We start from the raw sequence: 111710 nt of genomic DNA, 5'->3' as shown, positions 1-111710 counted from the left end.
GTTGATGGAATCCAGGGTCATCTTCGCGAACGGCGCCGCCTTCTGGTATTCCGGATTGGCGTAGAGCGAGGAGCGTGTTCCAGGCGGAACGTTGGCCCAGCCTTCCTTGGAAGCGACCAGCTCGGCATAATGCTTGCTGGTTGCCCAGGAGACGAACTTCTCGGCGGCATCGGCCTTCTGGGTGCCGGCGGGGATCGCCAGCGACCATGCCCACAGCCAGTTGCCGCGCTTGCCGAGGCCATTGTCGGGCGCCAGCGCGTAGCCGACCTTGTCGGCGACCTGCGAGGCCTTCGGATCGGAGACGAAGGACGCCGCGACGGTGGCGTCGATCCACATGCCGCACTTGCCCTGCTGGAACAGTGCCAGGTTCTCGTTGAAGCCGTTGGACGAAGCGCCTTCCGGACCGTCGGCCTTCATCAGGTCGACATAGAACTGCAGCGTGTTCTTCCATTCCGGCTGATCGAACTGCGGCTTCCAGTTCTCATCGAACCAGCGGGCGCCGAAGGAGTTCGACATGGCGGTGAGGAAGGCCATATTCTCGCCCCAGCCGGCCTTGCCGCGCAGGCACACGCCGTTCACGCCGTTGGCGCGGTCGGTCATCTTGTCGGCGGCCTGCTTGATGAAGTCCCAGGTCGGCGCGTCGGGCATCTTCAAGCCCGCTTTCTCCATCAGGTCCTTGCGGTACATGACGAAGGAGCTCTCGCCGTAGAAGGGCGCGGCATAGAGCTTGCCGTCGACCGAAAGGCCGCCGGCGATGGCCGGGATGATGTCCTTGACGTCATAGTCGTCGCCGAGCTTGTCGAGCGGCAGGAGCCAGCTCTGCTTCGCCCAGATCGGAACCTCGTAGGTGCCGATGGTCATGACGTCGTACTGGCCGCCCTTGGTGGCGATATCGGTCGTGACGCGCTCGCGCAGCACGTTCTCTTCAAGCGTAACCCAGTTGAGCTGGATGTCGGGGTTGGCCTTGGTGAAGTCGTCCGTCAGCTTCTGCATGCGGACCATGTCGCCATTGTTGACGGTGGCGATGGTGATGGATTCGGCATGCGCGGCGAAAGCGAGGGCGCTGGCCGACAACAGGCCCAGGGTGAGCGTGCGAAGTTTCATCAAATTCCTCCCATAAACCAAGATGAGCATTTGCCTTGGCTATGGGCAATTACTCACTTGGCTTGAATTATGTCAACCCTGAACCTGTGCTGCAGCGCAGCAGAAATGACGCCGCGCGCCCCGGTCGGGTGACGCGCCGGTACCCTTGGCAGGAGGACGGTGAGGGCGATTGGCTTACGGGCAGGCGATCTCGGCCAGGAGCCAGTCGCGGAAGGCGCGGATCTTCGGAACGTTGCGGCGCGCCGTCGGATAGACCAGCCAATAGGCATGGCCATCGTCGCCGACGAGGTCGAAGGGCTGGACCAGGCGACCGTCTGCGATCTCGTTCTTGAACAACGCCCTGGTCAGGATCGCAACACCATGGCCGGCCATGGCCGCGTTCGCTTCATAGGCCTGCGCGCCCATGCTGGAGCCCGGCCGTTTGGCGAGGTCGTGCCCGGTCACGCCGGCGGCCTCGAACCATTGCGTCCACCAGATGTCGCCCGGGTCGAGGATCGGCAGGCGCAACAGGTCCGCCGGCTCCTTGACGCCGCCGATGCTCGCCGCGAGCTTCGGGCTCAGCATCGGCGTGAAATCGGCGTCGAGCAGCTTATGCGCCTCCAGGCCCGGCCATTTGCCGGCGCCGGAGCGGATGGCGAGATCGACATCCTCGCGCGCGAAATCGGTCAGGCGGCTCGACGTGTCGAGCCGCACGGCAAGTGCCGGATGCGCGAGCTGGAACGCGCCCAGATGCTGCGCCAGCCAGTTCGAGGCAAAGGTCAGCACGGTGGTGATGCAGAGCAGGCCGTCGGCGCCGCCGCGCGCCGCGGCATAGGCCTGGCCCAGGATGGCGAAGGCTTCGCTGACGGCGGGCGCCAGGCGCTGGCCAGGCTCGGTCAACTCGATCTGCCGCGGCCGGCGCAGGAACAGCGGCGCGCCGATGCGCTCCTCGAGCAGCTTGATCTGGTAGCTCGCAGCCGCCTGGGTCATGCCCAGCTCCTGCGCGGCCTTGGTGAAGGACAGGTGCCTGGCCACCGCCTCGAACACCCGGATCGCCTGCAGCGGCGGCAGGGGCGCAAGCTGCGGAGAGCTGAGATCGGGCATAAGGCCTCCTTATGGGTCATGATCGAGGTTTGATTGGAAGCACGAACCGGCCAGACCGATATTTGGGGTCGACGGTCAATCCAGTTCAAGCGCCAGAGCGCTTCGCCGTTTCACGGAAACGGCAAATCGCTCTAACTCTCTGATTTTACGCAATTCCGGACGGAAAACCGCTCACACTTTTCCTGGAATTGCTCAAGCGAAGGCTGACGATCATGGTCACGGTTCAGGAAAAGCTCGTTTCCACCCCGGCACAGGGCTGGTTTTTCACGCTCGTGCGGGAATTTGCAAGGTTTTCGGGCCGCAGGCGCGGCTATCTCGATGTCCGGGAATTTTCCGAGCATCTGCAGCGCGACATGGGTTTTCTCGACGGCAACGATCCGCGCGGCCGCTCGCAATAGCCGGCACTTTTTATTGGCAATCAGCCGGCAAGCAGTGCTTCGGCCGTGCGTTCGTCGGTGATGAGACCGTTGACCAGCCGGCGATTGACGGCGGCCAGGATGCCCGCCAGCTTGCGTTCGCCCATGGCCAGAGCGATGACCAACGATCTTTCCCGCGACGGCAGCGCGGCGGAAGACACGCGGTCGTTGGTGATGCCTTCGATCATGCGGCCTTCGCGGTCGTACACCCAGCCGACGATCTCGGCGATGCCGCCTGCCTTCTGCAGCGCCTTCAACTCGTTTTCGGAAATGAAGCCGTCCTCGTAGAGCGGGGCCTTGGGCCCGAGATCTCCGATGCCGACGAAGGTGACATCGGCCTCGGCCGCCAGCGCCAATGTAGGCTGGATCATCGGCTGGTTGAGCAGCATCTCGCGCTCTTCCGGCGAGGATGCAATGACCGGCAGCGGCATCGGGAAGGACCGCGCCTTGACGCGGTCGGCCATGGTGAAGATGACGTTGTAAAAGGCTGCCGAGCCGTCGGGCGAGATATTGCCGGTCAAGGACACGACCTTGTGCTGCGGGCAGTCCATCGGCGGCAGTTGCTCGATCGCCGCCTTCAGCGTGCGCCCGGTGCCGATCGCCATGACGATGGGAGCCTCGGAGCGCAGCCGGCGTTCGATCTCGGCCGCGGCCGCCTCGGCGATGCCGATCGTCGTCGAACTCGAGGTCGGATCGCTCGGCACCACTTCGACAAGGTCGAGCGCGAAGCGCGACTTCAGCCGCGCGGCGAGGTCCAGACAGTTGGCGATCGGATGATCGACCCGCACCTTGATCAGGCCCTCCGACATGGCGAGCGATACCAACCGCTGCGCCGTCTGCCTGGAGATGCCCAGTTTGGCGGCGATCTGGTCCTGCGTGTTGCCGGCAACATAATAGAGCCAGCCGGCGCGCGCGGCGTCGTCCAACCTGGTGCTGCCGATTTCCTGTCGCGAATTCACGTCCTGCCTCCCAGCCCGCAAGAATGTTGAAACGGGCGCCATAGCTTACAGCGATTGCGCCGACGCGCAATTGTCTATCGAAAGAGCAATTGCTTGGAAGCTTTCCTGATCCCCGAAGGATCAATCCGCCGCTTGCCCAACCATTTGCCGGCGGGACGGTTTATCTCCACAGGGAAACCGATTAAGGGGATCGGCGAAGGGAGTCGCGCATGGTGCCGAAAGCCGTTTTCTGGGATATGGACGGGACGCTGGTCGACAGCGAGCCGCTGCACGAGGCGGCACTTGTGGCGGCGCTGCGCAGCGTCGGCATCGCCCCGCCGCCCGACCTGCATCAGCGCGTGCTGGGCATCGCGGCATGGCCGGTCTACGAAATGTTGCGCGACGAGTTCGGCCTCGCCCTGCCCTTCGACGACTGGATCGTGCGCAAATACGATCACTATCTGCCGCTGGCCGAAACGCTGAAGCCACGCCCCGGCGCAATCGAAGTGTTCAACGAATTGCGCGCGCTCGACGTCGAGCAGGCGGTGGTGTCCAACTCCGACCGGCTGATCGTCGACGCCAATCTGCGCGCCGTCGGCCTCACCTATCCGGGCATGATGACGGTCAGCCGCAACGACGTGATCGACGGCAAGCCGCTTCCCGAACCATTCCTGCGCGCCGCCTATCTCGCCGGCGTCGATCCGGCGGATGCCTTTGCCGTCGACGACAGCCTGACAGGCGCCATGGCCGGACTGGCGGCGGGCATGAAGACGATCTTCTGGCCGGAGGCGCCGATGGAAGGCCCGGCCGGCGCGATCGTCATCAACAGCGCCGGAGAGCTGCGGGCGCAACTGGGGCTCTGAGCAGCTTCAGACGTCGGCGCCGCCCCTCATCCGCCTGCCGGCACCTTCTCCCCGTGAAACGGGCTACGACATGCACATATTTCCAAGCGGCTGGCCTTTGGCGATAACGTGCATGGCAGCTTGGCGCATGCATTGTCTTATGTAGCGCCGGTCGACCCCCACTCCGTCTCTGCTTCGCCGAGCCACCTCTCCCCCGATCGACGGGGTAGAGGAAGAGCGCCAAGCTTTTTGCCGTCAATGCTCGTCCAGCGACGCTCCGTTCCTTTCCCTCCGGAGGGGGGAAAGGTGGCGCTGCGAAGCAGCGACGGATTGGGGGAACCACGTGGCAATCAAGCCTCGGCCTGATCAGTCACGCCAGGCACAGAAGGTGTGTGCATGGCGTAGCCGGGGGAGCATCAATTCCGGTAGACCGGCTCTTCCTCGTCGAGGATCGCCTTCAGCTCGGCAAGGTGACGCTCTGCCTGGCCTGGATAATCGTCCATCTCGCGCGCGGTCTTCTCGGCGATTTCGTCGGAAAGCGTGCGCAGCGGGCGGCCGGTCCACAGCGCCTTGATGTAGGTCTCGGCGGCGCGTTCGAAATAGAACATGCGGTTGAAGGTGTCGGCGACGGTGTCGCCGATGACCATGACGCCGTGATTGCCCATGACCATCACCTTGACCTTGGGGTCGGTGAGAAGCTGCGAGCAGCGCTCGCCCTCCTCCTCGAAGGCCAGACCGCCATAATTGGCGTCGACAACATGGCGGTTGAAGAACATGGCCGAGTTCTGGTCGACCGGCGGCAGCGTCGAATCGGCGAGCGAAGCAAGCACGGTGGCGTGGATTGAATGGACATGCATGGCGCAGCGCGCATGCGGGACGTTGCGGTGGATGGCGCCGTGCAAGCCCCAGGCGGTCGGGTCGGGCGCGTTGGGGCCGGACAGCGTGTCCGGATCGTTGGCGTCGATCAGCAGCAGGTCGCTCGCCTTGATGCGCGAGAAATGCACCTGGTTGGGATTCATCAGGAACTTCGTGCCTTCGTCGTTGACGGACAACGAGAAGTGGTTGGCCACCGCCTCATGCATGTTGAGCCGCGCCGTCCAGCGGAAGGCGGCGGCGAGATCGACCCGCTCCTCATAATAGGGCAGGTTGCTCAGCGGTTCCTTGTGCAGGCGGGCAAGGCTCATCGAATATCCTCCGCTTTGGTTTGTTTTCCGAGAATGCCGCGCATGGCGGCTGCCAGCAACCGATAAACGCTGGTTCAGCGGATCAAGCCGCCGGGCGCGCCGACTGCAGCCCGCCCTGCTCGACGATGAAGTCGATCACTTCCTGCAAACCCTTGCCGCGCGAAAGGTCGGTGAAGCCGAACGGCCTTTTGCCGCGCATGCGGCCGGCGTCGCTCTCCATGACATCGAGGTTGACGTTCACATAGGGCGCCAGATCGCTCTTGTTGATGATCAGGAAATCCGAGCGGGTGATGGCCGGGCCGCCCTTGCGCGGGATCTCCTCGCCCTGGCAGACCGAGATGACATAGAGGGTCAAGTCGGCAAGGTCGGGCGAGAAGGTGGCTGCGAGATTGTCGCCGCCGGATTCGATGAAGATGATGTCGAGATCGGGGAATTTCTTGTTCAGCTCGGCGATGGCGCGCAAATTGATCGAGGCGTCCTCGCGGATGGCGGTGTGCGGACAGCCGCCGGTCTCGACGCCGACGATGCGCTCTTCGGGTAATGCTTGTAGCCGCGCGAGCATCATAGCGTCTTCCTTGGTGTAGATGTCGTTGGTGACGACGGCGATCGAAAAATCGTCGCGCAACGCCTTGCAGAGCTTTTCCGTGAGCGTCGTTTTGCCGGAGCCGACCGGCCCGCCGATGCCGATGCGAAGAGGACCGTTTTTCGACGTCATGCCGGAAACTCCGTGATGGCAAGAATTGCGAAGCCTGCCCCGATCAAGAGGCAAAGCGGCGAATAAAGGCTTTGGTCAAGCCGCGCGAAAGGCTGTTCAGGCGCAAGCCGGCGCCACCAGGGCGTGAAGCCGGCGATACCGCGACCGAGGAAGACGAGGCCGATCATCAATGCCGAGGCCGCCAGGCCCTCTCTTGGAAAGGGCGTTGCAAAGACGCCCGCGAGCGCCAGCGGCCAGAGCGTCGCGAGCACGAGGCAAGCGGCGACGGCAAAACTCGCGAAGGACGACGGCATCGCGTCGACGCCGCGGAAACCGACGACGGCGCGGGCGCAGGATGCCTGGTCCGTGCCCGGCCAGATGCCACCTATGCCCCAATAGACATGCAGCGCTGTGATCAGGAGCAGGACGAAGGAGAGGATGACGGCAAGGATGGTCATGAGCGGAACAGCCTGGAGTACTGCGTCTCATGCTGCATCGCCATGATGTCGGACATGAAGGCCGCGCCGCCCAGATCGTCCAGGCTGGAAGCGGCGGCGCGCGATGCGGTCGCCAGCGCCAGAGGTTCGAAGCCGGCTAACAATGTGACGACGTCGACCTGGCCGACGATACCCAACCTGATTGCCGCCTGCAGGAGGTTGGAGAAGAAAGCCTGCACGAAGGCGGAGAGCGCCTCCGAAAGGCCGATGCCGCTGCCGCCCGCAACGGCGCCGACTGCTACGCAATAGGGGCAATCGGCCGGCAGGCGCTCCAGCGCTCCAGACGACCAGGCCGACGCCGCCTGGAGAAAGGCCGTGCCCTGCAGCATGGTTTCCATGTGCCGCTCCTGCGACCCGGCAAGCGCTTCGGCCAGCGCTGCTGTCTCCTGGAGATCGCCGCCGTCACGTCCGCGCCGCCAGCTTTCGGCGAAGAGCACGGCGTCGTTCCAGCCCGAGCCGATCTCGACCAGCGTCTCCAGCCAGCCGGAGAGATCGTCGCGATCCGCGATCAGCCCATCCTGCACGGCGCTCTCGATCCCGTGGCTGTAAGAGAAGCCACCGACCGGAAAGGAAGGCGACAGCCAAGCCATTAGCCGCAGCAGTGCGATGCTGGAAAGCTCCTCAGTCATGATGATGGTGATTGTCGTGGTCGTGGTCATGGTGATCGTGATCGTCTTGATCATGATCGTGATGATCATGCGAATGGCCGTGGTCATGTCCGGAATAGGCGCCGCGCACCGGGCTGAACGGCTGCGAAACCTCGTTTACAGTGGCGCCGAGGCCTTCGAGCATCGCTTTGATGACGTGGTCGCGCAGGATGAGGATGCGGTCCGCCTCGATCGCCGCGGCGAGGTGACGGTTGCCGATGTGCCAGGCGAGCTCGGCGAGATGAACCGCGTCGCGGGCGCGGATGTCGTAGACCTCCTCCGGTGCCGCGACGATCTCGAGCTGGCGGCCATCCTCCAGCACCAGCCGGTCGCCATTGCCGAGCGCCACCGGCTCGGGCAGGTCGACCAGCACCTTTTCGCCACCCGCCGTCTCGATGGCGCGGCGACGCAGATGCCGCTCGTCATGCGGCAGCACGGCCTTGTCATAGGTTGACGTCGAACCGGCCTCGCCGGCTGGCAGCACCGAGACGGCGCGCGGGAATTTGGTGAAATCGGTGGTGATGTTGAGTTTCATTTCATGGCTCCGCCATTGGCTTGCGCCCTTGCACGGGCGGGGCGCTGAACGACACGGTCGAAATAGGCGTTGACGCGCTCGGAATCGATCGGGAAACGGCCGGCACGCGCCCAGCCGCCAATATCGCCGAGCAACACGTCGACCGCCGAGAAGCGGTCGCCCAGCGCAAAGGCCCTGTCGCCAAGCCGGCGATCCAGCGCCTTTATTTCGGATGCGAAATCATAGGCCGCGGCCGGGCCGACATCGACCCGCACATCCCTGGGCAGCAGGAAGCGGTGGCGCAGCTTGTTCCAAAGCGGCGCTTCCAATTCGCTCTGGGCGAAATGCATCCAGGAATCCATCTCGGCGCGGCCGGCGAGACCCGGATTGGCGCCCATGCCTTTATCGGCGTGCTTATCCGCCAGATAGACGCAGATCGCCGCCGAGTCGGTCACCTTGAGGTCGCCGTCGATCAGGATCGGCACCTTGCCAGAGGGGTTGAGCGCATAGGCCTCCGGCGAGCGCAGTCTCACCTCGACGAACTCGTAGGGCTGCCCGAGCTCCTCCAGCATCCAGAGCACCCGGCTGACCCGGGAGCCGCGCGATCCGACGGCCTTGTACATGGTTGAGTCCTGCATTTCCCCAAATCCTAGATCAATGCAAGGATCAACCCAATGGCGGTTAAACGATGGTGTCGAAGAGCCGCAGGATGAACGATATCTGATAGATCAGCGCGGCCGCGACGAAGGCGATGTGGAAGCGGCGGTCGCGCACCAGGATCGCGACGACACAGAGCGCGACGAAGACCGGCGTTCGGAACAGATACTCATTGCCGAAGCGGGCAAAGTGCTCGGCGCCTTTGAGCAGCGTGTCGACCACGTCGAGCAGATACGTCGCCGCCAGCAGCCCAAAGAACCAGCCGCGGCGCGAGTAAAAATAGTCCTCGTAGCTGGTGTAATCGAGCATCGAATCCGGAAACAGCAGCGCGCAGAGCAGGAACAGCGTGATGGCGTAGAAGATGATGAAAAGATATTTGCCGAAGGTCCAGTTCTCGATGGCGTAGAGCCCGAACTCCCACCACCAGAAATGCACCAGCATCAGCAGCACCGAGGCGACCCAGGCGAGGTGCACCGCATAGAGCCGGTACTGACCGGGGTGCTGGACGATGCGGGCCGTTCCCGAAAGCAGGCGGGTGACGCCTAGGCCGATCACCATGCCCATGACGATGCGGATATGCGGGAAGATGTCGTGGGGAGAGGCGATTTCGGTGGGCATGCGTAATCACAATGCGGGCTTATAGTGGGCCGCTTATCGGCATCTGGATCATCGGGGAACCCGCGTCCCTATCCGCGAGTGAGTTGATCCGGCGACCACGGAGCGCCGGGGAGGAAATCCTGATCGAGAACGTCGGCGATTCGATAAGGACAATCGAGCGGGAAATGCTTTCCAGGCAGGCCCGTTTCGTCAATTGCATTCAGCCGCGCAAACTCAAATTCGCTAGCAAGTTGAGTTTGCGGATAGGCTTTCAAGCTCGGACTCTCGTCGATCAGTTTTTTGATGTGATGCCGTTGTTCGCGGATGGTGAGTAACCAGCCAGTCTTGCGCATTTCCTGCTGGAATTCCCATTTGAGCAAATGCAAGAGCAAGGTGCCAAGTCTGTTCGCAATTTGCCTCTTGTCACTCCGCCCCAAGCTCTCGATCTCCTCCGCTAAATTCTCGCGATCGAGGTCGGAGAGACGACCTTCGCGCAACAGCGCGCCTTGCTCGGCGCACCACTGAGCGTAGTCCGTCTCAATGGGTGTAGACTTATGCCGACGTTGTATCTGAATTTTATTCATACTCGCATAATGCGCCGTTTTCGATCTTAAGCCAATGGCAGGTGACTTTGCGGCCTAAAGGTCAAAACAGAAAATACCGCTGCGCCATCGGCAGCACGGTCGCCGGTTCGCAGGTCAGCAACTCGCCGTCGGCGCGCACTTCGTAGGTCTCGGGATCGACCTCGACATGCGGTGTGGCGTCGTTGAGCACCATGGAATGCTTGCCGATGCCGCCGCGCGTGTTCTCGACCGCGATCATCGCCTTGTCGACGCCTAGCCTGCCTTGCAGGCCGGCGTCGAAGGCGGCCTTGGAGACAAAGGTCACCGACGAATTGGTCAGCGCCTTGCCATAGGCGCCGAACATCGGCCGGTAATGCATCGGCTGCGGCGTCGGGATCGAGGCGTTCGGGTCGCCCATTGGGGCAGCGGCGATCGAGCCGCCGACCAGCACCATCTCCGGCTTGACGCCGAAGAAGGCAGGGTTCCACAGCACCAGATCGGCGCGCTTGCCGACCGTGATCGAGCCGATCTCCTTCGACAGGCCGTGCGCGATGGCCGGATTGATGGTGTATTTGGCGATGTAGCGGCGGACGCGGAAATTATCGTTGTCGCCGGTCTCGTCAGGCAGCGCACCGCGCTGGCGCTTCATCTTGTCGGCGGTCTGCCAGCAGCGGATCGCCACCTCGCCGACGCGGCCCATGGCCTGGCTGTCGGAGGAGATGATCGAGAAGGCGCCGATGTCGTGCAGTATGTCCTCGGCGGCGATCGTCTCCTTGCGGATGCGGCTTTCGGCAAAGGCGATGTCCTCCGGGATCGACGGCGACAAATGGTGGCACACCATCAGCATGTCGAGATGCTCGGCCAGCGTGTTGACCGTGTATGGCCGGGTCGGGTTCGTCGAGGACGGGATGACGTTGGGCAGGCCGCAGACCTTGATGACGTCGGGCGCGTGGCCGCCGCCGGCGCCCTCGGTGTGGAAGGCGTGGATGGTGCGGCCCTTGATGGCCGCCACCGTGTTCTCGACGAAGCCCGATTCATTCAGCGTGTCGGTGTGGATCATCACCTGGACGTCGTAATCGTCGGCGACCGACAGGCAGCAGTCGATGGCGGCCGGGGTCGTGCCCCAGTCCTCGTGCAGCTTCAGCGAGCAGGCGCCGGCCAGCACCATCTCTTCAAGCGCCGCCGGCTTTGACGCATTGCCCTTGCCCGACAGGCCGATATTCATCGGAAAGGCATCGAAGGACTGGATCATGCGCGCCATGTGCCAGGGTCCCGGCGTGCAGGTGGTGGCCAAAGTGCCATGCGCCGGGCCGGTACCGCCGCCAAGCATGGTGGTGACGCCGCTCATCAGCGCTTCCTCGATCTGCTGCGGGCAGATGAAGTGGATATGCGCGTCGAATCCGCCGGCCGTCAGGATCCTGCCCTCGCCGGCGATGATCTCGGTGCCGGGGCCGATGATGATGGTGACGCCGGCCTGCGTGTCCGGATTGCCGGCCTTGCCGATGGCGGCGATGCGGCCATCCTTCAGGCCGATATCGGCCTTGACGATGCCGGTGAGCGCATCGACGACCAGCGCATTGGTGATGACGGTATCGACCGCGCCGCCGGCCCGCGTCACCTGGCTTTGGCCCATGCCGTCGCGGATGACCTTGCCGCCGCCGAATTTCACTTCCTCGCCGTAAACGGTGAGGTCCTTTTCCACCTCGATGAAGAGCTCGGTGTCGGCAAGCCGCACCTTGTCGCCGACCGTCGGTCCATACATCTGCGCATAGGCGGCGCGGCTTATCATGGCCATCAGCGATTGCTCCCGAAATTCAGGTTGAATGAACGCGAGGTGCACATTGTCGCCACCCAATGGTCACGCAATGACCCGCTTAGGAACACCTTGCGCTCCCATTTGGCGGTTGAGGTGCCCCGGTCAGCCCAAAAGGACCGTTTGCCAAACCGATGGAAGGAATATCCATGCTCAAAGCGATTCTTCTCGCCGCAACCGCCACCACCTTGATGGCGGGCACTGCCAATGCCCAGCAGCAGCCGACGCCGCAGCCCAGTCCCGCGCCGACCGCGCCCGCCGCGCCGAAGGCCCAGTCCGCGGCGCCGGCGATCCAGAGCGTCAATGTCGTCGACATTACCGAACTGCCCAAGGACACGCAGACGCAGGTCAACCAGATCGTAGCGCAGCGCGGCGATGCCGGCCTGCAGACATTGCGCAAGTCGATCGACGCCACGCCCAAGGTCAAATCCGCGCTCGAAGCCAAGGGCATGAGCTCCGCGCAGGTGATCGCCGCAAGCATGCAGCCCAATGGCGCGCTGACGCTGATTACCAAGAAGGCGAGCTGACTGCACGCCCAGGCGGGCCGCCTTGCGGTCCGCCAACCATATTTTGAAGGAAAAGCGGGCCGCGTCACGGTCCGCCTGCCGGCTTTTGAAGGGAACCTCCGGCCAAGCAGGACCGTTTCGCTGTTTTCGCCCCGCCACGGGTTCAGTCAGGAGCGAGCGATGGCGAAAGCCCCGCGTTTTAAAAGATGGAGTTCCGCGGTTGCCGCCACGCTTTTCATGGCCGCGCCCCATGCGGCGCTCGCGGCGCAGCCGCTGGACAACGACAGGCCTGCCGCGGCAATCGTCGATTCCGATGTCCGGCAGGAAGAGGCCCTTTCCTCGACGGAGGCCGGAAAGGTCATCACGGCCATCGACCGCACCCGCGACAACATCGGCACGGTGCGCAAGACCACCAAGCTCGATACGGTCGACATCGTGTTCCTGACCGACGCGGCGCGCAGCGAGGGCGGGCCGCCGCCGGCGATAGAGAACAAGGTGAAGCAGCATCAGGAGGATGTCGCCGAACTGCGCCAGGAGATCGAGGCGAACGCCTTGCTCTTCAACGCGATCGATTCGCGGCGCGTGCAGGCCGAGGACGTGCTCGCCGTAGAGTTCGACAATCCGGGGAAGGTCGTCATCTATGCCGCCGCCAAGCCCCCGAAGTGATGTGAGCGCGCCGGCGGACCTCACAGCTTGCCCATCACCTTTTGCTGGAAGCCATAGACCTCGCGTTTGCCGCCCAGCGGCACCAGCGTGACGTCGCGCTCCTGCCCGGGCTCGAAGCGCATGGCCGTGCCGGCGGCGATGTCGAGCCGCATGCCGCGCGCGCGCTCGCGGTCGAATTTCAGGCCCTCATTGGTCTCGTAGAAATGATAGTGGCTGCCGACCTGGATCGGCCGGTCGCCGCTGTTGGCGACCTTGAGCGTGACCGTCGGCAGCCCCTTGTTGAGCTCGATCTCGCCCTTGGCCGCGATGATTTCGCCGGGGATCATCGCGCCCTCACAACACGCCGAAGGCGAGGCCGACGCCGGCCGCCGCGCAAGCCGCACCTGCAGCGCGCGCCAGGCTGCGGAAGCGCATGCCGAGGCTGAGGGCCGCCGCGATGCCCACGGCATGGAGAAGGGCCGTCGCGGCGGCGAAGCCCGCAATGTATTCCAGCCCGCCGGCATTTTCGGGCACTTCGGTGCCATGGGCATGGCCATGGAACAGCGCGAACAGACCGATGACCGCGATCCCGGTCGAGACCGGCAGGTCGATCGCCAGCGCCACCAGCAGGCCGAGCGTCACCATGGAAGCGAGGATGCCCGGCTCGACGAAAGGCATCGGCACATGCAGCATGCCGAGCACGCCGCCGGCCAGCATCACGCCGACAAAGGCCAGCGGCCAGGCCCAGAGCGCCTTGCCGCCCTTCAGCGCCGCCCACACGCCGACGGCGATCATGACTGTCATGTGGTCGAGACCGGACAGCGGATGCGCGAAGCCGTCGGCGAAGGACGAGGTCGTGGCGATGCCGACATGGGCATAGGCCGGCATGGCGGCTGCCAGGAAAAGGATCGCGGCAAGCGTGGTACGTTTCGCCGAAGCGGGGATCATCTTTCTGCCCTTTCCAGTGCCCGTTAAGCGGCCTTGCGCGGGCCGCAGCCTTCGGCCTTGAGCACGCGTTTGGTCGACGGCGGATATTTCGTCAGCTTGGCCGCCGGCCGGATCGGCCGCGGCGCAAAATTGCCGCCGCAATTGGGGCAGACGCCGCCCAGCACATTGTCCACGCAGTCGGCGCAGAAGGTGCACTCGAAGGTACAGATCAGCGCATCGGCCGCTTCCGGCGGCAGATCCTTGTCGCAGCATTCGCAATTCGGCCTGAGCTCCAGCATCTGTATTCCTCCTCACCGGATCGGTTCATGCACGGTCACCAGCTTGGTGCCGTCGGGAAATGTCGCCTCGACCTGGACGTCATGGATCATCTCGGCGATACCGTCCATGACCTGGGCGCGGGTGACGACATGCGCACCCGCCTCCATCAGTTCCGCGACCGGGCGGCCGTCGCGCGCGCCTTCGACGACGAAGTCGGTGATCAGGGCGATGGCTTCGGGATGGTTGAGCTTGACGCCGCGCTCCAGCCGCTTGCGCGCCACCATCGCCGCCATGGCGATCAGCAGCTTGTCTTTTTCACGCGGTGTCAGGTTCATGCAACTTCCCGGCAATCGAAATCAGAGTGACCACAATTTAGGCAGGCCCGCCCGCCCATTGAGCAGTTCGACGAGCGGAACCAGCCGCTTGCGGAGCTGGTAGCCGTCGCCGGCACAAAGCCTCGCAAGAAGCTTGCCAGATCGGCCGACGCGCCAGAAACTGGCGCCGCCCCAACCACCGATGGCAGGGTCGCCGATGATGGCGCGGGCCGGCTCCAGCAGACTTTCCGCCTGCGGCGACACCAGCAGCAATGTGGCGACGGCAAGCGCGCCGCCGGTCGCCGCCGGCCGCTGGAGCGTTGCAGTGATATCCGGCCCGACGCGGAAATCCTCCGCATGGATCAGCGCGCCGCCCTGGCGGACCCGCCAGCGGTCATGGAAACTGCCATTGGTCGTCCGCTCACCCATCGCCAGCCGGCCGAACAGCGTGGCTTCCAGCACCAATGCCTCGGCATCGTCGCCAAGCTCGACGTCCAGCGTGCGGGCGAAGGCGGCGCGGTCGAAAACGATGGTTTCCTGCGGCAGCCAGGCGACGCGGCCGCCCGGACCGACCCGCAGACTGACGCTTGTCTCGGCCCTGTCGGCGGCGGCGCGATAGATCTTCTCGCAGGCCTGGGTGGTGATGGCGGCGGAGGCGTCTGCGCCGACCTCGACCGTCCAGCCGAGGCGATCGCCGCCGGTCAGCCCGCCGGCGGTGTTGATCAGCACCGCCTCGAGCGGATCGCCTTGCACCGCAGGCAGGCGGATCTTGGCCGATCCGTCCTGGTAGAGCCGCCGCAGGCGCGTCCGGCCGCCGCTCTTGCCGCAGAAAAGCCTGCCCAGGCCGGCAACACGTTGCGCGGCAGGCAAGGAAGGGGCGGCCAAAGGCGAGGCAGGCTGGGATGTCAAAGTGTTGCCGATCATGTCCACGATCCCAGGTTAAGCACTCCGGCGGCTTTGTCGATATCGCTTGTTGCTTGACATCGTTTCGGTTTCTATAGAGGGAAGCCACCTTGGAGCGGTCGCGCGGTGCCTGGCGAGGCAAGGGCAACGGCGTTTGTTGGGTCCGGGGATCAAAAAAAGAGGCGCTGATCAGTTGGCGTCGGGCAACGACAGGGAAGGAACCGAATGGCTGACCAGCTGACGACCGAGATCATCGAAAAGATCAAGGCGCATGCCGATACCGGCGGCGAGGAAATCACCGCCAGCACCGATCTCGGCACGCTCGGCATCCATTCGCTGGAGCTGACCGAGATCATCTTCGATCTCGAGGAAAAGTACGGCATCGAGATCGAGATGAACACGGTCGATGCCTGGAGCAATCTTAAGAACGTCGGCGACATGGTCGAGGCGGTTCGCGAACTGATCGCGAAAAAAGCCTGACTGCATGCAAAAACGCGTCGTCATCACCGGTATTGGCGGGATTTGCGGGCTCGGCAACAATGCGGCGGCGATATGGGACGCCATGCGCGCCGGCCGCTCGGCCATCGGCCCTATCGACAATCCGTCGCTGCATGACCTCAAGGTCAAGACCGGCTGCGAAATCAAGCAATTGCCGGACCACGGCATCGACCGCAAGCAGGTCGTGTCGATGGACCGCTTCAGCCTGCTGGCGGTGATCGCGGCGCGGGAGGCCATGCGACAATCGGGCCTGACCGCGCATGCCGACAACACCTACCGGATGGGCGCAATTGTCGGCATCGGCGTCGCGGGCTTCGAGACGATCGAGGAGAATTACCGCGCCATCCTGCTCGAAGGGCGCAACCGCGCCGCCATCTTCACCGTGCCGAAAGTGATGCCGGGCGCGGCCGCCGGCCAGGTCAGTATGAATCTCGGGTTGCGCGGCCCTGTTTTCGGCGCCACCTCGGCCTGCTCGTCGGCCAACCATGCGATCTCCTCGGCGGTCGACCAGATCAGGCTCGGCCGCGCCGACGTGATGGTCGCCGGCGGCACCGAAGCGCCGCTGGTGTGGGGCGTGCTGAAGGGCTGGGAGGCGCTCAGGGTGCTTTCGCCCGACACCTGCCGGCCGTTCTCGGCCGATCGCGCCGGCCTGGTGCTCGGCGAAGGCGCCGGCATGGCGGTGCTCGAAAGCTACGATCACGCGATGGCGCGCGGCGCCACCGTTTTGGCCGAGATCGCCGGCGTCGGGCTTTCGGCCGATGCCTCCGACATCGTCGCGCCGACCATCGAGGGACCGGAAGCGGCGATGCGTTTTTGCCTGGCGGATGCCGGACTCGGTCCGGAAGATGTCGACTACCTCAACGCGCACGGCACCGGCACCAAGGCCAACGACCAGATCGAGACCGCGGCGATCAAGCGCGTCTTCGGCGAGCATGCCCGTTCGCTTTCGGTGTCCTCGACCAAGTCGATGCATGCGCATTGCCTCGGCGCTTCCGGCGGGCTGGAGATGATCGCCTGCGTGATGGCGATCCGCGACGGCATCGTGCCGCCGACCGCCAATTACCGCGAGCCGGACCCGGATTGCGACCTCGACGTGACGCCGAACACGGCGCGCGAGCGCAAGGTGCGCGCGGCGCTCAGCAACAGTTTCGCCTTCGGCGGAACCAATGCAGTGCTGGCCTTCAAGGCGGTCTGACCGCGGCCGACCGGTTGACTGTGTGTCCATGCCCAAGCCGCTTGCCGGTGTATTGATCCCGACCGGCCGGGGTCCTAATTCTCCCTGACCCGCCGTGAGCGCCGCCCGCCGCCGATCCGCATCCGGAGTTTCCGATGACCGACCTGTCCGCCTTTCCGATCGCCAAGCGCTGGCCGGCCAAGCACCCCGAGCGCCTGCAGCTCTATTCCGCCACGACGCCCAACGGCGTGAAGGCGTCGATCGCGCTGGAGGAGATCGGCCTGCCCTATGAGCCGCATTATGTCGATATCGGCAAGAATGAGAGCTGGACGCCGGAATTCCTGTCGCTCAATCCGAACGGCAAGATACCGGCGATCATCGATCCGGACGGTCCGGGCGGCAAGCCGATCGGCTTGTTCGAATCCGGCGCCATCCTGCTCTATCTGGCCGACAAGACCGGCAAGCTCATTCCCGCCGATCCGGCGCGGCGCTACGAGACGATCCAATGGGTGTTCTTCCAGATGGCGGCGATCGGCCCGATCTTCGGGCAGGTCGGCTTCTTCCACAAATTCGCCGGGCGCGAGATTGCCGACAAGCGGCCGCTGGAGCGTTATCGCGACGAGTCGCGGCGGCTGATCGGCGTTATGGAAACGCGCCTGAAGGGCCGCAAGTGGATCATGGACGACGACTACACCATCGCCGATGTGTCGATGCTGGGCTGGGTGCGCAACCTGATCGGCTTCTACGAGGCGCGCGACCTGGTCGGTTTCGACGATTTCCCGGCCGTTGCCGAGTGGCTGGAGCGTGGCCTGGCACGGCCGGCGGTGAAGAGGGGCCTGGCCATCCCGACGAAGGGCTGAGGCAGCTTCGGGAAACGTGCAGCGGTGGGCGCAACAAAAAAAGCCCTGCGGGCGCGCTTGACTGAGGTCGATCGCGGCCCATGCCGGGCTGGTTTCGACGCTCGGCGAAAAGGCGCTTTGGCTGAAGGTGGCGGTGGGCTAAGCGGGCGGCTAGCGCCCACGTTGGAGATTAGCCGAAACCCCCGTGACGTCGTCATACTCGGGCTTGACCCGAGTAGCCATCCCGTGGCTCTTGCCGTAAGGTGCAACGGTGCAGAATTCTGTAACCGCAGCAACGCTCTAGCGTCACGGCATGGATTCTAGGGTCTGCGCGCGTCGCTTCGCTCCTTGCTCCGCCCTAGAATGACGACCGAGCTGTCGTGGTGGCCAATCGCGAAGGTCCGGCTCGGCGACTTCGCCGTCCGGAATCGCGTAAACGGCCTACTTCGCCTTGGCCTTGGCGCCGCCGCGGCCGAACACGGAAGCCGCGAGCCGCGCGGTGGCGACGACCGCTCCTGTGGCGACGCTGGCCACGGTGCGAATCGGCCCCGATTTTTTTGCCGGCGACTTGGCGTGTTTCGCGCTCTTGGCCGCGGCCTTGTGAGCCGCGCCAGGCGTCACTTTCTTTGGCGCCGCTTTGCCGAAAGCCGGCTTGGCATCGTTCGACCGCTCCGCGATCGCGGGGCCGGCGCCGGCCTTGGCCTGCGTTGCCCTGGATTGGTTGGCCCTGCTTTTCTTGGCCACGGGTTTTCTGCTGTTCGTTGCCATCTGACGGCTCCTGCATTCTCGGTTCGCAGTTTCGGAGGGAAAGCGTTCGCCCGCCTTCCTGGAATTGCTCCGGCGCCGGACAATTCGGGATAGCGTCATAACGGCCTGAAAACCTTAAAGTTCCCGCCGGAAAATATTGAAAATTGAGCAGGTTAACCAATAACCAAGGAACCAACGACCATATCGGCCGGCCGGCGCCGCGCCAGCACCCGCTCGATGTTGGGCATGTCGTTGGAGGCAATCCAGGCGCGGGCGTCCTCGTCGGACTTGCCGTGCTCGCGCCAGCGCTCCATCAGGCGGCTTTCGAGCTCAGCCCTCGGCACGTCGACGAAGATGGTGAAATCGAACAAAGGCGCCAGCCGCGACCACGGCTCCTCGTCGAGCAGCAGATAGTTGCCCTCGACCAGGATAAACTTGGTGTCGGTGCCGACGATTTCGGCCGCCGCGCGCGACAGTTCCATGCTGCGGTCGAACACGGGAATCGCGATATCGGGCTCGCCCGAGCGGATGCGCTTCAAGAGCGTCTCGAAACCGGCGAAATCGAACGTTTCCGGCGCGCCCTTGCGGGGTCGCAGGCCGCGGCGGTTGAGAATGATATTGTCATAATGAAAGCCGTCCATCGGTACGACCTCGGATGTGCCTTCCGGCAGCAGCTCATGCAATGCAGCGGACAGTGTCGACTTGCCGGAGCCGGGCGGACCGGCAATGGCGACGACGAAGCGCCTGGCTCCGCCGGCGCGCTTGAAGATGGCGGCTGTGATATGGGCGATCTCGGACATCGGCGGCTTTCCGGCTGCGGTTCAGCCGACATCTTGGCGGGTGTCGGCGGAAAATTCAAACCTCGTTCCGAAGTTTAGGCGGCCTGCGCACCTTCGAGGTTAGCCGAGGTGTCCATCCTCGTCGCCCTGGAATGACGAACTCTCAGGCGCTGGCCGAGGTCTCAATCAGGAACCGAGCGGCCGATGCGCAGGAACCCGCCGTCGAACGGCACCTCCCGCGCTGCCCCGCCGGCAGCGAGGACACGCAGGCGGTCGGGCGCCGATTCCAAGCCGCTCGGCGGCTCCACGTCCGCGAACGGAACCGCGCCGATGATATGGCGGAACGACACCGACCGTCCTCCGGCGAGCGCAAAGGCTGTGGCCACGCCTTCATGCTTCAACCAGTTGTCGCCGAGCGAAGCGGCGTGGCCGACGGCCGCGCGGCCATCCTCGACGCCGAGCACGCCGACGTGACGGCCGCTCCAGGGCGCGTAGTCGCGGCCGCCATTCGAGAACCACAACATGGTGACCGGCAGCTCGGCCGGGTTCTTCAGCACCAGAACCAGATCCTGCTCGGCGCGGCGGGCAATCGCCGTCCAGCCCGGGCCGCTGTGATCCGCCTCGACCAGGGTGATGAAATCCTCGCGCCTGTCCTCCATGCGGTAGTCGGTGAGGTCGGTTGTGCCGCCGGCGGCGAGCGGGACCTTTGTGAGGTCGGTGGCGCGAGCCGGATAGGCCAGCATGAAGCGGCCGCGCGCCGGATCGGGCTCCGGCGGCATCGGCGGCGTGACGGCCATGCGCTTCGGCGAGAAGGCGAGCCGGCCGCCGCCCGCCATCGCAGTCATCGGATGATGGGCGACGGAAATCGCGCCGGCGCCGCCGGAAAAGATGTGCTCCTGGTAGAGGAAAGGATGGCTGTCGCGCAGCGTGAAGACCTTGTCGACAGTGGCACCCATGACCTTGCGGCGCAGCCGGAAGACGGCGCGCCAGCCTCCGGGAACCGCGCCGTTGTCGACGACGTCCCACTCGCTGTTGGCCGGCCAGCCATGCAGGGGCGCGGTCTCGACGTCGCTGGTGGAGAAAGGTGCGCAGAGAAAGTCGCCTGAGAGCCGCACCGTGCCTTCGGGGAGGTTCGCGGGCAATGTCTCGCGCGGCGAGCCGACCCAAGGCGCGCGGTGCAGGGGCTTCAGGAGGCGGCCTTCGGCCTCGACCTCCATGGCACTAATGTGACCGACTGCGAGATCGAGCGAAACCGAGATGCCCTTTGCGCCGATGGTGAGCGTGTCCATGAATACCTCTCCCCGAATCTTTCGGGCGCAAGAAAAGCCTGCGCGATGGCGGATGCGCAAGCGGGGCGATTGGCAATTTGCATCAGTTCCTCACCCTCCCCGTTGTGGCGAGGGTCGGCGAGCGGTCGGAGCAAAGCGGAGACCGGTCGACGGGGTGGGGCTCAAAGAAAGAATTCTTTCGACCCCCAGCCCGATCCGCTACGCGGATCGATCCTCCCCACAAGGGGTCCCGCAAGGGGGAAACTGGCAGCTTCGGCGACAGCTCGAACCTCCAAAACCTGGGCAAATGCCTTATTGCCGCCGTTAACCCATTGGACGCGGCATATGCGGTACGTTAGCTTCGCCGCATCTCAGCAACAGCTTTAGAACCGTCTTGCCCCGTCCCTTCCCTTTCCTTCAGAAACTCATCGCCGCGATGACCCTGCTCCTGCTCGTCGCCGGCTGCACCACGGCCGCGCCGCCGGAAAGCGTGCTCGCTGTCCCGGCGCAGCCGCAGAAATATGCGGCGATCGTGGTCGATGCCTCGACCGGCAAGACCTTGTTCGAGGTCAATTCGAGGTCGCAGCGCTATCCCGCGTCGCTGACCAAGATGATGACGCTCTACATGCTGTTCGAGGCGCTGGAGTCCGGCCGCGTCACCAAGCAGACGCAGATTCCGGTTTCCGACCACGCCGCCTCGCAACCGCCGACGAAGCTGCGCTTCCGGCGCGGCGAGACGATCGACGTCGATTCCGCCATCCGCGCCATGGTGGTGAAGTCGGCGAACGATGTGGCGGTGGCGGTGGGCGAGTATCTGGGCGGCGGCTCAGAGGACCAGTTCGCCGCCATGATGACCGCGAAGGCGCGCCAGCTCGGCATGACCGCCACCAATTTCCGCAATGCCTGCGGCCTGCCCGACGATGGCCAGGTGACCACGGCGCGCGACATGGCGGTGCTGGGCATGGCGCTGGAGCACCGTTTCCCGCAGCACTTCCACTATTTTTCGGAAAGCGACTTCATGTTCCGCGGCCGGCTGGTGCGCGGCCACAACGACATGCTGGGCCGCGTGCGTGGCGTCGACGGCATCAAGACCGGATACATTCGTGCCTCCGGCTACAACATCGTCACCTCCTACAATGCCGATGGGCGGCACCTGATCGTGGTGGTGATGGGCGCCGACAGCGCACGCCAGCGCAACGACCATGTCGAGGCGCTGATCCAGCGCAGCATGGGGCCGGCGATCGCCGATGCCGGCCAGCCCAGGCTGATGTATTCCGGGCAGCAGCCGAGCTCGCCGTTGCCCGGCATGGCGCCGCCGGACTCGGCTTTGCCAGGGCTGCTGGCACCGGGCTCCGCGACCCCTGCGTCGATGCAGGCTGGCCAGCCGGCGTCCGATCTGCCGTCGCCGGATTTGGCGTCGCCCACTTCGCCGCTGCTGCTGCCGGCGCAGTAGAGCGGGCTAAGAGGAGCGGCGCTGCCGCACTCTTTTCAGAATGGCGCGTGAAGGAGGGCGAAGCCGTTCTACCGTCATTCTAGGGCGGAGCAAGGAGCGAAGCGACGCGCGCAGACCCTGGAATCCATGCCGTGACCTGTGAACGTTGCGGCGGTGCAGACAATGGTGCCGGAACACCAGCGTAGACAGGCTTTTTCTGCACCGCTGCATTCGTCGGCGGGCGCAATGGCATGGATTCCAGGGTCTGCGCGACGCTTCGCGTCGCTCCGCCCTGGAATGACGACCTCATTGGCAGGCGTCGCCCCACCAACCGTTTATCTAACCACCAGCACCGGGATCTGCGTCAGCGACACCACCTCCGCCGTCTGGCTGCCAAGCACCAGGCGGCCGAGGCCGCGACGGCCGTGAGAGGCCATGACGATGAGGTCGCTGTCCTCGGCGCCCGCAACCTCGAGGATCGCCTCGGCCGGCGCCTTGTTCTCGACGTGGATGCCCTTGGAGGCCACGCCCTTGGCATCGGCTTCGGCCTTGCATTTGTCGAGCACCTCGCTTGCATATTTGCGCGCGCTTTCCTCGTAATTGGTGAGCTCCTCGGCGGCGACATAGCCGGCCATGGCGCCGCCCCAGGCCAGCGTCGGGAACGGCTCGGAGACGGTGACGAAAGCCACGGCGGCGCCGAGCCCCTTGGCCAGCTCAAGCCCGTGGCCGACGCCCTTCTGGGCGAGCTCCGAGCCGTCAGTGGCGATCAGGATTTTCTTGTACATGGTGGCGGTCCCTCATTTGCGGGGCGCTGCGCGCGGCCCAGGTGGCGGGAGCCTGAACGGTCAGGCCTGATCTCGATATAGTCAGCCTATCAGGCCCGCCACAGGGGCCAGCTTGATCTGGATCAAGGCCAGGCGGCGGAGACGATTGCGCCAGGGGTGACTTGTCCAGGCAGCTTGCGCGGATTGGGGCCTTTTTTCGCTCTGGATTACCATCGAGGCAGCGGATAATCGCTGACGGCGTCGCTGCGCTATGCAATTGCGCGCGTCGCCGTGCGCTCCTTACCCTGCCCGCCCAATCACAAGAACTTGTTCTGTCACACGAGATTCATACTGGCCATGGATATGCCGCGCCGGCTTGGCGTATCGTATCGCAAAGCCTCGAACAGGAGCACCGACCATGGCCAGCGACCCGAAGGCAGCCGCGCAGAAGCAGGCGGACAACGAGAACGATGTCGCCGGCGAATATCTCGAGGCGGAAACCGTGTTGGAGGATGCCCAGCACGGAGCCGACGAGATCCTCGAAGCGCCGGAAGTGCCGGATTCCGAGCCGCATGTGCCCGGCCGGATCAAGCCGAAGAAAAAACCCTCAGCGATATCGGGGCGGAAGTTCCGCAAGCGCGACCTGGTGCGCATCGACGACCTGCGGCCCAGCCTTGCCGACCGCATCCGCTCCGACCATCCCGACCTGCCGCGCGGCGCCCGCATCAGCCGCGAGGAGCTCGGCCGCTACCGCATGCGCTACATGGAGGAGTTGCTGCAGCAGGAGCACGGCGAGTTCTCCGAGCTCGACCGCCAGGTGGTGGAATCGATCGCGAGACAGGACACGATCTCGGAAAACTCGGAAGAGGAGTTCGAGGAGCACCGCTCCTTCGCCGACCGCGTCTCCGACACGATGGCCGAGTTCGGCGGCAGTTGGTGGTTCCTGATCTCGTTCGGCACCGTGCTTCTGGTCTGGATCGGCATCAACCTGATCGCCGGCCTGGCGCACGCCTTCGACCCGTACCCGTTCATCCTGCTCAACCTTCTGCTCTCCTGCATAGCCGCCATCCAGGCGCCGGTGATCATGATGAGCCAGAAGCGGCAGGAAGCCAAAGACCGGCTGCGCTCCTTCAACGACTACCGGGTGAACCTGAAAGCCGAGCTTGAAGTGCGCCACCTGCACGAAAAGCTCGACTATTTGATCTCGCGCCAATGGCAGCGGCTGGCCGAAATGCAGCAGATGCAGCTGGACGCCATGCACGAGCTGGCGGGTGCAAAGAAGCAGAAGCGGGCGACAAGGGCGGTGAGAAGGAGGGTGGCGAAGGTGGAGGCGGAGGGGTGAAGCCGCAGAGCTTGGGTTCCTCGACAAAATGGGACGTCCGAACGGCGGCGGGGCCCGCGGCTCGCCCGGCTTGCCGGCTCGGCGAAGCCGAGGCGTCGAGGGGAGCCCGTCTCAGGCCGCCGCACAATCGCCAATTGGCCGTTGAAGCCACGGCCGGCTTCCGCTATGAAGCCGTGGCTGGCCGGCCCACCGGCCGGTTCGTTTTCCCGGGAAGCACCCGTAGCTCAGCTGGATAGAGCGCTGCCCTCCGAAGGCAGAGGTCACAGGTTCGAATCCTGTCGGGTGCGCCACTTCAGTACAGAACTGCGAACTCCCGCCACCGCCGTTTCTTCGCCTGATGCCGCGACCAGGGTTTGGAGCAATTCGGACTTTGATCCGATGATTCTGACTTCCTTCTCGGCCACTTCGATCCGCTGCGCCAACGCTCGCAGGTGATCGCGGCGGTAGCCGCCACGCGGATCGTGCATGCGCTCGCGAGCGGCGCGGGCGAATGTGGTGACCATTTCGGAAGTAATGGGCTGGTCGCCGGTGCTGTCGAGCGAAGCCTCGATGCGCTCGGCATCTGTCGTGGCTTGTTCCTTGATGGCTTTGAGACCCGCCATGCGATCCTTGAGAGCAGGATCGTTGATGTCTATGACGCCAGCCTCAATGGCGTCATAGAGCCGATTGAGGCGCTGGTCGGTCTCGGTGATCTTCCGCTTCAGTTCGCCCAGGTGCTCGCGGCGGCGCTCAGTGCGTTCCTGCCTCCGGCCCAGGACAGCCTCAAGAATGGTGGTGAGCCGTTCTGGCTTGAGAAGCCGCTTCTCCAGATGATTGGCAACCAGGTCGTCCAGAAAGGCCATGGGGATCGATTTGCCCTGGCAACCGGCCTTGCCCTGGCGGGCGCGTGTCGAGCAGGTGTAGTAACGATACATAGTGCCAGTGCAGCCTTTGCCGGTCCTGAGCGTCATGGCTCCTCCGCACTTTGCGCAAAAGCAGATACCGGTAAGGAGAACGGGACTGGTGGTGACCCTGGGTGGCGTCACCATTGGATGGCGAGATTTGAGACGCGCCTGCACCGCATCGAAGGTCTTGCGCTCGATGATTGCCGGCACCGCCATGACGACAACCTCGTCGTCCGGCTTCTTTGCCCTGCCCTTGAAGCTGCGCGTATTGAAGCGGTGTTCGCCGATATAGGTGGTTCGGGTTAGGACGGCGTGGATTTGCGCCAGTCCCCAGAGACCGCCGTCTCGTGTGAACAACCGGGTCTCATTCAGATGGCAGGCGATCGATTTGACGCCCATTGGTCCTGAGATTCCATTGCCCTGAAGAAAGAGGCGGTAGATCAATCGGACGGTGTCGGCGTGCAGCGGATCGACCTCCAGCTTCTTCTTGGTCTTCGATCCGCGCTGCTCTGCCGCAACGATCCGGTAGCCGATCGGAGGCAACGCCCCATTCCAGAAGCCCTGCCTGGCATTCTCGTTCATGGCGCGGAGCACATGCTTGGCGTTCTCTTTCGACTGGTACTCATCGAAGAGAGCCATGATCTGGCGCATCATGACATGCATTGGATCGTCACCCATCTCCTGGGTAATCGACACAAGTCTTACGCCGTTCTTGGCGAGCCGCCTGACATGGAACTCAAGCTCGAAGTGATCGCGGAAGAATCGGCTGAAGGAATGAACGACCACGACATCGAAGGGGGAAGGCTTTGATGTGCCTTCCTCGATCATGCGCTGGAACTCTGGACGCTTGTCATTGGTGGCCGATGCGCCTGCCTCGACAAAGGTATTGACCAGCTCATAGCCACGAGAGACGCAGTAAGCCTCACCTTGGCGCCTCTGGTCGGGAATGGAGACATCGTGCTCGGCCTGGCGGGCCGTGGATACGCGAAGGTAGAGGACTGCCCGCGATCCCTTTGTAGACTGCTGCTGTTGTGAAGCCGTCTTCATAAGCACTGTCTCCCTGTCATTTCATGGGCGATCTCCGAAAAGCTGATCGAAGATGTCGCCAAACCACGCCTCGAACGCGTCGATTTCCGGGGAAGTGACAGGGACGGGCTTTGGCAGATTGTCGGTAACGCGCCACTCGCGTGGATCGTGTTGAACCGGTCGGCCAACGCGTGGACGCGGCTCAACGTGTAGGTAGTCATACAGGTCGATCGGCAATGTACCGAGGCGGACCCGTGACAGTTCCGCAGAGGTCGCTTTGCGAGCCGGGTGGGACATGGCCCAAATATGCCCCAGCAACCCGTCAAAGCGGAACGACCTATGTATTCGCCAGAACCATCATTCGCACGATGACGGATCAGCTTTCGTTCAACCGGTTTGGCCTCATCGCTCCAAGGCATCTTCCTCCTCCAGGGCTGCGACCAGCTTGGCTGCCGCCTCCCAATGTCTGGCGATGTCGGCGCGGACCGTCGCCCTCTCCGGCCGATCCATACCTATGTCTCCAACGATCGCCTTCATGTCCCGAAGCACCGACGCGATGTGCGGCCAGGGGAAGTCAGACGGATCGTCGATCTCCCTGTCTGCTCCAACGATCATCTCCAGCTTGGCGACCACTCCAGCAAGCGAGGTCGCCGTGACATCGGGGATTGCGTCCAGATGCTTCAACTCCTCCGTCACGCCGAGCACTTCCGCTTCACGTGCAACCGCAAACTCTTGTCTCCCATCGACTGTCTGCCAGGCCGCGATCTGCGTCGCTCGGAGGCTATTTCCGGAGCCCGATGCTGCCAGATCCGTCAATACCGGAATTCCGGTATTGACCAACATTCGGCTCTCCAGCCGTTGCTGTATTCGGCACAGTAGGAGCGCGACGTGATGGGCTCGCTGCTGGTGGGACCAAAGGTGCAGTGCTCGGTCATCGAACCGACTTTCCAATGCGGGTTGTCTATCGAATCTGTCCATGCGGGTGAGCCTTTTCGTTTGCTGGAAGGCATCTCCTCCATATCATATTGAATGCCGAATAGGAACTATCGTTCCTGGAATGATCGTTCCATTCCTGAGCTATCTCTGGGAATGGACCTCAAGGAAGTTTTTGCAAGCAACTTGCGTCAAATCAGAAGCAGCAAAGGGCTGACGCAGGAAGAGCTGGCAGAGCGCGCAGGGCTTAGCGCTAGATACATCGGCTCAATCGAGCGGGCACACGTTTCGGCAAGTGTCACCGTGCTCGGGCGCATCGCAGACGCGCTGGGTGTCGAGCCGCACACGCTGGTGCGGCTGAACAGATAGCCACACGCGACCGTTGAGCCGCCCGCGAGAGCGCCCTCAACAGCGCTGTAGCGAGCGGGCGGCGGCTTTGCGCCCAATCCACGACATTCAAGGCCCCGGATGACGATCCCGTAAGCTGCCGTTCGCTCGCATGCCTTCCATATCGGTGGAGATACCGCGGATCCATTTGCTTGTGGAGCGTCCGCCGATCCGACAGGTAGAGGAGGGAAAAATAGCTCGTGGTCAAGATTCAGGCCGACTTTTGGAGCGCTGCGAGATGATCGGCCGGCCACAACGGCCTCCGCCAGCTCATCTCGAAAATCCGGGCGGCACGTTTTTCCATGGCACGCCGCCGCGGCCCATTTCATAGCCTTCTTTGAACAGCGCCCGCATGAACTTATTCTCGAACGGGGTTTTTGGCTCGTCGGTGAAGTCTGCCGGAACATCTATGAAGTTGTAGGCGATGCCGTCGCGCCTGGATATAGCGTAAAGCCTGTAGAGATCGCCGATCCCTTGCGTCTTGATCAGGGAAGAGACCGCCTTTTCCGCGATGTCGGGCAGCGTAGCCTTGACGACCCCTGGCGCCGGCGTCGTCCGGCCATTGCGGATGATATAGAGGCGTGCTTTGACCCGACCGTGGAACGTCCGATCAAGCTCGCGCAAGCTCAAGCCTGCGGGCATTAAGAAGACCTGGTTGCTGGTGCCACCGTCGACGTGCATTTCGTGGTAGGTTTTTCCGGCGGCGGTCACTTTCAGTTCGACGGGCGGGAAAATTCCGGGGATGGCGGTGGAGGCCAGGATAACTTGCTTGAAGAGCTGCAGCCGGTCCGGCCGATGGCTCGCCGCGATGGCGCCCATGTCCCAGATGACAGGCCGATCCGCATCAAGGTTGGTCGTTCCGATGAAGAGCCTCCGTCCCTTGCCGGACTCTGCGGCGATCTGATCCAGCATGTCTTCGGTGACTTCTTCGTCCAGCATTTTGGCAAGGGGAGCGTTGCTGGTGAACGATGCGCTCGACAGAACGCCGAGGAAGCTGTGCTCCGTATAGATGTTGGCGTCCTTTATTGTGGTGAAGGCATGCTTCAAGCGATCGTCATAAGCTGGGCCAAGGAACGCGAAGGGCGCAATCAACGATCCGGTGCTGATGCCGGTGACAATATCGAACCTGGGCCTCGTGCCGGCCTTTGTCCAGCCTGCGAGGATCCCGGCGCCGAAGGCGCCGCTGCTGCCGCCGCCCGAAATCGTAAGGGCGGCGAGCTCCCGCGGCTTCATCGACGGATCCGCCTTTGCCGCCTGAATTCTCTCGTCGCGGAATGCGATGAGACGATCTGGCGGAAAACTTTCGTCTGAATCGCCCCAGACTCGTATGTCGCTGGGATAGCCACTCACTTCGGCCGCAGCCATGCGTTCCGTCGGCACGCCATCGCGTGAATAGGCGGCGATGCAGCCCGTAAGCTCAATTGCGCACAGGCCAAGCAGGATGATCCTCAGCATAGCTCTCAAGCTCCTGACTCGGTTTCTATTCAAGCCAAGGCGAAGCTGCGGAAAAGCTGTTCGCCTCCAAGGACGGCGAAGGAGACGACGGTCATCAGCAGGGCACGATGGAAGCGCGCCTGTTTGATCTCTCTCACGCGTGAGGTTTTCAGCAGTTCAGCGGATACCACCGAGGTCCAATCGGATTGCAGCGCCAGGTGAACCAATTCGCGCACATCGGCGAAATATCCAGGGTCCACATGGTAGACGGGCGGGATAGCGCAGGCGCCAGCTATTTTGCGGTTGAGTTCCTTGTCCGCTCGCTTTCGGCTCGGATAGAGCACTTGTCCGAACTGCATGATCGGCATGATGACGATCCCCCAGACCGCCACGTAGAACAGCGGTCCGAGTGGAGCGTGCGACGGCAGCAGATCACCAAATCGCAGGATCAGGTTGAGGGCGAGGATGTAGCCCACGCCCACGATCTGAGCCTTGGTATCGTAGGAACGCGCGACCGATTGTGCCTCCTGCAGCGCCGCGGACAGCATCTTGTCGACATATTGTCGCGTGGTCCCGTCGGGTTCTGCGCACATGGTGGCGTCGGTCGCAAGAAAGCGGTCAAGGAGAGTGGGGCGTGTTTCCAGCATGGCCGTTCTCCTTTCTCAGTCCGACAAGGCCAGGATCGGGATTGCACCGATGCTTGGCTCTGGCGCCACCGATGGCTCGTCGCTTTCCCGGATCCGGTTCACCGTCACATAAAGGGACGGCAGGAAAACCAGCGTCAGCATGGTGGCGACGGCAAGTCCGCCGACGATGGCGTAAGCCATCGGCCCCCAGAAAACGTCGTGCATGATCGGAATCATGCCCAGGATCGCCGCGGCCGCGGTGAGCATGATCGGCCGGAACCGGTGGACGGTCGCGTCGATCACCGCCTTCCATGGCTCGATCCCCTGGGCCCGCTCATGCTCGATCTGGTGCACCAGGATAACCGAGTTGCGGATGATCATGCCGGCGAGCGCAATGATCCCGAGCGTCGCGATGAAGCCCATCGGCGTACTGGTTGTCAGCAGCGCGATCGCGACTCCGATGAGCCCGAGAGGCGCTACGCTGATGACCATGGCCACTTGTCTGAAGCTCCCGAGCTGGACCATCAAAACCGTAAGCATCAAGGTGATCATCAGCGGGAACTGGGCCAACAGGGCGGCGTTGCTGAGCGCGGTCTTTTCCACCGTGCCGCCGGTCTCGATCGATGTTTCCGCCGGCATCGACTTGGAAAGCGTGGCCAGCGCAGCGGCAACGTGCTGGTGAACGAAGGCCGGCTGCAGCCCCGGCAGTGGCTGTGCCTGGACTGTGATGGTGGGCAGGCGTTGGCGTCTCCAAACATACCCGTCATCGAGTTCGTATTTGAAATCGGCGAGCTCGCGCAACGGAACGGATGCACCCGTGGGCGTGGTGATCTGAAGGTGACGCAGGGCTTCGATTGTGGAACGCTCGTCGGTCTGAGCGCGTGCGACCACGTCGACCAGGTAGATGGAATCGCGCAGTTGCGTGACCGTCGAGCCGTTGAGCACGCGGCTGAGCGCCTGGGAGAGCTGTTCGGAGCTTAGCCCCGCCTGCCGGACACGGTCCTGGTCGACGACGATGCGCAGCGCCTTGTTCTTCTCGCCCCAGTCGAAGTTGACGGTCTCCACAAGGCCGGAAGCCCGCAGGACTTCGGCTACCTGCTCGCCATACTTCCGGGCATCCTCGGGAGTAGGCGCGCTCACCCGGTACTGCACCGGCCAGCCGACCGGCGGCCCCAATTCCAGGCGTGAAATGCGCACAGTTAGGTCCGGAAAATTGTCGGCGAACAGCGTCTGCAGTTTGGCCTGCACGCGATCGCGCGCCTGAAGGTCCTTGGCCACGACGACGGTCTCGGCCATGAAGTCGTTGTCGAGCTGCACATCCAGGGGCAGGTAGAAGCGGATGGCGCCGCCGCCGACATAGGAGGAGAAGCGCTCGATATCGGCGTCACCCGCAAGGACCTTCTCCAGCCGTTCCGTTTGTGCCTCGGTAGCGGTGATCGAGGCATTCTTGGGCAGCGTCATCGTCACCAGGAGTTCAGGCCGGTTGGAGGCCGGGAAGAACTGCTGCTGGACGAAGCCCATGCCGTAAAGTGAAGCGCCAAAGGCAATGAGGGATGCGGCGATGGTGAGAAAACGGTGCCGCATGGTGAACGCCAGCAGGCGCCGGAACAGCCGCATGAACGGTCCTGGTTCGGCCTCCCCATGCGCTTTCATGTGCGCGGGCAAGAGGGTCAGCCCGAGTACCGGAGCGAAGATCACGGCCACGAACCATGAGGCGATGAGCGCCACCCCTATGACGGCAAACAGTGAGAAGGTGTATTGCCCGGTGTTGTTGTCCGCGAACCCGATCGGCAGGAAGCCGAGCAGCGTAATCAGCGTTCCCGTCAGCATTGGAAAGGCGGTGGACGTGTAGGCAAAGGTTGCTGCCTTGATCTTCGGCATGCCTTCTTCGATCTTGGAGATCATCATCTCGATCGTGATCATGGCGTCATCGACGAGAAGGCCGAGCGCGATGATGAGCGCACCAAGCGAAATGCGCTGCAGGCTGATACCCGCGAACTCCATGAATGCGAAGACGATGGCAAGGACGAGCGGGATGGACAGGGCGACCACCAGGCCGGCGCGCAGGCCGAGGCTGAGGAAGCTCACGACGAGCACGATTGCGACGGCTTCGAGGAGCGCCTTGGTGAATTCGCCGATCGCCTCACGCACGACCTCGGGCTGGTCCGATACCAGATTGAGCTCGATGCCGACCGGGAAACGCTGCTTGAGCCGCTCGGCCGCTGCGTGGAGACCCTTGCCGAAATCGAGATTGTTGCCGCCATCGCGCATGTTGATGCCGATACCGATGGCCGGCTTGCCGTTGACGCGAAACATCTTGCCGGGCGGATCGCTATAGCCGCGCTGCACCTCGGCGATGTCCGAGAGCTTGTAGAACCGCCCTCCCACCGACAGATTGAGCTTGGCTATGTCATCAGGTGCCAACAGGGAACCAGTCATGTCGACCAGCACGTTCTCGCTGGGCGTGTTGATGATTCCGGCAGGCACAACGGCATTCTGGCGGGCGATTGCCGACAGCACGTCGTCGAGGCTGAGCTTAAGATTGGCGAGCTTCTGCGGTGAGAAATTCAGATAGACCTTCTCGTCCTGGTCACCGTAGATGTCGACCTTGCCTACATCGGGAGCACGCAGGAATTCGGCCCGCGCGGTCTCGGCGAAGTCGCGTGCCTGACGCGGGCTGAAACCGTCATAGGTTATCCCGTAGATGGTGCCGAAGACGTCGCCAAACTCGTCATTGAAGAAGGGGCCGACCACGCCTTGCGGCAGCGTCTGCCTTATGTCGCTCACCTTCTTGCGGACCTGATACCAGATGCCGTCGAGGTCGCGCTTCTTGGTGGACTCCTTAAGGTAGACGAAAATCGTCGCCTGGCCTGGCTTGGTGTAGCTCTTGAGGTAATCGAGGTTCGGGGTTTCCTCGAGCTTCTTTTCGATCCGGTCCGTCACCTGCTGCTGCGTGTCTGCAGCGGTTGCTCCCGGCCAGTTTGCCTGGACCACCATGGTCTGCACCGTGAAATCCGGGTCTTCCTGACGACCGAGACGCTCGTAAGAAGTGATACCGGCCGCAACGCAGACGAGCATTAGAAAGACGACAATCGAGCGGTTGTGCACGGCCCATTCGGAAAGGTTGAAGCTGGCCATCACTCGACCTCCGCATTGGGCTTGACCACTTCGCCGTCGGCAAGGGAATTCACCCCGGCGACCACTACTTTGTCGCCCGCGGCCAGCCCCTGGCTCACGGTGACGGAACTTGCATCGAACTCGAGCAGTTGGACCTTGCGCCGCTCTACCTTGTCGTCTTTGCCAACCACCCAAACCTGGGGCTGGTCTCCGGACTGCAGCAGTGCGCTCGGGGGAAGTGTCGCGACTAAATGACCTTCGTCGCTTTCGACACGACCAACAACGATTGCTCCGAGCCGCATTTGCGGGGGCGGAGCAGGTACCGCAACTTTCACCTGATAGGTGCCGGTGGCGCTGTCGGCCTCGGGCGAAATCTCGCGGATCGTGCCTGTCACCGCGATTTCAGGGTGGGCCTGGAGCGCAACATTCACCGGCATGCCAAGGCTTGCCCTGACTATGTCCTCGCTCGCGACCGCAAAGACGGCTTCGCGCTCGTCATTGCGCGAAATCTCGATCACCATCTGTCCGGCGACCACCACCTGACCGGGGTCTGCCCCGGTCGCGGTCACGATGCCGTCGTCGGGCGCCTTGAGTTCGGTATAGGCAAGCTGGTTCTGTGCGATGCGCAGATTGGCGTCGGTCGCCTGAACTTGCGCTTGCGCGCTCCGCAGCGACTTCAGCGCGTCATCGTATTGCGAATGGGTGGCGAAGCCTTTGCCGAGGAGAAGCCGAAACCTTTCTTCCTGGGCGGCAGCCTGAGCAAGTGCGGCCTTGGCCGCGTCGAGGTCCGCCGCCGTGGCGGTGACCTTGTTCTGGTAATCGACGGCGCTGAGTTCCGCGAGCTTCTGGCCCTTTTTGACCATTGCGCCAGCATCGACATCGCGCGTGACGAGCCGGCCGCCGACCTCGAAGCCAACCTGGCTGACATAGCGCGATTGGATGCGGCCGGCGCCTTGCGTTACCAGCTTGAACGTGTGGGGCGTTACCACCACCACGCGGGCCGTTCGTGGCGCTGCCGGCGCCTCGGCCTCCTTTTGTGAACAACCGGCAAGACAAAGGCCGGCGATACCGGCCAACAGGAAATGACGCGACGACAGGCGCATGGAAGCCTCCGCTCGAAAGGTCGAGGTTGCAGGGAACTGTGAAAGGGCGAGCCGAGCTGAGTGGCTCGATTTCGATTTAGGCTATTAAGTCAAATCGACTATATAGTCAATATGAGTTGCGCGCAATCGTGCCATGCAAAAAGGCATGGCGAGTGAGAGGAGAGCTCAAAGGAGACGGAGTGGAGAGGCCCGACAACAGGCCGGTTCTGCGGCGCTTCACGGGGTGCTTGCTAGGCATGGAAGCCGTGTGACTTTGAAACGCCTGATCAGCATTCGCGGCCATGGGGTGCTTCCACCTGGTCGCATGTCTGGGCTGGTCGGGTCAGGATGGCCGAGGATAGCGGGTGGGAGTGGTAAGCTTGACAGGCGTGAACAGGCCGAAGTCTTGCTCCGACAGGATCTTCCAAGCAGTGTTTTTCATCGCTGCATCCCAACACACCCTGGAGCAGAAGTAATAGCGGACAGGGCGCGCCAGGAAGTTTTGTTCGCATACTATACAAGTCATAGTGATAGTGCCTGTGGTGCCGATCTGAAAAGGATTGAAATAATCAACTTCTAATGTCCAGCGCGAGCGATGCGTCCATGTCTTCGACCAGTGCCCGGACTACCCGGACCTCTTTGCCCATCGACATGCTCTGCAAAGGGCTACTGCATCGACCATCCATGGCTGACCACAAGCGACTGGCCGGTCAGAGCGTTAGAGGGGAAGGCCGCGAGAAACAACGCCGTCTCCGCCACATCCTGCACAGTCGTAAACTCGCCGTCGACGGTTTCCTTCAGCATGATGTTTTTGACGACCTCCGCTTCAGATATCCCGAACTCGCGGGCCTGTTCCGGTATCTGCTTTTCCACCAGCGGGGTGCGGACGAAACCGGGGCAAATCACATTGGCACGAACGCCGCGGTCGGCACCCTCCTTCGCTACGACCTTAGCCAGGCCGATCAAGCCGTGCTTGGCTGTCACATAAGGCGCTTTGAGCGGCGATGCTTCCTTGGAATGTACCGATCCCATGTAGATGATGCTGCCGCTGTTCTGCTTGTACATCTGCCGCAAGGCGGCGCGGGTGGTCAGGAAGGCGCCATCGAGGTGGATGGAAAGGAGTTTCTTCCATTTTGCGAATTCGAATTCGACGAGAGGGCCGACAATCTGGACACCGGCATTGCTGACTAGGACGTCCAATCGGCCGAAGGCCTGGATCGCTTGGCCCATGCCAATTTCGACCTGCTCCTCATTGCCGACGTCCATCGCGACTCCGAGGGCACGTTTGCCCGTCGGATCGATCTCGGCCGCGGTTCTTTGAGCCGCCTGCTGATCAAGATCCGCGATGACCACCTTTGCCCCCTCACTGGCAAAGGTGAGTGCAATTTCCCTGCCGATGCCGCTCGCGGCTCCAGTGATCATGGCGACCTTGTCCATAAGCCGGCCGTCGGGATTTGCAGCCTGCTTGACCGACGATGTTTCACTCAGCGAACGCATGGGTTTTTCCTTTGTTATAGGTGGGCTTCGTCTCGGCCAGATAGTCATGGACGACCGTCCCGAGCGGCAGGGTCAAATCGGCAATGATGTGCATCGCCGATACCACCTCCAGGACCGGTAATTCTGCCACGGGGGCCAGCGCGTGCGACCAAAGATCGAGCGATGCCGGGCCGTGCCAGGCTTCCTTGAGATCGATATCTTCCAAGCGGTATTCGACCAGTTCACAGATACGTGGCCTGCCGTCGACATGGGGGATGATCTTCAGCAGGAAATTGGGGCCGCTGAGTGAGGCCCTTACGGATGCGAGTTCGGCAGCCCGGTGCTTGTAGCCCATCGTTGCGGTGGCGACCCGGACCGGGCCGTAGTCGAGTGTGCCCACAAGAGTGTCGGTCTCCACGCGCAGCGTGGGACTGGCTAGCTTCTTTGGGAAACCCCACAGTTCGCGGCCACCTGCGATCGGCGGGTGATCGTCGAGGAACATGCAATGGGTGTAGCTGCCATGGCGGCCGCGAAAGGAAACAGGAATGACCTGTCCACTTTCCGTGTAGTCGCCGAAACCCGACGAGTCGGGCATGCGTATGAACTCGAACTTCACCAACGGGTCGGGCACCTCGAGCGGTTCCGGCACAAGCTCGCGCAGCTTTCTCGGATCCGTCCGATAGGTGATGATCAGATACTCGCGATTTCGGAAACGATATGGACCGACTGGATAGGCGGGGTTGGTCAGAGGCATGGCAAAGGCCGTTTCCCTGATAGTGTCTTGGTTCATGGCTGGTCTTCCTTGGGTGGAGCAGTCTGCTGGGTTTCAGGAGAAGCCCGTTTGAGTTTGGAGGATTGGAGCACGAGCTCGATCGCGCAGCCGCGTCGCGGCCGCTACCCCTGCCCGTTCTGGGCGAGATCGTAAGTGCTAACTCCCTCCAGATTGTTCGGTCTGCTCAGTGCCTCTGGCTGACGCAGCGTGCGCACCGCGTCGAAGTAACCCGCTTGCCAATGGTCCTCCATCGACAGCCGCGAAAATTCGTAATCCTTTGAGTGCGTCTCGTACTGTCTAGACCGATAGATCAGGTGAACCAATTTATAGACCTTGTGGTCGGCAAGAGAGCTCAGCATGGTCGCTTCATCGCTGCCGAGCAGGTCGGTGGGAAGCTTTGCGAGTAAGCCTGCAAGCGCGTGCCGGGACCGCTGGTGCTGCTTGAACTGCTCGGTGTTGGCGCGGGTGCGGCTGGAATACTGGATTTCCTTCTGCCTGGTCGCCACGTCGGCAAGATTACGAGGAAAATCACCCTGGGCGCTCCAGAGGTCCACCTGGAAGGCGAGCGTGTCCTGCCGAGGCCCGTTCTCGGCCACCCATTGCAACGGGGTGTTCGAGATGAGGCCGCCGTCCCAGTAGAATTCCCCCTCGATCTCAATGGCCGGGAAGCCTGGCGGAAGCGAGCCGCTGGCCATCACGTGCTCTGGACGGATCGTATGGGTTTGATTGTCGAAGTAGACGAAATTACCCGTGCACACGTTTACGGCGCCTGCGCTGAAACGCATGCCGCCTGCGTTGATCCGGTCGAAGTCGACAAGTCGTTCAAGCGTGCTCTTCAGGTGAGTGGTTTCGTAAAAACTTGTGCCCTCGATTGCTCCACCTGGGCGGAGCCAGGGAGCAGGTTGCCGGAGACTGAAAAAGCCCGGCGCGCCAGCTATGGCAGCGCAGGCTGCGCTGAACTGATTGAAGATCGCGCGGGGCAGGTCGCCTTTGGGAGCCAGCGCGCCTGCGGCGGCAGCCCAGTCGAGCAGGGGGTTCGCCGTAATCTCGCGCCAGAACGCACGCAGCTTTGAGACCCGTTCGGAAGGCTCGTTGCCGGCAATGATTGCCGCGTTGATGGAACCGATGGACACGCCGGCGACCCAGTCCGGATGAATGTCGGCTTCCGCAAGAGCTTCATAGACTCCCGCCTGGTAGGCCCCGAGCGCGCCTCCACCTTGCAGCACCAGGGCAATGCATTCGAACGGCAGCGGCCGGCTCTCTGATTTGAAGTGCTGGGACTGAACATTCATTGATGCCATTCCTTATTGTTCGGATACGCTTGTGTTGGGAAAACGAGAAATCGAGCTGCTGCCGGTTGGCTCAGCAACTTTCATATTGCACAATTAGGTCAAATCGACTATTTAGTCAATATGACATTTGCGTAATGATGCAATGCAGAAAAGGCAGGACGGATGGCAAAGGTTGATTTGGCGCGTAGGGCGGAGATCGGACGGGAGAAGCGAGAAAAAACGCGTGCCCTGATCCTGGATGCCGGGACGATGCTGATGGCAGAACGGCCTCGCGAGGCGGTTACGATCGATGCGGTAGTCGAGGCAGCCGGCGTCGCGAAGGGTACCTTCTACTACCACTTCCAGAGCATCGACGAACTGGCTGCAGCTGTGGGGGAAAAACTCGGGGAGAGCTTTGACGCAGTGTTGGGGGACGCGCGCCGCGCACTGGAGGATCCACTCAAACGCCTATCCTTTGCTTTCACGAAGTTCTTGGAAAAGGCGATCTCGGACGCGAACTGGGCACGTCTGGTCGTTCAAAGTTCTCAATCGCGCGGCGAGTATGCGCGAGGTGTCCGGACGAACCTCAAGGCCGATATCGCGCAGGCGATAGTTCAAGAGCGTGTGAGCATACGGGACGCGGAGCTGGCAGTGGACATCGTGATGGGCATATGGCTGCAGGTGACGCGCGGTATTCTTGATCGTGGCACCAGGCCCGAAGTGACACAACAGACCGTCGAGTCGGTGCTTCGGGCCTTGGGTGCGTCGCGATCGGACCAAGAGAATGCCTGGAAGAAATGGTCATAATGGCTAAGTGAGGCCGGAAGCTGTGGTGCCGTGCGCGTCGCAACTAACGGCAGCTATCCCACGGTCGGTGCCTCGTAACGGCCTGTCTGGAATCGGCCCCAGTGCAGACGTTTGAAGGATAAGGGCAAACCCGGTATGGGCCAGCGGATGTGCTCCGCACCTTGGAGATTCTCACACTAGATCAACAATTTATTATAAAATCGTACATTGCAGCGAAGGCGAGCAATGTGTGAGAAATGACGAAAACGCCAGCAAAAACAGCCAACCGATCGCCGCACAATGTGCGCCCTTTTATCTTGCCATCTTATTCGTCGCACTTTACGAGACCCCATTTCCATCGTCCTCCCTCCTATAATATACGATAGTACACTATTCTATTCTATATACCACGATTCCATACTCTTTCGTTGAGTTTCGATGCGCCGTGCAGTCTTGCGCGCTCTGCGACGGCGTAGCAGCGCTGCTTATTTGCAGCACGGGAACCGTTGTGGCGCACGTTTCCATCGGGGCTGACAGAGCCATGATCACAGGCAATCCGGCGCGGTCCGGCCGCCTCGCGATCAGCGCGGCCGCAGGCAAGATAACGTGCGTTCCGTCGTTCCTGGTCTGCATCGGTCCTCATCCGCCGGAGCGGATTCATTGTGTCAGATGGCGTCCGTCAACGTGCCGGCGCCATGAGTTTTAACCTGTCGGTCTTCTGTTCATCGATGCGCTTGCCGGCCTTGTCATGGGCACGCCGGCCGGCATCCGCCTGGCTTGCCGCTGGATCACAGACATAGAACGTTCTGCCGGTCCAGATCGCATGAATGATCACCGCCAGCTTGCGCGCCACGGCGACACAGGCCTTGCGGTGGCAGGAGCGTTTGGCGATCGCCTGGCCACAGCTCTTGACCTTGTCCCTGCCCTTGAAGCGCGTCATCAGCCCCGACGCCGCCTCGTATAGCGAGCGTCGCACGTCCGCGTCTCCGGCTTTCGATATGCGCCCCTGCACGTCGATCGAGGCGCCCGACTGCGAGCGCCGCGAGGTGAGTCCGAAGGCCGCCACGTCGCGCGAGCGGCGGAAGCGCGACGGGTCATCGATCGCCGTCATGAACGAAAGTGCCGTCACCGGGCCGGGGATCGCCATAGTACGCCGGCACAGCTCGCTGCGGGCCACCATTCTGACGCCGAGATCGTGCAGCCGGCAGTACTGCCTCCACAGCGCTGCGCGCGCCGACAGCATGGCGTCCATCACCTCGGACGACAGCGGATCCTCCGCCACCGCGGTGCGCACCGATTTCTCGAAAGCCCCTCGCCCGACCTTTCCCAGTCGGACGCTAAATGCCTTCAGCGATGGCAGATGGCGTTCTCCAGGTCGAGGAACATGGCCTTCGGGTTGCGCCGGTGCCTCAGCAAAAGCTTCGTCCGGTAGCAGCTTTGCGACTTGGTATGGGCCTGTCGGAATCCAGCCGGTGCGCATGATGTGGGCGATGCCCAGCGCATCGGCCTTGCCGGTCTTGTCGCGGTGGGCCGCCATCGCGGCGCGCGCAACGCCAACTCTAGGCCGATCGCCGGCAGACTCAGTTTCTTGAGCTCTGAACGCAACAATGACGACAACGATGTCGCCTCGTGGCCGATCGGACGAAGCGGTCCCAGGAACAGGCTGAGCGTCTTGAGGCTCGTGGCCAAGCGGTCAACAGCATCACAAACGTTGTGCACGAGCCATATCAAAAGTCAAAATAGGCCCTATTTGAACCCGCAACCAATCTGCTTGGGCGGTCCGATAGGGCAAGGTCTAAATGGACTATCGTTTCCCTCTGGTGCGGACGATAAATCCAACAGCTATCGCGCAAAGCCAAACGGCAGCGCCGAACAGCAAGGGGCCGACGACCTCGCGGACTTGCCCCGGCTTGAAGCCAGAGGCTCCACCTTTGAAAGCATAAGCGAGTAGGTTTGATGCCAACCAGAACCCCATTGGGATAGCGAACGCGAACGCCGCGAGGATCGACCCAGCGAAGCCAGCGTTCTTGCTGTCGCCGCCGAGGCCGACGTTGTAGCCACCGAAGGCCGCTGCTGCCGCGATGATCAGGGCGTATGCCTCCATCGGACTCTCCTACCGTTCCGCCACCCACCGGGAGGTAGCGCAGTTCCGCACTTGTCGAGCTCGAGGTCTCAGATTTTTTGGTGATTTCTAAACGTTGGGCTTCTGTACGGATGCCATCTGTGGAAGCGAACAGAATAGGCTCGTTACGACCGACGCCAACATAACGTATTTCTCTCTGTTGCTGCTTTCTCCAAACTCTTTATTGAACAATTTGCGTCCACTAATTTCTAGACGAAACTTATCGCTAAATTTGGGGTATATACGGCGAACTTGATGGTACAGGTCCAAAATCTGCTGATCTTCGATCAACAATTGGCCTTTGTGAGCAAAATCATTGCGCTGGTTGTTTATCGTCTGAATTGGTGCGGTCCACATGTCCCGGACGCCGAACATCCGGCACACTTCCAGCCGATTGGCGAAGGTCCACCCTTTCGTGCGCTTTGAACGCCCATCAGTTAGCTTTTCTAAAACGAAGTCGAGCGCTCGTTCCGCTTCGTAGTGGCACCGTACGATGGCCCCTACATCGTCTGCTTCGAACAACGCGCCGATGAGCCGGGAAGTGTCAACCTCGTGTTCCATGATGATCGTACCGACATCAGCCATAGTGCTTGTTTCCCCATTGCAGGATATCGCGACTATTCAATGGGATATCCAGCCGAGGTCCTCGCGGCAATCACGTTCTCGGCGGGCGGCAGCTTCACAGCTTCAACAATGGGAACGCGCCTGATTGCCGCCCGACCTTGGCGTGGCCACATCGGGTCTCTCCCCCTTGGCCCGCGAGTCCCGCCCCTTAAGAGGTCAGGCTTCTCGGATTTTTGTGCACAATTGAAGCATCCTCTGCGGAGAACGACTGCGTTATTACTGCTCGGAACGCGGAATATACCGCCCATTGCATTTAAAGGTGTAAGTGAACTATCTTCAACGGGGACTTTCGAACAGCTTGGGGGCAGTCGCTTCAATGTCAAATCCTATCGATGAAGCCCATGCCCGGCTTGTCTCGCTGTTGCCCGATTTTCGCGCCGCAATAGAGGCGGGTCAAAATGAAAGTGACACGCGGCTTAAAATCCTCGACCGGTTTCTTTTTGAGGTGTTGAACTGGAAACACGAAGCGGTTTTCACAGAGCCCCTAAGCGGCACCGGGTACATCGACTACCTTCTGACAATCGGGGGTCGGAACGAAACGATTTTGGAGGCTAAACGCGTCGGCCTGCTATCGCCCACGACTAAGGGGCGTGAGGTCATCAATGTCGCTCTAAGCGGCGCGGTAGTGAAGCCCCTTCTGCCCGGCATCCGACAAGCAATGGGTTACGCCATGGAGAAGGGCGTTGCAGTCGCGGCAGTCACTGATGGAAACACGTGGCTCTTTTTCAGAGGCTCTCGGACCGATGGAAAGCCCCCGATGGAAGGAAAAGGAATTTTGTTCCCGGACATCGATGCTGTTGCTAATAACTTCGCGAAGTTTGCCGATCTTCTCAGTCCCGCCTCAATCACCAATAGACACCATCTCGCGCACCTCAACGAGGCCGAAGGGATCACCATTCCAGAGGCAGAGCAGCAATTTTTCGTCCTCGATCCTAACTCGGCCAGAATGCGTCGTCGGGACCCCTTGGCCACGGACGCCGCGCTCCTGTTTGCTCAATTCTTCTCTCGCATGTCGAACGAGAAAGACCGCGAAATGTTGCGTGACTGCTTTGTGGAAACGGGGGAAAGCCGCAAAGCAGACGTGGAACTTGAGAAAATCATACAGCGTGTTCTAAACACGATAACGCCTCTTGAGACCGGCAAGGGCGGCGCATTGGTTGACGAGCTATCCCGCGCGATGGAGACGCGAGTGTCGGAAACGGTCCTGATAGTGGGCAACAAAGGCGCGGGGAAATCCACGTTCATTGATCGCTTCTTTGAACAAGTTCTGCCTTCGGGACTGCGCAAGAAATGTGTTGTTTGCCGGATCGATCTTGAAGATTTCCACGGCGACCGAGACGCGGTGGCCCGATGGGCGATGCAGCAACTGCTCCAAAGCTTGGAAGCAGCCGTTTGCTCAACCAATCCGCCCACGTATGACGAGCTACAGGGCATCTTTTTCTCGGAGTACCAGCGCTGGTCGCAAGGCACGAGAAAGAACCTATACGAGACCAACAAGAAGCAGTTTAAGGACGAGTTTGGCAAACACATTGAGGCTCGCCGGGAGGCATATCCAGATGAATACGTTAGGCTCCTTTTGGCTTGGTCGGCCAAGTCTCATCAGCAATTGCCATGTCTTGTCTTCGACAACACCGATCAGTTCTCGCCCGAAATTCAAGATGCGGTGTACCAATTAGCTCATTCGCTTGAGAGCGCGGCGTCGGTGTTCAACGTTGTGCCGATAACAGACAGGACTGTGTGGAGACTCTCCAAAGCGGGTGCGTTGCAGAGCTACTCGGCCCACAGTTTCTATCTACCTGTTCCCGATGCGAAGGAGATCATTTCGCGGCGCGTGAACTTCCTCCAAGCAAAGGTCGAAGCAGAGCCGGGCGCTGCAAAGTCTTATTTTTCACGCCTCGGCTTCCGCGTCGAAATCAACGACCTAGCCATTTTGGCGGATGCCGTGCGCCGAATCTTCGTGGACAACGACTACGTGTCCGGTTTCATAGGCCGGCTAGGGAATTTTGATATTCGCAGGATGCTGCGGATTGCAGAGCGCATATTCTTGTCGCCCGAGCTCGCAATCGATGAGATTATAAAGTCGAGATTTGGCGGAGAGGACGTCACTACCGATAAAAACAAAACCCATAGAGCGCTGATACGAGGAGAGTACGATAGGTTTAACGAGATAGAGAACGAGTTTATTTCCAACATATTCTCCACCAATCCCCTAAGACCTGCTCCGCCTCTCCTTGCCTACTATATCTTGTGGTTGCTTCGGCAGAAGATGAACAGTGTCAGGCCCGACGACGACAATGTTGAGGATTGGCATTGGCGGGTCGGCGACCTATGCCGTTTGTTCGAAGGCTGCGGGGTACAAGAGGAACTCGTGCTGGCAGTGATCAACAGGCTGTACGAACGCAGGCTAGTGGAGGCCCTTGATCCGAACACTGGTCGCGTAGGGGTCGGGGATCAGGTGGCCATCAAGGAAAGCGGCATCGCTCATCTTGAACTCACGCTCAATTCAAGCGTCTATCTGGAGCAAATGGCGCTTGCGACCGGTGTCGCAGAAGTCTCGACCCGAGACGAGATGCAGACTGCGTTCAAGGCAGGCAAATTCCGCGACCTACAGGACGCATTCCTTCGATACATTCTAAAGGTTGATCGAGGCCGGCTAGGTATCCCGCCTAACCGACTGTACGAACACATCGAGATGGCTCGTAAGCAGATACAAGGGCTCGCTGACAGCCCGCACAAACGCCCTCCGCCCGCCCGCAAACCGCGCCCTCAACCCATGAGTACATAGCCGCTGTCGAATAATCCCCGTGAGACCGCTTCATAGAGGAAGTTCCACATGGCAAGATGCACAGCACCATCACAGGGCCATCGCACAGCGAGCGGTAGAGCGGCCTGCCCTGCATGCGGTGGTCGGTACGGCGGCTACAGCTATAGTAGCTATAGGTCGAACCCTTACCCGACCTACTCCTCCCCGTCCTACTCATCGCCAGGAAGCAGCGGGGGCGGTCGAAGCAGCAGCGGTGGTTCCAGCCGCAGCGTAAAGCCGAGATGGTCGCGGGCTAGTTCGTCCGTCCTGTACACACCTGCCGAGGTGCTCGCACTCACGCCGATCCGTGAAAGCGTCGAGAAGCAAGCATCGCTGGACCTGCGGGACGCCTTTCTTTGCCACGCGTGGGACGACCGGCTAGGTCCCGCCAAGGAGTTGCACGATTTGCTTGAGGCAAGCGGTGTCAAGGTCTGGTTCAGTGAGAAGGACGTTGGCCTCGGTGTGCCGTTGATGCGCGCTATCGACAAGGGCTTGGCGAAATCGCGGATTGGGATTGTACTGGTGACACCCGCGCTGCTTCGCCGCCTCCCAACAGAAAGTATCGCCGACAAAGAACTTTCGGCACTCCTTGCAGGCGAGCGTATCGTCCCTATAGTGCACAACACGACGTATGAAGCCCTCCGTGAAGTTAGCCCCCTGCTAGCCTCCCGGAGCGGCCTGAGCACAGCAGAAAATTCCATGGCAGAAGTGGCGGCCAAACTTGCCGATCTGGTCGCTATTTAAGTTTGATCTCCCGGTGCTGGCCCTAGCGCCGGGCTCAATTCTGGGCACCCTCTTGGCAATCCAAGAACTTCCCGTTAGCGTCCCGTCGCGGTACACAAATGTGCCGCATGAGGTACACAACCAAGAAATGCGGTAGGTGGACGGTAGTTTCCCAAGTTACTGAAATTATGCACTTAATTCGACTTTTTGCCGGTTCGATTTCGTTCGGTTTGTCCGGCCCGGGGAGCCATTTTTCCGCCTATCTGCCAACATCCTAGCCCAGCCTGATGCATCCCAACGTCGGGCTCGCAAGAGCGCACGACTGGGCTGCAGGTTCGGTGTGCCGACCTCCGAACGTCGTCAGTGGCAGATAGCCAATCGAGCCGTAGGCCAAGCCATCCTAATTCCGAGCGATTTCGACGTTTACGCTCTATGCTGAGCGTTGCCGATAGCAAAAGAATGCCCCTTCAATAGTGGGTCTCACTATGTAGCGGTCTCCCGCTACCACCTCAAACCACTTTCCAACCTAGTGGGTTCCGCGATGTGTCTCCTGGGCGCCTACGACGTTCCCGACATAGTGCAGGCCTATTGTGATTTCGGCTCTCAGGTTCTGACTGTGTCCGATACCATAGCGAGGGCAGACTTTCGAACAGCTTTCTCAAGCTGACTTGAGGCGGAGCTGCCGCACAAGAGATTCATCCGACCTCCCCCTTCCTCCGCTTCCTCAAGAGCCTCACCGCCATGAATAGGAGCATAACGAAGGCGATGGACCTCGGCTATGGGTCGCCGTTCGAATCCGGGCAGAACTGTGGCAAAAATGCGACTGCACGTATCGGCGAGCTCTGCTACACAACGGTAGGTTACGAGGAGATCACCTATGAAGAAGCTGCTTCTTGCTTTGTCGTTGTCTCTGCTGGCGTCGTCGGCCTTTGCTGCCGATGCCATCGTTGCAGAACCTGCGCCGGTCTTTAGCTGGACAGGCGGGTATATCGGCCTACAGGCAGGCTATGCTTGGGGTAAAGGCAATATAGACCAGATCGGCGGACCGGGCTTTGTCGACACAGACCCTGACGGATTCCTTGGAGGCGTTTACGGCGGTTACAACTATCAGATGTCCAACAACATCGTGATTGGTGCGGAACTGGACGTCGTATATGCAAATGTTGATGGCAGCGGCGAAATATTCACCTCTCCTGGTGTCCCAACGGGCTTCGACGCAACCGAAGAACTCAAATGGAGCGGGGCGGCAAGACTTCGTCTAGGATATGCCGTTGATCGTTTTCTTCCTTACATTGCGGGCGGTGTTGCGTTTGGTGATGTCGACATTAGTGCTAATGTCCCCGGCGGAACTTCGTCCGATAAAACATTCACAGGATGGACGATAGGCGTCGGCTTGGATTATGCCATGACCGACAATCTGCTGCTGCGAGGCGAATATCGCTATACTGACTTCGGCTCAGAGTCCTTTGGAAATGCCAATGCCGATGTTGATCTGAAGACCAACGAGGTTCGCCTCGGCATCGCCTACAAATTCTAGTTCTCTGAAGTTCCAAATAGAGAGCCTGTCGCTTACCGCGACAGGCTTTTTTTCTGCAGGAAAAACCTCCGTCGTTGCGGCGGTAACTTCCGTGAGATAATCCCATAGCCGCGTAGAGGGGCGACGGACATGTCGTTGTCGCGTTGCAGTGGCGTTTATTGGCCCGCCGATTTAGACAAGCTCCAGCGGGTATTTAACCGGTTGTGTGCTGAGCGCCGCCTAGCCAAGAAGGACCGGGAGCAGCGGGAATAGCTGGCTGTGGAAATCTTCCAAATTTTCGACGACGGCACTAATGAAGAAGAGGCCCTGTGGCGCGCAATCTCCAAGCGCAGCAGAGCGTAACTATCTGGTTTCCTAATCAGTGAGGAATACGGGTAGGGTTGCAACATTTGCACCTGGCAGGGCGACATGATCGGGATGGCGGCGAGTTTGGTCACAGCTGGCCGGAAGACATACGTGCTTTGCGCCAATAGAGACCTTGACCGTCAGTTTAAATGTATATGCAAGTTGTAAGGCGACGTGGGGATACACAAGTGAGAATCGGCACCACTACCATAAAAGTTATAGCGGCAGTAGCACTCGGTATTAGTTTACATGTGTCAGCAAACGCTGACGCCAAATCGACCGCGTATGAAGGCGGATACATAATGGCGGCTTTTGGTTCGTGCCCTGTTGTGGCCATATTTGGCTCTATGAGCAGATTTATCAAATACCAGGGCTCAAAAGATTATAATCGCGGCTTTGCCGCTTTCGAGGCCGCGTTTAAAAAAGGCCCTCGGCCAAGCAAGTTATGCTTCGATGCAGCGCGTGAAAGCGGTTTTTTCAGCGTACGGTAGGCACAACGGCATCTGTCCCATGCGCAATGATGACGTTCGGGCGGCAAGCGCCGAAGACGAAGTCAAACTGCTCGGTCACAGGTTTTGGATAGGTACTTTTCCGCTTGGACGGGCGAGCGTCGATGTTAGCTTCCAGCACGCCGACGCCAGGCAAGCCGCGTACGATGTCTGTGATTTTGCCGCGGGGTCTTACTCTCACTCCCGCGCTGAGCAAGGTATTCGTCGTACCAAGCGTCCTTCTGATAGCTGTAGCCGCATTTCCAAAATCGCCAGCGGTCGCCTTCCACAGCGGTCGCTGGTTGTAGCCGACGATGAACACGTCGCAGCCAACCGGTGACCCCTCACAGACGAACGGGCGTAGGTCAGTCGGGCGTTCGATGACCTTTTAGCGAGGCCGATCGCAAACTCATCCACATTCATCAAAGCGCGCCCACTTCGCGCATGGCGGCTTCCAGCGCCACTCGCTTGTCGGGCGGACACGAATGCATGCGCGAGCCTGGGTCGGCGCGATTAGCTGCCCTTCGCGTAGTCAGGCCGTGTGCAGCCTTAATGTCGGCTATCCAACAAGTCTTCGGCACGAACGACGGGACATAGTCCTGGATTTCGTTATACGTCGGCATTGGTTATCTCCGATTCACGACACGGTGGTAATAGGCGCGTAGGCATCGAAAGGCTCCTGAAAAAGATCAATAATCATTAGTTGTGCCGCTCCTCCAGACCGATCACTCTGCCGCGTCCTCATTTATCGAGCGGAACTCGAGCCCTATCGGCAAAAACAGCACCCCTGCATTCGGCACGTGAAGGCGGCACACCAGGATCGAGGCTTTCGGTGAGAACTGGCTGCCGTCAAAGCGCGGCGGGTAAGCCTGAGTCGGAGGCTGGTCCTGTCACCGCTAACACCTCCAGGCTTTCAATCTCCTGCATCACGTTCCCGGCTATGCCTTGCAAATCACCATACATGCCGACTGTCGATTCAATGACACCTTGAATCTGCGCTTCTCGCTTGGCCCATAGTCGGATGGTGGCTTTGCGCTCACGTGCGAGATCATCCTGCATGTCGGAGAACTTTTCGACGATGGCCTCGATGCGCTGTCGAAAACGCGGTCCGGTCAAATAACCATACACCAGCTCCATTTTTGAGGCTTGACCGACCTGGACTAAACGGGTGTTCGACAATTCGATAAGCGACTGCCGCAATATGACTGCGATTGGGATGGCGCACTTGGGGTGGGCGACATATACCCCGTCGACTAGGTCGAATGTCTCAACGCCCGCAGGCAGGGCTTCAGAAATTAGCAAGGCGATGTCTGCCTTCGCAGCTCGCTGATCAGTCCTCAGCTTGCCGAGCCAGCCCTGACTCCAATTTTTGGTGCGCTTGGATTCCCAAAGTATCGCCCCGCATAGCTGACCAGCCGGGCCGATGACCCGCTGGAGGACATCGCCCCCAAACTCGCCCTTCGCGACCGGCTCGATCTCATCGACCGGGAAGCGACTGCTGATCAGCCCTTCCAGTTCCAACTCCAGAGCTTCACCTTGCAGCTGCTGGGAGCCCTGTTCAGCGCGGCGCTTCAGATCCTCGATCTGACGCTGCATGCCGGCGATTTGTTCCTCCTTCTCGACGATCTTCATTTTGAGACCGTCTTCGGCATCGGACTTGGCTTTTGCCCGAACCGCGTCGAGACTTTCCTGTACTTTTCGCTCGATGGTGAGGGTCATCTCCCGCCGCTCATCTTCGAGCGCGCGCTGCTTCGCGAGGAACTCTGCTTGCTGCTTCTGTGCCTTTTGGAGCTTGTTGTCGCGCGCCTTCAGCGTCTCCTCCAACTCGGCCACTTTGCGGTCGCGCTCATCCAAGTCCGCGGATAGCAAAAGCTTTGCCTTTCGCGCCTCATCGGCTGCAATGTGAGTTCGCTCGGTCCTAACTTTCTCGGCAACGAGCGTTTCAACGCTCTCTTTCGTAGCTGCGACTTCATGGCGTTGACGCTCGAGTTCTTCTTCTCTCAGGGCGATGGCTGCATTCGTCTGAGCGATGCGCTGCTCGTACTCCTCTCGCGTAGCAGCGATTAGCGGTGCTGCGAGAGACTCGTTCAGCTTGAAGTCAGTCTTGCAACTGGGACAGGTGATCGTCGGCTCGTTGAAGAACTTGTCGCCGTGGAGAGTTTTGCTGACAGGTTGAACGGTCATTGGAGCGCCTCGGGAGAATCGGTTCCTTGAGGCAATAGTTTAGCCGATGCTCGCTGCAGTGAATAGAACAAAAAGGGAACACCTGGGGCATTCCACCGAATTGAGTTGGTTCAAGTGGAGCGTCAGGGTTAGACCGCGAATCGCGCGCTCAACGGTCCAATAGCGTCCAGGGACGAGCCGCTACATCCACCTCAAAATGTGGGGTGTAATGAGGGTTTAGATGACCTAAATTGTGAAATTTGCTGATGATTCAATGCGCTAGCAATAGTGATGGCGGAGAGAGCGGGATTTGAACCGACTTAAAGGAGGGCTATAGCGTAGACGTAGTTCTCATCATCACTCGGCGCGGTGCGCCAATTTCTCATTGCATAACAGGTAGTTAGCACTAGGCTTTGCTTAGCTGAAGTCCTTCGGGGTTGAGCGGCGTAAGCGCTGAGAACCGCGCTCGGCTGCGGCCTCGCCAACCTCAATTCGATTTGGCGGCTTCGCAACTTTGCCTCCCCGATCGAAAGGCCCGAAACGCCTGGCAACCTCGCACATCCCGTTATGAGTGCCTGGACCCGAAACTCGTGATCAGACGACGATACCCGCTCGCGCCGGGGAAAGCGGCCAAGGAACCCGCCGCCGATCAGATCGTTTCGCGATATTGGGCAGATCAACCGGACGGAGGAGAGCTTGAAATTCGGCGTGCTCGCAATCGCGCGGTGCCGAATATCGGTTAGTTCTGCCAATTTAGGACTTGTCTGCCAGTTCTAGGACTTTGGCGCAATGTTGCATGACGTCGACTATGTCCTGCGAAAACTCGATTGGCTGCGCGCCGAAGGCATCTGGCCCAACGGCTTGCGGTATCTTTGGACCGATGCGTTCGGCGTCGTGCTCTATGTCTCGCTTTACATAGAAACTGGCGAAGAGCGCTGGCTGGGCGCGGCCGACCGGCTGGTGGCCGATGTCGAGCGTGTGCTCGGCCGCCGGCGCGGATTGAGGATCGGCGAGGCGGCGGATCGCGATGGCCAGTATTTCCATTATCTGGCGATGTGGCTGTTCGCCTTGGCGCGTCTCGGCGATCTGAAGCCGGAATACCGCAAGCGCGGCATTGCGCTGGCGCGTGACATTCACCCGGCCTTTGTGATCCCCGGCCGCGGCGTGATCTGGAAGATGCAGGAGGATCTGAGCGGCCCATATCCTGGCTACGGTCTCGGCAGCATGGATGCCTATGACGGCTACGTCTCTTACCGGATGCTCGGTGAGGACGCACTGGCGGTCGAGATCGCGCAAATGCGTGACCTGATAGAGCGGGATTGGCGCACCCTCGATATCGAGCAGGACCTCGGCCTGGGCATGATGCTGTGGCTCGCCCATTTCTTTCCCGACGAGCCATGGGCAGAGGCGCAGACGAGGCGTTCGCTGCGAACCCTGGAAACGATGTGGGTCGACCCGCCCGGCTATTTCAGCCGCGCCCCATGGCTGGGCGATACCAAGTTCGCCTTCACCAATTACGGCGTTTCACTCGGCCTGCAGGCCGCCGGTATCTGGCCGGGGCGTGTCGACAGGCTGAACGCCTTCTTTGAGAACTGGCGCTCGGGCGACGAATACGACCGCGAGGCGATCACTTGGGTGAAGGCCTGCACCTCGCACCTTCCCGGCGCTTTTCTGACCCGGGGTGGCGAGGGCTCGACTGAAAGCGACGAACCCCGGGAACGTTCCTCCGCCGACCCGGTTGTCGATGGAAGCTCATCGAGACGCAAGGGACGCGGTTGAAATGGCCATTCTCTCGGGAAAACCGGGAAACTGTTGGGTTGCGGCAGCCACTGCCACGAACTTTCCCCGGCTCGAAGCTTCGGTCCGTGCGGACGCCGTTGTCGTGGGGGCTGGAATTGTCGGCCTGACGACGGCGCTTCGCCTTTGCGAGGCGGGCCGGTCGGTGGTCGTCCTCGAAGGCCTGCGGACAGGCGGCCAGGTCACCGGCCGCTCGACGGCCAAGATCACCACGCAGCATGGACTGATCTATCGTCATCTCATCGATACTGTCGGCCGGGAGTTGGCCCAGGACTACGCCGACGCGAATTCCGCTGGCGCGCAACAAATCCGCGATTGGGTCAACAACTACGCCATCGCCTGCGATCTCGAGAGCAAGGACGCCTATACCTACACGTGCAGTGAAAGCCGGCGCGCGGAGGTCATGGCCGAGGCGGAGGCCGCGCGCCAGGTCCGGCTGGAGGCCGATCTCCTCGAGCGCGCACCGCTGCCTTTCGAAACGACCGCAGCGTTACGGTTCCCCGACCAGGCGCAGTTCAATCCAGCGATGTATCTGATCGGCTTGGCGGCAGCGGTGACAACCCGTGGCGGCCGCATCTTTGAAAACAGCCGCGCCACCTCGATCGACGAGGCAAGCCGCTGGCGCGTCGTCACCGATGGCGGCGCCGTTGATGCCGAGGACGTCATTGTCGCCACCAACATGACGGTGAAGAGTCCCGTCGGCATGGCGAACCGGACGCAACCGCGCTGCCACACCGCCATGGCCTTTCGGATCGATGATCCCCTCCCTGTCGACGGCATGTTCATCGGCATCGACGATCCGACGCATTCCATCCGCACGGGCTGTGATGCCGAAGGTCCACTGCTGGTCGCACTCGGCCCGAAATTCAACACCGGCTGGGATGGCGACGTGGCGAGGCGGTTCGTCGAACTGGAAAAATGGGCGAGAAAGAACCTTCCCGTCGGTGACGTTGCGTGGCGCTGGTGCAATGAGGATTATGATACGGCCGACAGGATCCCATACGCCGGCGAACCCGATCCCACCAAGGCAGCCGGCTTCCACATTGCCACGGGTTTTAACGCCTGGGGCATCACCAACGGAACGGTCGTGGGCACGATGATCGCCGACCTGATCTGCGCCCGCCCAAGCCGATGGCAAAAACTCTACGATCCGGCGCGGCCCTATCCCGAGGACTTCCACAAGAATGGCCGCAGTCAATCGATCGTCTCGAGCACGCACGATATCGCGCCCGGCATGGGTGGCGTGATCGTCAGGGGAGACGAAAAGATTGCGGCGTGGAGAGACGCCGAAGGTGCACTCCAGGCGGTTTCGGCGACCTGCACCCACAAAGGCTGCACCCGTATCCTGGAACAATGCCGACCGCACCTGGGACTGTCCCTGCCACGGCTCGATCTTTGCCGCCGACGGTTCGGTCATCCACGGCCCCGCCCGAAAACCGCTTGCCCGGATTGCATTGTGAAGGCGACCGCTGTGAAGGCGGCGACCAGCCGCCGGTCTCATGCTGGCCGTTCATAGGTTCCGACCAGCTCCGTCTCCTGCAACGCGTGCTTCTGGGCTTGCTTCCAGACCTGATGCACGCCCGCCTGTCCCGGTACGCCGAGGCTCGGCACATCGAGCGCGGCCAGCCGAAAGTGGTAATGGTGGACGCCATGCCCCGCAGGCGGCTGCGGACCATCGTAATTGGCATTACCGAAATCATTGGTGGCTTGCCTGAGTGCCGACGGACCGGGCTTGCCATCTTCGGCTTCGGCAAGTCCGCCGGCATCCGGCGGGATATTGAAGACCGCCCAGTGCCCGAAAGTCCCGCTTGGCGCATCGGGATCCTGCACGACAAGAACAAGGCTCTTGGTACCGTCAGGAACACCGGACCACTTCAGCGGCGGCGAGACGTTCTGGCCGTCGCGCGCGTATTTTTCGGGAATTTTTCCGCCTGCCGGGAAAGCCGGGCTGATAAGGGTGAGCGGCATTGCTATTTCCCCTGGAGATTGCGACCGAGAAACCCGCGCCGGCGCCGTTCACGCCGCTTGCTGAGTTTCGGCGACCCGTCTGATCTCTCCTGGCAGGGAGTCCCAGACCTTGTGCATCTGTCCTTCTTCGACATGCTGGGCAAGCACCTTGGAGACGGCCCTGAATGCATCCTTGGAATCGAGCGGGCGGATGACTTCAAGCTCCGCCTTGATCCTGGCCAGAAACTCGTCGAGCGACCGCACCTTCTCGGGAGCTTTGGAGGGTTGGTATTGGTCATAGAAGGCTCCACGAACCAGAATCGGCAATTGCGAGCCGAGGTGTGCTGCAAGATCCGGCTGGATACGGTCGCGCAGGGCGTGCAGCACCGCTCCGAGAACGTGCCAGGCGACCTGCCGATCCGGTCCAATCTCGTCCATGATCTCGTCGAGCCAGATGTTCGTGGTCTGCAGTGTCTTGTCGAATACGTCGAGTCCGGTGGCGTTCATCGAAATCCTCCTTCCGTTCAAATCCGACTGGGTGGATTGACCAAACAGCCATGCCGGCCCGTTGTTCCGCGATGGCATGTCCCGATGCGCATTCTTGTCGGCTGTCGAGCTTCCGAAGAACCCCGCTGCAAAGGACAAGACACGCCGCATAGATGTGAAAGCGCGATAGTGGCCAAACTGAAGGCTGCCTGAGCAGGGGGCGTTCAGCCCCGACGGAGGAGAACGCATGGCCGTAACCGCTCAGGCGAGCGTCTAGAGCGGTTCAGCGTTTCACGGAATCGCCAAACCGCTCTAAATTTTGTTTTTACGCAATTCCGGACGGAAAACCGCTACGCACTTTTCCTGGAATTGCTCTAGCGCCGGGGATCGTCCGTCGCCTCGGAAATGCCTTCAAGGGCGATCTTGGCGGCTTCCTCATCGGTCCGCCCGAGGTCAGCCAGAGCAATGACGCCGACGAGACGCTTGTCGCGGTTGATCACCGGAAGACGACGCACCTGATGCTTGGCCATGATCTTCGCTGCATCGGCGATATCGGCGTCGTCGAAGCACCAATGGACATGCTCGGACATGACCTCGCGAACGGTCGTGTTGCCGGCTAAGCGCTCCTCGGCGACGCCACGCATCACAATGTCGCGGTCCGTCACCATGCCGACCAGCCTGTCATTCTCGCCGACCGGAAGGGCGCCGAGATTGTCGGCCCGCATTTTCCGGGCGGCATCCCTGATTGTCGTGTTCGGGCCGACCAGTTCGGTCCGACGGCACATGATCTCCTGAACTTGCATGGGATGTTCCTCTCTCTGATTGCTGAGGCGCCAAACCCGCCTCTGCTGCGCATCGCGAGATCGCCAGGCGTCCGGAGCACGGATCGCGGTCTGTTCGATCCACCTCGCGATCGAAACTATTCTTGGAACGTCGAGACAGCGAGCGAGTTCCAAAATGATACCGGTGCCGCGGTCATCCCACGGCCGCAGGCTGAAAGGACATGCACCGGGAAAGCAGATGCACGGGGATCGAAGGCCATGGCTACCATCTTTTCAGATCGCCGCGAGGCCGGGCGGCGACTGGCCGGGGAACTCGTTCACTTTGCCGGGCGCGACGACGTGATCGTATTGGCGCTGCCCCGAGGCGGCGTGCCGGTTGGCTACGAAGTCGCGCAGGCGCTCAAGGCACCGCTCGACGTCTTCGTCGTGCGCAAGCTCGGCGTTCCCGGCCACGAGGAACTGGCCATGGGGGCAATCGCGCCCTCAGGCGTACGTGTCCTGAGCGACGAAATCGTCAGCGGCCTCGCGATCCCGCCACAGGTCATCGACGCGGTCGCTGCAAAGGAGGAAAAAGAGCTTCTGCGCCGTGAGCGCCTCTATAGGACCGGGCGGCTCCCGCCGCAGTTGAATGGACGGACCATTATCCTGGTGGATGACGGGCTCGCGACCGGATCGACCATGCGGGCGGGGATCAAGGCGCTGCGAAAAAACCGCGCCGCCCATATCGTCGCGGCCGTTCCCGTCGGTAGCCCCGACACTTGCGACGCGATGCGGGCGGACGCCGACGAAGTCGTTTGCGCGACGACGCCAGAGCCGCTGCTCGGTGTCGGGCGCTGGTATATGGATTTCTCACAGACGAGCGATGAGGAGGTCCGCGCGCTCCTCGCCAGGTCCGCGCCCAAGCCTGCCGCTTCCGACAAGACTGCCGCTTCCGAAGAAGAGTTGGCTGGGCACGCGGCCGCGGGTTCGGCGCGCGGCACCAGATCGCCATAGCGGAGGTAGATATGGACTGGCATAGCGAGCACGTCGTGCATGTTCCCGCGGGGGCTGTCACACTTCAGGGCAATCTTTCGTTGCCTCCGGATGCTCTCGGCCTTGTGCTCTTCGCCCATGGCAGCGGAAGCAGCCGCCACAGCCCGCGCAACCACCACGTTGCAGCAAGGCTGAACGAGGCGAACCTCGCCACCTTCCTCATCGACCTTTTGACGGCCGAAGAGGAGCGGGTCCACGGCCCGACAACGGCAGCTGACTCTATCTACTTCACTGCACTGAAGAACCTTGCGGCGGAAACAGAGTCGGCAGGATCGGTTGCTAAGTACAGCCAATGACATGACTAGGAGAACCGGGATGGCATTCAACACAATGATGCGAGCCGATGCGACGGCAACGCGCCGAATCGCGCTGATTGCAGCACCCTCGAACCTTGGGCTCATGCCGCAGCCCGGCGAGCGCGAGCCTGGCGCGCGGAAAGCGCCCGACGTGCTTCAGTCGCTCGGCATCAGCGAGCGGTTGGGGGCAGAGTCTTCGCGGACAGTTTCCGCTCCGCCTTATAGTCCCGAGGTCGATGCGACAACCGGCGTACGCAATGCGCCCGCGCTCCGTCGCTATTCCGAGACGCTCGCTGACGCTGTGGGCGAGGAGCTGAATGCCGGACGATTTCCTCTTGTTATTGGCGGCGACTGCAGCGTCCTGCTCGGCCCCGCTCTCGCCCTGCGCCGGCGTGGCCGCCACGGCTTGATCTTCTTTGACGGCCACACCGACTTCAAACTCCCGGCGACGTCGCCATCGAAAGGAGCGGCAGGGATGGACCTGGCTTTTGTAACTGGTCACGGGCCGGCTCCTCTGGTCGACTTCGGCGAGCACACACCACTATTCCAGGAAGCTGATACCATCGCATTCGGCTATCGAGATCTGCGGGACCCGGCGACGTACACGTCAAAAGCTCTATTCGAGACGCAGGTGCAGCGAATGGACTTGACCGAGGTGCGCCGCCGCGGCGTTAGCCATGCGGCGCGCGCCGCCCTTGACGCGGTCGGAGGAGATGCCGTCGAGGGCGTGTTTATCCATTTCGATGTGGATGTACTCGACAGCGAGATCATGTCTGCCGTCGATACACCCGAACCCGGAGGTTTCTTGCCGGCAGAAGCCGTCGAGGCGCTACGCACGTGGTGTGCCGACCCGCGCGTGATTGGAATAGAGGTGACGATCTATGACCCCGATCGCGATCCGGATCGGCGTTGCGGCAAGTTGCTGGTCGACATACTGAGCGCCGCGCTATGCGGGCACCGACAGCATCTGAATGAAAGGTTTGTGACATGACCAGTCTTGCTGAGAGGACGCGAGTCGCGAAAGGAGCCGAAACGCTGTGGCGAATGATTGGAGCACGAGTGATTTCGATCCCAGTGAAAATCTGATCAGGAGAAAAGCCATGGATTGGCAGATGCCCGGGCGGTTCGACTTCAACGGTGATGAGATCGCCTGGGGCGTCATTGGCGAAGGGCCGCCTGCGGTCGTCATGCATGGCTCGCCATTCTCTTCGCTCGTATGGCGGCGGATCGTGCCATGGCTCGCGCGGCATCGACGGGTCTTCTATTACGACATGCTCGGCTATGGACGCTCGACCAAGCCCGAGGGCGACGTCCTGCACGGCGCTCAGAACAGCCTGTTCGCGGCACTCGTAAACCATTGGGGTGCCGAGCAGCCCGATATCGTGGCGCATGACTTCGGTGGCTCGGTGGCGCTGCGTGCGCATTTGCTTGACGGTGTCGACTACCGCAGCCTCGTATTGATCGACCCGGTCGCGATCAGCCCGCAGGGCTCAGCGCTGGTGCAGGCGGCGAAAGCGCATGGAGAGGTGTTCGCCAGACTGCCCTCCTATGTCCATGAGGCCATACTGCGCGCGTACATCAGCGCGGCGGTCAAGCGCACCTTGGCTGAGGAGGAGATGCGGCTCTATCTCGATCCCTGGCTTGAGGAAGAGGGGCAGAAGGCATTCTGGCGCCAGATCGCTCAAATGGACGACAAATACAGCGAGGAGGTCGAACGGCGCTACGGCGAGATTCGCTGCCCAGTGACGATCCTGTGGGGCGCTGAAGACGAGTTCATCCCGCTAAAGGATGGGGAGGAACTCGCGAGGCGTATTCCAAACGCGTCATTCACGGTTATCTCCAACGCCAAGCACCTCGTCCAGGAAGATGCGCCCGAAGCAATCGTTGCCGCAGTGCTCGACGTCTGGCATGAGCACGCGTCAGGTTCGGGACTGTCGGCAGCAGCGCATAATAGCAATCGTTGAGCGGCAGCAGAGTGTTCCGCTGAAAGGCAACGACGACACCCTCTTCGTCATCGTTCGGGATGACTTGCCCGGCAGTGATTCCACGCAAAGCAGTTCGCGCGGGCCGTTGACGACACATTCAAACGGGAACGCGATCAGACTGAAAGCGGCGCCAGCCGCCGAACGACGAGATGTCGGAAGCGCCCAGCAAGCCCACGGATTCCACCAGGAAGCCTTTGGCGCTGCTGCCGTCGTTCGCGGCTGACGATCGCAAGCCAAATCGGCGGGACGTGGCCTGAAAATTTCCCACGGTCCTAAGAAGCGGGTGCTGCTTCATTTGCCAAGAATGCCCGCGGCGCCTCCGGCCGCGGGCATCGAGAGCGTTCTCGAGAAACCTGCGGTCAAATGTTGGCGAGCAATTCGTTGACGCGGCTTTCCATGTCGGCAAGCGCGGCATCGACGTCCTTCTGGCCGGTGATCGCAGCGCTCATCTCTTCGCCCACAATGTCCTGGATCGCAAACTGGCGCTGCACCGCCGACGGCAGCGGCCTGCCGAGATCGGCGACCGCGGCGATGGTATTGCGATGCGGCAGCGCCTTGAATGCGTCCGAGGCGATGATGGCTTTGTAAGCCGGCAAATGGCCGGTACGCGACCAGTCGAAGTCATGGTCGGCGAAGAACTTCAGGAACTTGCCGATAGCCGCGGTCTGTTCGGGTGTGCGGTCCTTCTGCGAGACTGCCCAGGTGTGGCCGTCGGCATATTGCGCATGGGCGCCGGCAAATAGCTGCGGATAGGGGTAAACCGCATAGCCGCCCTTGTTGAGGGCCGTGCCCTTGGTTTCGGACTGGGCGTTGTTGTCGCCGACGACCCACGTGCCGTTGAGCTGCACGCCACCTCCACCGGCAAGGAAGGCGTTGATGGCGCCGCCGTAGTCGAGGTCCTTGGTGGTGTAGTCCTTGTCGAAGATCGCCTTGTACATCTCGACGACCTTCTTGGCTTCCGGCGTGTTCAGCTTCACATGCTTTGGATCGGCGAAGAAATCGGAATTCTGCTGGAAGAGATAGGTATAGAGATTGCGCGTGTAGAGCGCGGTCTCATTGGCCAAGTTCTGAACGAAGTAGGGCTTGCCGGTCTTCTGCTTGAACTGTTCGGCCTGGGCGAGCAGCTCCTCGGGCGACGTCGGAAGAATCGGCGTGCCGTCGGCATTGACGAGGCCAGCCTGTTTGAAGAGATCCATGTTGATGTGATAGAGCATCGTCCAGCTGTCGATCGGCAGGCCATAGATCTTGCCGTCCTTGGTGGCGCCGTTGCGCGCCGCGTCCGTGAAGGCATCGGGTGTGACGCCGACGGACTTCAACAGATCGTCAAGCGGCATCAACAGCCCCTTGGACTGGTAATCCGAAAGCGCGGATTCATGGATCGTGACGATGTCGGGAGCATCGCCCGAAGCGAACTGCGCGGTCAGCTGGTCATAGCCCGGCCATTCCACGGTGCTGACGCTGACGTGGACATCGGGGTTGTCGGCGTTGAACTTGTTGATCAGCGAGGTGATGATGCCGCATTCGCCTACTGCCTTGGCGACATCGGTGTTGGTGCCGAAATCGGCATCGCAGGCACCGAAAAAGCGCTGCACCGTCAATTCCGTCGCTGCAAGGCTCGGGCTTGCGAGCATCAGCACGCCCGCCGAGACCGCTGCAAACAGGACTTTCTTCATTTTCATATCAGTTCCTCCTACTGAGTCTGCGCCACTCCACGCTGGACTGGCTTCATGCTTCAATCGCTGCGACGCCCGCCGTCAGGCAATCTCGTCATCGCACCGCAGCGCCCGAGACGGCCGTGACGATGTATTTCTGGAAAAACAGGTAGACGATCAGGATCGGCGCGCCGGCGAACACCGCCTGCGCCATCAGGAAGCCGATGCCTTCCGACTGGGCGAAATTGGTCTGTGTCGAGGCCATGCCGACCGTCAGCGTGTACATATCCTTCTTGGTTGCCGAGATCAGCGGCCACAAGTAGTCGTTCCACGCGCCTAGGAAGGTGAAGATGCCGAGGGTTGCCTGGGCGGGCACCGTGAGCGGCAAAAGAACCTTCCAGAACGTCCTGAACCGGCTGGCATTGTCCAGCATGGCGGCTTCGTCCAGTTCCTTCGGGATGGCCTTGAAATACTGGGTCATCAGGAAGACGCCGAATGAAGCCGACAGGCCCGGGAGAATGAGCCCGTGATAGGTGTTGTGGAAGTTCAGCATGCTGAAGATCTGATGGCGGGCGACAAGCACGGCCTGTTCCGGAACCGCCAGACCGAAGAGGACGATCACGAACAGGACGTTTCGGCCGGGGAAATTCAGCCGTGCAAAGCCGTAGCCGGCAAGCGACGACAGGATCAGCGTTCCGAGCGTCAATCCTCCCGAGACGATGATGCTGTTGAACACCCAGACGAACACCGACGAGGTGCCGATGGTGTTGACGTAGTTCTTGAGTGTATAGGGCGCATGAAACACCGAATTCGGATTTGCCATCAGCTCGGCATTTTCCTTGAGCGACAGGCCGATAACCCACAGAACCGGCGCGACCATGACCAGGGAAAGCAGGATGACCAGAGCCAGCAACACGCGGTCGCCGAATGCGCGTCCCTTGATGGAAATGGCTGGAGCCCTCATGCCTGACCTGCCTTGCTGCGTGTGACCAGGTACTGGGCCATGGCCGCCATCAGGATCAGGATGAACAGCACCTCCGAAGCCGCGGCACCCATGCCGAGATCCCAGCGACGGAACGCGGTGTCATAGATGTAGAGCACGATCGGCTTGGTCAGGTTGTTCGGACCGCCGCGTGTCATCAGCCAGGCCTGGCCGAACAGCTGGAACTGCAGCACGATCTGGACGATGACCACCAGGACGAAGGTTCGTTTGATCGACGGCAGCGTAATCGAGCGTAACGTCTGCCAGCGATTGGCATTGTCCAGGGCTGCCGCTTCGTAAATATCCTGCGGAATCTGCTGGAGGGCGGAGAGAAAGAGCATCATCGGCAGGCCGATGCACCACCAGACGGTGGCAATGGCGATGCCGATCATCGCCAGGCTGGGATCGGAAATGAAAGCCGGGGCGGTTGCGCCGAACCATCCGTAGATCGTCGACAGCAGGCCGACATTCGGAATGAACACGATGCGCCAGATCAGTGTGACGATCGTGACCGACAGCACCGAGGAAGAAAAGAACAGGGTCCGCAGCACCGCGGCGGTGCGCGTGCGGCGGTTGAGGCAAAGCGCGAGAAAAAGACCGATCAGTGCCAGGGTCGGCACCGTCAGAAGCACGAAGTAGAAGGTATTCCAGACCGATTGCAGGAACACCTTGTCGTGAAACAGCCTGATATAGTTGCCGAAACCGACGAAGTTTCCGGATGAGAACGTGTCGGCCTTGTGGAAGCTCAGCCACATTCCCCAGAACAGCGGGACCAGCAGAAGCATCGTGAAGAAGAACAGGAACGGCGCGACGAAAATGAAGTTTCGCCATTGCGGCGCGTAGATATCGATGCTTGCAGCTCTGACGCCGGCGGCCGGAAGCGCGGTGGGCGGCGTCGCCCGTCGGTCGTCCATGTCACACCTCCCTCGCATGCCAGGCGCGACCGGTCTCGCCGAACAGATGCGATTTGCGGCCGTCGAAGGCGAGCCCGACCTTGTCGCCGACCGCGACGCGGCTGTTGCCGGCATCCGAGCCGACGATCTGCTGGCCGTCGCCGAGCCGGGCGTAGACCAAGGTGCGCTCGCCGAGCCGCTCAAGCACATCGACCACGCCATCGGCATTGCCCTGCCCGGCGGGAACGATGCGCACGTCTTCCGAACGGATGCCGAAAGTGTATTTGCCGTCGATCGTCTGGTCGGAGGCGATCTCGGTCTGAACCGCTATGCCGTCTGCAAACCTGGCCGTGGCGTTCCGGCTTGATCTGTCGAGCATCGCCTCGACAAAATTCATCGCCGGTGCGCCGACGAAGCCTGCGACGAATTTGGTCGCCGGGCGGTCGTAAATCTCCATGGGAGAGCCGATCTGCTCGATCTTGCGATTGTTCATGACGACAATGCGGTCGGCGAGCGTCATCGCCTCGACCTGGTCGTGGGTGACGAAGATCATCGTGGATTGCAGGCGCTGGTGCAGTTGGGCAAGCTCGATGCGGGTACGGGTCCGCAATGCCGCATCGAGATTGGAGAGCGGCTCGTCGAACAGGAAGGCCTTCGGCTCCTTGACGATCGCACGGCCGATGGCGACGCGCTGCCGCTGGCCGCCGGAGAGCTGGCCCGGCTTGCGCTCGAGCAGGTGCTCCATTTCGAGGATGCGGGCGCTCTCCTTTATGCGCGCGTCGATGAGGTCGCGCGGCATGCCGATATTCTCAAGCCCGAATGCCATGTTGTCGCGCACGCTCATATGCGGATAAAGCGCATAGGACTGGAACACCATGGCAATGCCGCGCTTGCCCGGCGGCAGATGATCGATACGTTCGTTGTTGATGGCTATCTCGCCGGTATCGACAGTTTCGAGGCCGGCGATCATGCGCAGAAGCGTCGATTTCCCGCAGCCGGACGGCCCGAGAAACACGATGAATTCGCGTGCCTTGATGAAGAGAGACAGATCATCCAGCACCGTCATGGCGCCGAAATGCTTGCTCACATTCCTGATCTCAATATCGGCCGTCACGTCGAGGCTCCTCCTCAGCCCATGCACGACGATGCGCCTGAAGTCAGAGCTTCAGGCGCACCATCTGGTAGGAATAGGGCGGCAGCGGCAGGCTCAATTTGCCGCCCGCCAGCGAGGCGCCGGTCCCCTTCCTGGGCCCGACATTGCTTGGGTTCTGCGCCGAATTGACGGCTTTCAGATCCGCATGCGCCATCAGCTGATGGTCAACGATGTCAGCCGCGCCGAAGCCCGCTATGTCGATCGCGGTTTCGATTTCCTCGCTCGAATGGCGGTTGACGGCAAAGAAGGTGACATGTCCGGTGTCCGTGTCATGCACGCCGGCGACGTCGACATATGAAACCTCGCCGGCGACGGTGGAGCTGTAGGTCGGGCTTTCCACCTTGAGATCCAGCGCATTGCCGCGGCCGTAGATCGAGGCATAGAGGTAAGGATAGAAGATCGTCTGACGCCATGCCGGACCGTTGGGAACGGTCATGATCGGCGCGATGACGTTGACCAGTTGCGCCAGGCACGCGATCTTGACCACGTCGGAACGACGGATGAAGGTGTTGAGGATCAGGCCGACCTGCAGCACGTCCTCGAAATTGTAGATGTCTTCGAGCAATGGCGGGGCGAAGGGCCAGCCCTCATTGCCGCCAAGGATCTTCTTGTCCTGCTCCTTGGAATGGTACCAGACATTCCATTCGTCGAACGAGATGTAGACCTGCTTCTTGGAGCGCTTCTTGGCCTTGATATAATCGATGACGCCGGCGACCGAGACGATGTAAGCGTCGAGCTTCTCGCTCATGGCAAGATAGTTCGGCGCGTCATTGGCTTCATTTTCGAAATACATGTGCAGCGAGATGTAATCCACCTCGTTGTAAGTATGATCGAGAACGGTCGCTTCCCATTCCGGGTATGTCGGCATCTTGGCATTCGACGAGCCGCAGACCACGAGCTCGAGCGACTTGGAGAAGGCACGCATCGCCTTGGCGGTCTCGTGGGCAAGGCGGCCATACTCGTCGGCGGTCTTGTGGCCGATCTGCCAGGGGCCGTCCATCTCATTGCCAAGACACCAGAGCTTGACGTCGAAGGGCTCCCTGCGGCCATTGGCGATGCGCTTGTCGCTCCACTCGCTGCCGCCGGGATGATTGGTGTATTCCAGAAAGTTGCGGGCTTCATCGAGGCCACGCGAGCCGAGATTGACGGCAAGCATCATCTCGGTGTTCGCCGAGGCGCACCAGTCGGCAAATTCATGCAGACCGACTTCATTGCTTTCCGACGTGTGCCAGGCAAGGTCGAGGCGCACCGGGCGTCCTTCCTTGGGGCCGACGCCGTCTTCCCAATTGTAAGCGGATACGAAATTGCCGCCGGGATAGCGGACGATCGGAACCTTGAGCTCCCTGACAAGATCGATGACGTCGCGACGCATGCCATTGTCATCCGCCGTCGCGTGACCGGGCTCATAGATGCCGGTGTAGACCGCCCGCCCAAGATGCTCGATGAAGGATCCATAGAGCCTGGGATCGATCTTCGAAACGATATAACGCGGATGCGCCGTAACGGCCGCCTTCATGCATTCCCTCCGAGAATATCATAAATGATGATCTAAATCACCTTATTAGATATCAAAGGGAAACAGCATCCATTCGTCAAGCGAAAACCAGCAAAAGTCTGACAATTGACCGGCAGCCTCAGTTGCAAATGCAGTTAAGTGGCTGAAATCTCTGCACCATTTTTGAGACCCGATTTGGTGATATCAACCGGTTTTGATCCTTAGCAGAATGTCCTGGTCGTAATTTCCAAATCCCTTGCCGAAAATATTGATTCCGCCAGGACGCTCGGCGTCGTCCTTGACGCCAATACGAACCCGGATCGAATGATGGCCCTTGAGATCGAGAGCGGCGAGGCTGGTCTCGGAAATCCTGACACCGTCGACATAGGTTCCGTCAGCGGAAACCCGCCAGTTCTTCAGCTTGCCATATTGCGAGCCCTTGAGCTTCCACCAGGAGGGCGTGAAAACGCCGCGCTTGTCGCCGAAATCGCCAGGTGACGTCCAGGTGCCGACGTCGACGCCATTGATCGTCAGCGTGATGTCGGAGGGCCAGTCGGCGCTGGTGCCAGGCACTTCCGAGGACAGTTCCGCCACCAGCTCGAGCTCGGTAATCTCGGTATTGGCGAGCTTGGCATTGTTGGGGAACTGATATTCGACAAAGCCGCGCGTGAACCACAACAAACCGGCCTTCATACGGTCCGGATCCAGGAAAGTGTTGGGCACATCGAGCAGGCCGATGATCCCGTCCGGCGAACAGAGACCGCAGGGCGCGGTGACCTCGAAGCCGGTGTAAAGCCCGATCGGCATCGATACTTCGATCGCGTCGTTCTTGACCGCTCGATACTCACTCTTGAAGACCACGAGCACTTCCTCGGCGGTCGGATAGCAGATCTTCTGGCTGCCTTTCTTCGCCTTCTGGTTCTCGGTGCGGATCAGGCCCGCATCCTCAAGCACCTGGATATTGGTCGAGACCGTCGACTGCGGCAGCGACAGCACGGAGGCGATTTCGTTGACATTCATCGGCCCCTTCTCATGCAGCAGCCTCAGCATGGAAATGCGCGCCGAAGAGGCAAGGCCCTTAAGGACGGCCATGCCCTCCTCAGGGTCGATCACCAGAAAATTGCGACTCAATGGATTGCCAGCCTATGCGATTTGCACCCGAAATCAGCTTGTATATCGGGATAATTGATTCAATCAATGCGGCGCGGCGCTCCATGCACCTTTTTGGTTGAGCGACCGCGAAGAGGCGATTTGCTCCTCGGCAGGGTTGCCGCCCCGTGCAACCTGGCCAAGCAGGACGTCGGGCGCGCCGTTTGCCGGCGCTGTGAAGCCCTCACCCCAGCGTCTCGCGGATCGCCGCCGCTAGCCGCTCCACCCCGTCCCGCGTCTGCGCCGCATCGCACGCCGCGTAGCCCAGCACCAGCCCTTGCGTCGGGGCCGTGTTCTGGAAATATTTCGACAGCGGCGAGACGTTGATGGCCCTTCTCGCTGCCGCCTGGCTGACCTCGATGTCGTCGATGCCTTCTTTCAGATAGCCCACAACCTGGATGCCGGCTTCGGCGGGAGAGAGTGTGATCTCGTCGCGCAGGCGCTCGGTCACGATGTCGCGGAAGAGCTGGCGGCGCTGGGCGTAGATGCGGCGCATGCGCTTCAGATGCCGGCTCATATGGCCTTCGGTGATGAAGTCGGCCAAGGCGGCCTGCAGCAGCAGCGGCGCGAACTGGCCGGTGGTGGAAAGCGCGTTGACTATGCGGCCGGCAAGCTCCGGCGGAAGCACCATGAAGCCGAGGCGCAGCGCCGGGAACAGCAGCTTGGCGAAGGTGCCGACATAGATGACGCGGCCGGAACGGTCCATGCTCTGGATCGCCGGCACGGGGCGGCCCTGAAAGCGGTATTCGCCGTCGAAATCGTCCTCGATCACCCAGGCGTTCGCGGTCTCGGCGATGTCGAGCAGGCGCAGCCGCTCCTCCATGCGCATGGTGATTCCGAGCGGATGCTGGCAAGCCGGCGTCACATAGATGAGGCGGGGTGAGAAATCCGGGGCATCGAGCCGCCAGCTGCGCTCCTGGTCGACGGGGATGGGCAGGATTCTTGCGCCGGCCACGGTGAAGGCGGCCTTGGCGCCGTAATAGCCGGGCTCCTCCATCCACACCGTGTCGCCGGGGTCGAGCAGCAGGCGGGCGAGAAGGTCGAAGGCGGCCTGCGCGCCGGTGGTGATGACGATCTGCTCGGGACGGCAGCGCACACCGCGCGCGGAATAGAGATAGCCGGCGATCGCGTCCTTCAGCGCCGGATGGCCGGTGACGTCATAGGTGCCGAACAGCGTCTCGCCGCCATGGCTGGCGCGGCGCGCGACCAGCCGGCCCCAGACGCCGAAGGGAAAGCTCTGCGCATCCGGCATGCCGGGGTGGAAGGCGACGTGTCCCGGCCTGCCGTGGTGATAGGGCTGGCTGAGCAGCTGCTGGCCGCGCAGCGAGGGCTGGCGCAGCGGCACAGCCGGATCCTCGGCCGGCGTCGCGCGCGGGCCTTCGGGCAGGTCGACGATGACCGGACGGGCGCCCTGGCGATTGGCGAGATAGCCTTCGGTGACGAGCTGGTCATAAGCCGCGACGATGGTGTTGCGGCCAAGGCCGAGCTCGGCGGCCAGAGCGCGGGTGGAGGGGAGCTCCGAGCCGGGGGGAAGCGTGCGGTTGCGGATGATGGCGACGAGGCCGTGATAGAGCTGGCGCGAGAGGTGCTCGGGGCTCGAGCGGTTCACGGCCAGCATGTCGAGCGGGAACGCCTGGGGCTTGGAGTGGGGACGCATCGTTTATCCCCGCCCGTGGGCGCAATGGCAATGGCGTGCCGCGACACGCTTGTCCTGCAAGGTCGAGTTCCTTCGCCCCCCTCTCTGTCCTGCCGGACATCTCCCCCTCAAGGGGGGAGATTGGCAGTTCAGGCGCTTCGCTTTTCTTTGCGACGTCGGCGATTGGCGAAAGCCGGCGCGACATCCGATCTCCCCCCTTGAGGGGGAGATGGCCGGCAGGCCAGAGAGGGGGGCCTCGCGCCGACGATCAATGATTTCGAGGTTGCCCATCTATCCATCCTGCCACACCCGCCTCTCCGCACAAACTGGTTCCTTCATTTTTCGCAAAACTGGCCCTCGCGAGGGAGACAGAGCGGCGTAGACTTCGCGCAATGACGTTGGGGCAAGACGTCGACAAAGCATGTGAGGCGCGGCGCCGGGAGGGCGTCTTGCCGAACGAAACGGCAGGGTTTCGCCCCGTCGCCGGCAATCGCAGCCATCTCCTCCCGAGACCGGACACCCCGCAGCCATCACGGCTGCGGGGCGGAAAGCGAGCAATGACGACAGTTCGACTTGGCATCAACCCGATCACCTGGACCAATGACGACGTGCCGGAACTGGGCGGCGACACGCCGCTCGAGACCTGCCTCAGCGAGACCGCGGAGGCCGGCTATGCCGGCACCGAGCTTGGCGGCAAGTTCCCGCGCGACAGCCGCGCGCTCAGGCCCATCCTCGACCACTACGGGCTGGCGCTGGTCTCCGGCTGGTATGACGGCCGCATCTGCGAGAAGGAGGTGGACGCGGAATTCGAGGCGATCCGGCCGCATCTGACGCTGCTTCGCGACCTCGGCGCCAGGCGCGTCGTCTATGCCGACACCTCGCGCGGCCGGCATGGCGCGATCCACGAGCCGATCTCGCAGCGGCCGAAGCTGATGGACGGGGAATGGAAGGCCTATGGCGCCAAGATCACCCGGCTCGCCGAGCGGTTTTCCGATTTCGGCGTCGGCATGGCTTTCCACCACCACATGGGCACGATCGTCGAGACCGACGCGGAGATCGACAGGCTGATGCATGCAACGGGCGAGGCGGTCGGCCTGCTCTACGATACCGGGCACTGCGCCTTTTCGGGCGGCGACCCGGAGCAATTGCTGCGCCGGCATGTCGAGCGCGTCATGCATGTCCATTGCAAGGACGTGCGCCCGGCCATCTTAAAGAAAGCGCGCGAGGCCGACATGAGCTTCATGGGCGCGGTGATGCAAGGCATCTTCACCGTGCCGGGCGACGGCGCGATCGACTATCCGACGCTGCTCAAGATCCTCGCCGACCAGGGCTATTCCGGCTGGCTGGTGGTGGAGGCCGAGCAAGATCCGGCCAAGGCGCATCCCTTGACCTATGCCACGATGGGGTATCGGAATCTGAAGAAGCTGGCCGAGGGCGCGGGCTTCTATGTCCACGAGCGCAAGGCCTGAAGAAAGTATGGGGCGCCGGGGAGGGAGATGAGCTCGGTTCTGTACCAAAAGGTGGTCAAGAATTTCGGCGCGCTCAACGTGCTGCGATCGCTCGACCTTGCGGTGCCGGACCACAAGTTCCTCGCCCTGCTCGGCCCGTCGGGCTGCGGCAAGACGACGGCGCTGCGCATCCTGGCTGGGCTCGACATGCCGACCGCCGGCAAGGTCTTTATCGGCGAACGCGACGTCACCCGGCTGCAGCCGCGCGACCGCGACATCGCCATGGTGTTCCAGAGCTACGCGCTTTATCCGCAGATGACGGTCGCCGAAAATATCGGCTATCCGCTGTGGATACGCGGCACACCCGAGGCCGGGCGAAAGGCCAAGATCGGCGAGGTCGCCAGCGTGCTCGAGATCGGTCATCTGCTCGACCGCCGACCGCGCCAGCTCTCGGGCGGACAACGCCAGCGCGTGGCGCTGGCCCGCGCCATCGTGCGCGACCCGGCGGCCTTCCTGATGGACGAGCCGCTGTCCAATCTCGACGCAAGGCTGCGGCTCACCATGCGCGGCGAGATCAAGCGGCTCTGCCAGCGCCTCAGCGCCACCACAATCTACGTCACCCACGACCAGGTCGAAGCCCTGACGATGGCCGACTTCGTCGCCGTCATGCATGGCGGCGAGCTGCAGCAGATGGCGCCGCCCATCGAGATATATGACCGCCCGGCAAACCGTTTCGTCGCCACCTTCGTCGGCAACCCGCCGATGAACATCCTGCCGGCGGCGCTTTGCGAGCAAGGCGTCATCGTGGCCGGCAAGGTCGTCCCACTGGACGCCGCACGGCTTGCTGCCTGCCGCGCCGCCTCCGTCGCCGAAATCGGCCTCCGGCCGGAGGACTGCAGCGCTGCCGCCGTCGACACGACTGATGCCCTGCCCGGCGAAATCTACGTCGTCGAGCCGATGGGCAACGAGACGCTGGTCAATGTCCGCCTCGAAGGCGGCAATGTCTCGGTTCGGGCCGGCCGCGATTTCAGGGGCGTGGTGGGTGAAAGCATCGGCGTCGCCTTCGACCCGGCGAACGCCTGTTTCTTCAATTCGGACGGCCTGACAGCCGTCCACAGGGTCAACAACAATGGGAGAGTGACATGATGCATTCAAGCAGACTTACTCGCCGCTCCGTCATCAAGGCCGGGCTTGGCCTGGCTTTGGCGACCACCGCCCTCACCACGCTTGGCCTGCCGATGCCGGCCCGCGCCGCCGGAAAGAAGGTGATCATCGGCGCCTTCGCCGATGGCGGCCTGACGCCGTTCAAGGAAAAGATCATCCCGCTGGCCAAGGAGCAGGGCTTCGACATCCAGTTCCTCGAGGATGAATACGGGGTGACGCTCGAGAAGTGGTTCGCCGACGCCCAAAGCGGCGCCGGCCAGTATGACCTCTACCTGCTCGACGATCCATGGGTGCCGCAGTTCGGCGCCGCCAACGTGCTCGAGGACCTTGGCGCCGGAGGCATCGATGGGTCGGACAAGGACTGGATCGGCGCGATGATCGACATGGGTTACTGGCCGCCGCAGAAGGGGCCGCGCGTCAAGGGTTTCGAGAACGCCAAGCCGACGCTGATCTGCGTGCCCTTCGTCGGCGACCTGCAGACGCTGACCTATCGCAACGACGTCTTCACCGGCGGCGCGCCGAAGACCTGGGACGAGGTGATCGCCAAGGGCAAGGAAGGCGTCGCGGCCGGCAAGATCAAATACCCGGTCGTCTTCCGCGGCGTTTCCGGCAACCCGATCGTCACCAGCTGGTATCCGGTCTTCCTGTCGTTCGGCGGCTCCTTCTTCGACGACAAGTGGAACCCGATCTTCAATTCGGCCGAAGGCAAGGCCTCGGCCGATTTCTTCGTCGGCACGATGAAGCAGAACGCGCCGAGCGGGGTGGTCGAGTTCGACTCCGACCAGGAGGGCGCTGCGATCCTCGGCGGTGATGCCGGCGCCATCATCCAATATTCGGGCAACGCGTTGAAGGCCGACGATCCCGCCCAGACCAAGGTGGCCGGCAAGCTCGATTTCGGCGTTGTGCCGAAGCAGGAAAAGGCGATCGCCCAGATGGGCATATTCATCGCCGGCGTGCCGAAATCGGCGCCCAACAAGGCGAACTCGATCGAGTTCCTGAAGTGGTATGTCAGCGCCGAAACTCAGGCCAAGCTTTCGGAAGCGGGCTCGATCCCGGTCAAGCGCAGCGCCTTCGGCATCGCCAAGCCCGGCAACCGACTGATACCGGTCGCCCTGCAGCAGCTCGACGCCGGCGCGCTGCCACGGCCGCGCACCCCCGACTGGGCGAAGGTCGAGGAACTGCTCGGCATCGAACTCAACAAGGCCCTGCAGGCCGGTTCCGGCGGCGGCGCCGCCTTGGACACGGCGGCCAAGCAGGTCAAGGACTATCTGACCACGGCCGGGTACTACTGATGCAAACCGGCACGCAGGCACGCAAATATCGCCTGCAGGGGGCGGGGCTCGACCTCGCCCTCCCCTATCTCATGCTGGCGCCGGGCCTGACGATCGTGCTCGGCGTGCTGGTCTATCCGCTCTGGGACGGGCTGCGCGCCAGCACCAGGGCTTACCGCTATGGTTCGCCGGTCTCGCATGTCGGCTTCCGGAACTATGTGCAGCTTTGGAGCGACGCGCAGTTCCTGAATTCGCTGTGGGTCACGGTCAAGTTCGTGGCGCTTGCGGTTTCCGTCGAGGCGGTGCTGGGCTTCGCGCTTGCCTTGTTCTGCCTGCACGAATTCCGCGGTATCCGGCTGCTCAGGACGGTGCTGATCATTCCCATGGTGATCACGCCGGTCGTCGTCGCCATCCTGTTCAGGCTGATCTACGCCAGCGACGCCGGCATGCTGACCGCGCTCTCGGAGGCCATGGGTGGCGGCGGGGTCCAGATCCTCGGCAACCCGCTCAATGCCTTCATCGGTCTTGTCGTGCTCGACGTCTGGGAATGGACGCCGCTGATGTTCCTCATCCTGCTCGCCGGCCTTCAGTCGCTGCCGCACGAGCCGTTCGAGGCGGCGCGCGTCGACGGCGCCGGGTCCTGGCGCGTCTTCGCCGATCTCACCTTCCCAATGATGCGGCCGGTGCTGGCGGTCGCCATCGTGCTCCGCACCATCGATGCCTTCGGCACCTTCGACCAGGTTTTCGTGCTGACCCGAGGCGGGCCGGGCGAAGCGACGAGGCTGATCTCGATCTATGGCTACGACACCGCCTTCAAATTCCAGCAGACCGGATACGCGGCGGCGCTGTTCGTGACGATCGGCCTCGTCGTGCTCGCGCTCGCCTTCAGCGCCATCAGGCTCCTGCGCAGGATCGACGCGTCATGAGCACCCGCCTGGCGCGCATCCTCACCACCATTTTCGTGCTGGCAGTGGTGCTGCTGCCGATCTACTGGCTGGTGTCCACCTCGCTCAAGTCCAACCGCGAGATCACGCAGGAAGGCACCCTCTATCCGCATGTGCCGACGCTCGACAATTACGTCAGGCTGTTCACCGAAAAGCAGTTCGGCTCCTACCTGACGAACTCGGTGGTGGTCACCTTCTTCTCGGTCGCGATAGCGCTGGTCTTCGGCGCGATGGGCGCCTACGCGATCGCGAGGTTCCGCCTGCCGTTCGCCGCGGAGCGCAAGATCGGGCTCTTCCTCCTGACACTGCGCATCATCCCGCCGGTGGTGATCCTGATACCCGTCTATCTCCTGATGCTGAGCCTCGGACTGCTCGACAGCTGGCTCGGACTGATCGCCACCTACACGGCCTTCAACGTCACCTTCTGCGTCTGGATGATGGAGAGCTTCTTCCGCGAGATCCCCGTCGACCTCGAGGAGGCGGCGATGGTGGACGGCGATTCGCGCTTCGGCGCCTTCCGCCGCATCACGCTGCCGCTGGCGGCACCCGGGTTGGCGGCCACCGCCATCTTCGCCGTGCTGGTCACCTTCAACGAATTCCTTTTCGCGCTGGCGCTGACCGCGACGCCGCGGGCGATGACCATGCCGCGCGGCACCGCCACACTCATCGGGCGCATCGATACCGACTGGGCCTCGATGGCCGCCGCCGGCGTCATCGGAGCGTTGCCGATCGTGTTCTTCGCACTGCTGGTGCAGCGGCATCTGGTGCGCGGGCTGACCATGGGCGCGGTGAAATGATGCCGCTTGGGCAACACGAACCGGCCGGCAGCGCTGGAGCGACCTGATGGGAAAGTCGAACGCATGATGGATGTTTGTCTGTTCGGGGTGGGGCTGATCGGCCGCGTGCATGCGAGCAATCTCGCGCGCCACCCGAAGGTGCGGCTACGCTACGTCGTCGATCCCAATCGCGAGGCGGCCGAGAAGGTCGCCGCCGTAACCGGCGCCGAGATCGTGAACACCGAGCTCGTTATGAACGATCCGTCGGTGAAGATGGTGTTCATCGCATCGGCGACGCGCACCCACGCGGAGCTTGCCATGGCAGCGGCCGCGCATGGCAAGGCGATCTTCTGCGAGAAGCCGATCGATCTCGACCTGAAGCGCACCGACGAGTGCCTGGCCGCTGTGGCGAAGGCCGGCGTGCCGTTCCAGATCGGCTTCAACCGCCGCTTCGATCCGAGCTTCCGCGCGCTGAAGGAGCGCCTCGATGGCGGCGAGATCGGCGCCGTCGAGCAGGTCATCATCACCAGCCGCGATCCCGAACCGGAGACCGAGGAAGCGCTGGCCGGAGGCGGCGGCGTCTTTCGCGAGATGACCATCCACGACTTCGACATGGCGCGGAATATGCTTGGCGAGGAGCCGGTCGAACTTTTCGCGACCGGCTCCTCGCTGGTGGCGCCGCAATACAGGAAGCTCGGCGACTACGATACCGCGATGTTCATCCTGCGAACGGCGTCCGGCAGGCAATGCCACATCAACAACAGCGTCAGGGCCGCCTATGGCTATGACCAGCGCATCGAGGTGCACGGCGCCGACGGCATGCTGCAGGCCGGCAACCGGCTGCCGACCTCGGTGGAATTGTATGGCGGCAAAGCTATATCGCGCGACAAGCCCTACTACTTCTTCGTCGAACGCTACGCGGAATCCTACGCCGCCGAGATCGATCACTTCATCACCTGCGTCGAAACGGGCAGGAGCCCGGCGGTCACGGCCAGCGATGGGCGCAAGGCCATGATTCTTTGCGAGGCGGCGCTTGCGTCAACTCGGTCCGGCAGGTTCGAACCGGTGAAACTCTAATCGGCGAATGTGAGGCAAGCGGGAGTCCCGAAATGAAGATTGGCATGATCACGGACAGCCTCGGCAACCTGTCCTTCGACGAGATGCTGCGCGCCTCGGCCGATCTCGGACTGGAGACGCTGGAGTTCGCCTGCGGCAACTGGTCGTCGGCGCCGCATATCGACCTTGCGGCGATGCTGGACAATGCCGCGACCCGAACCGAATTCGTCGCCAAGGTTCGCGATCATGGGCTGACGATCGCGGCGCTCAACTGCTCGGGCAATCCGCTGCACCCGGGGCCGCAGGGCAAGCAGCATCGCCAGGTGACCGAGGACACGATCCGGCTCGCGAGCCTCCTGGGCATCGACCGCGTGGTGATGATGTCGGGGCTGCCAGGCGGCCCGGGCGACGCCAACCCCAACTGGATCATTACCGACTGGCCGCCCGAATGCGCCGACATCCAGCGCTACCAGTGGGACGATTGCATCATTCCCTATTGGCGCGATCTCGTCGGATTTGCGAACACTCTGGGCATCAGGAAGCTTTGCCTGGAACTGCATGGGCATCAGGCCGTGTACAATGTCCAAACGCTGTTTCGGCTGCGCGATGCGGTCGGCGAGACGGTCGGCGCGAACTACGATCCGAGCCATCCGATGTGGATGGGCGCGGATCCCATTGCCGCCGTGCGCAAGCTTGGCTCGGCCATCTATTATGTCCACGCCAAGGACACACGCATCGAACCTATACCGGCGGCCATCGACGGAACGCTCGATGCGCGCCCGCCAAATCATTATGCGGAAAGGGCCTGGAATTACATCACGCTCGGCTATGGCCACGGTGAAACCTGGTGGCGGCAGTTCTGCACCGCGCTGAAGCAGGCCGGCTATGACGACGTGCTGTCGATCGAGCACGAGGACATGATGCTGTCGCCGATGGAAGGCATGCGCAAATCCGTGGCGCTGCTGCGCAACGTCGCCATCAACCTGGCCTGAATGCTCAGATCCCGTCTTGCATTGGTAGGTGATCGCCGCCCGTTGCGGCGGTCTCGATGGTCGGCAGCCCTATCTCACATCGACCCAGCGCTGCTCCTGGAACGAACGGGCCATGGCATGCACGGTGCGCTCGATCTCCAGCCCCTCGTCGAAGTCGATGATGCGGGCCGGCTTGCCGGCGATGCGCATCAGGAGCTCGCGGCATTCGATCATCTTGAGGTCGTTGAAGCCGAGGCCGTGGCCAGGCGCCGGCAGGAAGGAATCGTAGGGCTTGTGGTGCGGCGCCACCAGGATGGTTCGGTAGCCCTGCTCGGTCGGCCGGTCGGCGGTGAGGTAGAGCTGAAACTCGTTCATCCGCTCCTGGTCGTAGAGGATCGAGCCCTTCGAGCCGAAGATCTGGATGGCAATGCGGCCCTTGCGGCCCCAGGCCGAGCGGTTGACCAGCAGCGAGCCGGCAACGCCGTTCTCCAGATGCATCAAGACGCTGGCGATGTCATAGGTCTCGACCGCGCGGCGGGCGCCGGAAGCGGTCTTGCGGTCGGGATAGGGTTTGACCATGTCGCACATGACGCGCGAAACGCGGCCGAACAGCGCCCTGATCAGCGACAGCGGATGCACGGCGAAATCGTCGAGCGCACCATAGCCGGAAGAGGCCTCGTGCTTCCAGAAGAACAGCGCTTCGGGGTCGGCCATGAAATCCTCGTCCATCTCGATGCGCACGAGGTTGACGTCGCCGATGATCTTTTCCCCGAGCAGAGCGCCGATATGGCGGATGGCGGGGTTCTGGATGTAGTTGTAGCCGAGCACGGCGACCTTGCCGGATGTCTTCGCGGCCTTCGCCATTGCCTCGGCCTCGGCGAAACTCGGCGCCATCGGCTTCTCGCACCACAGATGCTTGCCGGCCTCGAGGATGGCGATCGCCATTTCCGGGTGGAACTGGTTCGGCGTGGTCAGCGAGACGATCTCGACGTCCGGGTCCTCGACCACGGCGCGCCAGTCGCCGGAGCCTTTTGCGAAGCCGAACTCGGCGGCTTTGCGTTTGGCAAGCTCGTCGTTCACCTCGCCCAGATGCACCAGTTTCGGCTTGTCGACATCGGGAAAGACCGTGCCCACCGCGTTCCAGGCGATGGCGTGGCACTTGCCCATGAAGCCCGTGCCGATGAGGCCCACTCCGACCATGTCGATTGTCTCCAGGATAAAGGAAAGTATGTGTGGATGAATTAGTCCATTTTAGTAAAGAATGGAACATCTAAATCATTTTTTATGGTGTTCTTGCGCGAACTCGCTATGATGAGGCAGGAGAGGGACAAACCTTATGAGCGTGGGCGGAGCGACGATGGACGAACGGGTGCCTCGCGATTTCGAAACGCTGCGCGCGACGATCCTGGACAGGCGCGCGAGCCTGCCCAAGCGCATCGCGCAGATCGCCGCCTATGCGCTGGACAATCCCGACGACATCGCTTTCGGCACGGCGGCGAGCATTGCCGCCTCGGCCGGCGTGCAGCCCTCGACGCTGATCCGTTTTGCCCAGCAGCTCGGCTTCGACGGCTTCACCAGCCTGCAGCAGGTTTTCCGCGAGCGTCTGCGCGAGCGCAACTCCTCCTATGACGAGCGGCTGGCGGCGTTGCGCGCCAAGGCCGAGGAAGGCCGCGGGCATCGGGCGATCTTCGACGGCTTCGTCGCCGCCGCCAGCACCTCGCTGGGCGATATTTCGCGTTCGCTCAACGATGCCCATTTCGAGGAGGCCGTGGCGCTTCTGGCGAAAGCCGAGACGATCTATGTGCTGGCCAAGCGCCGCTCCTATCCGGTCGCCTCCTACATCGCCTATGCGCTGGGCAAGCTGAAGATCCGCAACCAGCTGGTGGAATCGGCCGCTGGGCTGAACGCCGAGATGATCGGCTTCGCCACGCCGCGCGACGCCGTCATCGCCATCAGCTTCTCGCCTTACGCGCCGGCGACCATCGAGGAGACGCGCTCGATCGCCGAGCAGGGCGTGCCGATCGTGGCGATCACCGACTCGTCCTTCTCGCCGCTGGCGCAATTCGCCAAGGTCTGGTTCGAGGTCGCCGAGGCCGATTTCGGCGGCTTCCGCTCGATCTCGGCGACGATGGCGCTGGCCATGGCGCTGACCGTCGCCGTCGGCGAGAAGCGCCGCGAGGCCGGGCGCCGGCGCAAGGGCTGAGCCTCCCGGACGAGCGCTTTTCGGCTCGGGAATGCTCATTCCATATTGACTGTAGATTGGAATTAATATTTCATATTGACGACACCACGCCGTCGCCGGCGCGTGCTGTCCAAAACGACGCTGCTCTGCAAAACAAGGCCGATGGGAGGTTCGAATGGGCGAAGCCGTGGAAGGGAAATACCCGCCGCTCGACGTCATCACCATCGGCCGCGCCTCGGTCGATCTCTATGGCCAGCAGATCGGCTCGCGGCTGGAGGACATCACCTCTTTCGCCAAATCCGTCGGCGGCTGTCCAGCCAATATTTCCGTCGGCACGGCGCGGCTCGGCCTGCGCTCGGCGCTGCTCACCCGCGTCGGCGACGAGCAGATGGGCCGTTTCATCCGCGAGCAGCTCAAGCGGGAGGGCGTCTCCGTCGACGGGCTGAAGACCGACAAGGAACGCCTGACGGCGCTGGTGCTGCTTTCGGTCGAGAGCGAAGGCGTCTCGCCGATGATCTTCTACCGTTCCGACTGCGCCGACATGGCGCTGGCCGAGGAGGATATCGACGAGGCGTTCATCGCCTCGGCGCGCTCGGTGGTCGTCACCGGCACGCATTTCTCGAGGCCCAATTCCGATGCAGCCCAGCGCAAGGCCATCCGCCTGATGAAGGCCCGGGGTGGCAAGGTGGTGTTCGACATCGACTATCGCCCGAATCTGTGGGGCCTTGCCGGCCATGCCGAGGGCTTCGAGCGCTACGTCAAGTCGGACCGCGTCTCGGCGCAGCTCAAGACCGTGCTGCCGGATTGCGATCTCATCGTCGGCACCGAGGAAGAGATCATGATTGCTTCGGGCGCCGACGATTGCCTGAGCGCGCTGAAGACGATCCGCGCCCTGTCTTCGGCCACCATCGTGCTCAAGCGCGGCGCCAAGGGCTGCATCGTCTATGACGGGCCGATCAGCAACGATCTCGAGGACGGCATTGTCGGCAAGGGCTTCTCGATCGAGATCTACAATGTGCTGGGTGCCGGCGACGCCTTCATGTCGGGCTTCCTGCGCGGCTGGCTGGGCGGTGAAAGCTTTGCCACCGCCGCGACCTGGGCCAATGCCTGCGGCGCCTTCGCCGTGTCGCGCCTGCTCTGCGCGCCGGAATATCCGACCTTCGAGGAGCTGCAGTTCTTTTTGAAGCACGGCAGCAAGCATCTGGCGCTGCGCAAGGACGAGGCGATCAACCACGTCCATTGGGCGACGACGCGCCGGCGCGACATTCCCTCGCTGATGGCTTTGGCCTGCGACCATCGCGTCCAGCTGGAAGACGTTGCCGCCAAAGTCGGCGCGGACGTTGCGCGCATCCCCGACTTCAAGGTGCTGACGGTCAAGGCGGCGGCAAAGGTCGCCGCCGGCCGCGGCGGCTACGGCATGCTGATCGACGAGAAATACGGCCGCGACGCGATGTTCGAATTCGCCCGCCATCCCTTCGCCTGGCTCGGCCGCCCAGTCGAATTGCCCGGGTCGCGGCCGCTGCGCTTTGAATTCTCGCAGGATATCGGCTCGCAGCTCACCGAGTGGCCGGTCGACCACTGCATCAAATGCCTGTGCTTCTATCACCCGGACGACCCGGAGGCACTGAAGAGCGAGCAGCAGCAGAAGCTGCGCGCTTTGTTCGAGGCGGCGCGGAAAGTCGGCCGCGAACTGCTGGTCGAGATCATCGCCGGCAAGCACGGCAAGCTCGACGACACCACCATTCCGCGCGCGCTGGAGGAGCTCTATGCGCTGGGCATCAAGCCCGACTGGTGGAAGCTCGAGCCGCAGGCTTCGACAGGCGCCTGGGCGAAGATCGAACAGGTGATCGTCAAGAACGATCCTTGGTGCCGTGGCGTCGTGCTGCTTGGGCTGGAAGCGCCGCAGGACGAGCTGGTCGCGGCGTTTGCCGCCACCGCCAATGCGCCGATCGTCAAGGGATTTGCCGTCGGTCGGACCATCTTCGTCAACGCCGCCGAACAATGGCTGGCCGGCCGGATGTCGGATGACGAGGCGATCGCAGACATGGCCGCGCGCTTCGAGCAGCTGACCGAGGCATGGCTTGCCGCACGCGGCCGCAAGGCCGCATAACAAGACCGCTGAAGGACTGCGGAGGAGACACCATGAGCAAGACAATCCGCCTGACGATGGCGCAGGCGCTGACCCGCTTTCTCAGCCGGCAAATGACCGAGATCGACGGGAAAAAAGTGCCGATCTTCGGCGGCGTCTGGGCGATCTTCGGCCATGGCAATGTCGCGGGCATTGGCGAGGCGCTTTACCAGGTGCGCGACGAGCTGCCGACCTTCCGCGCCCACAATGAACAGGCGATGGCGCATGCAGCGATCGCCTATGGCAAGGCGAATTTCCGCCGCCGCTTCATGGCCGCGACCAGTTCGATCGGCCCTGGCGCGCTCAACATGGTGACGGCCGCGGCGCTCGCGCATGTAAACCGGTTGCCCGTCCTGTTTTTGCCGGGCGATGTCTTCGCCAACCGTCTGCCGGACCCGGTGCTGCAGCAGGCCGAGGATTTCTCCGACGGCACCGCTACCGTCAACGACTGCTTCCGTCCCGTATCGCGCTATTTCGACCGGATCACGCGGCCGGAACAGATCATCCCGGCGCTGAACCGCGCCATGCAGGTGCTGACCGATCCCGCCGAATGCGGCCCGGTGACGCTGTCGCTCTGCCAGGACGTGCAGGCCGAAGCCTATGATTATCCCGAAAGCCTGTTCGCCGAGCGCGTCTGGACACCGCGCCGGCTGCGCCCGGACCGCAACGAGCTGGCGGCAGCCGTCGCGGCGCTGAAGGGCGCCAGGAAGCCGCTGGTGATCGCGGGCGGCGGGGTGCTGTATTCGCAAGCTTCGGACGAGCTCGCCAAGCTGGTGCAGGGCGCCGGAATTCCGGTCTGCGAGACGCAGGGCGGCAAATCCTCGTTGCCCGACGACCATCCGCTCAACATGGCGGCGGTCGGCGTCACCGGCACGTCGGCCGCCAACCGGCTGGCGGAAGAGGCCGATGTCGTGCTCGCCATCGGCACCAGGCTGCAGGATTTCACCACCGGCTCCTGGGCGCTGTTCAAGAATGCCGGCCGCACCATCATCGGCCTGAACACGCAAGGTTTCGACGCCGGCAAGCATTGGGCGCTGCCGCTGGTCGCCGACGCGGCCGAAGGGCTTGCCGAGCTGTCCGCCGCGCTGAAGGGCTGGAAGGCGCCGGCCGCCTGGACCGACAACGCGCTGAAGGGCAAGACGGAGTGGCAGGCCGCCGCCGCCAAGGTGACCGCGTCGACCAACGCCGCCTATCCGTCCGATGCGCAAGTGATCGGCGCCGTGCAGCGCGCCATGGGCTCGGGCGTCACGCTGCTGCATGCCGCGGGCGGTCTGCCCGGCGAATTGCACAAGCTTTGGCAGGCCGGCGCGCCGGGCTCCTACCATGCCGAATACGGCTTCTCGACCATGGGCTACGAGATCGCCGGCGGGCTCGGCGTCAAGATGGCGAAGCCCGACCAGGAGGTCGTCGTCATGGTCGGCGACGGCTCCTATCTGATGCTCAATTCCGAGATCGCCACCTCGGTGATGCTTGGCCTGAAGCTTACCATCGTGCTGCTCGACAATCGCGGCTATGGCTGCATCAACCGGCTGCAGATGGCGACCGGCGGCGCCAACTTCAACAATCTCTTGAAGGACGCGCGCCACGAGGTGATGCCGGACGTTGACTTCGCCGCGCATGCGGCAAGCTTAGGTGCCGTTGCCGAGAAGGTGGCATCGATCGCCGAGCTGGAGACGGGACTGGCCAAAGCGAAAAAGAACGACAAGACGACGGTGCTGGTGATCGACACCGACCCGCTGGTGTCGACCGAGGCCGGCGGCCATTGGTGGGATGTCGCCGTGCCGGAAGTCTCGTCGCGGCCGCAGGTCAACGCCGCGCGCAAGAACTACGAGGAAGCCGTGAGCAGCCGTCAGGGCTGAGCCGGCCTCGCAACGAACCGACATTGGAGTGACGACTTGAAAGCCAAACTGGGCATGTCCCCCATCGCATGGTGGAATGACGATCTCGTGGAATTGAGCGATGATGTGTCGCTGGAGGAATGCCTGCGCCAGTCGCGCTCGGCCGGCTTCACCGGCATGGAGATGGGCCGCCGCTTCCCCAACGATCCGAAGGTGATGCTGCCGATCCTGAAGCAGGCCGACGTCACACTCTGCGGCGGCTGGTTCTCCGGCACGCTGGTCAATGAGGATCTGGCCAAGAACAAGGACCGCATCCAGCCGATGATCGACCTGTTCAAGGCGGTCGACGCGCCCTGCATCGTCTATGGCGAGGTCGGCCGGTCCATCCAGGGCGACCGCTCCAAGCCTTTGGCCACCAAGCCGAAACTTTCAGACGACGAGATGAAGGCTTACGGCCGGCGCGTCACCGAGTTCGGCGAATGGTGCGCCGAACAGGGCATGCCGCTCTCCTACCATCACCACATGGCGGCGGTGGTCGAGACCGAGCCGGAGCTCGACGCCTTCATGCGCAACTCTGGCGAAGGCATTCCGCTGCTGCTCGATGCCGGCCATCTCGCCTTTGCCGGCGGCGACGTGCTGCGCGCCATCGACAATCACCACAAGCGCATCAACCACGTCCATGTGAAGGATGTTCGCATGGGCGTGATCGACGAACTCGACCGCACGAAACAATCCTTCCTCGACGCCGTGGCGCTCGGCGCCTTCACCGTGCCGGGCGACGGCTCGCTCGATTTCGGCGCCATCGTCCAGCGTTTCGCCGATCATGGCTATGAAGGCTGGTTCGTGGTCGAAGCCGAGCAGGATCCGAAGAAGAACCCGCCGCTGAAGATGGCTCAAGTCGGCCACAAGGAGCTGATGCGGGTGATGACGGCCGCCGGCTACACGGTGGAGACACAAGCGTTTCCAGCCTGAACGGTGGATTAGTCGGGGCGCCCGGTCTATCTGGTGCGCTTTGGCAAAATCCTGGATTGGCGCGATGAAAGACTATGAGCATCCCTTCTTCCGGCCGCTGTGGCGCCGTATCGCGGTCGTCGCGGTCTGCCTCATCTGGTCGGTGATCGAATTCGCCTCCGGCACACCCTTCTGGGGCGTCATCGCGCTGGGCTTCGCCGGTTACGCGGTGTGGCAGTTTTTCTATCTCTATAAGCCGGTCGAGGAGAACAAGGCCGACGTCGAACCAAAAGAGTGAGTGATCCATGGCTCGAGAGCTTCTACGGATCGGATACTGCGTGCATGGCGGATCGCATACGTTGGCGATTAGCCGAAACGCTCCTCGCTTCGTCATCCTAGGGCGGAGCAAGGAGCGCAGCGACGCGGCGCAGACCCTAGGATCCATGCCATGACTTTGACGTGTCGCGACGGTGCAGACAATGGCGCCGAAACGCCGGCCCAGACAGCCTCTTTCTGCACCGCTGCATTCTACGGCAGGTGTAACGGCATGGATTCTAGGGTCTGCGCGCGTCGCTTCGCTCCTTGCTCCGCCCTAGAATGACGACGTTGCGAGGGAACCGGCCAATCTCCAAGGTTTTCGCGATAGTCCATCGGATTCTTAGCTGCGCCAATGGGGCGCCCAGGAATTAGGAGAGGCAAAAATGTCGAAACTGCTCGTCAAGGCCGACAAGGGCCACGGCCATGTCGCCCACGTCACCCCGCAAAGCGCCGGCTGGACCTATGTCGGTTTCGACCTGCACCGGCTGAAAGCGGGCGAGACGGTGTCCGGCAAAACCGGCGACCGCGAGGTCTGCCTGGTCTTCGTCACCGGCAAGGGCAAGGCATCGGCCGGCGGCAAGGATCTCGGCCTGCTCGGCGAGCGCATGTCGCCCTTCGAAGGCAAGCCGTGGTCGGCCTATGTGCCGCAAGGCGCCGACTGGTCGGTGACCGCCGATACCGAGCTGGAGCTCGCCGTATGCTCGGCGCCCGGCTTAAGCGGCGGCCTGCCGGTGCGCGTCATCGGACCTGACGATCTCGGCCAGGAGGTGCGCGGCAAGGGCACCAACACGCGCTACGTCACCAACATCTTGCCCGAGGGCAAGCCGGCGGATTCGCTGCTGGTGGTCGAGGTCATCACGCCCGGCGGCCACACGTCGAGCTATCCGCCGCACAAGCACGACCAGGACAATCTGCCGGCCGAATCCTATCTCGAGGAGACCTATTACCACCGCCTCAACCCGCCGCAGGGCTTTGCCTTCCAACGCGTCTACACCGATGCCGACCGCAACGGCGTGCGCGAGCTGGACGAGGCGATGGCGATCGAGGACGGCGATGTCGTGCTGGTGCCGAAGGGCTATCACCCTTGCGCCGCCTGCCACGGCTACGACCTCTATTACCTCAATGTCATGGCCGGACCGAAGCGGACATGGAAATTCCACAACGCGGCCGAGCACGAGTGGCTGATGAAGGCCTGATCGGCACGCCGGCAAAGCCGTTGGTCCAGCCGCTGAAAAATCGTCGGCTAACGAGCTCCGTGCTGGACTTGCCTTCGAAAACCCACGAAAGCTTCGTCAATCCGTCATGGAAATCACCTATGGCAGCGGTTCCGGTGCATGTCGCCGCAAGCGCTCCGGCGCTTTGGGCCACGACTTGCCAAGACAATGACTTGAAGCGCGTCGCATATTCCTTTGGGGCGCGCAGCGCGCTTGACGAGGAACGCCCATGCGCTACGCGATCTACTACACCCCGGGGCAGGACGAGAAGCTGGCGCGCATTGCCGCCAACTGGCTGGGCCGCGACCCGTTTGGCGCGGCGACGCGGCCGGTCGAGGCCGTGGGCGACCTGTCGGCCGCGGAAGTCGCTTTCCATACTGCCTCCGCCCGGCGCTACGGATTCCATGCGACGCTGAAAGCCCCGTTCCGGCTGGCGCCGAACGAGACGGAAGCTTCGCTGCGCGCCGCGCTCGGCGCTTTCGCCGAGGCGACGCCGCCTGTGATCATCCCGCGTCTCGTCGTCGGCCAGATCGATGGCTTTTTCGCACTGGTGCCGGAAATGCAGTTTGCGCCGCTCAACGATTTCGCCGCCGAGGTGGTGCGCGCCTTCGATCCGTTCCGCGCGCCGCTGACCGAGGTCGAGATCGAGCGCCGCAGCCCCGATGCGCTGAAGCCGGACGAGTTCCGCAACCTCTGCCAATGGGGTTATCCTTACGTCTTCGACACGTTCCGCTTCCACATGACGCTTTCCGGACGGGTCGGGCCACAGGAAAGCCCACGTCTTCGTGCAGCGATCGACGGCCTGTTCGCCGACGTGCTGCGGCAGCCGGTGCCGGTGGATGCACTGACATTGTTCGTCGAAAGCGAGCCCGGCGCCCCGTTCATGGTGCTTTCCCATCATGCGCTTGGCCGCCGGGCTGCCCGCAAGACCGCCTAGGGCGGATCAGCGGAAACGCTGAACCGCCCTATCTTTTTGTTTACGCAATTCCGGACGGAAAACCGCAAGGCACTTTTCCTGGAATTGCTCTGAAGCGACTGCTTGAGATAGGACCGCCCGAGATGACCGCCGAAACCGTTCTCACCAATGCCCGCATCGTGTTGCCCGACGAAATCGTCGAGGGCTCGCTTTTGTTGCGCGACGGCCTGATTGCCGCCGTCGAGCCCGGTGCCGTTCGCGCCGGCGAGGACATGGGCGGCGATTACATCATCCCGGGTCTCGTCGAGCTGCACACCGATCACCTCGAGGGCCATTACGCGCCGCGCCCGAAAGTGCGCTGGAACCCGATCGCCGCCGTGCTTGCCCATGACGCCCAGGTGGCGACCGCCGGCATCACCACGGTGCTCGACGCCTTGCGCGTCGGCATGGACGAGGATGCCGACCTGAAATCCGACGACGTTCGCAAGCTGGCCGACGCGATCGAGGACAGCGTGCGCCAGGATCGGCTCAGGGCCGACCATTTCATCCACCTGCGCTGCGAGGTCTCGGCGCCGGACTGTCTCGAGGCTTTCGCCAATTTCGAGACCGATGACAGGGTGAAGCTCGCCTCGCTGATGGATCACGCGCCCGGACAGCGCCAGTTCGTCAACCTCGAGACCTATGCCTACTACTACCAGCGCAAGCTGAAGCTGACGGACCGCGACTTCCAGAAATTCTGCGAGAAGCGGATGGCCGAATCGGCCCGCAATTCCGGTCCGAACCGCGTCTTCATCTCGGCCGCCTGCCAGGAGCGCGGCATCGTGTTGGCGAGCCATGACGACGCGACCGCCGGCCATGTCGACGAAGCGATCGAGCAGGGCGTGCGCGTCGCCGAGTTCCCGACGACGGAAGAGGCGGCCAAGGCCTCGAAAGCCGCAGGCCTCGGTGTGCTGATGGGCGCGCCGAACGTCATGCGCGGCGCCTCGCATTCCGGCAATGTCTCGGCGCGGACGCTTGCCGCCGACGGCCTGCTCGACATCCTGTCGTCCGACTACATCCCCTTCAGCCTGATCCAGTCGGCCTTCTTCCTCGGCGATGTCGTCGAGGGCATCTCGCTGCCGCAGGCGGTCGCCATGGTCTCGAAGAACCCGGCCGAAGCGATCGGCCTCGCCGACCGCGGCGTCATCGAGCCCGGCCGCCGGGCAGACCTTGTGCGGGTACGCGTGGACGACCATGTGCCGGTCGTGCGTACGGTTTGGCGCCTGGGCAGCCGGGTCGCATGATGGTCTCGGCCCTCATCGAGCGCGAGCTGGCCGACAGGCTGCCGATCCGCAACGGCGTCTTCGTCGCGGTGGTCGGCCCGAGCGGCGCCGGCAAGGATACGGTGATCGGCTACGCCAAGCAGCGCTTTGTCGGCGAGACGCGGCTGGAATTCGTGCGCCGCGTCATCACCAGGCCGAGCGACACGGCAAGCGAGGACCACGACACGCTGGCCGACGCCGCCTTCGCCGAGGCGGAGGCGGACGGCGCCTTCTCGCTGTGCTGGGACGCGCACGGCCTGCGCTATGGCCTGCCGGCCGATGTCGACTGGGCGGTCGCCAATGGTCATGTAGCCGTGGCGAATGTCTCCCGCGCGGTCATCCCGGCGCTGCGCGAGCGCTATGCCAATCTGGCCGTGGTCGAGATCACCGCCACGCCGGAGATCCTCGCCGAGCGGCTAGCGGCGCGCGGCCGTGAATCGCGCGGCGAAGTGCTTGCCCGCCTGGCGCGCAGCACGAGCATCAAGCTGACGGGACAGGATGTGACCTCGATCGACAACAGCGGCGACAAGCAAATAGCCGGCGAACGCTTCGCCGAGGTGCTGCGCAAGGCGATGGCGTTTTCGGATCTGTCGGACATGATCTAAGGCCTTCCCCTTCTCCCCTTGTGGGAGAAGGTGGATCGGCGCGAAGCGCCGAGACGGATGAGGGGTGTTGGAAGGATCGCTCGGAGGAAGAAATGGGCGCTTGAAGCATCCTATTCTTCAGCGCCTCGTTTATTCCAACACCCCTCATCCGGCCGCTTCGCGGCCACCTTCTCCCACAAGGGGAGAAGGGGGAGGCAGCGCTTCACTTGTTGAAGTTGGCGATGAACTGCTTGAACTGCGGCGTCGGCGGCCTGGCGAACATCTCCTTCGGGTCGCCGGCCGAGTCCACCTCGCCCTTGTGCAGGAACATCACCTTGCTCGACACGTCGCGGGCAAAACCCATCTCATGCGTGACGACCAGCATGGTGCGTCCTTCTTCGGCGAGCGAGCGCATGACGCGCAGCACCTCGCCGACCAGTTCCGGATCGAGCGCGGATGTCGGCTCGTCGAACAGCATCACCTTCGGATTCATCGCCAGCGCGCGGGCTATTGCAGCGCGCTGCTGCTGACCGCCCGACATGTGGGGCGGATAGTAGTTGCGGCGCTCCCATATGCCGACGCGCTTCAGCAATGCCTCGGCCTGCTCCAGGCACTCCGCGCGCGGCCGCTTCAGCACATGCGTCGGCGCGGCGACGAGGTTTTCCAGCACGGTCATGTGCGACCACAGATTGAAGCTCTGGAAAACCATGGCGAGGTTGGCGCGGATCCGCTCCACCTGGCGGATGTCGGCGGGCATCTGGTGGCCGTCGCGGCCCCGCTTCATCTGGATGAGCTCGCCATCCACCCGCACTTCGCCGGAATCCGGGGTCTCCAGGAGATTGATGCAGCGCAGCATCGTGCTCTTGCCGGACCCTGAGGAGCCGAGAATTGAGATGACGTCGCCCTTGTGGGCCTCGAGCGAAATGCCCTTGAGCACCTCGTGATCGCCGAAGCACTTGCGCAGATCCTTGACGCTGATGGCGGGCGTCTCGTCGGAGGACGGCGCGGCTCTCGCGGCAGCGGCGACATTTGCCGACATCACAACACCTCCGGTACAGGTTTGACTTGCTGGCCCTGCTCGGGCGGGGCGCGCAGATGCGGCGAAAGCCGGTGCTCGACCCAGGCGAACAGCCGGGCGATCGACAGGTTGAGCAGCAGGTAGATCACGCCGGCGCAGGTCAGCACCTCAATCGGCCGGAACGTGTCATGCTGGATCTTCTGCGCCGTTCCCATCATCTCCATGATGGTGACCACGGATGCCAGCGCGGTGGCCTTGGTCATGAGGATGATTTCGGTCGAATAGGCCGGCAACGCAAGCCGCAGCGCGATCGGCAGCGTGACGAGGCGGAAGCGGGTGAAGGCCGACATGCCGAACGCCTTGGCGGCCTCGATCTGGCCGACAGGCACGGCTCGCAGCGCGCCGCGGAAAATCTCGCTCTCATAGGCCGCAGTGTTCAAGGCCATCGCGACGATGGTGCAATACATCGGATCGCGCAGGATCGGCCACAGGATCGGGCTGTGGCGCACGAAGTCGAACTGGGAGAGCCCGAAATAGACCAGATAAAGCTGCACCAACAACGGCGAGCCGCGGAAGACGAAGACATAGGCGCGGGTGAAATACTCGCCCGATTTGTAACCGGAAGCCCGCAGCCAAGTCAGGCCGGTGGCGATGAGGAGCCCGAAGGCGATGCCGAAGAACCAGATCTCGAGCGTCAGCGGCAGCGCCTTGAGCACGCTCCATATGGTCGAAAGGTAGAAGTCGAAATCCACCGCCACCTCTTATTTCGGCCGCGTGAAGCTGCGGGAGGTGTAACGCTCGGCCCTGTCGAAGATCGGCGTCGAGATCGAGGTCATCACCAGATAGAGGATGCCGGCGAGCGTGTAGAAAAGCAGCGAATGATGCGTCGAGCGCGCCGCCTTGTTGGCGGTGAGCATCAGCTCGGCGACGCCGGTGACCGAGATCAGCGCCGAATCCTTGATGGTCAATTGCCAGACATTGCCCAGCCCCGGCACCGCAAGACGCAGGACCTGCGGCATGATCACGAGGCGAAACCGCAGCCAGGGCGACATGCCGTAGGCACGCGCCGCTTCCAGCTCGCCGCGATGGATCGCCAGGAACGAGCCGCGAAAAACCTCGGCCTGGTAGGCGCCGGAAATGATGCCGACCGCGAGAACGCCGCCGAGGAAACTCGGCATGTTCAAGATGTCGGCCGAGCCGATCGATCCGGTCGAGCGCGCCACGCCGGTCAGGACCTGGGTGCCGCCATAGTAGAACAGGTAGATGATCAGGAGTTCCGGCTCGCCGCGAAAGACGGTGGTGTAGCTCTCGCCGATGAACCTCAATCCGCCGCGATGCGAAAGCTTGGCCGCCGCCACCAGCGAGCCGAGCACGGCACCAATCATCATCGAGACGACGGTGACGGCGAGCGTCCAGGCGATGCCCCAGAGCAGTTGCACGCCCCAGCCGGCGGCCAACAGCTCATAGGCCGTCCAAACCTGATCCTTGAGATCGTTGAGAAACTCCACTTACGGCTCCTGCGGGCGCCGAGATAGGCATCGACGGGTTCCTGCTTCGGTGCATGTCGTTTTCCCGCACTTTCGGGCGACATGCACTCAATGCAAAACGGGAGCAGCTTTGGCTACTCCCGTTGCGACATTACTTGGTAATGTCGATCTTGAACCATTGCATGGAATACTTCGACACCGAGCCGTCGTCGAGCGCGGCCTTGAGCGCCTTGTTGTAGATGTCCTGCAGGTCCTTGTCGGTCTTGCGGAAAGCGGCGCCGATGCCCGGTCCGAGGATCGGGCCGCCCTTGAATTGCGGGCCGACGAATTCCAGGTCTTTCGCATCGGGCTTGGCCAGCGTGCCGAGGAAATAGGTGGTATCGGCGAAGGCAACGTCGATGCGGCCCGCCATCAGGTCGAGGTCGTGCTCGTCGGTGGTCTTGTATTCATGAATGTTGGCGACATCCTTGAGATATTTGTCGGCGAAGGTCGCCTCCGTCGTCGAGACCTGCAGGCCGACATTCTTGCCGGTGAGCTCCTTGCGCAGCGTGTCGAGCGCCGCCTTGGATTCGGCGTCGTCCTTCGACAGATCGATCATCTTGCCGGTGTTGGACATCTGCGCCAGCGGACCGTTCTTGTCGGCCAGGAAAGCCACCGGCGACGAGGCATAGGGGATCGAGAAGTCGATGGTCTTCATGCGCTCTTCGGTGATCGACATGCCGTCCATGACGATATCGAACTTGCCTGCCGTGAGGCCGGGAATGACGCCGTCCCAGTCCTGCGCGACGATGCTGCATTCGAGCTTCGCGCGGGCGCAGACGTCGTTCAGGATGTCCACCTCGAAGCCGACGATCTTGCCGCTGGCATCGGTCTGGTTCCACGGGGCGTAGGAGCCCTCCATCGCGACCGTCACGGTCTTCCAGTCCTTGGCCATAGCCGGGGTCGAGCAGGTCAATGCCAGCGCGGCGAGCGCGATCCAACGTGAAGATGTCACGGTAATTTCTCCCATATTTTGTTCTTGGAACCCTCAGATACCAATTGCTTAGCCCAGCCCCGATTCTGCGACAAGGGCTGTTTTCCGGTTCACGCGTTGTTGCAATTCGTCCACGAATCGGGACTTGCCCCGCGGCTTCACCGCGAGCGTCGATCCAATCGGAACCCCGGTCCGGGTGTGGACGGAAGAGCGAGACTACTCCGCCGGCGCGCCGGCGACGCCCCTGCGAGACGCCTCCAGCATCCGGCGCCGGGCGCGGAAGACGCCCCATTGCTGGTCGACCAGCACGCCGATCAGGATCACGCCGCCCATCACCGCGAAGTTGAGCGAGGAAGGAATGCCGAGCAGGTTGACGAGGTTCTGCAACTCCTGCAGCAGCACGGTGCCGAGGACAGCGCCGACCAGCGAACCTTCGCCGCCGCGCAGCGAGAAGCCGCCCAGCACTGCCGCGGCGATGGCATAAAGCTCATAGAACTGGCCGTGGCTCGCGGGCGAGATCGAGCGCGTGTACATGGCGAAATAGATCGCCGACAGCGCCGTCAGCACGCCGCAAATGACATAGGCGGCGATGATCACCCGGCCCGTGCGGATGCCGGAATATTTCGCCGCTTCCTCGTTCTTGCCGATCGCATAGAGATAGCGGCCGAAAACCGAGCGGTGCAGCACCACCCACATCACGATGGCGATGACGATCAGCGCGATGAAGCTGTTCGGCAGGCCGTAGGAGCGGCCCGCGGTCAGGAACTCGAGCGTCGGGAAATTCTGCCCAAAGGCGAAGCCGGCCGTGCCGTCGGCGGTATAGAAGCGCGCCACGCCGCGATAGATGAGCAGGCCGCACAGCGTCACCACGAAGGGCTGCAGTTTCAGCCGCGTGATCAGCCAGCCATGCACGAAGCCGATGACGGCGCCGAGCGCGAGGATCAGCACGAAGGCAAGCGGCCAGCTCACCTCGCGCACCGCGATGAAGTCGATGAACAGTGTGCCGAGCAGGGCGATCACCGAGCCGACCGACAATTCGATGCCGCCGGTGATGATGACGAAGGCCTGGCCGATCGAAAGAATGCCGAACAGAGCGACCAGGTTGGAGGTGTTGGCGAGGTTGATCGCCGACAGGAAGCGCGGATTGATGGCCGTCACCACCGCGCCGACCACCAGGATCAGGATCAGCAGGCCGAGATCTTTCTTGGTCATTGCGCTCCTCCCGCCGTTTGCAGCAGTTTCGGCTTCTTGCCGACCGCCAGCAAAAGCACGTTCTCCTGGCTGAAATCGTCCTTGTCGAGGATGCCGGAGATCTGCCCCTCATGCATGACCGCGATGCGGTCCGACACGCCGATAACTTCTTCCATGTCGCTGGAGATCATCAGCACGGCGACGCCGGCGTCGGCCAATGCCCGCATCAGCCCGTAGATCTCCGCCTTGGCGCCGATGTCGATGCCACGCGTCGGCTCGTCCAGGATCATCACCTTGGGGTTCATCGCCAGCCATTTGGCCAGAACCACCTTCTGCTGGTTGCCGCCCGACAGCGTGCCGGTGCGGGTCAAGACCGACGGCGCCTTGATGCCGAGGTTCTTCTTCTGCTTTTCCGCCGTCGCGAGTTCGGCGCCGGCCGAGACCAGCGAGCGCCTGGCATGCGCCGGCAGATTGGGCAACGAAATGTTCTGGGCGATCGACAGGTCCAGCAGTATGCCGGTCAGCTTGCGGTCCTCGGGCACCAGGAAGATGCCGTTCGCCACCGCATCTGCCGCCGAGCCTACATTAAGCGGCTTGCCGTCGAGCGCTACGCTGCCGGCGAGCCGTTCGTCGATCCCGAACAGCACCCGCGCGAGCTCCGTGCGGCCGGAGCCGACCAGGCCCGCCAGGCCGAGTATCTCGCCGCGTTTCAATTCCAGACTGACCGGCCGGTCCGGATAGGTGCTGGTGCGGATCGCATCCGCCGACAGGGCCACGCTGCCCGGCGCGCGGGCGGCCTCGCCGGCCTTCTCGCGCTCCTTCAGCATGCGGCCGATCATCAGCCTGACCATCTCGTCGTGATTGATGTGGCTCTTGGGAAGGGTGCCGGCCAGCGTGCCGTCGCGCAGCACCACAACGCGGTCGGCGACGCGCTCGATCTCATGCAGCCGGTGCGAGATGAAGATGACGCTGATGCCTTGCGCCTTCAGGCCCTTGATGACGTCGAGCAGCTTTTCGGTTTCCGCCATCGGCAGGCTGGAAGTCGGCTCGTCGAGGATGACGAGGCGGGCCTTGATCGACAGCGCCTTGGCGATCTCGACCATCTGCTGCTGCGCGAGCGACAGCGATGCCACCGGCGCGTCGGCCGAGAAATTGGCGCCGACGCGCTTCAGGAGCGGCGCCACCATCTCGCGCAATTTCGCGCGGTCGACCAGCCTCAGCGGCCCGGCGCGCAGCGGCTCGCGGCCGAAGAAGATGTTGGCGGCGACGTCGAGGTTCTCGAAGAGGTTCAATTCCTGATGCACGAAGGCGATGCCGGAGCCGATGCTCTGCTCGACGGTCAGGCCGTCATGCGCCGCGCCATCGACGGTGACGGTGCCGCTGTCCGGCCGCGTCACGCCGCCGAGGATCTTCATCAGCGTCGATTTGCCGGCGCCGTTTTCGCCGACCAGGCCTATGACCTCGCCGGGCCGGACCTCCATCGAGAACCTGTCCAGCGCCACAACGCCCGGATAGGTCTTGCGCACGGCCTCGAGGCTCAGGAACGGAGCGGTGGTCGGTTGAGTGGAATCGGTAGAGGTCATCACGCCATAGTTTACCGCACGGGGCAACAGCCGGTGGCCCACAGACTGACGGGCCTTGGCAGGTCCGTCAATACGAACGCCGGCTCAAGGCGGACCCTTGAGCCGGCGCATCTGTTTTGGACCTACTTGCCCTGCATCGCCTTGAGATTGGCGGCGTAGGCGTCGACGTCATCCTTGCCGATGATCTTGGTCGGGATGATGATCAGATTGCCGTCCGGGATGCCTGACTTGTCGCCCTTGAGGTAGGCGGCCATCAGCTTCATGCCCTGATAAGCCCACTCGAACGGCTGCTGCACCACGGTCGCGGCGACGGTGCCTTCCTTGACGCCACCCAGCGTGATCGGATCGTCGTCGAAGCCGACGACGGTGATCTGGCCGAGCTTGCCGGCGTCGCGCAGCGCTTCATAGATGCGCGGCGTGTTGTAGGAGTAGAAGCCGACCATGCAGGTGATGTCGGGGCTGGCGACCAGCGCGTCCTCGACATTCTTCTTAGCGCGGGCCTGGTCGATGTCGTCTCCGCGCACGTCGACGAGCTCGATCTTGCTTCCGGCGAGCCCGTCCTTCATGCCCTGGATGCGCTCCTTGGCGTTGTCGGCGCCGAGCAGGCCGACGAAGCCCAGGCACTTGCCGCCGTTGGGCATCGCCTTCTTGGCGATCTCGGCCGCCTGCTTGCCGGCATCGACATTGGACGAGCCGATATAGGCGACGCGCTTGGTCTGCGGGGCGTCCGAGTCGGTGGTGAACAGCGCGGTTTCCGACGCGATCTTGTTCAGCCCGTCGGTCGAGGTCTTGGGATCGACGGCCGAGACCATGATGCCCTTGACCCCTGCCGTCACCAGATCGTCCATCAGCCGCTGCTGGATGGCGACCGACGACTGTTCCGGATATTTGAGCTCGAGATTGTAGTCGGGCAGTTCGCCCTGCGCCTTCTTCACGCCGGCTTCCGCCGCCTTCCAGAAGTCTGACGCACCGTTGACGACGAAGGCCAGCGTCGGCTTGTCGTCGGCGCGCACACTGGCGCTTACCGACAGGCCTAAAGCCAAGGCCGCCGCGGCGACGGATGCGTTGCGTATCATGGATTTCATAGTTCAACCTCCCTTGTAGAACTCTTCGCTGATGTCTCGGCTGCGGCGCGGATAACCCTCCTCCTCAAGGGTGTGGCGCAAAGGTCCGCCGACTTAAGAACGGTTCCGATCCGGCCGCGGTCGAGACACTAGACACTCATGTGGCATTCGTAAATAGTCCGATTTGTCTGACATTTTCGTGAGGATGGACACGAGCCCAAACCGGCGATCCCGCCGGCTTTCGAGCGAGCATCCTTCGCACTTTGCCGGCACCGAGCGGAAGCCCGGACGGTTTCGACGAGTTGACAGTAGAACGCTTACAGCTATTAGTAAAGAGTATTAGTTTTGACTGAGGCGCGCGCTTTCGAAGCGGAGGAGACGCTGGTCGAAAGATGCGCCTGGGAGTGAGGAGTGCACGTGCGGCAAAAGCCTGTTACCGCACGGAAACCCATGGGAATTGTCAGCGCTGCTGACCTTGTCGCATTATTTCGTCGCGATGCGGCGCGGCCGGCGGTTTGTATGTCGCGCTTGATAATACTTATTATCAATATTGCGTTTTAGATGAGCGTGCCGACCATCTTGCCGTTGCAATCGGCCTTTGCTTCAGAGCCGGCCGGGTTTGGGAACCGACCATGAGTGAACCGACGGAACTGCGCGATCCTCCCGGGGCTTCCAGGCGCCGCAAGCCGGCCGCCAAGCCCAAAGGACGCGTCACCATGACCGACATCGCACGCGCCGCCGGCTGCTCGCAGGCGACGGTCTCGTTCGTGCTCAACAATACCCCGGGCATCAGGCTGTCGCAGCAGACACGCGACCGGGTGATCGAGGCGGCCCGAGCGCTGGGCTATTCGCCGCCGGTCTTTTCGGCGCTGCGGCCGCCGGTGACGCCGTTCGAAGGCCTGGATGGCGTCATCGGCTTCGCGGTCGACCAGCTCGCCACCAGCCCCGAGGCGGTGGTCGCCATCGAGGGCGCGCGGCAGGCCTCGTGGAACGCCGGCAACGTGCTTCTGGTGGCGCAGACCATGGGCGACGCGGTGATGGAGCCGCGCGCCGTCCAGGCGCTGACGGGGCGCGGCATCACGGCGTTGATCTATATGACCATCTTCACCCGCGAGATCGCTGCGCCGGATTTCCTCTACAGTCTCGAGATGCCGGTGATCCTGCTCAACTGCTACACCGCCGATTATGCCTTCCCGGCCGTGGTTCCCTCCGAGATCGCCGGCGGCCAGAGCGCGACAAGACACCTGATCGGCCATGGCCATCGCCGCATCGCCACCATCACCGGCGAGCCGTGGATGCAGGCCGCTCAAGATCGGCTCAAGGGCTACCGCCGCGCTCTAGCCACCGCCGACATCCCGTTCGACCCGGAACTGGTGGTCGAGGGCGACTGGTCGGCCAGTGCCGGCTATGCTGCGACGGTCAAGCTGCTCGGACTCAAGGAGCGACCGACCGCCATCTTCTGCCAGAACGACCGCACCGCGATCGGCTGCTACGAAGCGCTGAAGGAAGCCGGCCTGCATATCCCGCAGGACATCTCCGTGGTCGGCTATGACGATGAGGAGATCGCCCGCCATCTGTTCCCGCCGCTGACGACCTCGATCCTTCCGCATCTGGCGATGGGCCAATGGGCGATCGAGCAGCTGGAGACGCCGCCGACGCCCGGCCGCGGACGCTATCCGATCACCAAGCTGGAGTGCCCGCTGGTGGAGCGGGAGAGCGTGGGGAGCGTACCCGCACAATTCCGGTGACCCCGGCCCCGCGACCGGCTTATGATGGGTGTGCGTGTTCCTTCCCAACAGGAAAAACGCTCATGTGGCCAAACCGCCGTTTATGCGATCTTTTCAAGATCGAGCATCCGATCATCCAGGCGCCGATGGCGGGCTCGGCGACGCCGGAACTCGCCGCCGCGGTGAGCAGTGCCGGTGGGCTTGGGTCGCTCGGATGCGCATCGATGCTGCCGGATGGCCTGCGCTACGTTGCGCGCCAAATGCGCGCCTTGACCGGGCGTCCCTTCAACCTCAACTTCTTTGTTTTTCCCAGGCCCGACACCGGCGACGCCGTGCTGACCCAGGTCATCGACAGGTTGCGGCCCTATTACGAGGAGCTGTCGCTCGGCGAACCCTCGCGGAGGCTTCCGCCGATCGGACCGGGTTTCGACGAAGAAAAGCTTGAACTGCTGCTCGAGATCGGCCCGCCGGTCGTGAGCTTTCATTTCGGCATTCCGGAAGCGGCTGCCGTCGGCAGGCTGAAGCAAGCCGGGATCGCAATCATCGGCACCGCGACGAATGTCGCCGAGGCACGCAAGCTCGCCGACGGTGGAGCCGACGCGGTCATAGCCCAGGGCTGGGAGGCGGGAGGCCACCGCGGTTCGCATGCTCCCAACGGTCCTGGCGACGGCGTCGGAACGATGGCGCTGGTTCCCCAGGTCGTCGATGCCGTCGAGCTCCCGGTCATTGCCGCGGGAGGGATCGCCGACGGCCGCGGCATAGCGGCCGCTTTCGCGCTTGGCGCCAGCGGCGTGCAGATCGGCACCGGCTTCCTGTCCTGCGACGAAGCCGGCACGGACGCACCGCGCCGCGCCCTGATCCGCGCGGCGACCGACATGGACACGATGGTCACCGATGCCTTCACTGGCCGCGCGGCGCGGGCGAGGCGCACCCGCTACGCCCTGGAAATGGAGGAGCGCAGGGTGCCCCTTCCGGACTTCCCGCAAATGGTCGCGCTCAGCGCTCCGCTCGGCGGCGACAAGGATTTCGCCTTCCATCTCTATGGGCAGGCGGCGGCCCTGAACAGGGAGCTTCCCGCCGGACAACTGGTGCGAACGCTCGTGGCCGAAACGGGCGAAGTGTTCGACGCTCTCTCGACCGGCAAAACGGCGCCTGCGTGAGCGAAGCCTTCGTCGTCCGATAAGCCTTTATCCCGCCCGTCGACGCTGGATTGCGAAAAGCTCAGCCGGCAAGCAGGGATGCCATACGGTCGCGATCGATGACGTTGGGATTCGGCGGCAAGGGGCGACCGTCCAGTTCGGCCAGTTTTGCCGCGACATGCGGTCTGGCGACGACGTCCTGCGGCAGCGAAACGCACATGGCGATCTCGATCACGCCGCGAAACACGTCGGCATCCTCGCTTGCGGCGGCGAAAAGCCGGGCCATGACCGGATTCGGCGGCGGAACAGGAAGGCCGTCCGCCAGGGCGTCCATCTCCGCGATCCGGGCACGGTCGGCGGCGATCTGGTTGCGATAGAACGGCCCGACCTGGCGTTCGGTCTCGGCATCGTATTCCCGCGAGAATTCGGCAGGGTCGCCGATGTGCCGGCGAGCGACATTCCTGAGCACCTGCGCGTGCAGAAGGCCGACGCTCAACCCCCGCCCGGCGGACGGATTGGTGCAGGCCCAGGCGTCGGCCACAGCCGCAAACCCGGTGACGACAGGCTGGCCGTCGACGACAAACCGCCGGTAGCGGTCGAGAACGCCAGCCATCAGCAGGACATGCGTGATCGGCTCGCCGTCAAGCCAATGGGCCTGCATCGGACATGCCATGACGACACGGTGAAACGTGGCGGTGTCGCGCAAAGCGCGCATGGCCTTGTTTCTCGCCGAGGTGAACAGGGTTACCGACCAGGTGTCGTTGTCGCCATCCAGCGTGAGAATCGAGAACAACCCCATCGGCGTGAGCAGGCGGCCCTTTCGGCGCGGCCGCTGCCTGCCCGTGAAATAGCGGGTGAAATAGACGAAATTGCTGTCCTCGGCTTCCTCGCTCGGACTGCGGCCTCCCGCCCCGACGATCCATTCGCAGGCAGGGCTTCGCCGCCCCATCGCATCGATCACCAGGTCGGCGCCAATGTCCTCGCCGGACGTCGTTCGAACGCCGGCAATATGCGGCACGCCGGGAATGGCTGAGGCGCCCGTGATCAGCTCGCGAACCTTGATCCCCCGCCGGACGGTCACATTGGGCGCAGCTTGCGCCATCTCGGCCGTGGCCCATTCGATCACCGGCCGCCGGCCGGTGACGAAGCGCATGGCTTCGTCGCCCGGGCGGGGCGCCCTGTCCGTCAGTGTCGGGGGCAACGATCGAGGATCGAAGAAGTCCATCCAGACGCAGCCGGCGCGCAGCAATATCTCCGTCAGCCCCGGCAGCTCCTGATCGGCGACTATCCGGAAACGCGAGCTGAGGTTGTGAGGCTGCCTGAACTGCGCAACGCCGGGGCGCTCCCAGTCCCATCCTTGAATGGAACTCGAAGGCCGGTCCGCCGGATCGGCCTCGAGGACCGTCACGTCATGACCGTCGCGGCCAAGCATGGTCGCCGTGCACAACCCGATTATGCCTCCACCGCAAATCAGGATCTTGCTCACCCCGTCCCCCAATGTTCGCGAGGGTTCGGCGCCATATTAGCTTCTGTGCACAATCCCGGCAACGTGCTGGGCCGCCAGGGCCTACGCTTGTGTGCGGTCACGGAACGATCCGCTGCTTTCGCTGCTTGGCACGGCTTCCGTGGACGTCTAGGCTGACCTCAGCGAAGGGAGGGCGGGATGACATCAAGTTTCACCGTTCAGGCGGCGTCCGGCTATGAGCAACTTATGGGACGCTGGAGCCGCCGGCTCGCGCCCAAGTTCATCGATTTCGCCGGTCTGGCCGGCGGCGAAAAAGTCCTCGACGTCGGTTGCGGCACCGGCAGCCTCACCTTTGAGCTGGCGAAGTCAGGCGATCTCGCCGAGATCCAGGCCATCGACTTCTCGCCGGTCTTCGTCGCGGCGGCGAAGGAGAGGAACACCGACCCGCGCGTCACCATCCAGCAGGCGGATGCCACCGCCCTGCCGTTCGACGACAATGTGTTCGACCGCGCGCTGGCGCTGCTGGTGCTGCACTTCGTGCCAGAGGCCGGCAAGGCGGTGGCCGAGATGCGCCGCGTGACGCGGCCGGGCGGCGTGGTCGCGGCCGTGGTCTGGGACCATTATGGCGGCATGACCGCCATGCGCATGATGATCGACACAGTTGCGGCGCTCAGCGAAAGCGGGCGCCAGATGCGCAGCCGCTATTGCTTCCAGCCGATGGTGCAGCCGGGCGAGATGAAGCGGACCTTTGTCGAGCAAGGCCTGGCCGATGTCACGGAGGCCGAGCTGATGATCCGCATGGATTACGCGGATTTCGACGACTTCTGGGCGCCGATCGGCGCCGGCGAAGGCCCGCTCGGCAGATACATGACACTGGACGCGGCCGAGCGGGAGCGTGTCGAGGCCGCCGTCCGCGATGCCTATCAAGCCGGCCGACCCGATGGCCCGCGATCCGTCGCCAATGTCGCCTGGGCCTGCCGCGGCATCGTCCCCTGAGATACAAGGCCGGCAACGCGTCAGTTGCCGGCCGCCACCGGGACATTGATCTCCCAGCCGTCGACCCACACCTGCCGCAGCCGGTCGCCTTCGCCCTTGAACCATTGGCCGGCCGCCCGGCAATCCTCGATGCGGTCGCTGCGGAAATTGCGGATGGCCTGCCGCAACTCGCACCAGGCGACGATGTTGGCCGTCTCGGCATAATAGATCAGCGCGACCGGACGGATGATGCGGCCGGTCGGACGTCCCGCCTCGTCGCGATAGGAAAGGCTTAGTTTCTCCTCGTCGCGGATGGCGCGGCGGACCAAAGCGAGGTCGACGGCGGAAGCGGAGGGTGCTGCAAAGCCCCAGGCATGGAGGGCGTTGGCGTCGAGGGTCTGCCGCAAAGGCGGCGGTACGGCGCCGGCGATCTTAGCGCCGACGCGTTTCGCCGCCTGCTTGAGCTCGTCATCGCCGGTGCGCTCCAGCAACGCCAGCGACAGGACGATCGCTTCCATCTCCTCGATGGAAAACATCAGTGGCGGCAGGTCGAAGCCTGGTCGCAAGATGTAGCCGATGCCGCGCCCGCCCTCGATCGGCACGCGCATCGCCTGCAAGGCCGCGATGTCGCGATAGACCGAGCGTACGGTCACTTCCAGCCGCTCGGCAATCGTCGCCGCCGTCACCGGCTTCCTGGCCAGCCGCAGGATCTGGATGATCTCGAACAGGCGCGAGGCCTTGCGCATTTTCTCACCCGGCTGGAATGCAACTGACACACCCCCGTCAGTTGGAATGCCCTATAGGGCCGCCTACCCGCTTGAAAAGCAACAGATTCCTTTGCGTGCAGGCGGATAATGCGACAGGCAACTGACATGAGCTATGGCGAAAATCTCTGGCTGTTCTTCGTGCTTCTGTTCGGCATCATCGCCGTTCCGGGCATGGACATGCTGTTCGTGCTGGCCAATGCGCTGTCCGGCGGCAGCAACAGAGGTCTGGCCGCGACCGCCGGCATCATGCTGGGCGGCGCTGTGCACACGCTGAACGGCGCGATCGGCGTCGGGCTGCTCATGCATTTCGTGCCGATCCTGTTCACGCCGCTGCTGATCGCCGGCGCCGCCTACATGGCCTATATCGGCATTTCGCTGATGCGCAGCTCGATCACCGTCGGCGACAACGCACCATCGGGGAGCCGCTCGGCCTGGAAGGCGTTTCGCCAGGGCCTGGTCACCTGCCTGATCAATCCGAAGGCCTATCTCTTCATCCTTGCCGTCTATCCGCAATTCCTGAAGCCGGCTTACGGCCCGATCTGGATGCAGGCGACAATCATGGGATTGCTGACGGTCGCCACGCAGGCCGCGATCTATGGCGGGCTCGCCGTTACAGCTGGGCGCAGCCGGAGCCTGCTGGTCGACAATCCGAAGGCAACCACATTTGCAGGCCGCGCAGCGGGGCTGCTGCTGTTTGCCGTTTCGATATTCACCGCCTGGGAAGGGTTGAGGGCGGCGTGATCGCCGCCCTCTCCATTTCGCTCAAGCCGCACCCTGCCGGTTGGCGAGCATTTCGCGCTTCACCGATCGGCGCCATTCGACCGCGCCAGCGAGGCCGTGCAGCACCGTTTCCGTGGTCGCCCAGTCAATGCAGCCGTCGGTGATGCTCTGGCCGTAGACCAGCGGCTTGCCGGGCACGACGTCCTGCCGGCCGGCGACGAGATTGCTCTCGATCATGACGCCGATGATGCGCTCGTCGCCCGCGGCAACCTGGCCCGCCACGTCATGCGCGACCTTCGGCTGGTTCTCCGGCTTCTTGGCGCTGTTGGCGTGGCTGACGTCGATCATCAGCCGCGGCGCGACGCCGATGCGGACGAGCTCGGCCGCGGCGGCCTCGACGCTTGCGGCATCATAGTTCGGCGCGATGCCACCGCGCAGGATGACATGGCAATCCTCGTTGCCGGTGGTTGCCGCAATGGCGCTGCGGCCGCCCTTGGTCACCGCCATGAAATGATGCGGCTGGGCGGCGGACTTCACCGCTTCGCCGGCGATCCTGAGATTGCCGTCGGTGCCGTTCTTGAAGCCGACCGGACAGGACAGGCCCGAGGCCAGCTCGCGATGGATCTGGCTTTCGGCTGTACGCGCGCCGATCGCGCCCCAGGCGACGAGGTCGGCGATGTATTGCGGGATGGTCATGTCGAGGAACTCGGTCGCCGCCGGCAGGCCGAGATTGTTGACGGCCGACAGAACGTTGCGCGCCATGCGCAACCCCTTTTCGATGTTGAAGCTGCCGTCGAGGTCCGGGTCGTTGATCAGGCCCTTCCAGCCGACCGTGGTGCGCGGCTTTTCAAAATAGACGCGCATGACGATCTCGAGCCGGTCGGCCAGGGCCTCGCGCAGCGCCGCCAGACGGCTGGCATAGTCAACGGCCGCGACCGGATCGTGGATGGAACATGGGCCGACGATGACAAGCAGTCGATCGTCGGCCCCCGAAAGGATGGAATGGATGGCGTTGCGCGAGGCGGCGACGGTACGCGTCGCGGTGAGCGAGCGCGGTATCTCGCGCATCACCTCGTCCGGCGCGCTCAGGGCCCTGATTTCGGTGACCCGAAGGTCGTCTGTGGTGGTCAACACGGCTTTCTGCTCCTGGTTTAGGAGACCTGCCGGCTGAAACAAAAAAGCCGCCAGGTCTGGCGGCTTGTCGGATTTTTGATCTGGAGTTTTCAGATCGAGCGCAATCCTCCCGCCGCCAGCGAGCTACCGTAGCTAAAGTACCAAAACGAGGCGGTCAGGTAGATCATACGGCTCATATAGTCGAAGCGTTGGGGTTTGTCACGTGCCTGTTGAGGCTGGCGATTTCGGGGTGGGGCCGAACCTTCGCGATTTCGTCATTCCAGGGCGAAGCAGGAGCGAAGCTCCGTCGCGAAGACCCTGGAATCCATGCCGTTACCTTGGCCGAAGAGCGCGGCGATGCATAATTCTGGACCGCAGCAACGCTCTGCAGTCGCGGCATGGATCCTCGAGTCTACGCCGCGTCGCTTCGCTCCTTGCTCCGCCCGTGGATGACGAAGTAACTTGCGTCGCCGCCAGACTCCCCTGTGACTACTCGCCGACCACCCCGGCGATGTTCTGATCATAGTCGACCAGTGAGCCGGTCATGACGCCGGCCTGCGGGCTCAGCATGTAGGTGATCAGCCGGGCAAGCTGAGCCGGCTTGACCAGCTGGCCCATGGGCTGCGCGGCCTCGGCCTTCTCCAGCCAGTCGTCCGGCGCGCCATGCCATTTCTTCTGCACGATCGCCTCGCCCTCGGTGTCCATCCAGCCGGGCAGCACGGCGTTGCAGCGGATGCGGTTCTTCCGATAGGAGCTGGCGACGTTCTTGGTCAGCGTCATCAGCGCGCCCTTGCTGGTCGAATACGGCGTGAGGAAGGACTGGCCGGCATGGGCCGACATCGACAGCACGTTGACGATCGAGCCCGGAGCCTTGCGCTCCAGGAGATGCGCGACAAGACCCTGCATCAGGAAGAAGGGTCCGCGCACGTTGGTGTCGAAGATCTGGTCGAAGAGTTCTTCCGAGGTCTCCACCAACGACCCCCGCGCGGACGTGGCGGCGGCGTTGACCAGCGCGTTCAGCGTTCCGAAGTGCTTGATCGCGGTCTCGACAGCGTGCTTGCAGTCGGCGACCTTGGCGACGTCGGCGCTGATGAAGATGGCGTCGACGCCGTTCTTCTTAAGCGCCGCGACCGCCCTGTCGCCCTTTTCCTGCGAGCGGCCGATCAGCGCCAGTGCGCGGCAGCCCTCGTCGGCCAAGGCTTCCGCAACCGCGAAGCCGATGCCCTGCGCGCCGCCGGTGACGATGGCGCGCGTTTGTGAATTGCGACCGGCCAAACCGTTCATCGCTGTGCTCCTGTGTTTTTGACTACCAATGGACTTCGAGGTTCATTGAGGTTCCGATCGTTTCTCGGTGCCTCGCCCCATCCTCTACGTCGTCATCCTAGGGCGAAGCAGGAGCGAAGCTCCGTCGCGAAGACCCTAGGATCCATTCCGTGACGCCAGTCGAAGAACGCAGCGGAGCAGAATTTTGCACCGTTAGCATCGCTCAGATGTAACGGCATGGATCCTATGGTCTGCGCCGCGTCGCTTCGCTCCTTGCTTCGCCATAGAATGACGACGTGAGGGATGCTCCGGCTAATCACTAGACCCCGCAGTCCGACAACCTGACCGTCCTCAAACGCTCGCCCGTGATTTAATCGACGCGGATGGTCTTGCCTGTCTTGGCCGACTGCAAGGCCGCGTCGGCCAGTTTCAGCGCGATCAGCCCATCCTTGCCGCTCGGCGCTGCTTTCTTGCCCGACGTCGCCGCCGTGATGAAAGCCGCGATCTCGTTGGCATAAGCGTCGAGATAGCGGGTCATGAAGAAGTCGTGCAGCGGCGGGCGGGTGTAGCCCTTGTCGTTGGCGAGCTCGATCGACACCGGGCGCTGGTTCTCGGCAGCGACCATGCCCTTGGAGCCATGCACCTCGATGCGCTGGTCATAGCCATAGGTGGCGCGGCGCGAATTGGAGATGACGGCCTGCTTGCCGGAGGCGGTTTCGAGGATGACGCTGACCGAGTCGAAATCGCCGGCTTCGCCGATTTTCTTGTCGACCAGCACCGAGGCATGGGCGCTGACGGCCACCGGCTCCTCGCCGAGCAGGAAGCGCGCCATGTCGAAATCATGGATGGTCATGTCGCGAAAAATGCCGCCGGAGCGGGCGATGTAGTCGAGCGGCGGGGCGCCTGGATCGCGCGAGGTGATGGTGACCATCTCGACCGTGCCGATGGCGCCGTCGTCGATCGCCTTGCGGACGGCAGCGAAATGCGGGTCGAAGCGGCGGTTGAAGCCGACCATCAGCGTGGCCTTGGTCTTCTCGACAACGGCCAGGCATTTTTCGACCCGCTTAACGGAGAGATCGATCGGCTTCTCGCAGAAGATCGCCTTGCCGGCCTTGGCGAAGCGCTCGATCAGATCGGCATGGGTGTCGGTCGGCGTGCAGATGATGACGGCGTCGATGTCCTTGGCCTGCTCGATGGCATCGATCGTGCGCACTTCGGCGCCGTAGGCGGAGGCGAGCTCAGTCGCCGCTTTCTCGAAGGCATCCGCCACGGCAACCAGTTTTGCCTGCGGATTTGAGCCGACGGCGCGGGCATGCACCTTGCCGATACGACCGGCGCCGAGAAGAGCGAAGCGGAGAGTCATGGAAGATCCTTTGAGGTGATTCAGAAAGCTGTCCGCGCCGGCCGGCGCGGATGATTGATTGATCCCGTCGCAGCGCCCGTTGCGGCGTCCGTCAGGCGGCCTGCAGTTCCGCCTGTCCGGTCTTGGCGCCGGTGATGTAGGCGACGATGTCGTTGCCGTCGGTGTCCTGCTTGCGCAGGTTGGCGACGATCTTGCCGCGGCGGAAGACGACGATGCGGTCGACCAGATCGAACACCTGGCGCATGTTGTGGCTGACCAGGATCAGCGGCTCGCCGTTTTCCTTCAGCGTACGGATGATGTTTTCGACCTGCGCGGTTTCCTGCACGCCGAGGGCTGCCGTCGGCTCGTCCATGATGATCAGCTTGGAGGCGAAGGTCGCGGTCCGGGCGATCGCGACGCATTGGCGCTGGCCGCCGGACATATGGCGGATGGTGCTGGAGAGATTGGGGATCTTCACCGCCGTGCGGATCAGCGCCGCCTCGGTCGCCTTGCGCATCGCCTTGCGGTCGAGGATCGAGAACGGCCCGAGGTTGAAGAGCACCTTCTCACGCCCAAGGAACAGGTTCGACGGCACGTCGAGATCGTCGGCCAGCGCAAGGTTCTGGAACACGGTCTCGATGCCCGCCTCGCGTGCCTCGATCGGGCCGGCGAAGTTCACTTCCTTGCCGTCGAACCAGATCTTGCCGTCGGTGCGCTGCTCGACGCCGGTGATCTGGCGCACGAAGGTCGACTTGCCGGCGCCGTTGTCGCCCATGATGGCGACATGCTCGCCCTTGCGCAGTTCGAAATTCGCCTCCTGCAAGGCGTGCACGCCGCCATAATGCTTGGTGAGGTTTTCGGTCTTCAAAACGATGTCGGACATGGTCAAGCTCCTATCGCGCGGCGGCGCTGGCGCCATTGATCGAGAACGACCGCGCCGACAATGATCACGCCCTTGACCATCTCCTGATAGTAGGCGTCGAGGCGCAGGAAGGTGAAGCCGGAAATGATGACGCCGAAGATCAGCGAGCCGATGACGGTGCCGATGATGGAGCCGCGGCCGCCCGACAGCGAAACGCCGCCGATGACCGCCATGGCGATGGCGTCGAGCTCGTACATGACGCCCATGCCGGCCTGGGCGGTAAGGTTCTTGGAGCAGAGCACCACGGCGGCGAGCGAGGCGAGGATGCCGGCGATGGCGTAGACCAGCACCTTGTGGTTGGCGATCTTGATGCCCGACATGCGCGCGGCATCCTCGTTGGAGCCGATGGCGTAGCAATGCTTGCCGTATTTCGTATAGCTCAGGATAAGCTGGAACAGGAGCGCCAGCGAGATGAAGATGACGACAGGCATCAGGCCCTTGCCGATGGCCGCGAAACTGTCGGTCGGGAACGAGATCGGCTGCCCCTTCGACCACCATTTGGCAATGCCGCGCGCGGTGACCATCATGCCGAGCGTGGCGATGAAAGGCGGAATGCGGGTATAGGCGATCAACAGGCCGTTGATCAGGCCGGCGATCAGTCCGCAGCCGATCGCGACCAGCACCGGCACGATAACCGGCAGGTCGGTCCAGCCATAATCGATGAACATCGCCTTGGGATTGGGATTGCCGTTGACGGTCGCAACCTGCGCGAAGCTCATGGCGATCATGGCGGTGGCGCCGACGATCGAGCCCGAGGACAGATCAATGCCGCCGCAGATGATGACCTGGGTGACGCCGATGGCGATGATGCCGACGATCGAGACCTGCAGGATGATGATCTGCAGGCGCTGCTCGTTGAAGAGGCCCGACACATTCTCGCGCGTGTTGAACAGGAAGCTGTCGCCGAGGAAGACGCGGCCTATCAGCTCGAAGGCGACGACGAGGATGACCAGCGCCAGGAACACGTTGAACTCGGCCGGCCATGGGCGCTTCTTGGCGTCATAGCTCAATCCGCCAATGCCATGCGATGTCTGTGACACGTCTTCTTCCTCCGAATGACCGCGCCCCGTTCTCCCGCCCTGTCGGGCGGGAGAGGAACAGAGCGGCGCCGCTTCGCCAGCACCCGACTTCAGCCAGTCCGATGCGTCGCGGCACCACCCCGCGGTTTGTCTTCACGCAATTCCGTACCGAAAACCGTTCCTGGAATTGCGCCGGCGCGCCTCAGTTCTTCTTCAAGAACTTGTCGATGTTCGCCGGAGTGACGAGCTGGAACGGGATATAGACCTTGTGTTCCACCTTTTCGCCCTTGGCGAGCTTCAGCGCCGCGTCGAGCGCGCCGGCGCCCTGGCCGGCAGCGTCCTGGAAGACAGTCACGTCGAGATCGCCTGCCTGCATCGCGGCCAACGCGTCCTGCGTGGCGTCGACGCCGCCGACGACCACCGCCTTCATGTCGATGTTGGCGGCCTTCATCGCCTGGATGGCGCCGATGGCGCTTTCGTCGTTGTTGGCGATGACGCCGTCGAACGCCTTGCCCGACGACAGCCAGTTGGTCATCAGGTTCTGCGCCTGGTCACGATCCCAGTTCGAGGTCTGCTTGTCGATGATCTTGATGAAGCTGCAGTCCGGCGTGGCGATGACTTCCTCGATGTCCTTGGTGCGCTGCACCGCGGCCTGGTTCGAGAGCTCGCCCATGATCACGTAGACATTGGCTTCCTTCTTGCCGGCTTCCTTGAACAGGCGGCAGGCTTCCTTAGTCTCGAGCGTGCCGGATTCCGCCTCGTTCGACGCGACGAAAGCCTGGTTGTCCGGCAGTGAGTCGACATTGACCGGCTGGCGATTGACATAGACCAGCGGGATCTTGGCCGCGGCGGCCGCGTCCGACATTGCCTGGGTGGCCGAGGTGTCGACCGGATTGACGATGATGGCGTCGACGCCCGAGGCGGCGAAGTTCTTGATCTGGTCGAGCTGCTTGGCCACGTCGTTCTGCGCATCCTCGACCTGCAATTCGACACCGCTCATGCCCTTGGCCTGCGCGATCATGCCGTTGCGCAGCACGGTCAGGAAGTTGTCGTCGAACTTGGCCATCGAAACGCCGATCTTGGCGGCGAAGGCGGATGAGCACATCAGCGCCGAAAGCGCGACGCCCAAAAGCAGTTTCTTCATTTTATTCTCCTCCACTTGGTGTCCGGCTGCACCCATTTGAACCGGAATCCCCGGTTTGCCCGGGGAATCTCTCCCTGCGGCCATGCGGCGTCGCCAATCCGACTGGAACGCCTCTTCCTCCGTTCGTGCAGACGCTCCCGGAACGAAAGAACCAAAAAGCCTAGTTGGTGAAATATTTATTCCATTTCGTTTTGGAAACGTCAAGGGCGATTCCGACGAGATTGGCCGGTTTTTCGGTCCAGATCGCCGTGACGAAGGCCACGATCGTCGAAAGCTGAGTCCGAATCGGAGCAAATCGCCATGAAAGAATCCATCAGCCTGATGGATTCTTTCACATCGGCTCCATCGCAAACGCCGGGAATTGGCTGAAGCCGCTCCCAACCTCGTCATTCTATGGCGGAGCGACGCGATGGGCGTTTCGGCCAATCTCCACGCGTGCCACCTGCCAACGTTAAACGGGCGACCGATCAAAATCCCTGCGCTGGAGCTTCTAGATGTTTTCCGGCAGATAGATGTCAAAGGGCAGGAAGGTCTGCCCCGGCGCATTGGCGGCGCCGCTTTCGATGGCATGGGCCATCAGCCCCAGGAGCTCCCGGCAGAGCGCGGAGAGCGGCGTCGAGATCACCATGGTGAGGATGTTGTCGGCAAGTGCTGCGCGCGAGACGGCGTTGATCTCGTTGCAGATGACGACCGGCATATCCGCCGGGTTCGCCGTCCTCAGCGCCGAGACGGCGCCTTCCATGCCGCCGCCGGCGACATAGCAACCGGCAAGATCGGGATGGCGCGCCAGAAGATCGAGCATGGCGTCATGCGTCACGTCATTGGCCTCGAGGTTGACCAGCGTCTCCATCACTGTGAAATCCGGCGCGTGCTCGCGGAAATAGGAGCGGAAGCCGATCTCGCGCAGCTCGTGGCCATGGAAGCGGTGGCTGCCGACGAAGAGCGCCACCTTGCCCGGCTTCCTGGCGGCCTTGGCGATCATCCATGCGGCGCTGCGTCCGACCTTGCGGTTGTCGAGACCGACATAGCCCTCGCGGATGCCGGCGGCGAAATCGGACAGCAGCGAGAAGACCGGCTGCCCCCTCGCCTTCAGCGCCTCCACCACCGCCGTCAGCGTCGGGTGATCCGGGCCGACAACGGCGATGGCTCTCGACTTGGCCGCCAGCCTGCGCATCTGGCCTGCAATCTCATCGGGCGCCAGCGACGTGGCGAAGTCGATCGCGGCAGTGCCGCGGAAACGTTGCGATTGCGAAACCGCCAGCTCGAGCTCCCTGGCAAAATCGCCATAGAAGACGTCATTGCCCCTCAGCAGCAGGAAGCCGAGCCGGTATTCCGGCAATTCCTGGCGCATGCGCTGCTTGATCAGCCCCGCCGCGTGGTAGCCGATCTCGGTGGCGGCCTCATACACCCGGCGCGCCGTCTCCTCGCGTACCGGCAGGCGGCTGTTCAGCACCCTGTCGACGGTGGCGACACTGACGCCCGAGACGCGCGCGAGATCGCTAATGGTCGGCCGCTTTGCCATGAATGCTCCATTGCTTGTCCGACTCAGCATATCTCATCCTGATAGGAAATGATAGAAACTATCTTCCTGACGTTGAGGCTATCATGGGCCGGCGGTATGGTGAAGTGGAAGCCGGCCATGAACGGGCCCAGACCTGCTAAATCCGTTCGCCAGGCGCTGTTGGAGGAACCTCAATGACGGCCATGACGTCGGCGTCGCCACGCGACTACAGCCTGACCGGCCGCGACGCCCAGCTCGCGGTCGAGAACGGGCTGGCGGCGGCCGAGTGGTACCATACCGAGATCCCGCGCAAGCAGATGAAGGAGCTGATGCAGCGCTCCGACCAGCCGGCGATCCGCGACACCATCATCTGGCTCGGCGCGCTGATCCTCAGCGGTGCGGGCGGCGCCTGGTTCTGGGGTAGCTGGTGGTGCGTGCCGTTCTTCTTCGTCTATGGCACGCTCTATGGCTCCTCGACCGATTCCCGTTGGCACGAATGCGGCCATGGCACGGCCTTCCGCACCCAATGGATGAACGACGCCGTCTACCAGCTCGCCTGCTTCATGATCATGCGCAATCCGGTGACATGGCGCTGGAGCCATACACGCCACCACACCGACACCATCATCGTCGGGCGCGATCCCGAGATCGCCGTCATGCGGCCGCCGGACCTGCTGCGCGTCGTGTTGAACTTTTTCGGCATTCTCGATGCCTGGCATGCGATGACCGACATGGTGCGCAATGCTGTCGGCCTCATCAGCGCGGCGGAAAAGACCTTCATCCCCGAACAGGAACAGCCGAAGGCCATCCGCGTCGCCCGCATATGGCTCGCCATCTACATCGCGACGATCGCCTTGGCGCTCTATCTGCATTCCTGGCTGCCGCTGATGCTGATCGGCCTGCCCCGCCTCTACGGCGCCTGGCATCACGTCATGACCGGACTGCTGCAGCATGGCGGGCTGGCCGAGAACGTCATCGATCACCGGCTGAACAGCCGCACCGTCTACATGAACCCGGTCAGCCGCTTCATCTACTGGAACATGAACTACCATGTGGAGCATCACATGTTCCCGATGGTGCCTTATCACGCGCTGCCGAAGCTGCATGAGATGATCAAACATGACCTGCCGGCGCCGACGCCGTCGATCCTGGCCGGCTATCGCGAGATGATCCCGGCCTTCCTGCGCCAGCTGCGCAACGAGGATTATTTCCTCAAGCGCGCGCTGCCGCCGACGGCGAGGCCCTACCGGGAAGAGCTGCACAACGACAATCCGGTGGCGGCCGCGGCCGAATGATCTGCCGAAGAGCTTAACCAACCGATTTTCGCGGAGGACGAGATGAGCGACTGGGTCGAGGCCTGCGCGGCCGGAGACATCGATGAGGAGGACGTGATGCGGTTCGACCATGCAGGCCGCACCTTCGCCATCTACCGCAGCCCGGACGACGAATATTTCGCGACCGACGGGCTGTGCACGCATGAAAAGGTGCATTTGGCCGACGGGCTGGTGATGGACGACATCATCGAATGCCCGAAGCACAATGGCCGCTTCAACTACAAGACCGGCGATGCAAGAGGCGCGCCGGTCTGCGTCAGCCTCAGGACCTATCCGGTCAAGGTCAACGCCGGCAAAGTTCTTGTTCAGGTCGGGTGACGCTGATGACGGGAGGAATGGTGGTCATCGGAGCCGGCGAATGCGGCGGGCGCGCCGCGCTCGCCTTGCGCGATCTCGGCTTCGAAGGGCCGGTCACGCTGGTCGGCGACGAGCCGCATCTGCCCTATGAGCGGCCGCCGCTGTCGAAGGAAGCGATGACCGGCGAGGCGCCGGCCATCAAGGCGATCGCCACCGACGCGCTGTTCGCCGAGCGCGCGATCCGCCACATCCATTCCGTCCGGGCCGTCGCGATCGATCGTGCCGCGCATGTCGTGCAACTGTCGGACGGATCCTCCCTGCCATATGAAAAGCTTTTGCTGGCGACCGGATCCGTGCCGCGCAAGCTGCCGATGCCGGGTCTCGGCGGCCGTTGCGTCTATCTCAGGACGTTCAACGACGCTTTGGCCATTCGCGCTCATCTCAGCGCCGGCAACCGCGTCGCCATTATCGGCGGCGGCTTCATTGGCCTCGAGCTTGCCGCTGCGGCGCGCAAGCTAGGCGCCGCCGTCACCGTCATCGAGGCGCAGCCGCGCATCCTGATGCGCGGCGTGCCGGCCGAAATCGCCGAGATCATCCACAAGGCGCATGAGGCCGAGGGCGTTGCGATCCGCACCGGCCAGGGGATTGCGGCGATTGACGACGACGGCAAGGAGGTCGGCATCACGCTGGCCGACGGGCAGAGGGTCGTCGCCGATCTCGCGGTGATCGGCATCGGCGCCGTGCCGGTGACCGCGCTTGCCGCCGAGGCGGGGCTGGCCATCGACAACGGCATCGCGGTCGACGAGCAATTGCGCACCGCCGACCCGGATATCTTCGCCGCGGGCGATTGCTGCTCGTTCCCGCTCGCCGTCTATGGCGGCCGGCGCGTGCGCCTCGAAGCCTGGCGCAACGCGCAGGAACAGGGCGCCTTAGCCGCGAAGAACATACTGGGCGGCGAAGAGGTGCATGCCGCCGTGCCGTGGTTCTGGTCGGATCAGTACGGGCTGACCCTGCAGATCGCCGGGCTGTCGGACGAGGGCCGTTCGATCGTGCGGCGCGATCTCGACGACGGCGCCTTCATCCTGTTCCACCTGGCCGAGGACGGAAGGCTGGTCGCCGCCAGCGGCATCGGCCCCGGCAATGCGGTGGCGCGCGACATCCGGCTGGCGGAAATGCTGATCGCCAAGCGGGCGAGCCCGGCGCCGGAAGCGCTCGGCTCGCAAGCGGTCAAGCTGAAGTCGCTGCTGGCAGCTTGAGCTGTCGCGCCAATTGCTGATCGCGGCGCTGCCCCTCATCTGCCTGCCGGCGTATCCTTCGTCATTCTAGGGCGGAGCAAGGAGCGAAGCGACGCGCGCAGACCCTAGAATCCATGCCGTGACGGTTGAGAGCCGCCACGGTTTAGAACGCCCACCAGCCAATTCCACGAAAGAGCTCGAACCATTCAGGATTGCTCTTCTCGATCAGCTCGACCTTCCATCGTCGTGGCCAGCGCTTCAATGACGTCTCACGCTGAATGGCATCGGCGATATCGAAATACTCCTCGTACCAGACCAGACGCTGCACACCGTAGCGGCTGGTGAAGCTGGAGCCTTGGCCAGTCTTGTGCTCCGGCATCCGGCGAGCAAGGTCGTTGGTGACACCGATATAGATCGTGCCGCCTTTCTGGCTTGCGGTCATGTAGACATAGCCGGTCATGGAGCGATCTTAGCTGGCGCAGCCATTAGCGGCTATTCTGGACCATTGGCATTCTACGACCGATGTCACGGCATGGATTCTAGGGTCTGCGCGCGTCGCTTCGCTCCTTGCTCCGCCCTAGAATGACGAAGGGATGGGTCGCGGGCCTTGAGGGGCAGCGCGAACGTGACGCCTAAAACAGTGCCTTCAGCTCATCCAGCTTGTCGTTGACCAACCAGCCGTAATAATTTTCTTCGGGCAGCTTTTCCGGCTCGCCGGCGGCGCGGCGCTTTTCGTTCTCGGCCTTCAGCGCATAAGCGCGCTCTTCGGGGTTGCCGACATTGTAGAGCGTGGCGGTGAGGCCCGGATTTTTCGAGATGTCGAAGCCGGCGATGCCGCGGTAGGCGTCGATGGACTTCCTGATGGTCGCGGCGACGTAAGGCAGCGTCAGGTCCGGGTCCATGATGGTCTTGTAGACCGCGTTGGGATCGCCGACGTCGAGCCTGGGCAGGCCCGAGACCTTGTGCACGAGGTCGCTCATCTGCAGCGCGGTCAGCGGGTTCAGCTGGCCGAGGCCGAAGGTCTGGCCGGCATAATAGGGCTGGAAGAAGGTGGCGCCGAAACGGTCGTTGGGGAAGTCCTCGCCGCCGACGCTCTTGCCGCGGAAGGCGCGGTTCCACACCTGCTCGCGGCATTCCCAAAGGTCGTAGCTGTCGTCCATGCCGGCGCATTTCTCGAATTCCGGCCGCTGGATGAAATCCGAGACGTCCTCGCCGTGATAGGCGAAGGAGAGCTTGCTCGACAAATAGGAGATCGCCTTGACGTAGTAGGTCTGCAGGCGGTCGTAAGCGTCGACATTGTAGGTATGCTCGCCGACGATAGCGCCGACGATATGCATGGGATCGATGCCGTAGGCCGCTGCCGCCTTCCTGATCTTGCCGCGCAGCTCGGCATCGTTCTGCAAGAGCGCGTAGACCTTGCGGTACTTGGCCTGGAAGGTGGTGTTGGTGGCCTGGGTGCGCCGGCTGGAGGCGCCTGGAATATCCGGCTGCGCGCTGTTGCGGTTGCCTGGGGGCACGA

General features: G+C 62.7%; 105 protein-coding genes, 1 tRNA gene and 4 pseudogenes (2 of these 110 cut by a window edge). 45 read left to right on the top strand and 65 right to left on the bottom strand.

The genetic code is table 11. The features are described 5' to 3' along the window. Positions 1-1104 carry the 5' portion of a sugar ABC transporter substrate-binding protein gene (locus FJ425_RS03920; protein WP_140628318.1) on the bottom strand. It extends 207 nt beyond the left edge of the window, so the window shows 1104 of its 1311 coding nt (coding positions 1-1104); its start codon is at positions 1102-1104; the stop codon falls past the left edge of the window. A gap of 174 nt (positions 1105-1278) precedes the next feature. Further along, on the bottom strand, positions 1279-2187 hold the full coding sequence (gene gcvA, locus FJ425_RS03915) for a transcriptional regulator GcvA (RefSeq protein WP_140628315.1): 909 nt from the start codon (positions 2185-2187) through the stop codon (positions 1279-1281). A gap of 212 nt (positions 2188-2399) precedes the next feature. Between gcvA and FJ425_RS03910 the strand changes: the two genes are divergently transcribed. Then, positions 2400-2585 (top strand): hypothetical protein, encoded by a 186-nt coding sequence (locus tag FJ425_RS03910; protein ID WP_140628312.1) that lies wholly within the window; start codon positions 2400-2402, stop codon positions 2583-2585. 20 nt (positions 2586-2605) lie between these two features. Here FJ425_RS03910 and FJ425_RS03905 read toward each other — a convergent pair whose 3' ends face one another. Next, positions 2606-3562, bottom strand: a complete 957-nt coding sequence (locus FJ425_RS03905) for a sugar-binding transcriptional regulator (protein WP_095768100.1) — start codon at positions 3560-3562, stop codon at positions 2606-2608. Between the two features lie 209 nt (positions 3563-3771). Between FJ425_RS03905 and FJ425_RS03900 the strand changes: the two genes are divergently transcribed. Continuing rightward, the gene (locus FJ425_RS03900) at positions 3772-4404 is read left to right on the top strand and encodes an HAD family phosphatase (protein WP_140628308.1); all 633 of its coding nucleotides are present in this window, start codon (positions 3772-3774) and stop codon (positions 4402-4404) included. A 395-nt stretch (positions 4405-4799) separates the two neighbouring features. Here FJ425_RS03900 and FJ425_RS03895 read toward each other — a convergent pair whose 3' ends face one another. From FJ425_RS03895 to ureC, 9 genes are all read right to left on the bottom strand, one after another. Then, positions 4800-5567, bottom strand: coding sequence for a class II aldolase and adducin N-terminal domain-containing protein (locus FJ425_RS03895; RefSeq protein WP_140628305.1), 768 nt, complete (start codon positions 5565-5567; stop codon positions 4800-4802). 82 nt (positions 5568-5649) lie between these two features. After that, positions 5650-6282, bottom strand: coding sequence for an urease accessory protein UreG (gene ureG / locus FJ425_RS03890; protein ID WP_140628301.1), 633 nt, complete (start codon positions 6280-6282; stop codon positions 5650-5652). Then, entirely contained in the window at positions 6279-6719 is a 441-nt protein-coding gene (locus FJ425_RS03885) for a DUF3995 domain-containing protein (protein WP_140628296.1), read from the bottom strand. Before FJ425_RS03885 ends, ureG begins: the two co-directional genes overlap by 4 nt. Continuing rightward, on the bottom strand, positions 6716-7387 hold the full coding sequence (locus FJ425_RS03880; protein ID WP_140722122.1) for an urease accessory protein UreF: 672 nt from the start codon (positions 7385-7387) through the stop codon (positions 6716-6718). The genes FJ425_RS03885 and FJ425_RS03880 overlap by 4 nt, the downstream gene beginning before the upstream one ends. Then, positions 7380-7940, bottom strand: a complete 561-nt coding sequence (gene ureE, locus FJ425_RS03875) for an urease accessory protein UreE (protein ID WP_140721891.1) — start codon at positions 7938-7940, stop codon at positions 7380-7382. Before ureE ends, FJ425_RS03880 begins: the two co-directional genes overlap by 8 nt. Then, positions 7937-8557 carry a glutathione S-transferase family protein gene (locus FJ425_RS03870; RefSeq protein WP_246673207.1) on the bottom strand — a complete coding sequence of 207 codons (621 nt, stop codon included), beginning with the start codon at positions 8555-8557 and terminating at the stop codon, positions 7937-7939. The genes ureE and FJ425_RS03870 overlap by 4 nt, the downstream gene beginning before the upstream one ends. 43 nt (positions 8558-8600) lie before the next feature. Beyond that, complete coding sequence (locus FJ425_RS03865) at positions 8601-9194, bottom strand: hypothetical protein (protein WP_140546159.1); 594 nt, start codon at positions 9192-9194, stop codon at positions 8601-8603. Positions 9195-9262: 68 nt separating this feature from the next. Continuing rightward, complete coding sequence (locus tag FJ425_RS03860; RefSeq protein WP_140628290.1) at positions 9263-9757, bottom strand: DUF29 domain-containing protein; 495 nt, start codon at positions 9755-9757, stop codon at positions 9263-9265. A 61-nt stretch (positions 9758-9818) separates the two neighbouring features. Further along, on the bottom strand, positions 9819-11534 hold the full coding sequence (ureC, locus tag FJ425_RS03855; RefSeq protein WP_181164865.1) for an urease subunit alpha: 1716 nt from the start codon (positions 11532-11534) through the stop codon (positions 9819-9821). Between the two features lie 164 nt (positions 11535-11698). Between ureC and FJ425_RS03850 the strand changes: the two genes are divergently transcribed. Both FJ425_RS03850 and FJ425_RS03845 read left to right on the top strand, forming a co-directional pair. Further along, on the top strand, positions 11699-12076 hold the full coding sequence (locus FJ425_RS03850; RefSeq protein WP_140546156.1) for a hypothetical protein: 378 nt from the start codon (positions 11699-11701) through the stop codon (positions 12074-12076). A 159-nt stretch (positions 12077-12235) separates the two neighbouring features. Further along, positions 12236-12721, top strand: a complete 486-nt coding sequence (locus tag FJ425_RS03845) for a hypothetical protein (protein ID WP_140628281.1) — start codon at positions 12236-12238, stop codon at positions 12719-12721. Positions 12722-12741: 20 nt separating this feature from the next. Here FJ425_RS03845 and FJ425_RS03840 read toward each other — a convergent pair whose 3' ends face one another. The 5 genes from FJ425_RS03840 to FJ425_RS03820 are packed head-to-tail and all read right to left on the bottom strand — an operon-like array spanning position 12742 to position 15144. Next, positions 12742-13047 carry an urease subunit beta gene (locus FJ425_RS03840; RefSeq protein ID WP_140628276.1) on the bottom strand — a complete coding sequence of 102 codons (306 nt, stop codon included), beginning with the start codon at positions 13045-13047 and terminating at the stop codon, positions 12742-12744. Positions 13048-13054: 7 nt separating this feature from the next. After that, on the bottom strand, positions 13055-13648 hold the full coding sequence (locus FJ425_RS03835; RefSeq protein ID WP_140628272.1) for a HupE/UreJ family protein: 594 nt from the start codon (positions 13646-13648) through the stop codon (positions 13055-13057). 23 nt (positions 13649-13671) lie between these two features. Next, on the bottom strand, positions 13672-13926 hold the full coding sequence (locus FJ425_RS03830) for a DUF1272 domain-containing protein (protein ID WP_140628265.1): 255 nt from the start codon (positions 13924-13926) through the stop codon (positions 13672-13674). Positions 13927-13938: 12 nt separating this feature from the next. Then, positions 13939-14241, bottom strand: a complete 303-nt coding sequence (locus tag FJ425_RS03825) for an urease subunit gamma (protein WP_041003069.1) — start codon at positions 14239-14241, stop codon at positions 13939-13941. 21 nt (positions 14242-14262) lie between these two features. Further along, entirely contained in the window at positions 14263-15144 is an 882-nt protein-coding gene (locus FJ425_RS03820) for an urease accessory protein UreD (protein WP_140721888.1), read from the bottom strand. A gap of 204 nt (positions 15145-15348) precedes the next feature. Between FJ425_RS03820 and FJ425_RS03815 the strand changes: the two genes are divergently transcribed. From FJ425_RS03815 to FJ425_RS03805, 3 genes are all read left to right on the top strand, one after another. Then, on the top strand, positions 15349-15603 hold the full coding sequence (locus FJ425_RS03815; RefSeq protein WP_041003067.1) for an acyl carrier protein: 255 nt from the start codon (positions 15349-15351) through the stop codon (positions 15601-15603). Between the two features lie 4 nt (positions 15604-15607). After that, positions 15608-16816 carry a beta-ketoacyl-[acyl-carrier-protein] synthase family protein gene (locus FJ425_RS03810; RefSeq protein ID WP_140721885.1) on the top strand — a complete coding sequence of 403 codons (1209 nt, stop codon included), beginning with the start codon at positions 15608-15610 and terminating at the stop codon, positions 16814-16816. Positions 16817-16950: 134 nt separating this feature from the next. Continuing rightward, positions 16951-17655, top strand: coding sequence for a glutathione S-transferase N-terminal domain-containing protein (locus FJ425_RS03805; RefSeq protein WP_140628257.1), 705 nt, complete (start codon positions 16951-16953; stop codon positions 17653-17655). 420 nt (positions 17656-18075) lie between these two features. Here the strand turns inward: FJ425_RS03805 and FJ425_RS03800 are convergent, their stop codons facing one another. From FJ425_RS03800 to FJ425_RS03790, 3 genes are all read right to left on the bottom strand, one after another. Continuing rightward, the gene (locus FJ425_RS03800; protein WP_140628254.1) at positions 18076-18402 is read right to left on the bottom strand and encodes a hypothetical protein; all 327 of its coding nucleotides are present in this window, start codon (positions 18400-18402) and stop codon (positions 18076-18078) included. Positions 18403-18554: 152 nt separating this feature from the next. Continuing rightward, positions 18555-19181, bottom strand: coding sequence for a nucleoside triphosphate hydrolase (locus tag FJ425_RS03795; protein WP_140546147.1), 627 nt, complete (start codon positions 19179-19181; stop codon positions 18555-18557). Positions 19182-19342: 161 nt separating this feature from the next. After that, entirely contained in the window at positions 19343-20449 is a 1107-nt protein-coding gene (locus FJ425_RS03790) for a hypothetical protein (RefSeq protein WP_140546146.1), read from the bottom strand. 415 nt (positions 20450-20864) lie between these two features. On the opposite strand from FJ425_RS03790, the gene FJ425_RS03785 reads away from it, so the two are divergent. Continuing rightward, positions 20865-21881, top strand: a complete 1017-nt coding sequence (locus FJ425_RS03785; RefSeq protein ID WP_140546145.1) for a D-alanyl-D-alanine carboxypeptidase family protein — start codon at positions 20865-20867, stop codon at positions 21879-21881. Positions 21882-22195: 314 nt separating this feature from the next. Here the strand turns inward: FJ425_RS03785 and FJ425_RS03780 are convergent, their stop codons facing one another. Beyond that, a complete protein-coding gene (locus FJ425_RS03780) occupies positions 22196-22645 on the bottom strand; it encodes a universal stress protein (RefSeq protein ID WP_140633782.1) in 450 nt (149 codons plus the stop codon). 397 nt (positions 22646-23042) lie between these two features. Between FJ425_RS03780 and FJ425_RS03775 the strand changes: the two genes are divergently transcribed. Together FJ425_RS03775 and FJ425_RS03770 are read left to right on the top strand one after the other, a co-directional pair. Beyond that, a complete protein-coding gene (locus FJ425_RS03775) occupies positions 23043-23966 on the top strand; it encodes a DUF1003 domain-containing protein (protein WP_140545619.1) in 924 nt (307 codons plus the stop codon). Positions 23967-24179: 213 nt separating this feature from the next. Next, positions 24180-24256, top strand: a tRNA-Arg gene (locus FJ425_RS03770). Here FJ425_RS03770 and FJ425_RS03765 read toward each other — a convergent pair. Both FJ425_RS03765 and FJ425_RS03755 read right to left on the bottom strand, forming a co-directional pair. Beyond that, positions 24227-25897 (bottom strand): recombinase family protein, encoded by a 1671-nt coding sequence (locus FJ425_RS03765; RefSeq protein ID WP_140721882.1) that lies wholly within the window; start codon positions 25895-25897, stop codon positions 24227-24229. The two genes, FJ425_RS03770 and FJ425_RS03765, sit on opposite strands and share 30 nt — an antisense overlap. A 381-nt stretch (positions 25898-26278) precedes the next feature. Further along, positions 26279-26719, bottom strand: a complete 441-nt coding sequence (locus FJ425_RS03755; protein WP_140721879.1) for a hypothetical protein — start codon at positions 26717-26719, stop codon at positions 26279-26281. Positions 26720-26965: 246 nt separating this feature from the next. Here FJ425_RS03755 and FJ425_RS03750 point away from each other — a divergent pair, with 246 nt between their 5' ends. Further along, positions 26966-27178: a helix-turn-helix transcriptional regulator gene (locus FJ425_RS03750; protein WP_095790296.1), complete on the top strand. Its 213-nt coding sequence runs from the start codon at positions 26966-26968 to the stop codon at positions 27176-27178. A 288-nt stretch (positions 27179-27466) separates the two neighbouring features. Here FJ425_RS03750 and FJ425_RS03745 read toward each other — a convergent pair whose 3' ends face one another. The 7 genes from FJ425_RS03745 to FJ425_RS03715 all read right to left on the bottom strand — a co-directional run bounded on the left by FJ425_RS03745 (position 27467) and on the right by FJ425_RS03715 (position 36995). Beyond that, on the bottom strand, positions 27467-28651 hold the full coding sequence (locus FJ425_RS03745; RefSeq protein ID WP_140721876.1) for a patatin-like phospholipase family protein: 1185 nt from the start codon (positions 28649-28651) through the stop codon (positions 27467-27469). A gap of 29 nt (positions 28652-28680) precedes the next feature. Then, positions 28681-29277, bottom strand: coding sequence for a hypothetical protein (locus tag FJ425_RS03740; protein WP_181174828.1), 597 nt, complete (start codon positions 29275-29277; stop codon positions 28681-28683). Positions 29278-29292: 15 nt separating this feature from the next. Beyond that, positions 29293-32394 carry an efflux RND transporter permease subunit gene (locus FJ425_RS03735; protein ID WP_281407499.1) on the bottom strand — a complete coding sequence of 1034 codons (3102 nt, stop codon included), beginning with the start codon at positions 32392-32394 and terminating at the stop codon, positions 29293-29295. Beyond that, positions 32394-33476, bottom strand: a complete 1083-nt coding sequence (locus FJ425_RS03730) for an efflux RND transporter periplasmic adaptor subunit (protein WP_140721870.1) — start codon at positions 33474-33476, stop codon at positions 32394-32396. Before FJ425_RS03730 ends, FJ425_RS03735 begins: the two co-directional genes overlap by 1 nt. A gap of 645 nt (positions 33477-34121) precedes the next feature. Beyond that, complete coding sequence (locus FJ425_RS03725) at positions 34122-34892, bottom strand: 3-hydroxybutyrate dehydrogenase (RefSeq protein ID WP_246677870.1); 771 nt, start codon at positions 34890-34892, stop codon at positions 34122-34124. 43 nt (positions 34893-34935) lie between these two features. Then, positions 34936-35721 carry an acetoacetate decarboxylase gene (locus FJ425_RS03720; RefSeq protein WP_140721864.1) on the bottom strand — a complete coding sequence of 262 codons (786 nt, stop codon included), beginning with the start codon at positions 35719-35721 and terminating at the stop codon, positions 34936-34938. 104 nt (positions 35722-35825) lie between these two features. Further along, positions 35826-36995, bottom strand: a complete 1170-nt coding sequence (locus FJ425_RS03715) for a patatin-like phospholipase family protein (RefSeq protein WP_140721861.1) — start codon at positions 36993-36995, stop codon at positions 35826-35828. A gap of 162 nt (positions 36996-37157) precedes the next feature. Here FJ425_RS03715 and FJ425_RS03710 point away from each other — a divergent pair, with 162 nt between their 5' ends. Beyond that, positions 37158-37781, top strand: coding sequence for a TetR/AcrR family transcriptional regulator (locus FJ425_RS03710; protein ID WP_140721858.1), 624 nt, complete (start codon positions 37158-37160; stop codon positions 37779-37781). 658 nt (positions 37782-38439) lie between these two features. Here FJ425_RS03710 and FJ425_RS03705 read toward each other — a convergent pair. The 3 genes and pseudogenes from FJ425_RS03705 to FJ425_RS03695 all read right to left on the bottom strand — a co-directional run. Next, a pseudogene (locus tag FJ425_RS03705) lies at positions 38440-39419 on the bottom strand (transposase); the annotation flags it as partial. A 145-nt stretch (positions 39420-39564) separates the two neighbouring features. Next, a complete protein-coding gene (locus FJ425_RS03700) occupies positions 39565-39864 on the bottom strand; it encodes a hypothetical protein (RefSeq protein ID WP_140721855.1) in 300 nt (99 codons plus the stop codon). Positions 39865-39951: 87 nt separating this feature from the next. Then, complete coding sequence (locus FJ425_RS03695) at positions 39952-40467, bottom strand: hypothetical protein (RefSeq protein WP_140721852.1); 516 nt, start codon at positions 40465-40467, stop codon at positions 39952-39954. Between the two features lie 355 nt (positions 40468-40822). Between FJ425_RS03695 and FJ425_RS03690 the strand changes: the two genes are divergently transcribed. From FJ425_RS03690 to FJ425_RS03675, 4 genes are all read left to right on the top strand, one after another. Next, a complete protein-coding gene (locus FJ425_RS03690) occupies positions 40823-43291 on the top strand; it encodes an AAA family ATPase (protein WP_140721849.1) in 2469 nt (822 codons plus the stop codon). A 48-nt stretch (positions 43292-43339) separates the two neighbouring features. Beyond that, entirely contained in the window at positions 43340-44053 is a 714-nt protein-coding gene (locus tag FJ425_RS03685) for a toll/interleukin-1 receptor domain-containing protein (protein ID WP_140721847.1), read from the top strand. A gap of 856 nt (positions 44054-44909) precedes the next feature. Next, on the top strand, positions 44910-45569 hold the full coding sequence (locus tag FJ425_RS03680) for an outer membrane protein (protein ID WP_140721844.1): 660 nt from the start codon (positions 44910-44912) through the stop codon (positions 45567-45569). A 533-nt stretch (positions 45570-46102) separates the two neighbouring features. Further along, on the top strand, positions 46103-46405 hold the full coding sequence (locus FJ425_RS03675) for a hypothetical protein (RefSeq protein WP_140721841.1): 303 nt from the start codon (positions 46103-46105) through the stop codon (positions 46403-46405). On the opposite strand, the gene FJ425_RS03670 is transcribed toward FJ425_RS03675, so the two are convergent. Continuing rightward, positions 46392-46724, bottom strand: a complete 333-nt coding sequence (locus FJ425_RS03670) for a hypothetical protein (protein ID WP_140721839.1) — start codon at positions 46722-46724, stop codon at positions 46392-46394. The genes FJ425_RS03675 and FJ425_RS03670 overlap by 14 nt on opposite strands. 527 nt (positions 46725-47251) lie before the next feature. Next, the gene (locus FJ425_RS03660; protein ID WP_140721833.1) at positions 47252-48586 is read right to left on the bottom strand and encodes a DUF2130 domain-containing protein; all 1335 of its coding nucleotides are present in this window, start codon (positions 48584-48586) and stop codon (positions 47252-47254) included. Positions 48587-49354: 768 nt separating this feature from the next. Here FJ425_RS03660 and FJ425_RS03655 point away from each other — a divergent pair. After that, positions 49355-50344, top strand: a complete 990-nt coding sequence (locus tag FJ425_RS03655) for a hypothetical protein (protein ID WP_246677867.1) — start codon at positions 49355-49357, stop codon at positions 50342-50344. A gap of 1 nt (position 50345) precedes the next feature. Further along, positions 50346-51822: pseudogene (locus FJ425_RS03650) on the top strand (FAD-dependent oxidoreductase). Positions 51823-51859: 37 nt separating this feature from the next. On the opposite strand, the gene FJ425_RS03645 reads toward FJ425_RS03650, so the two are convergent. The 3 genes from FJ425_RS03645 to FJ425_RS03635 form a co-directional block, all read right to left on the bottom strand. After that, entirely contained in the window at positions 51860-52330 is a 471-nt protein-coding gene (locus tag FJ425_RS03645; protein WP_140721830.1) for a YbhB/YbcL family Raf kinase inhibitor-like protein, read from the bottom strand. Between the two features lie 48 nt (positions 52331-52378). Next, complete coding sequence (locus FJ425_RS03640; protein WP_140721827.1) at positions 52379-52816, bottom strand: DUF2267 domain-containing protein; 438 nt, start codon at positions 52814-52816, stop codon at positions 52379-52381. A 353-nt stretch (positions 52817-53169) separates the two neighbouring features. Beyond that, a complete protein-coding gene (locus FJ425_RS03635) occupies positions 53170-53598 on the bottom strand; it encodes a CBS domain-containing protein (RefSeq protein WP_140721824.1) in 429 nt (142 codons plus the stop codon). Positions 53599-53835: 237 nt separating this feature from the next. Between FJ425_RS03635 and FJ425_RS03630 the strand changes: the two genes are divergently transcribed. The 4 genes and pseudogenes from FJ425_RS03630 to FJ425_RS03615 all read left to right on the top strand — a co-directional run. Next, the gene (locus FJ425_RS03630; protein WP_140721821.1) at positions 53836-54570 is read left to right on the top strand and encodes a phosphoribosyltransferase; all 735 of its coding nucleotides are present in this window, start codon (positions 53836-53838) and stop codon (positions 54568-54570) included. A gap of 11 nt (positions 54571-54581) precedes the next feature. Further along, positions 54582-54905 carry a hypothetical protein gene (locus tag FJ425_RS03625; RefSeq protein ID WP_140721818.1) on the top strand — a complete coding sequence of 108 codons (324 nt, stop codon included), beginning with the start codon at positions 54582-54584 and terminating at the stop codon, positions 54903-54905. 19 nt (positions 54906-54924) lie between these two features. Next, positions 54925-55896: an arginase family protein gene (locus FJ425_RS03620; RefSeq protein WP_181175784.1), complete on the top strand. Its 972-nt coding sequence runs from the start codon at positions 54925-54927 to the stop codon at positions 55894-55896. A gap of 109 nt (positions 55897-56005) precedes the next feature. Next, a pseudogene (locus tag FJ425_RS03615) lies at positions 56006-56785 on the top strand (alpha/beta hydrolase); the annotation flags it as partial. A gap of 31 nt (positions 56786-56816) precedes the next feature. On the opposite strand, the pseudogene FJ425_RS31925 reads toward FJ425_RS03615, so the two are convergent. The 8 genes and pseudogenes from FJ425_RS31925 to FJ425_RS03570 all read right to left on the bottom strand — a co-directional run. Further along, positions 56817-56918: pseudogene (locus FJ425_RS31925) on the bottom strand (IS481 family transposase); the annotation flags it as partial. Between the two features lie 331 nt (positions 56919-57249). Beyond that, entirely contained in the window at positions 57250-58569 is a 1320-nt protein-coding gene (locus tag FJ425_RS03600; protein ID WP_140721807.1) for an extracellular solute-binding protein, read from the bottom strand. Between the two features lie 88 nt (positions 58570-58657). Next, positions 58658-59506, bottom strand: a complete 849-nt coding sequence (locus tag FJ425_RS03595; RefSeq protein WP_140721804.1) for a carbohydrate ABC transporter permease — start codon at positions 59504-59506, stop codon at positions 58658-58660. Further along, positions 59503-60438 carry a sugar ABC transporter permease gene (locus tag FJ425_RS03590; protein WP_140721802.1) on the bottom strand — a complete coding sequence of 312 codons (936 nt, stop codon included), beginning with the start codon at positions 60436-60438 and terminating at the stop codon, positions 59503-59505. Before FJ425_RS03590 ends, FJ425_RS03595 begins: the two co-directional genes overlap by 4 nt. Before the next feature lies 1 nt (position 60439). Beyond that, a complete protein-coding gene (ugpC, locus tag FJ425_RS03585; RefSeq protein ID WP_140721799.1) occupies positions 60440-61531 on the bottom strand; it encodes a sn-glycerol-3-phosphate ABC transporter ATP-binding protein UgpC in 1092 nt (363 codons plus the stop codon). A 43-nt stretch (positions 61532-61574) separates the two neighbouring features. Next, on the bottom strand, positions 61575-63086 hold the full coding sequence (locus tag FJ425_RS03580; RefSeq protein WP_140721796.1) for an alpha-N-arabinofuranosidase: 1512 nt from the start codon (positions 63084-63086) through the stop codon (positions 61575-61577). A 183-nt stretch (positions 63087-63269) separates the two neighbouring features. After that, complete coding sequence (locus tag FJ425_RS03575) at positions 63270-64196, bottom strand: helix-turn-helix domain-containing protein (RefSeq protein ID WP_140721793.1); 927 nt, start codon at positions 64194-64196, stop codon at positions 63270-63272. A gap of 202 nt (positions 64197-64398) precedes the next feature. Continuing rightward, on the bottom strand, positions 64399-65871 hold the full coding sequence (locus tag FJ425_RS03570; protein WP_140721790.1) for a PLP-dependent aminotransferase family protein: 1473 nt from the start codon (positions 65869-65871) through the stop codon (positions 64399-64401). A gap of 536 nt (positions 65872-66407) precedes the next feature. Here FJ425_RS03570 and iolE (FJ425_RS03560) point away from each other — a divergent pair. From iolE (FJ425_RS03560) to FJ425_RS03530, 7 genes are all read left to right on the top strand, one after another. Next, a complete protein-coding gene (gene iolE / locus FJ425_RS03560; protein ID WP_140721787.1) occupies positions 66408-67319 on the top strand; it encodes a myo-inosose-2 dehydratase in 912 nt (303 codons plus the stop codon). Positions 67320-67346: 27 nt separating this feature from the next. Further along, positions 67347-68444 carry an ABC transporter ATP-binding protein gene (locus tag FJ425_RS03555; RefSeq protein WP_140721784.1) on the top strand — a complete coding sequence of 366 codons (1098 nt, stop codon included), beginning with the start codon at positions 67347-67349 and terminating at the stop codon, positions 68442-68444. After that, positions 68441-69754: an extracellular solute-binding protein gene (locus FJ425_RS03550; protein ID WP_140721781.1), complete on the top strand. Its 1314-nt coding sequence runs from the start codon at positions 68441-68443 to the stop codon at positions 69752-69754. Before FJ425_RS03555 ends, FJ425_RS03550 begins: the two co-directional genes overlap by 4 nt. Further along, positions 69754-70659, top strand: a complete 906-nt coding sequence (locus tag FJ425_RS03545) for a sugar ABC transporter permease (protein ID WP_140721778.1) — start codon at positions 69754-69756, stop codon at positions 70657-70659. Before FJ425_RS03550 ends, FJ425_RS03545 begins: the two co-directional genes overlap by 1 nt. Beyond that, positions 70656-71474 carry a carbohydrate ABC transporter permease gene (locus tag FJ425_RS03540; protein ID WP_095768049.1) on the top strand — a complete coding sequence of 273 codons (819 nt, stop codon included), beginning with the start codon at positions 70656-70658 and terminating at the stop codon, positions 71472-71474. The genes FJ425_RS03545 and FJ425_RS03540 overlap by 4 nt, the downstream gene beginning before the upstream one ends. 63 nt (positions 71475-71537) lie before the next feature. Further along, a complete protein-coding gene (gene iolG, locus FJ425_RS03535) occupies positions 71538-72530 on the top strand; it encodes an inositol 2-dehydrogenase (protein ID WP_140721776.1) in 993 nt (330 codons plus the stop codon). A gap of 44 nt (positions 72531-72574) precedes the next feature. Further along, positions 72575-73501, top strand: a complete 927-nt coding sequence (locus FJ425_RS03530; protein ID WP_246677866.1) for a sugar phosphate isomerase/epimerase — start codon at positions 72575-72577, stop codon at positions 73499-73501. A gap of 69 nt (positions 73502-73570) precedes the next feature. On the opposite strand, the gene FJ425_RS03525 is transcribed toward FJ425_RS03530, so the two are convergent. Further along, the gene (locus tag FJ425_RS03525) at positions 73571-74680 is read right to left on the bottom strand and encodes a Gfo/Idh/MocA family oxidoreductase (protein WP_140721770.1); all 1110 of its coding nucleotides are present in this window, start codon (positions 74678-74680) and stop codon (positions 73571-73573) included. A 157-nt stretch (positions 74681-74837) separates the two neighbouring features. Here FJ425_RS03525 and FJ425_RS03520 point away from each other — a divergent pair, with 157 nt between their 5' ends. The 9 genes from FJ425_RS03520 (at position 74838) to phnN (ending at position 84933) form a co-directional block, all read left to right on the top strand. Beyond that, positions 74838-75683: a MurR/RpiR family transcriptional regulator gene (locus FJ425_RS03520; protein ID WP_176477064.1), complete on the top strand. Its 846-nt coding sequence runs from the start codon at positions 74838-74840 to the stop codon at positions 75681-75683. Positions 75684-75837: 154 nt separating this feature from the next. After that, the gene (iolC, locus tag FJ425_RS03515) at positions 75838-77772 is read left to right on the top strand and encodes a 5-dehydro-2-deoxygluconokinase (protein WP_140721767.1); all 1935 of its coding nucleotides are present in this window, start codon (positions 75838-75840) and stop codon (positions 77770-77772) included. 32 nt (positions 77773-77804) lie between these two features. After that, positions 77805-79649, top strand: a complete 1845-nt coding sequence (gene iolD / locus FJ425_RS03510) for a 3D-(3,5/4)-trihydroxycyclohexane-1,2-dione acylhydrolase (decyclizing) (protein WP_140721764.1) — start codon at positions 77805-77807, stop codon at positions 79647-79649. A gap of 36 nt (positions 79650-79685) precedes the next feature. Further along, the gene (gene iolE, locus FJ425_RS03505; protein WP_140721761.1) at positions 79686-80600 is read left to right on the top strand and encodes a myo-inosose-2 dehydratase; all 915 of its coding nucleotides are present in this window, start codon (positions 79686-79688) and stop codon (positions 80598-80600) included. Between the two features lie 64 nt (positions 80601-80664). After that, positions 80665-80877: a DUF3329 domain-containing protein gene (locus FJ425_RS03500; protein WP_140721758.1), complete on the top strand. Its 213-nt coding sequence runs from the start codon at positions 80665-80667 to the stop codon at positions 80875-80877. A 403-nt stretch (positions 80878-81280) separates the two neighbouring features. Continuing rightward, positions 81281-82093: a 5-deoxy-glucuronate isomerase gene (gene iolB / locus FJ425_RS03495; protein ID WP_140721754.1), complete on the top strand. Its 813-nt coding sequence runs from the start codon at positions 81281-81283 to the stop codon at positions 82091-82093. 247 nt (positions 82094-82340) lie between these two features. Then, positions 82341-83048, top strand: coding sequence for a DUF1045 domain-containing protein (locus tag FJ425_RS03490; RefSeq protein WP_140721751.1), 708 nt, complete (start codon positions 82341-82343; stop codon positions 83046-83048). A gap of 122 nt (positions 83049-83170) precedes the next feature. Then, positions 83171-84310: an alpha-D-ribose 1-methylphosphonate 5-triphosphate diphosphatase gene (locus FJ425_RS03485; protein ID WP_140721748.1), complete on the top strand. Its 1140-nt coding sequence runs from the start codon at positions 83171-83173 to the stop codon at positions 84308-84310. Beyond that, positions 84307-84933 (top strand): phosphonate metabolism protein/1,5-bisphosphokinase (PRPP-forming) PhnN, encoded by a 627-nt coding sequence (gene phnN, locus FJ425_RS03480; RefSeq protein ID WP_181175782.1) that lies wholly within the window; start codon positions 84307-84309, stop codon positions 84931-84933. Before FJ425_RS03485 ends, phnN begins: the two co-directional genes overlap by 4 nt. A 202-nt stretch (positions 84934-85135) precedes the next feature. On the opposite strand, the gene FJ425_RS03475 is transcribed toward phnN, so the two are convergent. The 7 genes from FJ425_RS03475 to FJ425_RS03445 all read right to left on the bottom strand — a co-directional run bounded on the left by FJ425_RS03475 (position 85136) and on the right by FJ425_RS03445 (position 92249). Next, positions 85136-85951 carry an ATP-binding cassette domain-containing protein gene (locus FJ425_RS03475; RefSeq protein WP_140721745.1) on the bottom strand — a complete coding sequence of 272 codons (816 nt, stop codon included), beginning with the start codon at positions 85949-85951 and terminating at the stop codon, positions 85136-85138. After that, on the bottom strand, positions 85951-86682 hold the full coding sequence (locus FJ425_RS03470) for an ABC transporter permease (RefSeq protein ID WP_140721742.1): 732 nt from the start codon (positions 86680-86682) through the stop codon (positions 85951-85953). The genes FJ425_RS03475 and FJ425_RS03470 overlap by 1 nt, the downstream gene beginning before the upstream one ends. Positions 86683-86691: 9 nt before the next feature. After that, positions 86692-87438: an ABC transporter permease subunit gene (locus FJ425_RS03465; protein ID WP_140721739.1), complete on the bottom strand. Its 747-nt coding sequence runs from the start codon at positions 87436-87438 to the stop codon at positions 86692-86694. 130 nt (positions 87439-87568) lie between these two features. Next, positions 87569-88411: a transporter substrate-binding domain-containing protein gene (locus tag FJ425_RS03460; protein WP_246677865.1), complete on the bottom strand. Its 843-nt coding sequence runs from the start codon at positions 88409-88411 to the stop codon at positions 87569-87571. A 195-nt stretch (positions 88412-88606) separates the two neighbouring features. Continuing rightward, the gene (locus FJ425_RS03455) at positions 88607-89602 is read right to left on the bottom strand and encodes an ABC transporter permease (protein WP_140721733.1); all 996 of its coding nucleotides are present in this window, start codon (positions 89600-89602) and stop codon (positions 88607-88609) included. Then, positions 89599-91164, bottom strand: a complete 1566-nt coding sequence (locus FJ425_RS03450) for a sugar ABC transporter ATP-binding protein (protein WP_140721730.1) — start codon at positions 91162-91164, stop codon at positions 89599-89601. The genes FJ425_RS03455 and FJ425_RS03450 overlap by 4 nt, the downstream gene beginning before the upstream one ends. A 122-nt stretch (positions 91165-91286) precedes the next feature. Beyond that, complete coding sequence (locus FJ425_RS03445) at positions 91287-92249, bottom strand: sugar-binding protein (RefSeq protein ID WP_140633708.1); 963 nt, start codon at positions 92247-92249, stop codon at positions 91287-91289. A 611-nt stretch (positions 92250-92860) separates the two neighbouring features. Here FJ425_RS03445 and FJ425_RS03440 point away from each other — a divergent pair. Next, on the top strand, positions 92861-93976 hold the full coding sequence (locus tag FJ425_RS03440; protein WP_181164958.1) for a LacI family DNA-binding transcriptional regulator: 1116 nt from the start codon (positions 92861-92863) through the stop codon (positions 93974-93976). Between the two features lie 62 nt (positions 93977-94038). Next, entirely contained in the window at positions 94039-95115 is a 1077-nt protein-coding gene (locus FJ425_RS03435; protein ID WP_140633705.1) for a nitronate monooxygenase, read from the top strand. 61 nt (positions 95116-95176) lie between these two features. Here FJ425_RS03435 and FJ425_RS03430 read toward each other — a convergent pair whose 3' ends face one another. After that, positions 95177-96580, bottom strand: coding sequence for an FAD-dependent oxidoreductase (locus FJ425_RS03430; protein WP_140633703.1), 1404 nt, complete (start codon positions 96578-96580; stop codon positions 95177-95179). Positions 96581-96757: 177 nt separating this feature from the next. Between FJ425_RS03430 and FJ425_RS03425 the strand changes: the two genes are divergently transcribed. After that, positions 96758-97555, top strand: a complete 798-nt coding sequence (locus tag FJ425_RS03425) for a class I SAM-dependent methyltransferase (protein ID WP_140633700.1) — start codon at positions 96758-96760, stop codon at positions 97553-97555. Between the two features lie 20 nt (positions 97556-97575). Here FJ425_RS03425 and FJ425_RS03420 read toward each other — a convergent pair whose 3' ends face one another. Next, the gene (locus FJ425_RS03420) at positions 97576-98280 is read right to left on the bottom strand and encodes a YafY family protein (protein ID WP_140633697.1); all 705 of its coding nucleotides are present in this window, start codon (positions 98278-98280) and stop codon (positions 97576-97578) included. A 126-nt stretch (positions 98281-98406) separates the two neighbouring features. Here FJ425_RS03420 and FJ425_RS03415 point away from each other — a divergent pair, with 126 nt between their 5' ends. After that, entirely contained in the window at positions 98407-99042 is a 636-nt protein-coding gene (locus tag FJ425_RS03415; RefSeq protein ID WP_140633694.1) for a LysE family translocator, read from the top strand. Positions 99043-99063: 21 nt separating this feature from the next. On the opposite strand, the gene FJ425_RS03410 is transcribed toward FJ425_RS03415, so the two are convergent. From FJ425_RS03410 to FJ425_RS03380, 7 genes are all read right to left on the bottom strand, one after another. Further along, positions 99064-100155 (bottom strand): 3-deoxy-7-phosphoheptulonate synthase, encoded by a 1092-nt coding sequence (locus tag FJ425_RS03410; RefSeq protein ID WP_140633691.1) that lies wholly within the window; start codon positions 100153-100155, stop codon positions 99064-99066. Between the two features lie 468 nt (positions 100156-100623). Then, positions 100624-101418: an SDR family oxidoreductase gene (locus FJ425_RS03405; RefSeq protein ID WP_140543285.1), complete on the bottom strand. Its 795-nt coding sequence runs from the start codon at positions 101416-101418 to the stop codon at positions 100624-100626. Between the two features lie 349 nt (positions 101419-101767). Next, on the bottom strand, positions 101768-102760 hold the full coding sequence (iolG, locus tag FJ425_RS03400; RefSeq protein WP_140633688.1) for an inositol 2-dehydrogenase: 993 nt from the start codon (positions 102758-102760) through the stop codon (positions 101768-101770). A 91-nt stretch (positions 102761-102851) separates the two neighbouring features. Continuing rightward, on the bottom strand, positions 102852-103622 hold the full coding sequence (locus FJ425_RS03395; protein WP_140543283.1) for an ATP-binding cassette domain-containing protein: 771 nt from the start codon (positions 103620-103622) through the stop codon (positions 102852-102854). 2 nt (positions 103623-103624) lie between these two features. Then, positions 103625-104701: an ABC transporter permease gene (locus FJ425_RS03390; RefSeq protein ID WP_095768206.1), complete on the bottom strand. Its 1077-nt coding sequence runs from the start codon at positions 104699-104701 to the stop codon at positions 103625-103627. Between the two features lie 181 nt (positions 104702-104882). Further along, a complete protein-coding gene (locus FJ425_RS03385; RefSeq protein WP_140633686.1) occupies positions 104883-105824 on the bottom strand; it encodes a sugar ABC transporter substrate-binding protein in 942 nt (313 codons plus the stop codon). A 490-nt stretch (positions 105825-106314) separates the two neighbouring features. Next, complete coding sequence (locus FJ425_RS03380) at positions 106315-107346, bottom strand: LacI family DNA-binding transcriptional regulator (RefSeq protein WP_140633683.1); 1032 nt, start codon at positions 107344-107346, stop codon at positions 106315-106317. A gap of 182 nt (positions 107347-107528) precedes the next feature. On the opposite strand from FJ425_RS03380, the gene FJ425_RS03375 reads away from it, so the two are divergent. Genes FJ425_RS03375 through FJ425_RS03365 form a run of 3 tightly spaced genes read left to right on the top strand, consistent with a single transcriptional unit; the run spans position 107529 to position 110212 of the window. After that, positions 107529-108620 carry a fatty acid desaturase family protein gene (locus tag FJ425_RS03375; protein ID WP_140633809.1) on the top strand — a complete coding sequence of 364 codons (1092 nt, stop codon included), beginning with the start codon at positions 107529-107531 and terminating at the stop codon, positions 108618-108620. A gap of 42 nt (positions 108621-108662) precedes the next feature. Beyond that, positions 108663-108977 carry a MocE family 2Fe-2S type ferredoxin gene (locus FJ425_RS03370; protein ID WP_140633680.1) on the top strand — a complete coding sequence of 105 codons (315 nt, stop codon included), beginning with the start codon at positions 108663-108665 and terminating at the stop codon, positions 108975-108977. A 5-nt stretch (positions 108978-108982) separates the two neighbouring features. Further along, positions 108983-110212 (top strand): FAD-dependent oxidoreductase, encoded by a 1230-nt coding sequence (locus tag FJ425_RS03365; RefSeq protein ID WP_140721727.1) that lies wholly within the window; start codon positions 108983-108985, stop codon positions 110210-110212. Positions 110213-110354: 142 nt separating this feature from the next. On the opposite strand, the gene FJ425_RS03360 is transcribed toward FJ425_RS03365, so the two are convergent. Both FJ425_RS03360 and FJ425_RS03355 read right to left on the bottom strand, forming a co-directional pair. Continuing rightward, positions 110355-110651 (bottom strand): GIY-YIG nuclease family protein, encoded by a 297-nt coding sequence (locus FJ425_RS03360; RefSeq protein ID WP_140633674.1) that lies wholly within the window; start codon positions 110649-110651, stop codon positions 110355-110357. A 172-nt stretch (positions 110652-110823) separates the two neighbouring features. Beyond that, on the bottom strand, positions 110824-111710 hold the 3' portion of the coding sequence (locus tag FJ425_RS03355; protein ID WP_140633671.1) for a DUF1402 family protein. It continues 73 nt past the right edge of the window; 887 of the gene's 960 nt are visible here — the last part of the coding sequence; its start codon lies off the right edge, out of view — the gene reads right to left on this strand; its stop codon occupies positions 110824-110826.

Source organism: Mesorhizobium sp. B2-7-2 (assembly GCF_006440775.1).
Taxonomy (GTDB): Bacteria; Pseudomonadota; Alphaproteobacteria; order Rhizobiales; family Rhizobiaceae; genus Mesorhizobium.
Note: the sequence above shows the minus strand (reverse complement) of the source record. Positions and strands in the feature narration are given on the sequence as shown.

What these genes read in the sequence shown, in the direction of transcription:
- gcvA (WP_140628315.1), bottom strand. Translation starts at nt 2,187, where the DNA reads ATGCCCGATCTCAGCTCTCCGCAGCTTGCGCCCCTGCCGCCGCTGCAG.
- FJ425_RS03910 (WP_140628312.1), top strand. Translation starts at nt 2,400, where the DNA reads ATGGTCACGGTTCAGGAAAAGCTCGTTTCCACCCCGGCACAGGGCTGG.
- FJ425_RS03900 (WP_140628308.1), top strand. Translation starts at nt 3,772, where the DNA reads ATGGTGCCGAAAGCCGTTTTCTGGGATATGGACGGGACGCTGGTCGAC.
- FJ425_RS03895 (WP_140628305.1), bottom strand. Translation starts at nt 5,567, where the DNA reads ATGAGCCTTGCCCGCCTGCACAAGGAACCGCTGAGCAACCTGCCCTAT.
- ureG (WP_140628301.1), bottom strand. Translation starts at nt 6,282, where the DNA reads ATGACGTCGAAAAACGGTCCTCTTCGCATCGGCATCGGCGGGCCGGTC.
- FJ425_RS03885 (WP_140628296.1), bottom strand. Translation starts at nt 6,719, where the DNA reads ATGACCATCCTTGCCGTCATCCTCTCCTTCGTCCTGCTCCTGATCACA.
- FJ425_RS03880 (WP_140722122.1), bottom strand. Translation starts at nt 7,387, where the DNA reads ATGACTGAGGAGCTTTCCAGCATCGCACTGCTGCGGCTAATGGCTTGG.
- ureE (WP_140721891.1), bottom strand. Translation starts at nt 7,940, where the DNA reads ATGAAACTCAACATCACCACCGATTTCACCAAATTCCCGCGCGCCGTC.
- FJ425_RS03870 (WP_246673207.1), bottom strand. Translation starts at nt 8,557, where the DNA reads ATGCAGGACTCAACCATGTACAAGGCCGTCGGATCGCGCGGCTCCCGG.
- FJ425_RS03865 (WP_140546159.1), bottom strand. Translation starts at nt 9,194, where the DNA reads ATGCCCACCGAAATCGCCTCTCCCCACGACATCTTCCCGCATATCCGC.
- FJ425_RS03860 (WP_140628290.1), bottom strand. Translation starts at nt 9,757, where the DNA reads ATGAATAAAATTCAGATACAACGTCGGCATAAGTCTACACCCATTGAG.
- FJ425_RS03850 (WP_140546156.1), top strand. Translation starts at nt 11,699, where the DNA reads ATGCTCAAAGCGATTCTTCTCGCCGCAACCGCCACCACCTTGATGGCG.
- FJ425_RS03845 (WP_140628281.1), top strand. Translation starts at nt 12,236, where the DNA reads ATGGCGAAAGCCCCGCGTTTTAAAAGATGGAGTTCCGCGGTTGCCGCC.
- FJ425_RS03840 (WP_140628276.1), bottom strand. Translation starts at nt 13,047, where the DNA reads ATGATCCCCGGCGAAATCATCGCGGCCAAGGGCGAGATCGAGCTCAAC.
- FJ425_RS03835 (WP_140628272.1), bottom strand. Translation starts at nt 13,648, where the DNA reads ATGATCCCCGCTTCGGCGAAACGTACCACGCTTGCCGCGATCCTTTTC.
- FJ425_RS03830 (WP_140628265.1), bottom strand. Translation starts at nt 13,926, where the DNA reads ATGCTGGAGCTCAGGCCGAATTGCGAATGCTGCGACAAGGATCTGCCG.
- FJ425_RS03825 (WP_041003069.1), bottom strand. Translation starts at nt 14,241, where the DNA reads ATGAACCTGACACCGCGTGAAAAAGACAAGCTGCTGATCGCCATGGCG.
- FJ425_RS03820 (WP_140721888.1), bottom strand. Translation starts at nt 15,144, where the DNA reads ATGATCGGCAACACTTTGACATCCCAGCCTGCCTCGCCTTTGGCCGCC.
- FJ425_RS03815 (WP_041003067.1), top strand. Translation starts at nt 15,349, where the DNA reads ATGGCTGACCAGCTGACGACCGAGATCATCGAAAAGATCAAGGCGCAT.
- FJ425_RS03810 (WP_140721885.1), top strand. Translation starts at nt 15,608, where the DNA reads ATGCAAAAACGCGTCGTCATCACCGGTATTGGCGGGATTTGCGGGCTC.
- FJ425_RS03805 (WP_140628257.1), top strand. Translation starts at nt 16,951, where the DNA reads ATGACCGACCTGTCCGCCTTTCCGATCGCCAAGCGCTGGCCGGCCAAG.
- FJ425_RS03800 (WP_140628254.1), bottom strand. Translation starts at nt 18,402, where the DNA reads ATGGCAACGAACAGCAGAAAACCCGTGGCCAAGAAAAGCAGGGCCAAC.
- FJ425_RS03795 (WP_140546147.1), bottom strand. Translation starts at nt 19,181, where the DNA reads ATGTCCGAGATCGCCCATATCACAGCCGCCATCTTCAAGCGCGCCGGC.
- FJ425_RS03790 (WP_140546146.1), bottom strand. Translation starts at nt 20,449, where the DNA reads ATGGACACGCTCACCATCGGCGCAAAGGGCATCTCGGTTTCGCTCGAT.
- FJ425_RS03785 (WP_140546145.1), top strand. Translation starts at nt 20,865, where the DNA reads ATGACCCTGCTCCTGCTCGTCGCCGGCTGCACCACGGCCGCGCCGCCG.
- FJ425_RS03780 (WP_140633782.1), bottom strand. Translation starts at nt 22,645, where the DNA reads ATGTACAAGAAAATCCTGATCGCCACTGACGGCTCGGAGCTCGCCCAG.
- FJ425_RS03775 (WP_140545619.1), top strand. Translation starts at nt 23,043, where the DNA reads ATGGCCAGCGACCCGAAGGCAGCCGCGCAGAAGCAGGCGGACAACGAG.
- FJ425_RS03765 (WP_140721882.1), bottom strand. Translation starts at nt 25,897, where the DNA reads ATGAAGACGGCTTCACAACAGCAGCAGTCTACAAAGGGATCGCGGGCA.
- FJ425_RS03755 (WP_140721879.1), bottom strand. Translation starts at nt 26,719, where the DNA reads ATGTTGGTCAATACCGGAATTCCGGTATTGACGGATCTGGCAGCATCG.
- FJ425_RS03750 (WP_095790296.1), top strand. Translation starts at nt 26,966, where the DNA reads ATGGACCTCAAGGAAGTTTTTGCAAGCAACTTGCGTCAAATCAGAAGC.
- FJ425_RS03745 (WP_140721876.1), bottom strand. Translation starts at nt 28,651, where the DNA reads ATGCTGAGGATCATCCTGCTTGGCCTGTGCGCAATTGAGCTTACGGGC.
- FJ425_RS03740 (WP_181174828.1), bottom strand. Translation starts at nt 29,277, where the DNA reads ATGCTGGAAACACGCCCCACTCTCCTTGACCGCTTTCTTGCGACCGAC.
- FJ425_RS03735 (WP_281407499.1), bottom strand. Translation starts at nt 32,394, where the DNA reads ATGGCCAGCTTCAACCTTTCCGAATGGGCCGTGCACAACCGCTCGATT.
- FJ425_RS03730 (WP_140721870.1), bottom strand. Translation starts at nt 33,476, where the DNA reads ATGCGCCTGTCGTCGCGTCATTTCCTGTTGGCCGGTATCGCCGGCCTT.
- FJ425_RS03725 (WP_246677870.1), bottom strand. Translation starts at nt 34,892, where the DNA reads ATGGACAAGGTCGCCATGATCACTGGAGCCGCGAGCGGCATCGGCAGG.
- FJ425_RS03720 (WP_140721864.1), bottom strand. Translation starts at nt 35,721, where the DNA reads ATGAACCAAGACACTATCAGGGAAACGGCCTTTGCCATGCCTCTGACC.
- FJ425_RS03715 (WP_140721861.1), bottom strand. Translation starts at nt 36,995, where the DNA reads ATGAATGTTCAGTCCCAGCACTTCAAATCAGAGAGCCGGCCGCTGCCG.
- FJ425_RS03710 (WP_140721858.1), top strand. Translation starts at nt 37,158, where the DNA reads ATGGCAAAGGTTGATTTGGCGCGTAGGGCGGAGATCGGACGGGAGAAG.
- FJ425_RS03700 (WP_140721855.1), bottom strand. Translation starts at nt 39,864, where the DNA reads ATGGAGGCATACGCCCTGATCATCGCGGCAGCAGCGGCCTTCGGTGGC.
- FJ425_RS03695 (WP_140721852.1), bottom strand. Translation starts at nt 40,467, where the DNA reads ATGGCTGATGTCGGTACGATCATCATGGAACACGAGGTTGACACTTCC.
- FJ425_RS03690 (WP_140721849.1), top strand. Translation starts at nt 40,823, where the DNA reads ATGTCAAATCCTATCGATGAAGCCCATGCCCGGCTTGTCTCGCTGTTG.
- FJ425_RS03685 (WP_140721847.1), top strand. Translation starts at nt 43,340, where the DNA reads ATGGCAAGATGCACAGCACCATCACAGGGCCATCGCACAGCGAGCGGT.
- FJ425_RS03680 (WP_140721844.1), top strand. Translation starts at nt 44,910, where the DNA reads ATGAAGAAGCTGCTTCTTGCTTTGTCGTTGTCTCTGCTGGCGTCGTCG.
- FJ425_RS03660 (WP_140721833.1), bottom strand. Translation starts at nt 48,586, where the DNA reads ATGACCGTTCAACCTGTCAGCAAAACTCTCCACGGCGACAAGTTCTTC.
- FJ425_RS03655 (WP_246677867.1), top strand. Translation starts at nt 49,355, where the DNA reads ATGTTGCATGACGTCGACTATGTCCTGCGAAAACTCGATTGGCTGCGC.
- FJ425_RS03645 (WP_140721830.1), bottom strand. Translation starts at nt 52,330, where the DNA reads ATGCCGCTCACCCTTATCAGCCCGGCTTTCCCGGCAGGCGGAAAAATT.
- FJ425_RS03640 (WP_140721827.1), bottom strand. Translation starts at nt 52,816, where the DNA reads ATGAACGCCACCGGACTCGACGTATTCGACAAGACACTGCAGACCACG.
- FJ425_RS03635 (WP_140721824.1), bottom strand. Translation starts at nt 53,598, where the DNA reads ATGCAAGTTCAGGAGATCATGTGCCGTCGGACCGAACTGGTCGGCCCG.
- FJ425_RS03630 (WP_140721821.1), top strand. Translation starts at nt 53,836, where the DNA reads ATGGCTACCATCTTTTCAGATCGCCGCGAGGCCGGGCGGCGACTGGCC.
- FJ425_RS03625 (WP_140721818.1), top strand. Translation starts at nt 54,582, where the DNA reads ATGGACTGGCATAGCGAGCACGTCGTGCATGTTCCCGCGGGGGCTGTC.
- FJ425_RS03620 (WP_181175784.1), top strand. Translation starts at nt 54,925, where the DNA reads ATGGCATTCAACACAATGATGCGAGCCGATGCGACGGCAACGCGCCGA.
- FJ425_RS03600 (WP_140721807.1), bottom strand. Translation starts at nt 58,569, where the DNA reads ATGAAAATGAAGAAAGTCCTGTTTGCAGCGGTCTCGGCGGGCGTGCTG.
- FJ425_RS03595 (WP_140721804.1), bottom strand. Translation starts at nt 59,506, where the DNA reads ATGAGGGCTCCAGCCATTTCCATCAAGGGACGCGCATTCGGCGACCGC.
- FJ425_RS03590 (WP_140721802.1), bottom strand. Translation starts at nt 60,438, where the DNA reads ATGGACGACCGACGGGCGACGCCGCCCACCGCGCTTCCGGCCGCCGGC.
- FJ425_RS03580 (WP_140721796.1), bottom strand. Translation starts at nt 63,086, where the DNA reads ATGAAGGCGGCCGTTACGGCGCATCCGCGTTATATCGTTTCGAAGATC.
- FJ425_RS03570 (WP_140721790.1), bottom strand. Translation starts at nt 65,871, where the DNA reads ATGCGTCCCCACTCCAAGCCCCAGGCGTTCCCGCTCGACATGCTGGCC.
- iolE (WP_140721787.1), top strand. Translation starts at nt 66,408, where the DNA reads ATGACGACAGTTCGACTTGGCATCAACCCGATCACCTGGACCAATGAC.
- FJ425_RS03555 (WP_140721784.1), top strand. Translation starts at nt 67,347, where the DNA reads ATGAGCTCGGTTCTGTACCAAAAGGTGGTCAAGAATTTCGGCGCGCTC.
- FJ425_RS03550 (WP_140721781.1), top strand. Translation starts at nt 68,441, where the DNA reads ATGATGCATTCAAGCAGACTTACTCGCCGCTCCGTCATCAAGGCCGGG.
- FJ425_RS03545 (WP_140721778.1), top strand. Translation starts at nt 69,754, where the DNA reads ATGCAAACCGGCACGCAGGCACGCAAATATCGCCTGCAGGGGGCGGGG.
- FJ425_RS03540 (WP_095768049.1), top strand. Translation starts at nt 70,656, where the DNA reads ATGAGCACCCGCCTGGCGCGCATCCTCACCACCATTTTCGTGCTGGCA.
- iolG (WP_140721776.1), top strand. Translation starts at nt 71,538, where the DNA reads ATGATGGATGTTTGTCTGTTCGGGGTGGGGCTGATCGGCCGCGTGCAT.
- FJ425_RS03530 (WP_246677866.1), top strand. Translation starts at nt 72,575, where the DNA reads ATGATCACGGACAGCCTCGGCAACCTGTCCTTCGACGAGATGCTGCGC.
- FJ425_RS03525 (WP_140721770.1), bottom strand. Translation starts at nt 74,680, where the DNA reads ATGGTCGGAGTGGGCCTCATCGGCACGGGCTTCATGGGCAAGTGCCAC.
- FJ425_RS03520 (WP_176477064.1), top strand. Translation starts at nt 74,838, where the DNA reads ATGGACGAACGGGTGCCTCGCGATTTCGAAACGCTGCGCGCGACGATC.
- iolC (WP_140721767.1), top strand. Translation starts at nt 75,838, where the DNA reads ATGGGCGAAGCCGTGGAAGGGAAATACCCGCCGCTCGACGTCATCACC.
- iolD (WP_140721764.1), top strand. Translation starts at nt 77,805, where the DNA reads ATGAGCAAGACAATCCGCCTGACGATGGCGCAGGCGCTGACCCGCTTT.
- FJ425_RS03500 (WP_140721758.1), top strand. Translation starts at nt 80,665, where the DNA reads ATGAAAGACTATGAGCATCCCTTCTTCCGGCCGCTGTGGCGCCGTATC.
- iolB (WP_140721754.1), top strand. Translation starts at nt 81,281, where the DNA reads ATGTCGAAACTGCTCGTCAAGGCCGACAAGGGCCACGGCCATGTCGCC.
- FJ425_RS03490 (WP_140721751.1), top strand. Translation starts at nt 82,341, where the DNA reads ATGCGCTACGCGATCTACTACACCCCGGGGCAGGACGAGAAGCTGGCG.
- FJ425_RS03485 (WP_140721748.1), top strand. Translation starts at nt 83,171, where the DNA reads ATGACCGCCGAAACCGTTCTCACCAATGCCCGCATCGTGTTGCCCGAC.
- phnN (WP_181175782.1), top strand. Translation starts at nt 84,307, where the DNA reads ATGATGGTCTCGGCCCTCATCGAGCGCGAGCTGGCCGACAGGCTGCCG.
- FJ425_RS03475 (WP_140721745.1), bottom strand. Translation starts at nt 85,951, where the DNA reads ATGTCGGCAAATGTCGCCGCTGCCGCGAGAGCCGCGCCGTCCTCCGAC.
- FJ425_RS03455 (WP_140721733.1), bottom strand. Translation starts at nt 89,602, where the DNA reads ATGACCAAGAAAGATCTCGGCCTGCTGATCCTGATCCTGGTGGTCGGC.
- FJ425_RS03450 (WP_140721730.1), bottom strand. Translation starts at nt 91,164, where the DNA reads ATGACCTCTACCGATTCCACTCAACCGACCACCGCTCCGTTCCTGAGC.
- FJ425_RS03445 (WP_140633708.1), bottom strand. Translation starts at nt 92,249, where the DNA reads ATGAAATCCATGATACGCAACGCATCCGTCGCCGCGGCGGCCTTGGCT.
- FJ425_RS03440 (WP_181164958.1), top strand. Translation starts at nt 92,861, where the DNA reads ATGAGTGAACCGACGGAACTGCGCGATCCTCCCGGGGCTTCCAGGCGC.
- FJ425_RS03435 (WP_140633705.1), top strand. Translation starts at nt 94,039, where the DNA reads ATGTGGCCAAACCGCCGTTTATGCGATCTTTTCAAGATCGAGCATCCG.
- FJ425_RS03425 (WP_140633700.1), top strand. Translation starts at nt 96,758, where the DNA reads ATGACATCAAGTTTCACCGTTCAGGCGGCGTCCGGCTATGAGCAACTT.
- FJ425_RS03420 (WP_140633697.1), bottom strand. Translation starts at nt 98,280, where the DNA reads ATGCGCAAGGCCTCGCGCCTGTTCGAGATCATCCAGATCCTGCGGCTG.
- FJ425_RS03415 (WP_140633694.1), top strand. Translation starts at nt 98,407, where the DNA reads ATGAGCTATGGCGAAAATCTCTGGCTGTTCTTCGTGCTTCTGTTCGGC.
- FJ425_RS03405 (WP_140543285.1), bottom strand. Translation starts at nt 101,418, where the DNA reads ATGAACGGTTTGGCCGGTCGCAATTCACAAACGCGCGCCATCGTCACC.
- iolG (WP_140633688.1), bottom strand. Translation starts at nt 102,760, where the DNA reads ATGACTCTCCGCTTCGCTCTTCTCGGCGCCGGTCGTATCGGCAAGGTG.
- FJ425_RS03395 (WP_140543283.1), bottom strand. Translation starts at nt 103,622, where the DNA reads ATGTCCGACATCGTTTTGAAGACCGAAAACCTCACCAAGCATTATGGC.
- FJ425_RS03385 (WP_140633686.1), bottom strand. Translation starts at nt 105,824, where the DNA reads ATGAAGAAACTGCTTTTGGGCGTCGCGCTTTCGGCGCTGATGTGCTCA.
- FJ425_RS03380 (WP_140633683.1), bottom strand. Translation starts at nt 107,346, where the DNA reads ATGGCAAAGCGGCCGACCATTAGCGATCTCGCGCGCGTCTCGGGCGTC.
- FJ425_RS03375 (WP_140633809.1), top strand. Translation starts at nt 107,529, where the DNA reads ATGACGTCGGCGTCGCCACGCGACTACAGCCTGACCGGCCGCGACGCC.
- FJ425_RS03370 (WP_140633680.1), top strand. Translation starts at nt 108,663, where the DNA reads ATGAGCGACTGGGTCGAGGCCTGCGCGGCCGGAGACATCGATGAGGAG.
- FJ425_RS03365 (WP_140721727.1), top strand. Translation starts at nt 108,983, where the DNA reads ATGACGGGAGGAATGGTGGTCATCGGAGCCGGCGAATGCGGCGGGCGC.
- FJ425_RS03360 (WP_140633674.1), bottom strand. Translation starts at nt 110,651, where the DNA reads ATGACCGGCTATGTCTACATGACCGCAAGCCAGAAAGGCGGCACGATC.